Source organism: Tenericutes bacterium MZ-XQ, assembly GCA_002838205.1.
In the GTDB taxonomy this organism is placed as follows: domain Bacteria; phylum Bacillota_I; class Bacilli_A; order Acholeplasmatales; family Acholeplasmataceae; genus Mariniplasma.
The window spans coordinates 461,371-576,713 of sequence record CP017950.1 but is presented as its reverse complement, the minus strand read 5'-3'; the positions used below and the strand labels follow the sequence as shown (position 1 = coordinate 576,713).

Here is a 115,343-nt window from a genome sequence, read left to right as displayed (position 1 = left end):
CCATCATTTTAGAGTGAATAAATCCAGGTTTAAACTTATAGATATTGATACCATGGTTAGATAATTCTTTTGCATAAGATTCTGATACCATATATACTATGCGTTTATCAGGAATGTAAGGGATAATAACATTTACCTCTACTCCAGATGAAACTGCAAATTTTAATGCTGCCAAGAGCTCATAATCCAATATCAAATAAGGTGTTACGATATCAATTGAAGAAGTAGCATTATGGATCATCTGCATATAAATATTTTTAGTTGTGTATTCTTTATCGAGTGGAGCATCAAAAAATGGAATGATAACACTTTGAGACTTGAAATCCGGTTTATAAACGGGCGTATAATCAATTTGATTTTCATCTTTGGTATGAAACCTGAGTTGATCTAAAAATCCTAAAGCAAGGGCTTGAACAGCTTCGCCTTCTAATTTGATGCCTGCATCTTGCCAATGACCAAACGGATGGATGATATTGACATATTCATCACCAATGTTTATACCGCCTGTATAACCAATCTTTCCATCAATGACAATAATTTTTCTATGATTTCTATAGTTCATTTGAAAATTTAGATGTGGTTTCATCGGATTGAAATTATATGCATCAATACCGTATGATTTTAACTGTTTTTTGTAATTATATGGAAGATTAGATGATCCAAAATCATCATAGATTAAAGTGATTTTAACATTTTCTTTCGCTTTGACTTTTAATAATTCTAAAATTTCATCCCAAAGTTTTCCCTTGTTGATGATGAAAAACTCCATATAGATGTATGATTTTGCTTGCTTGATTTCACTTTTTATATCATCAAAAATAGATTCACCACTATCAAAGAAAGTTGTTTTGGTATTGATATAAGCAGGCCAACCAATTTTATGGAGATAGTTTGAAATTTTATCATGAGCAATCTCTTTATTTTTTTGGATGTATGCTATGCGATCAAGTTCTATTTTGTCGTATAAACGAATGGTCTTTTTTGAAATATTTGTATTTTTATAAAACAAATAAAATAACCCTCCGAATAACGGGAAAATCATAATCGGTATGATCCATGAAAGTTTGAAGACAGGATTTTCTTCTTTGTAAATCAGATAGGCGATAATGATGACGGTAATCATGTATAGTCCAGTGTGAACATATTGGTATTGAGCTAGAAAATTAATCGTTACAAAAAAGAACGCAATTTGCGAGAGTAGTAAAAGTAAGATAAATGTTGTTCTACTGAGTAAAAGTCTTAATAATCGCTTCATCTAGAGCTCCTTAATAAATATAAAATCCTTTTCTTTGGAATGTTCTTTACTATATTTATACCCTTCAATCTCTATATCATAAAGTTCTTCAATGGTCTTCAACTGATTTTTGAAAATATGATTGACTAAAAGACCTCGCATTTTTTTTGCTTCCATAGAATGGATACTTAGCTTATCATGTTTTTGTTGATAAAATTCGATGGTGTATGTATGTTCTAAATCTTTAATGATTTGTCCGTATTCGTTTGAAGCAAGATTAATCAGTATGTCATCTTTATGATACTTTCTTAAATAATCAATGATTTTTGGACTCCAGAAATGATATAGATTTTTAATCGTTTTATCTTGCATTTCTAATCGGTAATATGAAATTTGGTCTAAAGGACGAAGCAAGCCAAATAAACCATCCATAATATACAAACGATTGTTCATGTCTTCCATTTCTTCGTTATTTAGACTCTCTGGATTGATATGCTTATACTGATGACCAAAGTAAGTATAGATTGCAGATGACTTAGACATTCCGAAAGTTTGATAGTAATGATATGTCTGATCAGCAACTTTACTTGATATCTTCATCTTATGTTCTATTGTTTTAGGAGATAAAGATTTAAGTTTTTTGATGAGTATCTCAGTTTCATTCATAAACATGGGGTGTTGATCTTTTGTTTCAGTTGTTTTTCTAAATGTTTTTGCAGGTGAAATAAATAGTATCATATGAACATTCCTTTATGTTTATTCTTATCTATAATTATACCAAAAATTGCAAAAAAATGTTAGAATAGAAGGTGTCAATCAAAGGAGGCATCATTTATGGAAAACAGAAAACTAACCATGCTTATGGACTTTTATGAACTCACCATGGCAAATGGTTACTTTAAAGATAAAAAGCATGAGCAAATTGCTGTTTTTGATGTATTTTTTAGATCTATTCCAGATAAAGGTGGTTATGCTATTTTTGCTGGATTAGAACAAGTTGTTGAGTACATTCAAAACCTTAAGTTTGGTAAAGCTGAAATTAATTATTTAAAATCTAAAAAAATATTCGATGACGATTTTTTAACATATTTAGAAAATTTCACGTTCACTTCTGACGTTTATGCAATGAAAGAAGGGACACCCATTTTCCCACATGAGCCTATTTTAGTCGTAAAAGGTCCAATCATTGAGTGTCAGTTGATTGAAACAATGATTTTACTAACCATTAATCATCAAAGTTTGATCGCAACAAAATCTGCTAGAATTGTTTATGCAGCTAAGGGTCGTTCAGTGATTGAGTTTGGTGCAAGACGTGCACATGGTTACGATGCATCCATATATGGTGCAAGAGCTGCGTATATTTCCGGTGTTGTTGGGACATCAAACACATATGTGGACTTTAAATACAATATTCCTGCACTGGGAACGATGGCACATAGTTATATTCAAAGTTATGATAGCGAGTATGAAGCATTTAAATCGTATGCTTTAACTTATCCAGATAGTTGTGTATTACTTGTAGATACGTATAACACTTTAAAACAAGGGATACCTAATGCAATAAAAGTATTTAAAGATGTATTAGAGCCAATGGGTAAAAGATTAAAAGGTATTCGTTTAGACAGCGGAGATTTAGCTTATCTTACGATTGAAGCAAGAAGAATGCTTGATGAAGCTGGATTAGAAGATTGTAAGATTACAGTATCTAATTCACTTGATGAATATCTTATTAAAGAACTTATTCATCAAGGCGCAAGAATTGATACATTTGGTGTTGGCGAAAGATTAGTAACCGCAAGATCTGAAGCTGTTTTTGGTGGTGTATTTAAATTATCAGCAGTTGAAGTAGATGGTGTGTTAGAACCTAAAATAAAGATTAGTGAAAATGTCCAAAAAACGACAACTCCAGGGTTTAAGCAAGTTTATCGATTCTATGATAAGGATTGTATGGCTACAGCGGATGTTATGACTTTATTTGATGAAGAAATTGATGAATCTAAACCCTATCATTTGTTTGATCCAAACTTCCCATGGAAGAGCAAGGAAATCGATAATTATCATGTGAGACCTTTGCTCATACCTATATTCGAAAAAGGGAAATTGGTTTATGATTTGCCTTCATTAGATGAAATTAGAGCCTATCAACAAAAAGAGTTTAAAGCATTGTGGCCTGCAGTATTGAGACTAGAGAATCCACATGAGTATTATGTGGACTTATCGGAAAACTTATGGGCTTTAAAGCACGAACTCATTAAAAAATATAAAGTATAAGTTGAAATGGTATTGCAGAGTAATACTATTTTTATGGAAGAGGTGTATATATGTTACATATTGTGTTATTTGAACCTGAAATCCCTCAAAATACAGGTAATATCATGAGAACTTGTGTTGCGATTGGAGCGAAACTTCATTTGATTGAACCGATGGGATTTAAACTTGATGAAAAAAGGTTAAAAAGAAGTGCACTTGATTATTTTGAATATATCGATTATAAGGTGTATAAAAATTACGATGCTTTTAAAACTGAGAATAAAGGTAGATATTTCTTTTTGACGAGATATGGACAAAAAACATATTCTGAGTTTGATTATAAAGCAATCAAGGAAGATATATATTTAATTTTTGGAAAAGAATCAACGGGTGTAGATAAAAAGATTTTAGCAAGTCACTTAGAGAGTTGTTATCGTATCCCTACAACAGATAAAGTGAGAAGCTTAAATTTGAGCAATTGTGTCGCGCTTGTATCCTATGAGGTCTTAAGACAGCTAGATTATCCAGAGTTAATCAGAACAGAGCCTGAAAGTTTAAAAGGTGCTGACTTTTTAAATCAATTTATAGGAGAAAACAACCATGATGAAGACTAATCATATTCAGACTGTTGGTGAAGAAATTGCAAATGCAGTTAGCCATGGTATGATGGCAATCTTTGGGATTGTTGCGATGATCTTAATGCTTGTCAAAAGTGATACAACGATGGAAGTTATTGCAGCAGTTATTTTTGGATTCGGAATGATCAATTTATATACAATGTCAACGATTTATCATGCATTGTTTCATAAAACTGCAAAAAGTGTGTTCCAAAGATTTGATCATTTAAGTATCTATATTTTAATTGGCGCAACTTTCGCTCCAGCTTTACTGCTTTTACCAGAACTACAAAATCCAGTATTTGGTATTGATGGCTTAGGGTTGGGACCCATCTTATTTATCATCCAGTGGATATTGATTCTCATTGGGGTTGTATTTAAATCCATTTGGATCAAAAAATTCATGAAACTCCATGTATTTTTATATCTTGCGATGGGATGGAGTGCACTTATTTTTATTAGACAACTATTTGCGTATGAACAAGGTGCATTTTGGTTCTTGCTATCTGGTGGATTAGCGTATAGTATTGGTGTTATCTTTTACGCATTACCAAGGATTAAATACTTCCATTTTATATGGCATTTATTCACCGCATTAGGCACAATTTTACAGTTTTTTGCAATTTATTTATATTTATATTAAGATTTAACATGAATATTTATTCATATACTTGATTATTAAAAAAAATTAGAGTATCATTAACTTATAAGGAGAGATTAAACTATGAAAATTATTGCTGTAAACGCTGGGAGTTCATCATTAAAATTCCAGCTATTAAACATGCCAGAAGAACATGAGATTACATCAGGACTTGTCGAAAGAATCGGATACGATAACGCTGTATTTACGATTAAAATCGATGGTAAAAAAATAAAAAAAGAAACACCAGTCCCAAGCCATAAAGAGGCTGTTGAATTAGTGATTAGTGGACTTTTAGAACACAAAGTCATTGAATCACTTGATGAAATTACAGGCGTTGGACATCGTGTTGTTCAAGGTGGAGAATTATTTAAAGATTCAGTTATCATTACTGATCAAGTTGTTAAAGATATTGAAAGTTTAAATGATTTAGCACCACTACATAATCCTGCAAATATCACAGGGATTGAAGCTTTTAGAGAATTACTTCCAAATGTGATTCAAGTAGCTGTATTTGATACAACGTTCCATCAATCCATGAGAGAAGATGCATATCTATATGCTGCACCATATGAATGGTATAAGAAATATGGTGTTAGAAAATATGGATTCCATGGAACATCACACCAATATGTGAGTGAAAGAGCTGCTGAGTTATTAGGAAAAAAAGATGCGAAGATTATTGTTGCACATTTAGGTAATGGTGCATCACTATGTGCTGTTGATGCTGGTAAGAGTGTAGATACATCAATGGGTCTAACACCACTTGAAGGTATTCCAATGGGAACGCGTTCAGGAAACATCGATCCAGCTGTGTTAATGTTAGTTTCTGAAAAAGAAAATAAATCATATGAAGAAGTCTTAAATGATTTAAATAAAGCAAGTGGTTATCTGGGTGTATCGGGCATATCGAATGACAGTAGAGATATTGTTGAAAATATGCTTTCAGGTCATTATAGAGCAACCCTAGCACACCGTATTCAAATTAAGAGAATTGCAGATTATATAGGATCATACTATGTATATATGGGTGGTTTAGATGCGATTTGCTTTACTGCAGGTATCGGTGAAAATGCTCCAGAGGTAAGAAAAGATGTGATTGATGCTATTAAAGTATTAGGTATCACTCTAGATGAAGAAGAAAATCAAAAACGTGGAGAACGCATGATTTCAACCAAAGATTCAAAAGTTAAAGCATTTATCATTCCAACCAATGAAGAAGTGATGATTGCTAGAGAAGTATTGAGATTAAACAAGTAATTGATATCAAGAGCACGAGTGAAAGCTTGTGCTTTTTTTGTGTTAGTTTTTTGATTTATGAGATTTTAGATCAGCTTAATGTGTTAAAATGATAAGTAGAGGTAGATAACTATGAACGATTTTATTCATTTAAACGATGTCATTAATATTGATATCAAAAAAATAGGGATTAATGGTGAAGGTATTGGGTATTATCAAAAACTTGCAGTTTTTGTTGATTACGCTTTACCAGGTGAAAATGTAGATGTTAGAGTAACCAAGGTTTATAATAACAGAGCTGAAGGAAAACTAGAAAAAATAAACAAAGAAAGTGTATATCGAGATACACCTTTTTGTCCTGTTTATGAAAAATGTGGTGGATGTCAACTCCAGCATCTGAGATATGAAAGAACTTTAGTTGAAAAAAGACAACTTATTATTGATAGTTTTGATCGCTATATTTCATTTAAAGTCCCAAGACACATCATTAAAGATACTATAGGTGCTGATAACCCTAAATATTACAGAAATAAAGCAAGTCTTCCTGTTGAAAATAAGAAGAGAAATGAAATCGGAATGTACCGTGCCGGGTCCAATCGTTTTGTCGCAATCGATGAGTGTCCCGTTCAAAATCCATCGATTAATCGGATTTTAAAAACAATTTTAAGACTCATGAATATTTTTAAAGTTGATGGATTTGATCCAAAATATAAAAAAGGGTATATAAAAAATGTAGTTGTTAGAGTCAGTGAAACTTTAGGTGAGGCACAAGTCACATTTATTTTAAATAAAGATAGTAAATACTTAGATACACTTGTCGAAAATTTAGTTAAAGAAGAAAGTATGATTCAATCAGTATTTAAAGTCATTAGTAAGCCTACTAAGAAAAACGAGTTCTTCACAGATGAGCCTGTTAAGCTTTTCGGAAAAGATACAATCAATGAAAAGCTAAGCACATATACATTTGATTTAAAACCAGAAGCTTTTTTCCAACTGAATAGTCCACAAGCACATAAATTTTATATGAAAATGAAAGACTTAGCAGGACTTAAGAAAAATGAAGTTGCAATCGATGCATATGCTGGGGTTGCACCTGTAAGTCATTATATAGCAAAAGATTGCAAGAAAGTCTATGCGATTGAGCTTAATGAGAGTTCTTGTGAGAGTGCTAGAAAGTCATTAGAGACAAATGGTATAGATAATGTAGTTATCTTACAAAGCGACTTTAAACGTGCATTAAGTGGGTTAAAAGAGACACAAATCGATGTGATGCTATTTGATCCACCAAGAATAGGTTTAGGAGAAGAAACCATTGATTTGATTTTAAAATTCAAGCCAAAACGTTTGGTATATGGATCTTGTAATCCTTCCACACTTGGTAAGGATTTAAATATATTATTAAAAGATTATGTTTTAATAGAAACAACCCCACTTGATATGTTTCCATATACATCTTTAGTTGAAAGTGTAAGTTTACTTATTTTAAAAGATAGATAATGGAGCAAATCAATGAAGCATAAGATCTTTTTTGGAGTTAAGTTTAATTATAAAATTATTTTATTATCTCTAATCTTAGTTTTAAGTTTGATACTTGTAACAATCATTAGAGATATAGATGCGAATAATCTAGTCATCAATATTGCATTTTATGGGCTTATTGTTCTTAATGTTTTATGGGCAGTAGCGCTTTATGGTCTTTATAAGACTAGAATTGAGATTGATGAAACTGAAATACATGCACCATTTTATATGTGGTATCCTAATTTTAAACTTGAAGAAGATAATATATTTTTTATTAAAACTATATATTTTAAAGATATAGCTAGTGTTGAAAAACAGGAAATCTATGATGATAAGCATCATAAAAGTGTATCTCTATTAAAGATAACAATTGTAGATAAATATGCATTATGTATGCTTTTAGATGGATATAACCAAGAAGAAATTAGGGATATAGAAAAAATGATTGCCGAAAGAATATCAAAATAAGTCATAATATCGAGGAGAAGTTATGGAGTCATTATTCGCTGATATATATAAGTATTTACTCGATCATAAAAAGATACCAAAATGGGTTGCTTGGCTCTATATATCCATCTTTTTTGTTTTTATCATTTTAATTGGTTTTTTGCAGGCTTTAGTGCTCTTGATGCAACCGGTATAGGTGGTGCTCTTTTTTCATGGTCATTATCATTTACATTTTTTATGCTTTGGATATATCTAACAGTCAAAATAATTAGACATAAAAAGCAATTTAAAAGAGATTTATAATAATAAAAGGAGTTTCACAATGAAAGTTATATCTATAAAAACACATCCTGAATATGAGAAAACGATTGTAGATTATTTTAAAAGAGTTTGGGGATCAGAAAGTACATATAAAGTTTATGAAGACGCTATTAAACATGCGAAACAAAGAGGTCTTCCCAATTGGTATTTATTGATTCATGAAGAAGAGATTGTTGGATGTGCTGGACTGATTACGAATGATTTCATCAGTCGTATGGATCTTTATCCTTGGTTAGCAGCACTGTTTATAGAAGAAGAGCATAGAGGTCATGGTTATGGAAAAATTCTGATTGATCAAATCAAAACTGATGCAAAATCATATGGATTTAAGAACTTATATTTATGTACAGATCATGTTGGTTATTATGAAAGATACGGATTTAGTTACATAGCAGACGGATTTCATCCTTGGGGTGAAACATCAAGTATATTTGAGTGCAAATTGTAGCAATATTATTGGGAATGATGAGTTTTTTACTCATCTTTTAAAATGATGTTGAGTCATTTATAATCGATTTAGAAAAAATATTTTTAGAAAAAGAATAAAGAGGTCAATGATGAAGGAAGTTGAAAAAATGCTATCAGGTCTTTTATATCAAGCAAGTGATGAAACATTAAGTATCATGCGTGATCGAGCGAAAAACTTGATGTATGATTATAATCAATTAAGACCAAATGCATATCAAAAAAAAGATTTACTTTTAAGGGATTTGTTGGGTAAAGCAGGAGAAAATGTATACATTAATCAACCTTTATATGTTGATTATGGAAAACATATATCCATTGGAAATGATTTTTTTGCAAACTATGATTGTACGTTTTTGGATGTTGCACATATCACTATTGGAAATAATGTGATGTTTGGCCCCAAGGTTTCATTATTAACCGCAACCCATCCGCTTGATAAAGATATTAGAAACGAGCAATATGAATATGGGCTTCCTATCACGATTAAAAATGATGTCTGGATTGGAGGCAATGTTGTCGTAAATCCAGGTGTAACTATAGGTTGTGGTGTCGTTGTAGGTTCTGGTAGTGTTGTAACTAAAGATTTACCTGATGATACATTATGTTATGGTAATCCATGTAGAGTGATCAGAAAACTAACAGAAGAAGATAAAATCTACTGGGAGAAACAAAAAGCTATTTCATTATCTAATAAATAAAAGGATGTGTAAATCATGATTTATGTTTTAATTGGTTTATTTTTGTTGATGTGGAGTCTTTTTATCTATCATGTAATCAAAGGAAAAAGACTTAGAGGCTTTTATTTTAAAGGATTTACAAGTTTTATGTTTATTACTGTTTTTATATATGGTATTTTCTATGCAGAAACATCAGTGTTCCCAGAACCAATCATTTTGGTTTTAAATGTTACTGAACTAAGATTAATTTTGTTTATGGGTTTAGGACTTGTTTTAGGGTTAATTGGTGATTTAATCTTAGAAGTACAGTATTTTCATGAGGATCATAAAAATGAGCAAATCTCTTTTGGCATGATTGCGTTTGGATTGGGACATATTTTTTATATCTTAGCATTAACAAATTATTATATGTTTAATCCTTGGGCATTACTCATTGGTGGACTTATGGTTGGAGTCGTTTACTTTGGAAGTAAATTGATGAAGATAGACTTTAAATCGCTTGCGATCATGAGTTATATGTATACATTCGTGATATTTACGATGGTAGGTTTATCTGTGCTTGTTTATTTCAGTCATTATACACAAGGTGCTTTGGTCTTTATGATTGGGGCGATATTATTTGGTGTTTCTGATTTACTTTTAGCGCCCATTTATTTTAAAGCAGAAAAAAGCAAATTATTTGTCGTTGGAAATCTTTCTACTTACTATTTAGGTCAACTTTTTATTGCATTAAGCATTATGTTTGTATTAAACATCCGTTAAGGATAGACTAAGTATAATCATTAATTAGTATGGAGTTGATCCGATATGGAAGTAACCGCAAAAGATATTAAAGCATATTTAGAGAGTGTTGAAGAAAAACGTAAAGATGATGTTTTAAAGCTTATTGAACTTGGTAAAAAAATCACAAATAAAGAACCAGTCATGTGGGGAAGCATGATTGGTTTTGGAAAAGTTCATTACCGATATAAAACAGGGCATGAAGGTCATATGTTTTTATTTGGATTTGCTAATAGAAAACAAGCATTAACACTTTATATGTCATATGATATTAACCAATTTGAAGAACTCAATGTTTTAGGGAAACATAAAACTGGTCAAGGGTGTTTGTACATAAAAAAATTAAGTGACGTTGATTTAGAAGTTTTAGAAAAATTAATAATAAAGGCTACAAACCAATTATTAAATAGTGATATTATTACACTGATAGATTAAAAAAAGAGGAGATTTCAATCGAAATTTCCTCTTTTACATATATGAGCGAATTACCGTTTTCCTTTATCATAAATTTCACCAAGTGCTTTTGGTGCTTTAGAGTTTTTAGAAAAGAATGCAAGAATAATAATTGTTGTAATGTATGGAATCATATTGTAGAATTGTACAAATTCACCATGATCTTTAATAATTGGAACTAACGAGTATTTTGCAGCTAATGTTCTCATAAATCCGAAGAAGAGTGCCGCAAGTAAGATTCTAGTTGGTTTCCAATTACCAAATATTAATACTGCAATTGCTAAGAACCCAAAACCATCAACAGTTGCACTAAACTCAGCAGAAGTTGTTGCAACAAATATGACACCACCCATACCTGCAAATACACCTGATAAGACAACCGCAATAAATCTAGTCTTATAGATGTCAATACCTAATGAGTCTGCTGCATGAGGGTTTTCGCCACATGCTTTTAGTCTTAGACCAAACTTTGTTTTGTTAATGATTAATAAAATAATTAATAAGAGCCCTATTGCAAAATAGAAACTTAAATAAGTTCTTTTAAATAGTAAATCACCTAATACAGGAATGTCACTTAATATAGGAAATTCTCTAATCATAAATTGTGAATTAAAGATAATTTGCTGACCGCCTTGAATAAATCTAGCGGTAAAGATTGCAAATGCTGGAGCAAATAAGTTAAGTGCAGTCGCACTAATGATTTGATTTGCTTTAAGATAGACTGCAGCATATGCGTGAATCATAGAATATAAACCACCAATAAGTCCACCGATAATCATGCCATATAAAAGTGTAAATTGTGGACCAACTTTAAGTGATATACCTAAATAAGATACTAAAGCTGTTAATAAAAGAATCACAGCTAAAGATATGTATTTACCTTGTTTTGATGTGACAAGGTTTTTTATGTATTCTGGAGATTTAATCTCATAATGAATCAATATAAAGTAAGTTAAAGCTCCAATTAATAAAACCAATGATAACGAAGCTAATATAATAACAACATAAGTTAAGAATGAATAAGGTTGCGTTTGAAGGCCTTTAATCGCCCAAATGCCTAAGAATGCACCCATAATCATAATACCTTCTAGTGCAATATTTGTTACACCGCTACGTTCAGAAAGTAAGCCTCCAAGTGCTACAACGAGTAATACCGCTGTATAGACATAAGTACCTTGAAATAATTCATAAATTATACTCATGATTGGGCTTCTCCTTTCTGTTCATTTTTGGATTTTCTCCAAGCTTTAAACCGTTCTCCATATTTCTTTATTAACAATTGAATTGCAACTGAAATAGCTGTTGCATATATAATCACGGATATAACCATATCGATGATTTCAGGAACAAATGGATAAAGTTGCATGTAGAAGCCACCTTCTCTTAAATTACTTAAGAAAAGACCAGCAAATAATGCACCAATAGGTTCACCGAGTCCTAATAAAGCAACTGAAATCCCATCAAAACCTTCAGTGAATATATTAAATCTTGCAGGAATTTGTTTACCAGCAACTAAAAATGCTGTAGCACCAGCAATCCCTGCTAATAAACCAGATATTGTCATTGCAATCACGATATTAGTTTTTGTATTCATACCTGCATATTTACTGCCATCAAAACTAAAACCAGATGCTCTAAGTTGGAAACCTAGAATCGTTTTGTGTAAAATCATATGGATTAAAATAACAAAACCAAATGCAATGATGATACCAATATTTGCAGATGAACCTGGGAAAATTGAACTTAATTGAGGTATTCTTGCTGCATTTTTAATGACTCTTGATGCTGAATCACCTAATGATAATATGTATGTATTAATTAAATAAATAACTAAATATCCAGCGATGTAGTTCATCATAATAGATGTAACGACTTCGTTAACATTAGCAACAGCTTTTAAGAGTCCAGGTATTAACCCCCAAATCGCTCCAGCAAGTGCACCAGCAAGTAATGCGAGTATCCATAAAGGAAAAGCACCAGGAGACGCAAGAACACCAATATGAACTGCAACATAAGCGCCAACCATCATTTGTCCAGGAGCTCCAATGTTAAATAAACCTGTTTTAAATGCAAAAGCAACAGATAAACCTGTAAAAATAATAGGTGCAGCTGAATAAAGCATATCACCTATACCGCTGATTCCACCATTAAAACCACCAAGTATGAGTGTGAACAATGCAGGAAAAGCATCAATAGGACTAAATATAAACATGATAACCAATCCTGATAGAAGACCTATAGCAACTGCAATCAAACTCGGTTTAGCTAATTGATAGAAATTGTTTAATGACTTTTTGATTTTATGCATAAGCTTCACCTCTCTTGGCTCCAGACATGTAAAGTCCCATTTCATTAAATGAAGTTTTTTTAGGGTCAATCTCTGCTACTATTTCACCTTCATACATAACATAAATACGGTCGGATAAATTCATAATTTCATCAAGTTCATATGATACTAAAAGAACTGCTTTTCCATTTTGTCTTTCTTCTAATAATTGTTTATGAATATACTCAATCGCACCTACATCTAAACCACGGGTTGGTTGTACAGCAATCAAAATGCTATGAGTTTTAGACATTTCTCGACTCAGGATGGCTTTTTGTTGATTACCACCACTCATGGAGCGTACGCTAGTTTTAGCACCTTTTTCACTTCTAATATCAAACTCATTGATCAACTGATTTGCGTGGTTTAAAATATTGTTTTTATTTTGGATTCCATATTTTTGAAAATCTTTAAGATAATAATTTTGTAAGATTAAGTTACTTTGTAAATCAAAATCTAGTATTAAACCATATTTTTGTCTATCTTCTGGGATGTGTGAAAGACCTAGTTCATAACGTTTTCTTATTGATGCTTTGGCTTGGTTTGTACCTTCGATCATTATTTCCCCACTTGTATTTGGGGTTAATCCAGTGATGGTTTTAATAAGTTCTGTTTGTCCATTTCCATCAATTCCAGCGATACCAACAATCTCTCCGCTTTTCACATGAAAAGAAACATTTTTAATCTTTTTTTGATTATTTTCAATTAGCTCAAGATTTTTGATTTCTAATTTTATTTCACCAGATTTAACAGGCTTTTTATCTATAGTAAATGATACTTCACGTCCAACCATCATTTCAGCCATCTGGTGTGTAGTTACATCTTTTACTGGTTCGGTTCCAATATACTTGCCACGTCTCAGTACTGTAACACTATCAGCGACTTCCTTAATTTCATTGAGTTTATGAGTAATAAGAAGAATCGTTTTACCTTCTTTTGCAAAATTTTTCATAATTGACATTAACTCTTTGATTTCTTGAGGAGTTAAGACAGCTGTAGGTTCATCAAATATAAGAATATCACTATCTCTATATAGCATTTTTAATATTTCTACTTTTTGTTGCTGTCCAACATGGATGTCTTTTATGAGAGCATCAAGATTAACTTTAAGATTGTATTTTTCGATGAGATCTTCTAATTTTTTTCTAGAATTCTCATAAAATAAGAACCCTTTTTTGGTTTCTTCAACACCTAAAATAATATTCTCTAAAACAGTAAATGTTTCAACAAGTTTAAAATGTTGATGGACCATACCAATGCCCAGCTGAGTTGCATCATTAGGATTACTAATGATTACAGGTTCACCATTAATTTTAATCTCACCCTTTTCTGCTTGATATAAACCAAAAAGAATTGACATTAAAGTAGATTTCCCAGCTCCATTTTCTCCTAAAAGTGCATGGATTTCTCCAGGTTTAACCTTTAGAGTTACTTGATCATTAGCTAAGAGCGTTCCAAAAGATTTTGTGATATTGTTCATTTCAATTTTATATTGCAATGTCGCCACTCCTTTTTATTTAGAAAATGGGGAAAAATTAATTTCCCCATTTGTCGTAATGAAATGTTTAATCGTTAAATATTAATAATCAGTAGCTTTTGTAGCTAATGCTTCATTAGCAGTGAAACCTAAATCAGTAATGAAAGTTCCAAGTTCGCTACCCATAGTTGGAATGTCAATGTCTCCATCAGCAACCATAGCAAAGATAGTATTGTATTGTGCAATTGTAAATGTTTCAAATCTCCAAGAAGAATCACTAGTTGGTAGACCAACAGCATCATCAGCAGCACCTAAAGTGATTGATCTTTCACCTTCGAATGTACCACCATAATAATCTTCTAATGCTTCAGTAACGGCAACAGCTAAACCTTTTGTAGCTGATGTTAATACATAGTCATTTATGCTAGATTGGTCAACGTCTACACCAATCATCCATTTTTCAGCATTTTGTGCTGAAGTCATAACTGAACTTCCAGCGCCACCTGCTGCAGCATGAATCACATCAATACCACCACTATACCAAGCATCAGCTTTAGAAACGATATCAGCTCCACCTTGGAAAGTGTTTAAATATTCATAAAAATTCGCATCAAACTCATAATCCATATCATTAGCTTCTTTAGCTGCATAATATGCGCCAGCAGCGAAACCTACACCGAATCTAACAACAGCAGGAACAGCTTGTCCACCCATGAATCCCATATTAGTTAAGCCTTCTTGATAAGCGGCATAACCAGCTAAGAATCCAGATTGCTCTTCTTGGAAGAAGATTGATAATGTGTTGTCTGCAATTGTGAAGTCTGGTGTGTCACCTTCATAAAGTGTCCATGGATCAGTACCCCAGTCAGAAACGTTATTAGGCGCTCCATCAATAATGATGAATGTAACTTCAGGATATAAAGTTTGTGCTTTGTGTACACTATTTTCAAATAAGAAACCAGGAGTAACAATAACTTTTGCTCCACCAGATACTGCTAAATCAATAGCAGCTACATATGCATCAAAACTTACTTCAGTTGGTTTATAATATTTGTATGAAATATCATTTTCTTCTGCGTATGCTTCGATACCTTCCCAAGTTCCTTGGTTGAATGAGCGGTCATCGATATCACCTGAGTCAGTGATCATAGCGATTTCAAACTCTCTCTTACATGCAGCTAATCCGAAGACACCTGCAATCACTAAAAATAACAATAATAATTTCTTCATTTTTCTCCTCCTATTATTTATTGTTAATGCTATTTAGATTATACACTTAAATGAACTTTTTTTCAATAAAAAAATGAAGTATAAAAGTACAATTTTACAAATAAAAGCACTTAAAATAAAAACGCTATCATTATATTTGTTTATTTTAAGCCATTATTCTGATAAGTCAATGATTATTTTTGTTATAAAATTGTTGAAGTTTACATCATTCTAAAGTAAAATGTTTTTATATATTAAATAAATAGGAGACTATAGTTTTGAATATATTGATTGCGATGAACGCTTTTAAGGGCACTTTAACTTCTTTAGAAGTGAATCAAATTATTGAATCTTACCTAAAAAGCTTAAATCATAAAGTCACAAGCATGCCAATGAGTGATGGTGGTGATGGCTTTTTAGATTCTATTTCAAGTGTAGTTGATGGGGATTTTATTGAAGTCGATGCCTTAAACCCAATGGGCGAATCTATAAAGTCTTCTTATTACTTGTATAAAAATACTGCGTATATTGAACTTGCCAAAGTATCTGGACTAAATCTAATCAAAGAACAAGATCGAAATCCTTTAAAAACGAGCACTTATGGATTGGGTTTGGTCATCAAGCAAGCGATAGATCAAGGTGCAAAACACGTATATATAGGTATTGGAGGTAGTGCAACAAATGATGGTGGTGCAGGTATGCTTCAAGCCTTAGGTGTAAAATTTTATAACGAAGGTAATATTATCAATGAAAAAATCAATGGAGAAATGATAGGCCATATTACTTCATTTGATCTAAGAGATCTTAATCATCTTATTAAAGAGATAGATATTCAAGTCGTTAGTGATGTTGAAAATCCATTATTAGGAAAACATGGTGCGGCACAGGTTTATGCCTCCCAAAAAGGTGCATCAGATGAAGCAGTTCGAATTTTAGAAAAAAATATGATGCATTTTGCAGATGTTGTTGAGACATATTTCAAAAAGAACTACAGGAACACGAGTGGATCAGGTGCAGCAGGTGGTATAGGTTTTGGATTGTTGTCATTTATGCAAGCACATTTAAATTCAGGTATCAATTATATGATAAAATTATCAAATTTAGAGGATAAGTTGAGGTTTTATGATATCATTGTTGTCGGTGAAGGTAAATTGGATCAACAAACATTATTTGGTAAAGCCCCTTATGGGATTGCGAAGATTGCTAAAAAGTATAATAAAAAGGTCATCGGTATATTTGCTAAAATAGATGAGAGTATAAAAACAGATGTTTTTGATGAAATCTATGCGATAGTTCCTTATTATGAAAGTCTAGAATATTCCATGATAAATCCTCATCTAAGTCTGAAAAAAATGTTGCGAAACATTTGCTTTAAATAGACATAATCACTTCGTTACTTAACCATTTCTTATGAAATCAACTTCAAGCATAAGAAATTTGTCTCTAAATAACATCATATATATGTGTAAAAATAGAATGAAAAATAAATTATGTCGCATAACAAGTTCAAAAATAGTGCAAAATAGAGATATGAAACCGGTACCACATATAAAGTTAAGAAAAAAGTAAGAAATATACGTTTCTTTCAAAAAAATGAAATGAACATGAAACGAATTATATTTTATAATATGAATAAATGAAAATACTAGGGGAGGTATTACATTGTATAAAATAGCATTTGTCACCACCATTAAGGACCCATTCTTAAATTTAGCCGAGATTTTTTCAAAAAACAATGTTCAAGTCAGATTCATTAATGTTGATGAGGTTGGACAACATCGATCCAAATTAATGGATTGTGATTTCGTATGTTTACATTTGGAGTATAATGATTTAATTAATCAGCATATTATTTCAAATATCAAAAAAACGACGAGAGTCCCACTCTATATTTTTGGTCGAAACCACTCTGATGAGGAAAGAGTAAAACTTTTAAATGCTGGATCAGAAGGATATATTCAATTTCCATTTTCTGACATAGAGCTTTATGCACGCATGATGTCTGTTTTAAAATTTTTGAATCAACTAACAAATAAAAACATCAATAGATTCCATTTTGGTCCGTTTGAGATTGATATGGCTAATCATCAAATCAAAAAAGGTGATGAATCTTATCATCTAACAAATGTAGAGTACAAGATTTTATCAATACTTTTAGAGAGTAAGGATGAGACAGTAACTAAAGATCGTATCATTAACTATGTTTGGGATAATGACAAATCAGCTACAGATAACGCATTGGGAATTCATATTACAAGACTTAGGAAAAAACTAACATATGATCCAAGGATGCAACTTATTGAAACCATTTGGGGTGTTGGATATAGACTAAATTATAAGTTATGTGAACAAAACAGCGAATAGCTGTTTTTCTTATAACGAAAATCGAGGAAAGAAGATTGCGAATTCTTTCAATATTGTTAAGAATGTGATAAAATAACTTTGTTATTAAATTGCATAAAAGAACTGAAACATATTAAAGGGGATATTATGGACGTATCAAAAATGAAACGCATCAAGCAAATACTAATATTTATAGCTTTTGATATCATTGCAATTTTAATTACATATCTCATTGCCATACTCATGTTTATGGTATTGGAAATTCCAGTGGACACTGATCAAATGCTTTATGTCTTACCAGGCATCATTGTGTTTAAGATTAGCGTGTTTGCTTTATTTGGCATGTACAATATGCTTGTCAATCACATCGGTTTTGAAGATGTGATAAAAATCTCAGTAGCAACTGCATTTACCAATGTTTCAATTGTTGTTTTTATTTGGTTATCTGATATGGCATTTATGTATAAATCAACATATTTCTTTATTACTATTGCTGAAATATTCTTATTCACATTGCCAAGAGTTGCAAACCGTATCATTTTATACTTTAAGATTAACTGGGATTGGAAAAAAGCTTTAGGTAGAAGAACACTTATTATTGGTGCGGGCTCTGCCGGAGAAGCCGTTTTAAAAGAGATATATAGAAATAAAGATTTAAATAATATGCCTATGGGATTTATAGATGACGACCACACCAAAATTGGTTCAAGGTTATCAGGTGTTAAGATATTAGGACCCATAGAATCCATTAATCAATATATCGATGAATATAAAATAGAAGAGATTATCATTGCAATCAATGATTTTCCAAATAGAAAAATTAGAGAAATCAATCAACTGATTGAAAAGAAAAATATAAGAATTAAAAAAATGTTATCCGTTTCAGAATTCAATGAAGACTCAAGACCTAAAATTATTGATGTTAAAATTGAAGATTTACTGAATAGAGAAGAAATATCACTTGATGATAACGAAATATCTTCATTCATTAAAGGTGAAGTTGTTTTAGTTACTGGTGGTGGGGGTTCTATTGGAAGTGAGCTTTGTAGACAAATTGTAAAATATGAACCAAAACAACTGATTATCTTTGATATTTATGAAAATAATGCTTATGATATTCAACAAGAAATTTTAAGAAACTTTAAAAAAGAAGATAAAGAAATCGATCTTAAAGTTTGGATCGGTAGTGTCTATAATCATAAACGTTTAGAAGATTTATTTAAAACATTTAAACCAACCCTAGTTTTCCATGCAGCAGCTTATAAACATGTCCCATTAATGGAAGAAAGTGCTGTAGAAGCAGTAAGAACTAATGTGATTGGAACATTCAACTGTTCAATTTTGTCTAAGAAGTACGGTGTAAAGAAATTCGTACTTGTAAGTAGTGATAAAGCAGTTCGTTCAACGAACGTCATGGGTGCGACTAAGCGTTATGCTGAACTCATCATCCAAGACCAACAAAATGGACAAACGCAAACGAAGTTTAGTGCTGTTAGATTTGGAAATGTATTAGGAAGCAATGGCAGCGTGATTCCACTTTTCAAAAAACAAATCGAAGATGGTGGTCCAGTTTCTGTTACTCATCCTGAGATTACAAGATATTTTATGACAATCCCAGAAGCAGTAGGTTTAATCCTTCAATGTGGGGTATTTGCACAAGGTAGAGAAGTCTTTATTCTTGATATGGGTGAACCGGTAAGAATTGTGGATCTAGCTGAAAAAATGATTAGTCTCAATGGATTAAAACCTTACGAAGATATCAAAATTGAATTTACTGGACTTAGACCAGGTGAAAAACTTTTTGAGGAGTTACTGGTTGATCATAATCACAAAGATCAATGTAAAACAGGTAATGATAAGATATTTATTGAAAAACAAAGAAATGTTGAAGCTGATGAGCTCGCAATAGATAAGATCACTAGGGAGTTAGAATCTTTAACAAACGAAGAGGTAAAATCATTTGTTGCTAGCATTGTAACGACATATAATCGAAATGGAAATCAAGATAAATAGGTATTTAGCCAAGCTAAGTACTTTTTTTTCGCTTTTTTTCCAAAAACTATTGACATTAAATTAAATATGTAATATATTACTTATTGTAAAGGTAACATGTTACATATTAGGAGGTTTTTATGGAACGACAAGGATATGAACGAGAAATCGTTGTTAGGCTATTCCAATTATCAAATGTATTACAAAGTTATATAGACTTATTACTTAAAGATGAAAATTTAACTGCGAAACAGTTTTTTATGATGATCGTGATTGGGTCACATCAAAACGAGTTAAACTTAGGTCAAATCAGTGAACTCATTGGAACAAGTCATCAGAATGTCAAACAAATTTGTTTGAAATTAGAAAAAAGTGGCTATGCTGAACTTTATAAAGATCAACATGATCAAAGAATTTTAAGAGTAAGATTAACTGAGAAAGCAGCACAGTTTTGGAAAAATAGAAGTGAAAATGATGATCAAACAATGAGAAAAATGTTTAGTACTCTAGAAACTGATCAACTTAAAGCTTTGATGCAGTCACTTATATCTATACTTGATGAAACAAAGCAATTAAAAGAAGATTTTATGAAAGGAAATTAATAAAAATGAAATTAGTATTTAAAGTGTTGTTAGGGTTTTTTGCGGTTTTAGTTATTCTTGGTGCCGTTATGTGGATATCCTTAACAAGCAAAATGAAAGAAATCCAAGAAGAATCGTTAGGTCAAATCGATTTTTCTATGTATGAAGATGGAACTTATGAAGGGTTATATTATTTTGAGAATCAAATCGGTGCAAAAGTAGAAGTGCTTATCGAAGATGGTAGATTAGAAGACATCATTTTACTAGAACATGTTTATGGTTTAGGTGGTAAAGCAGAAAGTATCATTGACAGCGTTATTGCTGAACAAAGCTTAAATGTCGATTATGTTTCAGGTGCAACGACATCTTCAAAAGTTATATTATTAGTAATAGAAAATGCTATGGAGGGTAATTAAAACATGAAAACAATTATATTATATGAATCAAAACACGGATGTACAAAAAAATGTGCAACCTATATTAAAGAAAAAAACCATTTTGAAAATATGGTTAAGATTTCAGAGTTTAAAGATGATTTATCAATGTATGATAAAATAGTGATTGGAACTCCTGTTTACGTTGGACAAATCAATAAAGTGGTTAAATCTTTTATCGAAACAAACAAAGAAGTACTACTTACGAAAGAAGTTCATGTTTTCATTTGTGCGATGAATCTAGATAATTATGAACAAATGCTTTCAATGAATTTTGATGAAAGTATTAGAAAACATGCAAAGATCACGCATGTAGGTGGTGCATATGACTTTAAAAAACTTGGTTGGTTTAGCAAATTGATCGTAAAAAAAATTGCGAAAATTGATCATTCAGTTGAAGACATTAAATATGATCAGCTTGATCTAATTTTTTAAAATAATGATGATGGTTTTAAATGAAAAGAGGTTTGATGATGGAAAAATATAAAAATAGAATACTTATATTTATTGGACTTAGTTATTTTTTAAGCTGGATGATATGGTTACCTTTGTTCATCAATAATACGATTAAACCGAGTTATCTGATCACAATAGGTACATTTATACCATCTATTGTAGGTATATTTCTATATTTTAAGACTCACAACACGAATATAAAAACATTTTTAAAAGAGCATTTTAAATTTAGAATGAAGTTAAAACATTATCTGTCAATATTTTTGCTTCCACTTGCTATCGTTTTATCAGCATATGTTTTGATGCGTTTACTTAATCTTGCTGTACCAGATATATCATATCTTTGGTATGAAATACCCATTGTCTTTATTACAATCATATTTTTAATGGGACCTTTAGGAGAAGAATTTGGATGGAGAGGTTATCTTTTTCCAGTTTTAAAAGAAAAATACAGTGTATTTCAAACGAGCATAATGATAGGCTTTATATGGACATTATGGCACTTACCTAAGTTTTTTATAGAAGATGTTTTGCAAAATGAGTTTACAAAACTCTATGGCATCGGTTTAAGTTTGATCGGGTATTTGTTTTATACGATATGTTTAAGTTTTTTAATTAGTGTTTATTTTGAAAAGACAAAAAGAAGTATCGTTACTCCCCTTGTAATGCATACGATGGCAAATTTAAGTATTGGTTTAATACCGCTAGTTTTTAATCAAACTGGAGCACTTATTCAATTAAGCCTAATGTTTCTTTTCGTAGTTGTTATATATATTAAAAATCGATCATGGATAAACAAAAAGCCTTTGTAAAGGCTTTTTATTTAGATAAATAAGGATTTACTTTTTTAATCCAAGAGTCTGGAATTTGATAAACATCATTTAGGATTGCTCCAATGAGAAGTCCTCGATCAGATGAAGCTCCACCGATTTTAGCATTCAATTCTAATGCGTCTGTAAAGTTTTCAGTATGGTATAAAATATGCATAATGACTGGAATTGCTTGATCGATAGAACATGCTCTTCCTGCATATGCTTCAATAAATGTATTAGTGTCTTTGATTGACATTGCTTTTTCAAGTTTTTCTTTATAAGTTTCTGGTGCAAAAGGTAATGCAAGTTTGATTGCATCTTTTAATGCATGTTCTCTAATCAGTTCAAAAAGCACATCAAAATAGAGATAATAAGTTAAATAGTATTGATTGTCTGTAAATAATTGTGCGAGTTCCCAAGCTTTTTCAATAGGTAATTCTAGAGCTTTTGTCGCTAGGTAAGGCATGAATCCGACTAGATGTGTGTCTTGTCTTAAATATGCATCAGTTTTAATATCAAGTTCTTTAGACATAGTCTTTAGGACCATTTTTTTTGCATAGGTTTCAACGTAACCATGATATGAACCACCTGGTTTAAATTTTTCATAAAGTAATGCTTCATAATCAGATTGAGATAATTTGGGATTTTGCTTTAATGCTTCATACAACCATCTTAAGATTTCACCTTGAACTGTTACTTCTCCGACTTCATGATCGGGATATATATAAAACGAAGGTTTTGCGTTATCATAAAACAATTTGTCTTGTTTCATAAATAACAAAGATTTACTTTTAGATGTCTCTTCTAAATAGGTATGATTGTATATCCAGTGAACACCTAAAGATGCTGCATTAGACATTAAAGATGCAAAAATAAGTTCTTTCATTTGATTAACACCTCTCTTATATATTTAGCATATCATATTTAGTTGATTTAAGCATTTTAAATGGCTTAATAAGTATTACTAATGCAGTATTTTGCAATACAAGAAAATATATAGAAATATTATAAAAAGAAAGAGAAATGAAAGAAATAATCCATATAATAGACACTATATGCTTAAGAAATGGGGGTTTTTCCATTGGTTGATTTACACACACACATTTTGTTTGATGTAGATGATGGTGCGCACAGTATTGAAGACTCAATTACAATGTTAAAAACTGCGCATTCAATTGGTATAAAGCAAATCGTATTAACGCCTCACGTTTCTAAATATCGACCCTATGCTTGCACAAATGCAATCGTAACAAGAAGATTTAATCAGTTAAAAACAGAAGCCCAAAATATGGGGATTGATATTGAGCTTTTTTTAGGTGCAGAAATTGATGAGCACGATGATTTAATTGAGACTGTAAGAAGTGGCTGTAATATTCATCAGTCAAAATACATTCTTGTCGATTTCACCATGAGGACTACTGATATATCTGAAGTCATCTATGAAATGGGGCTTTATGGCTATAAAGTCATTATTGCACATCCTGAACGTCTAGATTATCTAGATTATGAAACATTGATTCATTAAAAAAAGAAGGTGCTTTATTTCAAGTCTCATCTAAGCACTTAATATCTAAAAAGCATAAAAGAGCTCATAAGATTGCCTTAAAATTACTTAAAGACGATCAGATTGATGTCGTATCATCAGACGCACATGACATTCATACAATTCTATCAATGAAAGAAGCTTATGATTTCGTTTTAAAGAAAAAAGGGAAAGATTATACAGATCAAATCTTTGTTAATTTTCCTGGATATATTATAAAGCACGAACATAAATTAAAGGAGATTTGACATGGAACAAGATGTGATGACAAATGAAATTGATTTAATGTCATTAATTGGCATGCTATTTAGGAAATGGTATATAATTATTGGGTTCACTTTGTTATTTTTTACAGGTGCGTTTGTTTATGCTTATTTAGCATTAGATAACGAGTATACTGCCAATGCTTCAATGATGGTTTTAGTATCCAATGAAGAACAATCAAATGAACAAAACTTTAACTTCTCATCAAAGTTAGTGAAAACTTATACAGAACTAGCGAAAAGCAATATCGTCATTGATCAAGTGATAGACGAACTAAGTTTAACTTATAGTCAGGAAAGTTTACGAAACAAAGTATCAATAAGTGGTGTTCAAGATACAATTATTATTAAATTATCTATAGTAACAAATGATCCTAAGCTATCGATGGATATTGCCAATCAAATGGTTAAAGTTATGCAAGAGGTATCGAGCACCTATGAAGGTTTTGATAATATTGAAATATTGGATGAAGCACAACTACCACTTCAACCATCAGGACCTAACAGGATACTTTATGTCGTGATTGGTGTCATTTTAGGTGGAATTACGGGTGTAGGGATCATTTTTATTGCTGAAATGATGGACAAAACGATCAAGACAAGTAAAGATATTGAGCAAAAACTGAATTTAAGAGTTTTAGCGACCATTCCAGAGTATGTGATGCCGGAGGATCAAAAAGATGATGAATAAAAAACAAAAACATGATCAAAGAGGTTCTTATATTCCTATTACTAGACTTGAACCACAATCAATCATTTCTGAGCAATATCGAAAACTAAGAACAAATATAGAATTATCTGAGTTTAATAAAAAGATTCAAATTGTCGGAATCACTTCAACCAATGCAATGGAAGGTAAAACGTTAACCGCAATCAATTTAGCAGAAGTTTATGCACAAAGTGGTAAAAAAACTTTGCTGATCGACATGGATTTAAGAAAACCAAAGATTCATAGAGGATTTAAACTTATTAATAAAAAAGGGTTATCAGATATTTTCACCAAAAAGTATGATATTACTGAAGTTGTTGAACATATTGATGCCAATCTTGATGTTTTACCATCAGGTTCAAAACTACCTTATCCAGCAGAGTTTTTATCAAGTGAACAATTAAAGTTATTTATTGATAATTTAAAGGGGATATATGAGAGAATTATCATTGATACACCACCAATGACAGCTGTTGCAGATGCATCTATTATTAGTTCGTTTTGTGATGGTATACTGCTGGTTATTGCATCTAGAGATACAGAGGTTCACATCACAAAAGATATCATAAAATCTTTAGAAAACAATGGAGCAAACATTATTGGTTCGGTTTTAACTCGTGTATCTAAAAAAGATAGCCGTTATATGAATTACTATTATTATCAATATCGCTAAAACATAACTGATGACACATCAATGTGTTATCAGTTTCAGTCTGTAGACAAAGTACAGTATCTTCGGATATTGTACTTTTTTATTTTTTGTTATAAAATGAAGGTGTGAGAGTACCAGTTTAAAAAGTGCGGCTTAGACTGCTTAAAAACACTTAAACCTAGAGTTTGATTAGTGTTCTGAGTACTCTCTTTTTATTTTTTAATCAAAAATGAACTTTTACCTATATATAAATATATAGGTAACATGGTAAAATAACAATAAAGGTTGGTGATTTCATGTTAACAAAACATCAAATAAACAATCGCGAAAACATCTTCATCATGGAAATGGATAAACTCGTTCCAAACAATCATCTAGTTAGAAAAATAGATAAAGCGATTGACTTCAGTTTTATTTATGATATTGTAGAAAATTTATATGCGGATGATATGGGAAGACCTTCTATAGACCCAGTCATTTTATTTAAGATTGTCTTTATTCAATATTTATTCAACATTAGATCCATGAGAAGAACAATTGAAGAAATCGAAGTTAATGCAGCATATCGGTGGTTTTTAGGATATGATTTTAATGATTTCGTCCCACATTTTTCAACCTTTGGAAAAAACTATGTACGTCGATTTGAAGGCACTTCTGTTTTTGAGGAGATATTTAATACGATTTTATATCAAGCTATGAAATTAAAGCTTGTCAAAATGGATAATATATTTGTCGATGCAACACATATTAAGGCATATGCAAATAAAAGACAAGTCAATGATATCTTAATCAATGATTCAACGAACAGGTATGTAGAAGCTCTACAAAAAGAAATCAATGAAGTTAGAAGTGAAGAAGGCAAAGAAGAAATAGACTTTAATGAAGCTAAAAAAGTAACAAAGAGTCTAACGGATCCGGACTGCGGTATGTTTCATAAAGGTGAGAAAGAAAGACAGTTAGCCTATAGTAACCAAGTGATCAGTGATGAAAACGGATGGGTATTAGCATCTCAAGTATTTCCGGGTAACTTACACGATAGTCAAACTGGACTTGAAACAGTCATTAATTATATAGATGCCCATGAAGAAGTTGACATGGCAGTCATGGATTCGGGGTATGATCATCCAGTATTACTTCATGAATTATTTAAACGAGGTGTTAAGCCTGTAATTCCTTATAAAAGACCTAAAGGAAGAAAAGGTGCAGGTGGATCATCCAATGCATTATATTTTACAAAACATAGATTCAAGTATATTGAACTTCATGATTATTATATTTGTCCAAATGAAAAAGTATTAACTTATAGAGGTACTAATAAACAAGGCTATAAAGCATATAAAACAAAAACGAAAGATTGTCTAAATTGTCCTTTTAAGACTCAGTGTACAAATCAAAAAACAAAAGTGATATTAAGGCATTTTTATGAAGCAGATAGTGAAGAAGCTAAACGGATTCGACTATCTGAGATTGGAAAAGAGGTATATCCGAAAAGAAAAACGTCAGTTGAAAGGGTTTTTGGAATTTCAAAAATGAATCATTGCCTGGGATTTACGTTTCTTAGAGGACTTAGGAAAAATGAGGATCGAAGCTTCATGATTTTAAGTATGTACAATTTGAAAAAATTAGCCACAATCATATGGTAATATCTTTACCATTCAACTGAAATTGAGTGAAAAACTCTTTTTTTATACTTCAAACGAAAAAAGAACATCTCTAAATGAGATATTCTTCATTGAAAACTGTTTTTGTCTACAGTCTGTAACTGATGACACATCAATGTGTTATCAGTTTTTTATATATAACTTTAAATATCAAAATTTTAACATGTTCTATGTAGACTTTTTAGTCTATGTTTAGTAGAATAAAAGAAACGGACACGTATAGGCGGGGGTGTGTTTATGAAACATGCTGTAAAATGGATAAAAAAACATGCAAGACCTTTAGAGTTATCATTATATAGATTTTATTTTGAGCAGGGATCAGAAAATGAAGTCGTAGAAGCATTGAAATCATATCAAAATGAGGGTGGTGGATTTGGACATGGACTGGAGCCTGATTTTTTAAATCCAAACAGTAATCCGATTGATTGTTGGGCAGCTTCAAAGATTATTGATGAGATTGGGCTTTCTATTGATCATCCGATGGTCATAAAACTTGTTAAATATTTAAAAACAACACCACATAAAGATGACTGGATGTTTCATTATAACATACCATCTAACAATCTCTATCCTCATGCGCCGTGGTGGCATTATGAAGATCAAAAAGCCATAAGTGGATATAATCCAACAGCGTCTTTATTAGGGTTTTTGTTTAACTACATGGATTTAAAAGATAAAGAGTATCCAATCATAATAAGAATGATTGAACAAGCGATGACTTATTTTATTGAGCAAGAAGATGTAGAAATGCATGAACTCAAATGTTTTAATGAACTTTATGATTATATATATTTAGATATGAATGTGAAAAAGTTTGAATCAGCATTAGCAAAAATGAATCTAAAGACAATTGAAAAAGAGCATGATAAATGGTTTAGTACTTATTGTGCAAAACCATTACAAGTGATTACTTCAGAACAGAGTCCAGGGTTTGCTGAAATTAAGGATTTAATTAAAGTTGAACTTACATTTTCAGCTAAAAACATGCATCAAGACGGTTATATAGAAGTGCTTTGGTCTTGGTCAAATGATTTAGAGGTATTTGAAGTTTCAAAGAAAGCTTGGCAAGGTATTCTAACAGTTGAGTTGTTAAAAAACTTGAAATCTTTTGATGTAACCATATAGTTTGATACGTATTTAACAAATGGAAGATCAAGTAGAGTTGCTTTAAACAATTAGGAACAAGAAAATCTAAAAGAGATAAAAAATTCCAGATCCTTTTTTAGATTTATCTTTTCTAAGTCTTAGATTGAAACTTTAAGAAAAAACACTTTAGAACTATGCACTTAAAACGATAGATATCTCATATTCAATCGCTATAATTTTAGAAAATTAATATGTGACATAAAAGCGGGGCACTTATTTTGGTGCCCCCTATTTATTAGCAGAATAAATTAAAATTTTTATAACCATTATATGATATAATGACACATAGAGGATATATATATGATCTATTTTAGTTTGGATAAAACCTTAAAAAAACCGCTTTATAAACAAATCATTGAACAAGTTGAGATGAAGATAAGATCTCAAGAAGTCAATCATTTTGATATGCTTCCTTCTGAAGTTCAAATGAATCAAGTTTATCATGTAAGTAGTTTTGTTGTAAAAAAAGCGTATAAGATTTTAGAAGATCAAGGCCTGATTCAAAGAATAAAAGGAAAAGGTACATTTATTTACACGAGAAAAACACATATGGTTGATAGTGCTAATATCGATCAAATGTCTATACCTTTAAGGCAGGAATATACTTATAAAGTTATATCTACAGAGTATGCTGATGGGTTTATTGAGTTTGATAAGCAGCATAAACATGAAAAACAAGATCGAGTCAAATTAAGTAAAGTTCTTGTGAGTTATCAAGGTTTGCCAGTTTGTTATTTTGATATTTGTCTCAGTCCAAATCAAATGTTTGAAGCTAATGCTTGGCTAAATTCTAAATCCTTGCTAAGGGATATTTTAAAAGATATATATCAGTCAGATATAAAAAATGTGACTAGCATAAATGCAGCAAGCGCAGATAAAATGATTTCTGATGTTTTAAACATTGCAATTTATGATCCTCTTGTGGTTGCAAGAACAACATATTTTAAAGAGGATCAACCTGTTTGTTGTATCATAACTTATTATCCGGGGGAATACACAGTATTTTTTAGGAGTAATCATGAAAAAGAAAGCAAACATCAATATTCAAATTGATCATAGATCTACAGAACCTGAACATGAACAAATCGTAAGACAAATCAAATCCCAAATATTAACACATCAGTTTACCAATGATTTATTAGATGTTGAGTTGCTATCAAAAAGTCTTGATATGAGTAAGGATCAGGTGATTAAGGCATTTAACATGCTTGTTAAACAGCAAATGGTTTCTGTATTTGGCGATAAATATGAACTAACATATAGAGAAGTAGTAGATATTAATGATGAAGTTGTTCACTCAGTTTCTGATATGATTAAAGCTACTCATCAAAAGTTTTTTGTGAAAGTGTTTGATGAGCGATATCTGCATGCAGATCAAAAATTATGTAAAGAAGCTCCTTTTGTTTTAGGTGAAGAAATCTATCATCATAAGCGTATCTTCTTTGGTGATGATTATCCAAAAGCATATATGGAAATCTATTTTTCGAAACAACTTATGCCTAATGTGGATCAAGATCCGTTTATTTCTATGCCTGTATATGAGATTTTATCTTTTAATCAAGATTATGTTTTGCCGTTTAGACAAGAACTAATCGCCATTAAGTTTGATGATAGGATTAACGAAATGTTATCTCAAAGTAAAGGCACCTCAGGGTTTTTATCTAAAGAGTATTACTATGATGAGTATCATCAATTGATGATATACTTCCAAGTTTATTTTAATATGAATTTTTTTGTAAGATTTAAAGATTAAGAGGTGATATGATGGAGATTAGACCTTTAGAAAAGACTTCCTTAAAGGAAGCACTTAAATTTAAAGTTCATTATTGGAATGTAGAATTAGATGGTGTTGTTGAATCTAAGATAACTCTAGATGAAACTTATGATTTCTGGTCAAAATGGATGGATGAAGCACATCTTCATGACGATAAAAGAACTTTATTAGGTGCATTTGATCAAGATAAAGTCGTTGGGTGTATTTTTCTTAGTTATGCAGAAATATCTGATCATGAGCGTGCTGTAGAGATTAACGGATTATGGATTGATCAAGCTAATCGAAAAAAGCGTATATCATTAGAGTTGCTAAAAAAGGGATTATCCTATTATATCGATAAAGAAAAAGTGATTGCCTATAATCATCGTTTCTCAGAATCCAATACTTATTATAGATATTTAGGCGCAGAGTTGCTTAGAGAGAACATTCAAGACGAACATACAAAAGTAGATGTTTTTATATATGACTTAAAAGCTTTAATGCGTCGATTGGAGGTAAAATGATGATACGTCTATTAACAAAAAATGATGAGAAACAGTTATTAGAGTATTTATATCAAGAACCATCATATAATATTTTTCCTATTGGAGATGTTGAACATTTTGGGTTTGATCAAGATTTTCAAAGAATTTATGGGGAGTTTGATGATGAACATCAGCTAAAAAGTATTTTATTAAGATATCGAGAAAGTGCAATCTATTACGCACATGAACATCGTTTTAATGATGCTTACTTAGAAGTTTTTAATAAAGATCCATTTGAGATTTTCTCTGGTAAATATGAACTTTTAGAGATGATTGAGCCTTATTTAACTTTTTCAAAAAAACAAGTAACTTTCTTTTGTAAAGCTAACACTTTAAATACTTATAATGAAGAAGTTACAGATATTAAAGTAGCTACAGAAGAAGAAGACTATAAGAAACTTTATGATTTGTTACTTCGAATTGAGGAGTTTCAGTTTATTAAAAGAGAAAAAGATCAGTTTATTAAAGATAAAATGGTATCTAAACAGATGGGTATCACTTTAGTTGTTGAAGATCATGAAAAGGTCATTTCTACGGTTGCGACAACAGCTGAGACGACTAAAAGTGCGATGGTTGTTGCAGTAGCAACCCATCCAAAATATAGAGGTCAAGGATATGCTACAAGATTAATGAAGACCTTGATGAAAATATATATAGAAGAAAAAAATAAAGAACTTTGTTTGTTTTATGATAATCCTGAAGCAGGTAAGATTTATTTGAGTTTGGGATTTAAACCAATGGGCAAATGGACAATGTTCAGAAAGTAGATGAATTTATGATATTTGATGCGCATGGAGATATATTAACAGATATATATGAAGAAGAAATAAAAGGGCATAAGGACTCCTTTAGAACAAAACACTATCCTTTATACCAAAAAGCCAAGATAACCAGTTCGATTTTCGTAAACTGGACAGATCCACAAAAAGATAGTCAAGTGTTTAACAGGATTTTTGATGTTGGTATAAAATCATTACATGAGATGGATGACATCATTAAAGTTTGTTATACACATGATGATTTGTTACAAGCAAAAAAAGAAGATAAATTAGGTATCATTATTGGCGTTGAAGGTTTAAAATATTTAAAAGAAGTAGAAGATATTAAGCGTTTGTATCAAAGAGGATTAAGACATGCAATCATCACTTGGAATGAGCAAAATGATTATGCCAGTGGTGCTCTGATTGAAGATGGTGGACTCACTGAAAAAGGTAAGTTATTGATCAAATCGATGGAATCATTAGGTATGATCATCGATTTATCACATGCAAATCCAAAGACATTCAATGATATCATGGAAGTGACACATCATCCAGTGATCTTATCCCATGGGAATGCAAAAACACTTTGTGATCATAAAAGGAATTATACAGATGAACAGTTGATGATGATCAAAGAAAAAAATGGTGTCATTGGCGTTTGTGGTATTGCTAATTTTATTTCCAATGAAGTGGAAAATCATACTGTAGAATTTATGGCAAAACATATCGACTATATTGTAAAATTAATCGGTATTGATTATGTTGGTTTAGGTTTAGATGTTTGTTACTACTTATATGAAGGTAGAACATCTACAAATGTCAAAGGCTTTGAGACTATTGGAGAATTATCAAATCTTTTTGATGAACTCAAAAAATTAGGATATCAAGAAGAAGATATTGATAAAATAAAATATAAAAATTTCTTTAGAGTAATCAAAGAAATTTTAGGTTAAGAAAAAAAACAACTTCAGACGAAGTTGTTTTTGCTTATTAAAACGTTTGATTAGATAAAGGTTTAATACCAATAGCTTCAATGTATCCACGTTCGCCTTGTGGCTCAAGTTGATATCTAGGATATTCATCAGTAAACTTATATCCGTATGTTTCAGGTTTAAATTTTTTGATTGCTGCTTTAACGTCTCTAATTGCATGTGCATAATTCAGTTCTTCATCTTGATAGGGTTCACCTTGGAAAATAAGATAATATGCTTCATCCAATATGATTGAATCATAGCCTTCTGGAATTTCAGTTGTATCATCAAGTGCAACCTCTACACCTTGAACATATGTGCTTTTGTTATCTCTTAGATGCTTAGGTAACCAGTATCCTGCAGGTTCAGACACAGCATTTTTAATACTTAGTAACTCACCCCAGACATCACAAGATACTTCTTCGCAATAAGCAAAATAATCTTCAGCTTTGATACCTCTTTTTAAAATAAGTTTTCTTTTTGGTCTTTTGACCACTTGGGTAAAAATAAATGATTGTTCCATGTTATACTCCTTTGGTTTTTGATTTAAAAAGAGGTAATAGTCTTTAACCTGTGCTGGCATGAAAAGCCTAATCATGGGCTTTTTTTCTCTATAAGTGCTTGGGTTTAATCCGAACTCTTTTGTAAAAGCTTTGGTGAAACCTTCATGAGAGTCAAATAAGTAATCAAATGCGACGTCAATCACTTGATGCTCATGATCTCTAAGATTTATTGCGGCTTGAGATAATCTCATGGATCTGATGTAGTCAAAAGGTGTTTTGCCTGTGAGTTCTTTAAATAGTCTAGATGCATGCCACATTGAGTAACCAGACACTGATGCGATGTTGTAAAGTGTAATCGGTTCGTGAAGATGTTGTTTTATGTATGTTTGCATCTTTGAGACAGCTTCATACGTGTTTAGGTCTTTCAAGTTATCCCTCTTTTCACAAGTATTTTATGACAAAAACCAAATTTGACTTGAACTGGATTGCTAAATGTCATAATGGAAGATGAGTTGATCCTCTTCTGGTGTATCTTCATAATAGTTTTTATTGACTTGATGCAAGTACGCACCCATTTTCTCGTAAAATAAAATCGCATTCACGTTGTTGTTTTGTGTTTCTATAATCATTTTTGTACAACCTTTATCTTTAGAAAAATCAATAGCTTTTTTAAACAGTCTTGTCCCTATGTGCATATGCTTAAAATTATCTTTGACTCTGATATCCCATAATACTGAATGATCCATGCGTTGATTAAACATATGGACTTTTGGTGAGTTTGTGATAATCACACAACCCCCAACCCACGTGTTATTGTATGTAGCGACATATATTTTAGATTGATCAAAATCAATGATGTTTTTCCAATCATCAATATCTTCTTCACTAGCTAGATCAATGATATGAGGGTCTACTGAAAGAACTTTATAATCACTTAGTGAATCATAATATCTGATTTCAGTTACATGTTTAAGCATATCAATCTTTTGATATTCACTTAATTGACTAGGATTAACTTCTATAATAGTAATTTCATTTGTGTGCATGATATCACATCCTTTACTTTTTATGGGTTTATGTTGATTTATTTTCTTATTTGTATTAAAATGATAAAAAATAGTGGGGGGGAAACACTTATGAAAAAAAACAGTATTATTTTGTTTATTATATTATTAATCTTAGTCGGATGTCAAAAAGATGAGGCAAATGATGAACATCTATTATTTCCATCTGATCTGCTTGCTGTTGAAAAAGATGATCAATGGGGATATATGAATCAAGAAGCAGAAGTTGTCATTGATTTTCAATATGATCGTGCAAGCGCATTTTTTTATGATACAGCCATTGTAAAGCTTGGAGATCAATATCAATTAATTGATTCTAAGGGCAATGAACTCCTTGATGAAGCACAGACTTGGTTATACAAGGATCCATACAGTGGTATGATTTTCTATAAGAAAGAACATAAACTCGGTCTATATGATTTAGATGGCAAAAAGCTAACAGAATCGATTTATGATTCGATTAGATTTTTTAGCGAAGGTCTCTCTTGGTATGAAATTAATGACTTATTTGGACTTATCGACGATCAAGGTCAAATCATTATCGAAGCAACTTATGAAGATGCTAAAGATTTTAAAAATGGATATGCACCTGTTAAAAAAGATGGATACTGGGGTGCTGTTGATACCAAAGGCAATGTTGTTTTAGATTTTAAATATGAAAATCTTCATAACATAAATGAAAAAGGTCAAATGATTGCCACTAAAACGATAGAAAATAGTTCATATGTATATGACTTAATTGATATAAAGAATCAAGAGGTGCTCATCGATGATGCACATACATTATATGCAGTAAGCCAACAATATATCGTTAAAGATGAAATAGATACTGATTATTATTATTATAATCCTAAAAACAAAGAAACAAAAACAATCTCATATGATATTGTAGACATCCTAAGCTCATATGCCTTGATAATCAATATTGACGATGTAGCATATCATGTATTGCTTGATGAAAATTTTGAAATTGTCCATCAGGTCAAGAGTCAATATGCACGCTTCATTTTATATGGCGATGATTATGATTTTGCGATTCAGGATAGAAGAGATAATACGATCAACATTTATACTTTGGATCAAACTGAAAGCATTAGCATAGAAGCTTCTGTTGTTGTTGATTTTGTCGATCATGTAATTATCGCAATCAAAGATGGCACTTATGGTGTTTATGATGATCAAGGTGAGTTGAAAATTAATTTTGACTATATGTTCATTGACTATTTCGATGATGGATATTTTGCATGTTATCAACTTGGTAGCACAACGATATATACCTCTGATTATCAAATATTAAAACTTGATGGCGTTGAGGACATCAACACATGGGTCAATATAACTTCGTGGAAATAACCACCTCATAAATCTATACATTCAAAATCAATTTTTAAAAAAGCTTATTTAATTCTAAGTGACTGATAGTCTTGATCTTCTAAAATTTCATTAATATGGGCGACTGTTATCCAGTCATCCATATTTTTTTGTCTATAATAAGGGATTGGTTGATCTAACATTTCAAACCCTTTAATTTCAACAATACATAATCTTTTTTTTCCTGACCATCTTTTAAGCTGTGCATCTGTTAAGTTCAAATCAGGTTGTTCACTTAAGATGAGGTTTGTTGATGCTTCAGGAGTTAGTGGCTCAGAATTAAAAACTGACTTCACATATGCTTTTGCTTTAATGAGTTGAGATCCATCGTTTTCTACAAAATACAATATTTCATCTTCAAAGACCCTACCATATGGTAGCTTTCTTCCTGTCGCTCCTCTAATGATTTTAGTTTTAGTTTTTTCTATAATTTTTTCAAGCTCTTTTGCTTTATGGTCTAAATAGACTAAGTGTTCCATATATATACCTTCCTCGTTTAATTTGATTTTATTATAACATATGCATTTTGGATTTTAGATACTTGTCTTGTAATCTTAAGCCAATCTTAAGGTTACTCATCGTAAAGATAAAGGTTGATGATTTATACTATGGATGAACTCAAAGAAAAGAGGTTTAAAATATGATAAAATGCATCAATTTAGAAAAAACTTATGAAAATAAGAGCGTACTTAATCGATTAAGTTTTGAAGTAAGACAAGGTGAGATTTTTGGTTTGTTAGGACCAAATGGTGCGGGTAAGACAACAACAATTAAAATGATCTTAGGTTTAGCAACACTAGATGATGGACAAATAATTAAAGATGATCATCTAAAAATAGGTTATCAACCAGAGACACCATATTTTCATGGGTATCTTACAGCTTATGAAGTATTAGCTTTTTATGCGAAAATTCAAAAACTACCAAAAAATGGATTTGAAGAACATATCAAGTTATGTTTAAAAAAAGTTGGATTAGAAAATGACATGCATCGAAAGGTACAAAAATTTTCTAAAGGTATGCTGCAAAGGCTTGCTGTTGCACAAGCACTTTTAGGAGATCCAGATGTGTTAATATTTGATGAACCTAGTGCTGGATTAGATGTTCTAGGTAGAATTGAGATGAAGAAACTCATTTTAAAGTTAAAGCGTGAAGGTAAAACGATATTGCTAAATTCACACATATTAAATGATGTTGAAACTGTGGCAGACAGAGTGTGTATGATTAAGGATGGACATGTAGTAAAAGAAGTAGATTTAAGATGTGATGAACAAGCAATGAGTCTAGAATCTATCTTCATCAAAGCAATGGGAGGTAAAAATAATGTTAACGATAGCATTTAATGTGATTAAAGAGAAATTTAGAAGTAAAGCAATTTCAATCGTTTTAATCATTGGTATGTTGCTTATGTTACTGATTAGTATGGGGAATGGATTATCCATTAATGGTGTGAAAATTACTAGCTTTGAGCAGAGAATACCTGTAGCGATAGCAATCAATACTTTTTTAGGATCGATACTTGCAATGATGACTAGTATACAAACCATTCCGCTAGAATTTGAGAGAAAAACACCTCATTTGATTTTATCTAGAGGTATTAAAAAAGGCAATTATACATTTGCATTAGCATTAGGAAACATATTTACATCTCTTATATTTATGGCCGCAATCAATTTAACTTTAGTCGTGATGATTGTTGGATTTGGTAGATTTGATTTATTATTATATGTATGTTTGAGTATGCTTATTTTATCAATCAATATATCAGCATTAGCAGCAATCATGAGTTTGCTAAGCATGTACATACCTAGTTTTATCAACGCAATCATTGGCTTAGTTATTTATAGTGTTGGTGTAGCTTATGGATCAATTAAAACTGCAGTATCTGCTGTTGAAGGGTCACTTTCAGTTGTTTTAAAGACTGTTTTATATATTGTGCCAGATTTAGGTAGTGTCCAAGAACAGGCTTCATCTGCTCTCTTAGGAGCTAGTATAGAATTATTGCCACTCATTACAGTTAGCATTTTCTTATATGTAGCACTTTCACTTACCATGGTGAGTCTAAGAAAGGATGTTTAAGTATGAAGAGATTTAAAGCAGGTTTTATCATGTTTGGTATTATTTTAATCTCAAGTTTTATTTTGTTACAAAAAGACGATTTTCCAGATTTAGAAGAATCGTTAATAGAAGAGGCTTTTCAAGTCAATGAAGAAGATATTTGGCCTAATTTTGATATGGGAGTTTTTCCTATTGAAATTAGAGAAGATGATAACGCATATCTTTTTTATAAGGGTGAAAAAACAAAAAGAGAACCATTACTTCCTGTTCTAGCAGCAACCGTCTATAAGGTTGATGATGAGATTCAAGTATTTATGCCGTCAAAAGATGCAATGGAGAAGTTAGGAAGATTGATGAACGATGGTTATGAAGGTGGACCTTTGTTATCAAGTGCTTTTAGCTTAAGTGGTATGAAGCTTACAAACAATCATTATATTGCGCTTTTATATCATGAAATCTTTCATGGATATCAAATGAAATATTATGAAGATGACATTTTTAGAACCATGCCAAATGATTTTGATGAAAGAGAAACATATCAGTATATCGAGTCAATTAAAGATGACAAAGATCTTTATGAATTACAGCTGAAACAAAATCGTGTTTTATATGATATTATAAAAGGAGAAAAAACGATTAATGACTACAAGCATGCAAGACAGATGTATATCAATGCACTCAATCAAACATATGATCAAGAAATTGTTGATGACATCCTATATCTTGAAAACTACTATGAGAAGATTGAAGGTACTGCAAGATATGTACAATTAAAAACACTATTTGCTTTAGATGAAAAGCAATTGTATAATCAATATATAGAAGATATCAATGAAGATATTGGTGGTAAAGAAAAATATTTAAGAAGCGGTATGGCCATATCTTTGCTTTTAGATACATATGATCCGGATTGGAAGACTCAAGTATTTAACTCGAGTTCTAGCTTGTTTGAGCTTTTGATTGCAAATATCGATGATGAAATGGAGTCTATATGAAACAACTGAAAATCACTGAAACACAACAAAAGGATATCACAAACATACAAACATTATGGGCGGACGGAGAAGTTATGACATATGTTGGATTTCCTGACGGTCTCAAGCAAACCAAAGATCAAATGCTGAATTGGTATGAGTGGATTGATAAGCATAGACCATTAGTTAATCACTATTCAATTTATAAGGATAACGTTTTTTGTGGTGAAACATTTTACCACATCAATCCAAATGATCATAAAGCAAGTTTAGATATCAAACTTCACAAGCATGCTAGAGGTAAGGGTATCGCATTTATAGCTTTGTCTTATGCAATTGATAAAGCTTTTATGCAAGGAGCAGATATTGTTTGGGTGGATCCGCACAAAGATAATCATAAAGCATTACTATTATATGAAAAACTTGGATTTAAAGTGAAAGAGCACATAACATCAAAAGAGCATCAAGATGCTTTGTATATGGAAAAAACAAAGGAAGATGAATGATGAAAGAAAAGATATTAATCGTTGATGATGAGAAAGAAATCATTGAGCTATTATCACTTTATTTAGAACAAAAAGGATATGAAATCATAGAAGCATACGACGGCCTTGATGCATGGCAAAAAATCCAAAATAAAAAAGTTGATTTAGCCATCATCGATGTGATGATGCCAAAAATGGATGGGTTTAATTTGGTTAAAAAAATCAGATCAATCTATCCTTTTCCTGTCATTATGCTATCTGCTAAGCATGAAGATGTCGACAAAATCTTAGGTTTAGGCTTAGGTGCAGAGATTATATGGCGAAGCCATTTAATCCTTTAGAAGTTGTTGCAAGAGTTGATGCTCAACTAAGAAGGAAAAATATGTATCATATAGATGATGAACCTAAGTACATAAAGATTGATCCTTATGTATTAGATATAGAAGGTTGCATGTTAAAAAAAGAGGGAAAAGAGATTTCTTTAACCTCTACAGAATATAAAATTTTAGAGCTATTGATGAGTCATCCAGGTAAAGTTTTTACACGTTCACAAATATTTGAACATGTATGGAGTGAGTTTAGTGATGGAGATGATTTAACGATTATGGTTCATATTAGGAAAATTAGAGAGAAGATTGAAGATCATCCAAGTGAGCCAAAGTATTTAAAAACGATACGCGGATTAGGGTATCGTTTTGAAAAGCAGGGATAACATGAAGAAAAGAAGTGTTTTTCAAACGTTAATCAAAAACTATGTATTATTTACAGCTGTATTAGTTTTTATCGTTTTCTTAACGATTATGCTATCTGCAGTTTTTTTAACGTCTTCCATGCAAGATGAAGTCATGCCTAAAATCACTGCAGAAAGTCTTGTTAAAGAAAATTATGAAACCATCGATATGACAGATTTAGAAATTGCAGGTGGATGGATTGAAATTATAGACAGTCAGGGCGATGTCATTTTTGTCAAAGGAGATAAGAAAACAGCTTTTATGAATTATACATTAGCTGACTTAGCTGATCTTATCGGATATCAAGAACATCAAGCATATTTCTATCAGTCTGAAGCTTTTCTATCTACAGAAGATGAAACCCTTATTTTATTAGTTGTGCTTCCTGAAGATGCAGTTGAGCTTAACATCAACATCACATTTGGTTTATTTGATACAAGTAATCAAATTGTCATAACGCTTATATTAAGCGTGATTGTATTTATTTTATTATTTATAGGCAATGTATGGGTTTATACCAAATGGACAGCAAAGAAGATTAAAATGCCGCTTGAAAAAATCTCTTTAGGATTAAAAGAAGTGACAGAAAAACAACTTGAAACGCCAATGGATTTTAAAGCTGAGTATGAATTTTTGGAAATTAGAGATGCATTTAATATGATGATTGAAAAACTGCATCAACAAGCATTAGAAAAACAGGAAATCGAACATTTGAAAAATGAAATGTTTGTCCATATCTCACATGATTTAAAAACACCAATCACTACCATTTCAGGTTTTTCCAAGGCTTTATCTGAAGGAATGATTAATGATCCTGTCAAAGTCAAAAACGTTTTAAACACGATTTATAAAAAATCACAGAAACTCGCACAACTTGTTGATGATTTGTTTGAATTATCAAAATTAGAAAACGCTGGATATCAACTAGAGATGAAGGATGAAAATATCGTTGAGGTCGTACGTTTGGTTGTTGCGGAGTTCTATGAACAAGCAGAAGAGAAGGATATTGAGTTAGCGTTTAATTGCGATTTGGAACGTTTCATGTTGAAGATAGATAAAAAAGCAATCCATCGTGCAATATCTAACTTATTAAGTAATGCGATTCATTATAATCCTAAACATACAAAAGTTAGTGTTGAACTCAAAGCGATTAAAGCATGTGTCATCATCGATGTTAAAGATAATGGTGTTGGTATTGATGAACATATAAGAAAGCATATTTTTATGCCTTTTTATAGAGGAGATACATCTAGAACATCCAAAGAAGGCTCTGGCTTAGGACTTGCGATTACAAAAAAATTAGTAGAAAAACATGGTGGAGATATAGTTTTAACTGCTGATGAGCATGATAAGACGATATTTAGAATCACTATTAGATGATGAGGTATTTATGCGTATCATTAAAAATATTATAATTCATTTAGGAATCATCATTTCAATGAGCTTATTGCTGATATTGTTTTTGTATCATCCCATTCCAACTGTGGATCATATCGATCTATATGAAGATCAAATAGATGCTCAAATAGTGGAAATGATGGAAAGATATGACATTCCTGGTGTACAACTTACCCTTTTTGATCATGAAGAACAAGTGCATAAAACTTTTGGATATAAAGACTTTAATAACATGGATTTGATAGATGATCAAACTGTTTTTAGAGCACAATCATTGTCAAAAACAGTGACTGCGGTCTTGATCTTAAAAATGGTAGAAAATAATCAGATAGACTTAGATGCTCAATTAAAAGATCTTGTAAGTGAATCATTTATTTCAAAAATCCCAGACATATTTCATGATGTAACGATCCATCAAATTTTAAAGCATGAAGCATATATGCCTTTAGGTGATTTTAATCGTATGTTTGCTATAAATGATCAGAGCATGATGTCTTTAGAAGAAGCGCTCATTTATGACTTGAATCAAAAAAGACCAAATGGAGGATATTTTTACTCCAATGTTGGGTATAATCTTTTAGAGTATATCATTAATCAAGTTGACGAAGATGGATATGAGCATCTTGCGAAAACTTATGTGTTTGAACCACTTGAAATGATGCATACTTCTTTTTCTTATGATGATATTGATTTGGATGATCTTGCTTTTGGATATGACCAGTATAAAAATAGAATCGATCATTATCGCTATCCGGAATTAGGATCTGGTGGTTTATTATCGACATCAAGTGATTATTATAAATTTTTATATGGACTGATTCACGGTGAAATCATTGATAATGAGCATATAGATCTACTTTTAACATTCGACCCTGATATTTCTTTAGGAGGTTACGGCTTAGCCTTTGATGGATATGGTTATGGCGTTTTTGTTGAAAGTATGGGTGAATCTGTGACATTTGCACACGGAGGACAAGGTTTGGGATTTATGGCTTTTTATCATATTGATTTAAAAAATCAAAGTGGTTATGTTGTTATGTCAAACAGTCAAAGGACATATCCATTAATCTCAATGTTATCGACAATGTTAAATGATGCCTATGATTTAGATGCTCCTGGCATCAAAAACATTCATACATTAATGATTATATTTGAAGTATTGATTGCTATGACATTATATTGTGCAGGGCTCTTGATCTTTAAAATGATTAAGAAAAAACAGATTAACAAACTCTTGTATTACATATTATTTTTGGCATTTTGGGTATTAACAGCATACTTTATTATTTATTTCTTAACAGGAAATTACATGTTTATTCATGTCTTAATCCCTATCCATTTTGAATATTTGGTTTATGCATTGCTGATTCTAAATTTAAGTATTGGTAGTTTCGTGAGTTTATCATTATTAAAAAAATTAAGAAAATAAGCTATAAAGAAATCGTTTGAATCAAAAAAGCGATTTCTTTTATTTTTAGTATTGACAGATATATTTTTGTGTGTATAATTAAAGTGTATTAAATATACTAACGGTATACTTAAATTGAAGAAGGTATAGAAATGATAGAAACAAAGCGATTAATATTAAGAAGATTTGAAAAAGAAGATGCAAACGATTTATATGAATATTTGAAAGAAAAAAGTGTCTGTACATATGAACCTTATGATCCATTTACATATGAAGAAGCAGTAGCAAGTGCAGTGAGTAGAAGAGATAATCCAGCTTTCATTGCTGTTGTCTTAAAAGATGAGCAAAAAGTCATTGGCAATTTATATGTAGGTAATGAAGGTCCTGATGATGTTCGCACAAAAAACATAGGCTATGTTTTTAATCCAGTATATCAACATTTTGGATATGCAACTGAAGCTACTCAAGCGATATTGTTTGATCTATTTATGAATCAACACATTCACAGAATAGTCGCATACTGTAATCAAGAAAACAGCGCATCTTACAAACTTTTAGAACGATTAGGTTTTAGAAGAGAAGCAAGCTATATGAAAAACATGTATTTTAAAGTTGATGAACATCAAGAACCCATATGGTTTAATACATATCAATATGCAATGCTTGCTGAAGAGTTTAAAACAAGTATTGCAAAGGATGGTATATGAAATGATATGGTTAATAACAAGTATTATCATTATTTTCAGTTATGGACTGATAAGATATTTATTCTTTAAAAACCATAGAAATTATTTGGATTCATGGCGTAAAGATTTTCATAAAACATATAACGATCCTAGAAAGCAAATCATAGCCCATGGTCTACTTGCAAGTTCAGGGCATAATACACAACCATGGAAATTTGTACTCGGTCTAGATCAAGATAGCTTTGATATGTATATTGATTGATGTCATTTAACAGAATATGTTGATCCAGATCACAGACAACTATTCATCTCGCAAGGCACATGTTTAAAAAATATGGAAATTGCAGCACATGTTTTAGGTTATGATTTGGATATTCAGTTCAATTTTTCTGATGATTGGCATATATATCAAAGACTTGCAATAATCACCATAAAAAAAACAATTGCGAAAAAGCATATGTTTTATGAGCATATGTTTAAGCCAGACACCAATAGAGGCGTCTATAAAGAAAATAAGCTCACAGAGCATATGAAAAAAACAATAGAAGCATTAAATACTTATGAAGGTGTTACGTTAAGTTTGTTGGATGACAAAGAGCAAGTCACTCATATTGGTCATTTAGCACTTGAAGCGGCTTTTATTGAAGCTAGAAATCAAGATGTCATGAATGAGACATGTAGATTGTTTAAAAACAATGAGTCTTCCAAGAACACACATCCATATGGGTTTTCTCTTGAAGGACAAGGATTACCTGCTTTTATGATTTGGTTTATTCAAATTTTAATGAAGTTCTTTCCAAGTTTTAATCACCCAGATCAAACAAAGAAAGCTTTTCTAAATGGTACAAAAACAGCAATTGATCATACATACGCTTTTATTATGATTCACTGTGAAGATTTAAGTAAAGAACAGTTAATTTCTGTAGGTATGTTATATCAAGAACTCATCCTTCAATTGCATGAGCTAGCATTAGTCATTCAACCATTAAGTCAAGCCATTGAAGTCTATGATGAGATGAAGCAAGTCTATGATAAAATCCATAAAGCTTATGGTAATGGAATGCATATCGCGATGCTTGCAAGACTTGGATATCCTTCAAAAGCATCTAAACATACCATGAGGTTTAAACCGGAAAAAGTGATTAAAGAGGTGAACTCATGACTAAAGATGAAAGAAAAGAAAAAATTGTAGAAATGAATAAAAAAGCAATCATTGATGCTTGTGAAAAACTCATCATTGAAAAGAATTATGATTATCAAAAAGTGACCATGAATGAAATTGCTGAGAAAGCTGACTTTACAAAACGTACTGTTTATCAGTATATAAAGTCTAAAGAGCAATTACAGTTTGAGATTATGATTAGAGGACATGAGATTATGATCAAAAGGCTTAATCAAGTCATCAAAAATGAACATACAGGTATGGAAAGATTAAAAAGAATTGCTAAGGCTCTCTATCATTACAGTCATGAAGATCCACTTCATTTTTGGATGGTCATGAGTTATGAGAACAAGCATACTGATTTTGAAGTATCTGAAGCATTGATTCAAAAAACTTATGAACTCGGCGAAATCTCTATGGGTATATTAATGGAAGCCATAAGACTAGGTGTTCATGATGGCAGCTTATCAAGTGATTTAGACATTAAAAAAACTGCTTTTACAGTATGGTCTTATTTGCTTGGTGTTTTAGAAACAGAAAGGCTTAAAAAGAATTATATGAAGCATATGCATCACATCGATGTTGATATGTGGGTTGAGGATGCACTAAATTTAATATATAAGACATTGTCGAGGTAAGAAATATGCATAATTTGATAAAAAAAATAAGTGTTGTATTCATAGTTACATTACTCCTTTTGGGTTTGCCACTCATCTCTGGTTATATTGCTGATGCTTTGTTTGTAGAAGCTATCGATCCAGATGGAGCATTTTTATGGATAAGTATTCATCATATTGCACAGATGTTGATGTTTATTATTTTGATTTTATTAATAAAAAAAGTTAAACCAGAAATAAATTTTGGATTTAACTTTAATGAAAAGAAAAAAGGGTTTAAATATGTTGGATTCTTTACCATTGGATTTTTAATCTATACAGCTGTAGGATTTGGAATGACACTAATCAGTGATTCATTTGTGCCATATGCAAATGATTTAAACGCAAGAAATATTTTTGGCTATTTAGGGTTTCAGTTATTACTATCTGGACCTTCAGAAGAAATTCTATTTAGAGCATTTGGGATCACCATTTTGGGACTTGTTTTTAAGAAAAGAATATTCAAAGACAAGCTTAGTGTTAGTAATTTAATTGCTGCAGTAATTTTTGGGCTCGCACATGTTGGTATTTATTTTGCACCATTTGAACTTAGATATAATCTGTTTCAATTAATTTATGCATTTGCTTTAGGACTCATATATGGGGATTGTTATGAGAAAACTGGCAGTGTTATTTATCCGATGGTTATTCATAGCATCAGCAATGTTATTGCGGTTGGTGTCACCATGTTACTTTCTTAAATGACATGATGGTTTTCATGTTATACTATTTATAAATTATTCAAGGAGTATAACATGAACTTTGATGACATTAAAAAAATAAAAGAAGAACATATAAGAGTCAATAAAACTTATGAAATCTTTGATGAAGCAATGAGATTAAAACTTTCTAAAGCGAGTCAAGTAGAATTTATCACCGGTATTACTTATATGGATCAATATCTTAAACAAGATGCTAAGATACTAGATATTGGTGCTGGTGCTGGTATTACAGTTTGCATTATGCTAAAAAGGGATATCAGGTAGATGCTATTGAGCTTTCAAAAGTCAATATAAAGGCATTTGAGAAAGAGATTACAAAAGATATGCGGATCACCTTAAAAGAGGGTAATGCACTCGATTTAAAGGCTTATCCGAGTGATTATTATGATTTAGTGCTTTTGATGGGGCCTTTGTATCATCTTGCAAGCAAAGAAGATCAGGTAAAAGCAATACTAGAAGCGAAAAGAGTATTAAAAAATGATGGTGTTCTTTTTGCAGCATTTATATCAAATGATATGGTGTTTTTAACAGAACTTGATTATAATCAAACATTTTTTGAGTCTGATCAATATGACCATGAAACGTTTGATATCGTAGATTTTCCTTTTGTTTTTCATACAGTAGATGAAGCGATCAAACTTTTTGATCAAACGGATATTATGATTGATAAGATGGTTGCACAAGATGGTGTATCAGAACTCTTAGCTAAAAAGATTAATCAAATGTCTGATGTGAGTTATCAACAATACCCTAGATGTCATCTTTATTGTGCAGAAAAACCTGAGATGTTAGGTAGATCAAATCACATGTTGTTTATTGGAAGAAAGAAGATGTAAAGATGGATGTAAAGCTTAGTTTTGTCTCTATAGATTGGCATAACCTTGATCAAGTCATTGATCTTAAAGTTAAAGAAGAACAAACTGTTTTTTTGCCAGATATAAAAACCTTTTTATCACAAGCCTATGTCAACTTAAAACTTAGATATCAAGAACTTGTTTATGGGATAAAAAACCATGATCAGATGATTGGATTTACAAAAGTTATTTATGTAGGCAAAGGTGTTCAACCTTATCAGTTTGATGAAGATGGTTACTTGATTGATGCATTTATGATTGATAGGCATTATCAAGACCAGCATTTAGGTAGACATGCTTTTTCTAAGTTGTTATCGATTTTACAAAAATATCCTATGGGGATAGTTCATTGTTTTTATTTAATCTGTCATGAAGATAATTTGGTTGCTCACCGTTTTTTTGAAGCATTTGATTTTGTGCACACAAAGATGTACCAAAGAAATGGCAAATCATATAGGATTTATAAATATGTAGTCAAATAAAAAAGCACATTTGTGCTTTTTTTATGACCTACATAAATAATTTAATTGATTTTTATTTTTGTAAAGCTTAAGCCATCAACTGTGGTTTCAAAAACTAAACCTGATGCATCGAAAAACTCAATGCTTTCACTTTGGTCTGAAGCATTCCAAACCATAGCATATATATCACCAGTATGATTCTCGTAAAGTGAAGCACTCACTTGATCTTGGACATTCATCCAAGTTTCACTATGTCTTTGTCCAAGCATATGCATCGCATGAATCATATAATAGGAAAGACTTAGCTCATTTGGATAATCATCGTTTAATATTTTTGAGGCATCAAAGTTAGATATCACAGTATGACTATCAGTAATCGATTGGATAAACCACATATGTGAGAACCATGTATCGATTGTTTGGTTTTTTGCAGCTAAGTATGTGTCGAAAATTGAGGACAACTTTTGATGCTCCTCATCATTAAGCGCATAACTTGTCAAATACTCACCTGTTGGTAACCACTGAATACCATATATAAATGTTGGGTTTGCGCCAAACCAAGTGGCATAATCATGTTTACCACCCCAAACCATACCAGCAACATCTACATAATCACCATAAGCAGGATCCCAGTTTGTATCATCATAATCAAACCAGTATTCTTTGATTGCTGAAAGTTCAGTGACAAATCCATAGATTGCAGCATCTCTTCGATCTGTATCATTGGTCGCAAGCGCCCAGTGATAACCAGCATTCCATGAGTTTAAAGCTTCGGAAGTTGATTCTAAGTTATTGCCTTCTGCAAATGTACCATAGCCATGTGCCCATGTATGTCCAGCCCATGGGTCAAAGTTTCTTAAGTACTCAAATTGGTCATGATCTTTATATGGATACATATAATCATCAAGAAGTAGATTAACGATATCTTGATAGTTATCTAAAAATGATGGATCATACATTGCTAAAATACTGGATGCATAGATGATATAGCCATGTGTAAAGCTATGATCAGATAATTCAGAGGCAGTTCCAAAATCATTATTTGAATAGTAAGTGGTTCCCCATTGATAGTTATAAAATAAGAACTTATCATCTGATTGACCACTATAAGTATACCAATCTTCAATCACATATTTCAGTTTAGCGATGAACTCTGATTTTAAAGCATTTTGTCCAAGTTGATCAGAAATGATGATGGCTTGAGATAAAGGATAAATAGCTTTAGAATTCCAATAAGGCCCTTCAGCATTGATGAAACCTTCATCATCTGTGATATCAATGTCTTGATTTAAACCTTCTAGATAAGAAACTAAAGTTGTATCTGAAAATGCATCATTTTCAGGTAATGTAAATCCTGGAAGTACGCCTTGAAAAGAAAGGGTTGTTTGAAATTGATTGTTATCAAGTAGTTTCAATGTGCCTCTAACAGTACGATAAGTATAAGTGGTTACATTCACATCAGCATATTTATAATGGTGTGGCATTAATGCTAGTAATAAAGCATTTGAGTTGTTTTCGTTAAAGTTTGTTTGTTGATAATGATACGTTGTGATCACATCACTGTTTTGATGATCAATTTCATAGGATACATCTGTATCATGAGTCATCGTATATCCATGCTCATGATAAAATGATGCTTCAGTCAGATGATTGATTGCAGCGATGGATACAATATTTGAGTCACCTAAAGACATGTTTAAACGATTTTTCAATCCAAAAGGATGGTTATTTGACGTGATTGTAAACGTTGTGTTTTCAGGTGCATTGATTAAATAATATTTATCAGAATATGTTGGATTACCTATAATTTCAGGTGGACTTGTATCATAACCAGAATGTCTTTTTACAAGTTTAACGATGATGGCTTCTCCAGTGTAAGCAGATGAAGTAATGAGGTTGCCATCAATATCATAGTATTCATAATTATCTAATCCAATGGTATCAAATGTGTAAGTTATAGACGATTGATTAGCGACTTCAACAAATACATAAGGTGATCCTTGTGTGAGCGTTGTGACCATATGATCTGTTGAATCATTGACGTTTCGCATCGCAACTTTCACAGATGCATCACTATATCCAATCACTTTTGTCATATAGCCTAAGTCAAGATCAGATGATTTTAAGAAAGAATCCTTTAATGCGAGTGGAAACTGTGCCATAGTGGGTGTTTGGTTAACATTCCAGTATTGTACAAATCCATCTTCTGGATTGGTAATTTCCATGCCATCATTGGTGTAAGACAGTCTTAAAGGGTTAGTATATATGCCATTACTACCACCATAGTTTGTGACTAGCAAGCTTGTCCACCATCCGCTTGATGGTATTGCAGTATCTAATAAATCAGCTTCAATAAAGGCGGGGTTAACCGGATGATCAAACGCTGATAAAGCACCTTCGTAATAAGAACCAAATCCTAAAGATTGTTGTCCAGGCGATGTTGTTGATCTTTGTCCAGTAGGTGCTTCATAAGTGCCTTCAACAACATCGATTGTTCTTGTTTGATTGATGTTTTCATCTGCTAAGGACAAGGTGTAGGTTAATGTGTATGACCCGATAACACCATAATTAACATGTCCAGATATGTGAAATAAGTGTGCGACATTTCTGTTTTTATTCGTTATAATCTCTACATCTTCTAAAGGGTCAAAATAATGACCGACAATGATCTCCTTGTTTTCTAATCCAGAAATCGATTCAATGGTCTCAGGGACATCAGATTTAGGATCATCTGGGTCGTTATCATCTTTTTTACAAGCACTAGGCAAGATGATCAGGGATATCAGTAAAACTATATATAGAAATTTCTTCATAAAGCACATCCTTTTTGGTTTATAGAAGTAGCATACCACATAAAAAGCTTAAATGTTATAAAATCACATATATAAATATATGTAAATTTTTTTACAAAATAAAGTAAAATAAACTTGACATGATGACAAATAAAGTGTACAATAAAATCAGAATAAAAAAAGAGGTGTTTAATATGGGTTATCAGTTAAAAAAAAGTTATGTGACGATGGTCACAACCATCATAGGATTTGTTATATTCTTACTATACATATTAAGAGAAACAGATGTTGAGACATTCACTAAAGAAGATTTAGGTAAATATTTATTGTTAGTTGTACCAGTACTTATTGTCATTGATATGATTGGGAAGTTCATCTTTAACTTACTCGATGTGAATAAAGATAAAGATAAAAAAAGAGATCAAATGGATGAGTTTGATACGATTATAGAATATAAAAGTGTAAGAAACTTTGGAATTGCATTTATGTTAGGTTTCTTCATCAGTTGTTTATTGTTCTTAGTGTCTACATATATCTTTTATCCATTTCTAGCATTGTTTATCACACTTCATGTATCTGGTCTAGTTTTACAAGTTTCATATATCAAGTATTATGAGTATGGTGTATAACCATGAGTAAAAAAGAAAGTTATATTAAAAACAGGATCAGAGAACTAAGGTTTATGCATGATGAGATGTCGCAAGCACAACTCAGTGATCTTGTAGGTGTTTCAAGGCAAACAATTGTCGCAGTTGAAAAAGGCAATTATACACCATCGCTTGATTTAGCGTTTAAGATTGCAGAAGTCTTCGATTTAACCATTGAAGAAATATTTTTTAAAGATGAGGAGACTTACTATAATAAGTCAAGCAATAAATGATAAAAAATAGTAAAAGACCTCACATGGAAGCCTATATAAGTTTTATGAACAAATAAGAGGTAGCTACACCCTCATTTGATTATTTGAAATGTGAATGATCAAATGTCAGTTGGTTGACACCTAAATAGTATATCGTGCGTATTAGTTTTCTAACAGAGTGAACCATGGCGACTTTATGATGTTTACCTTCAGCACGTTTCTTAAGGTAATAATCATAGAGTTTAGGATTCAATCTTAAGCCCGCAAAAGTGATTTGCCAAAAAGTCATTCTAAGTAATCCGGATCCACGTTTGACGATATGTCCTCTGGTTTCTATTGTTCCTGATTGATTGACAGATGTATCCAGTCCAGCAAATGAAACAATTTGAGCTGGATTTGTAAAGTTTTTAAAATCACCAAGTTCGGCGATGATAATTGCTGCAGAGATGATGTTGAGACCTGGAATGGTTGTCAGTGTTTGATTGATATTTTCCATGAGATGGATGATTTCATGTTCAACAGATTCAATGATTTCAGTTAACGTCTCATAGTGTTTTATGGAGTGTTTAAGAAGTAACAGATCAGACTGAGTTTCATATCCAACTGATGATTTAGCTAAAGATTTAAGTTTTTGAACTCTAACATAAGATAATCTGCCTTTAGAGTGACTTCTAATGGATTCATAGTCATTGTTAGAAAGTTTCGAAATTCTTGCTCTGGATTTGAACTTTTTAAGGATGAACATCGCACTACTAGAGAGTCTTTCGTTAAAAAAAGGTTTAAACTCAGGAAAGATACGATCAAGGATGTTTGTCAGTTCAATGAGTGTTTTAGAACGATTGACCATTTGAACATGACGATACCTTACCAGTTGTTTTAATTCGTTGATGTGGTAAAATTTAGTATGTAAGGTCTTGTAGTCAACAGAACCTAGCATACTTGAAATCGTTTTGGCGTCAACTTTATCTGTCTTTGTCTTACGTAACGATAATGCCTTGGAAAACATGTGCGTTAAGTAAGGGTTAAATTCCAGATAAGTATAACCAGATGCCGTGATAAACTGTTTAAGGTTTGATCCATAGTGTCCTGTTGACTCAAGACCTATTCTTATTTCTTTTGACTGATCTAAAGATTTTAAGACCTCAAGAAATAAATCGAAACCTAAACGATTGTTATCAAAGCTGAATGCTTTGATTTGAATACCTGCTTCAGTAGCTATGAAGCAGTCGTGTTTGTACTTAGAGATATCAATTCCGATTAAGTACATAAAAACACCTCCAATATAAGTTTTAGCACTGGGTAAGTCACAGATTTCTTATTTATGTAGTCTTGTGATGAAGCGTCAAGCGCTAACTTACTGATTGACATTAAAAATAAGAACTGTGGTAAGAGTCTCCTCCAATAGTCAAAGCTATATATAAATGACACAAATCCACAGTGCTTAATTTAATTATAACAATAGAAAGAAAGGAAGTTATACTCTAACTATTATTACAGTTTTGAGTATACAAGAAGTAAAATGACACAAAGGAAAAGAAGTTTGATTGCAGGCATTTTATATCTATCATTGATTATTCCTGGACCTTTCGCATTTTTACTTATACCTGATATGATTTATAATGCGGTAGATCCTAATCAATATATTTTAAATAACATGTATTTAATTTATATTTGGCTGTTTTTAGATGTTTTAATTATTGGAATCGAAATTGCTTTAGCATTTCTATTACTGAAATTGTTTCTTCCAGTCGATCGGTTCTTATCGCAGGTTGCTTATGTTTTAAGAATGATTGTAGTTGGTGTGATGATCATCAATGTGGTTTATTTAATGTTGATTCTCATTGGTAGTGGTACAAATCCTATTGGTTTCGTCGATTTACATGTTGATTTTACCTTTGTATGGCAGTTTGTCTTTAGTTTCCATGTGCTTGTTTTAGGTATCATAATGATCAAGTATGTAAAAACGTTATGGAAATATTTAGGGTACATCTTAATCTTGGGTAGTGTTGGATACTTAATTGATGTGTTTAATCACTTTATACTTGATAGTCTATTTTTTACAAGTGTTGGAAATCTATTATTGATCTTTGTTACACTTGCAGAAATAGGTATGGGGATTGCGTTGTTACTTAATAAAGCAACTCCTAAAACAATCAACACTTCAATTTAGAAATACTTTTATAATTAAGAATACTCTAGTTGCAATAATAAACAAAAGAAGATGAGAGTCTTCTTTTTTGTATGATATTTGAATTGGTTTATGTCATCAACATGAAATATACATCATATTAGATCTTCATGCGGTTCCAGGTGGTCAAACAGATACTAATATCGATAACTCAAATGACCATACTATATTATTTATAAATGAGTTATATCAAAGACAAACGTTACATATTTTGAAAAAGATTGCTACTAGATATAAAGATGCATTAATAAATACTCTTAATAATTGCTACTAATCCAATACACAGATGTTTTAAATGATCAACAAGTCACACTTATACATGATTGCATTAGTGTCAAAAAGATCCAACCTGGGACACATCAATTAAAGATCTTAGCGAAAGACTTGGTGGAACTTGAAACCATCATCTTTAAGTGCAATAAACTTCAATGAGATGAATGAGATATGTAAAATATCTAAAACATCTCATTTTTTCTTTATATGCTACATACAAATTGATATACTATAGATAATAGAGTTTAGATTGGGGTGTTATGATTGGGTGTTAGAAAAAATCAGTTGCTTGAAGCATTAGAGACTTTAAGAGACGATATCAAAGAAAAATTAAAGACTGAAGGCATGATAAAAAATATATGCACAGATCAAGCACTCGATGAAATGGCAAAGAAGAAGCCAGAAAGACTCAGTGACTTTCTTGCGATTCCAGGATTAGATCGTGATTTTTTAGAGATGTATGCACATCTATTTTTAGATGTGATTTTAAACTTTACAAAAAAAGAAGTTAAAAAAGTAAAGGTTTCAAAGTCAGCATCATTTGTTTTAGATCGTTATAAAGATCGTCTATCTAATATTTCTAAAACCAATCCAAACTTATATATGGGAAGTATTGTTAAACTTAGAAATTTTGATCTATATGATGAAACGTATAGAGAAGATATTGAAAAATTCTTATCAAGAAAAAAAGATACCTATAAGTTAAATACAGATCAAGTAGATGTCTTTGAACGTTTAACAACGCTATATAGACATATGAACAAAGATTATAAAGATTTGGGGACTTATCATTTATATCTTGCATATCCATATGTAGAAGGCATTTTTAAACAAGATCATTTTCCAATTAAAGCACCGCTAGCATATATGCCTGTAAAACTAGAAAGACATAAAAAAACATATACGCTAAGCTTTGATACACATAAAGATATTATGATCAATAGAGATTTATTGCTTGCGATTTCAAAGATTGAAAAAGCCAATATTGATCAGGAAATGCCAGATTTAAATGATTTATCGCATCAAACCATTGAACGCGTGATCCTGCCTTTTTATGAAAAACATGGTTTAGAGTTTAAAAAGGGAAAGACACTTGCTTTCATCCCATTTAAAAATGAGCTCAAAGAAGATTTTTTAAAAACACATCAATATAAATTTGAACTTAAACCATATATTACATTTGGTAGATATCAACTCTACTCATCTATGCTTCAAAAGGATATGGCTGATATCATAGAAAGTGAGACTTACAATGAGTTATTAGAAGGTTTAATTGATGAACAAGATTTATATGCAGACGAAAAACCTCTAAAGATAACACTTTCAAGAGAAAAAATCGATGAGTCAAAGCTAACTTACATTAATGATTTAAACTTCTCCCAAGAAAAAGTTATAGAGATGATTGACAAGCACAAGAAGATGGTGATTTGGGGCCCTCCAGGCACAGGGAAAAGTCAAACAATTACATCACTCATTGCAAATCAAGTCTTAAGAGGACAAAATGTATGCGTGATCAGTGAGAAGAAAGTTGCACTTGATGTGATCTATCATCGTTTAGGTGGCGCAGCAACTTATACGATGTTTATTGATGATGCATCAGATAAACATAAGTTTTATGACCAGTTAAAAAACCTGATGGCACAACATGTACCACAAAGAAGACATAACAATGATGTATATCAAATTGAAGAGCAGATTAAAGATCTTGACCATCATTTTAATGAAGCAATTAAACTGCTTTATCATAAACAGTTTCAATATAAACCACTTGCTTATTTTTATGAGAGATATTTAAAAGATAGAGAAATCAAAGATGATCTCATCCCTAAAAAAGTTTATCATCTATTTAATCAATATCTTGGTGATATCGATTTTGATGTTGTTGAAGATATTGAAAAGACATTTGATAAAGATAAAAAACTAAAAGCCTTTATGTTTTATCATAAATATTTAAAGACGTATCGCTTTTTCTCTAAACTCGATACCAAAGTTTCAAGAAGTAGTATACTAGAGTATCAAAAGTTTATTAAAGCGTTAGAGTATATGCAAGTCATCTATCAAAAGTCATGGTTTTTTAAAAAAAGAAGACGATTAAGTAAGTTTTTAAATGATCATCAGATGACTTTAAGTTTTTTAACGCAAAAAAAATCTGTTGATCACCAATTCTTAAAAACAATGGTTAAAGACCCGGTTTTTTCATCTGAGTTTACATCCTACATCAAAGAGTTAAATAAGATCAAAACCAACTATGATAAACTATCTGAAAAAGAGATCAAGTTCTTAGATATGATGACTTTTAATGAAACATTAAGTAAACATGATCAACCTGAACTGTTTAGATCGTATATGTTTGATGCTTATTTCACAGGATTTTTAGAAGATTTTAAAGCTAAACATCAAAAATATTTATTTATCATCGATGCTTATGAAAAGAAAATAGATGAACTTAAAACACTTATTGATGAGAAGAAGCATATCACTCAAGATTCCTTTGAGATGGCTTTATTTTCACATGCGCTAGATTTTTCAAATACAAAACGGATTATGGATATTAAACGTATCTTAGAAAGTGATCAAAAGCCTTCAGTCAAAGCTTTTTTCGATCTTTATCAACTAGAACTATTATCCCATGTGAAAGTATGGTTGTTAACACCTGAAGCATTATCGACCATCATTCCTTTAAAACTCAATCTATTTGATTTAGTCATCTTTGATGAAGCATCACAAATGTATGTTGAAAAAGGTATACCTGCGATATATCGCGCAAAAAAAGTTGTGATTGCAGGTGATCCAAAGCAGCTTAGACCTTCATCCTTAGGCTTTGGACGAATAGATGAAGAAGATCCATATGAAGAAGATGAAGTTTTAAAACATGTAACATATGATGCAAAAAGTTTATTAGACCTTGCCAGATATAAATATCAAGAAGCATTACTAAACTATCATTATCGAAGTAAGTATCAAGAACTGATAGAGTTTTCAAATCATGCTTTTTATGATGGGAACTTGATGATTTCACCCAATGTTGATGAACCAGAAGAACCACCAATCTCCTATATATATGTTAAAGATGGTATGTTTATAAAGAGAAGCAATGAAAAAGAAGCAGATGCTGTTATTACTTTACTCAAAAAAGTACTTAAAGATAAAACTGATGATGAGTCTATAGGGATTATCACATTTAATAGCAATCAAAGAGATTTGATTATGAATAAAATTGATGAAGAACTCTTTAAAAAGAGTGTACATCAAAAGCGTTTTGAAAAAGAACTGTTTAGAACAAATGATCAAGAAGATAAAAGTTTATTTGTAAAAAACATTGAAAATGTTCAAGGTGATGAAAGAGACATCATCATATTTTCCATGGGATATGCAAAAGATGAAACTGGTGTTGTTAAGCGTCGTTTTGGTTGGCTAAACCATGAAGGCGGTCAAAATAGACTCAATGTCGCAATCACACGAGCGAAAAAGAAAATATATTTTGTCTCAAGTTTATACCCTGAAAATTTAAAAGTCGATGATTTAAGTGGTAAGGGACCAAAACTATTAAAAGATTTCATGAGATATTGTTACTACATATCACATCAAAAAAGAGACTTAGCCCAAGATGTGTTGAAGAGTCTTTATCAAAAAGAATCGATGACACAAACAATCATTTTATCTGGTATAGCTAGTGAAATTAAACAAAGACTTGAACGTCTAGGCTATCATGTTGATCAACACATTGGGATTGGTCAGTTTAAAATGGATCTAGCGATTTATGATGAAAAAACGCATCAATACTTATTAGGCATTATATGCAGTTTAGATAGTCACTATGATATCAATGCTAGACAATCCTTATATCATCAAGAAAGATTCTTAAATGCTAGAGGATGGGATGTCTTGAGAGTTTTTCATATGCATTGGTATGAAAACCCAAATCAAGTACTCAAGATGATAAAAGATAAACTGAAACATAAATGAGGAGGTGATGGAGATGCAAGATCTAATAGCGGCATTTTGGCATAGGTTTTTAATTAAAACAAACCTACCAAAAGATACAACTTATCTAGAAAGCTTTTATTTTGATACTTCTAAAGAAAGTGCTGATCATTTATGTAATCTGGTACTCAAGGGGATCAAGAAAGCAACCGCATCTAGTTTATATCATTATGAAGCTACAGATGAAAAGATGCCTAAAGTTGGTGATTATTCGGTTGTAACTAATTTTCGTGGTGAACCATTTGCAGTCATCATGACGACAAAGATTTCAATTATACCCTATAAAGATTTAACCTTTGATGTTGTCAAAAGAGAAGGTGAAGATGAAACCTTAGAAAGTTGGCAAGAAAAACATCAAAGATTTTATGAAATCGATGGAAAAGAGTCAGGATATTCATTTGATCAAGATATGCCAGTAGTTTTTGAAGATTTTGAAGTTGTTTATAAAGAAAAAGAAACTTGTAAGTAGAGAACAAAGTTTTCTTTTTCATTATTTTTTGTGTCATAGACTATGATATAATGGATTTATAAAGCCGTTTAATAGCAAAGAGGAAAGTATATGAAACTTATAAAAAAAGCATATCAAGAAAATGATTTCTTAAGAATCAGAGATTTTTTAAAAAGGACTTATCATGAAGAGGATAGACATCATAACTGGTTAATAGACCGCTGGAATTTTACAAGATATGTTGGACAAGTCATGCATAATACTGTTGAGGTTTGGCCAGCAACCGTAGGTATTTTTGAAAATGCTGAAGGCAGTATTTTAGCAGTTGTTAATTCTGAAGGTGAAGTTGTAAATCGAGATGCTGGTCATGCATTTTTTCAATTTGAGAATATAGATTTTTCAGATGAAAATCTATTGAGCATGATCAAGCATGCTGAAACGCATTTTCCAATTGTAAAAGATGGGATTTCAAAACTATATATGCATATAGGTCCTGATCAACTCAGATTTAAAGCCTTAATCACTGAGTTAGGATATAAACAAACTGGATATAAAGAGTTTCTTTCAATGATTGAAATTGACGATAGACATGAAGTTGAATTACCTGAAGTATATAAAATTGTAGATTCGACCATATTTACAGATGGAATGAAAGGTTTTGCTCACGGTAAGGCTTTTGGGTATTATAAGGGAGATACACCGGATGATGATGATTCTATGCTTGCGTTTAGATCTTTAAGAAATGCACCTGACTATGATGAGACGCTGGATCTTGCAGTACTTGATCCAAATGGTGAGATTGCTGCATTTGCTGGTTTTTGGTATGATGATCAAAATCAAATTGGTATACTTGAACCACTAGGCACTGTTCCAAAACATCGAAAACTTGGACTTGCTAAAGCATTGATCTATGAGGGCATGAATCGCTTGTTAAAAAAAGGTGCGCATAAACTATATGTTGGTTCTAATCAAGAAGCGTATAAAAAGATAGGATTTAAAGAATTATATTATCAAGAGATTTGGCTAAAAGAAGAAGTTATTCAATCAAAATAATTTTTAGGAGTTTATATGGATATTAAAGAAAAATCGTTAAGTTTACATAAAAAACTTAGAGGTAAACTTTCAATCGAATCAAAAATGATAATAAAAAATAAAGAAGATTTATCTTTAATATATACACCAGGCGTAGCAGCAAGCTCAGTAGCGATTAAAGATAATCAAGAGATGTCATATGAACTTACTGGTAAAGGCAATACGGTTGCGGTTATTTCTGATGGGACTGCTGTTTTAGGTTTAGGTGATCTTGGTCCTTTAGCTGCCATGCCAGTGATGGAAGGCAAATGTGCACTTTTTAAACAATTTGCAGGGATTAATGCTGTACCGATTGTATTGGATACAAAAGATACTGAGGAGATTATTCAAACTATTAAAATTTTAGCACCATCTTTTGGGGGTATTAATTTAGAAGATATTAGTGCACCTAGATGTTTTGAAATTGAAAAAAGATTAAAAGAGATGCTGGATATTCCAGTTTTTCACGACGATCAAAATGGAACAGCAATTGTTGTTGGTGCAGCACTATTAAATGCACTTAGACTCGTAAAAAAAGAGATTGATCACATCAGAGTTGTGATCAATGGTTCTGGTTCAGCTGGTATTGCGATTTCTAGATTCTTAATTGAGTTAGGCGTTAAAGATATCGTGATGTGTGATAAAGATGGTATTTTAGATCCTGAAAATGATAAACTTAATTCAGTACAAGTTGAAATTGCAAAGATAACTAATCCTAAACACACTGAGGGTGTTTTAAAGGATGCTTTAAAGTATTCTGATGTCTTTATCGGTGTTAGTGCTGGAAATGTCTTAAAAAAGGAATGGATAAGTTTGATGAGCAAAGATAGTGTAGTCTTTGCACTAGCAAATCCAACGCCTGAAATTGATAGAGAAGAAGCACTTGCTGGAGGAGTTAGAGTTTATGGTGCAGGCATTTCTAATACACCGAATCAAATCAATAATGCTTTAGTTTTTCCTGGTATTTTTAAAGGTGCTTTGGAAGCTAGGGTTAAAAATATTGATATGGATATGATGAAGACTGCTTGTTATGCATTATCTAAACTTATCAGTGATGAAGAATTAAACGAAGATTATATTGTTCCTAATGTTTTTCATGAAGGTGTTGCTAAAGCAATTAGTTCAGCAATTGTAAAAGAAAAAAAATAGGTTTTTATTGATATTTATAAAAGATAAAGAAGAAAGGACTTATTCATGCATAAAACCATACATAACATAAAATCTTATCTAGACATACACGCAGATGAGGTAATCAAACATCTTGTTTTTGATTTATTACACGATAAACAAAAATTAGAACAACATCCGTATGTATCAAACATCATGAACATAGACCGTTTGACGGGGATTCATGGGAGAAAAGATACAGATTTTGAAAATATTATGTCGAGGCTATTAGATTTAGGATACGATAAAAATCATTTATTAGTCGATCAATTATCCAAACAAGTACTAAATCTTGATATTTGGTGCAATCATGAAGATTTTGACCAAGAAATTAGGGCTGTTGTTGCATATCCATTCTTAATAAGAGCTGGTTATATGAACGAAAAAGTAGTGCATAATTATTTTTATAAGCGATTAAAAAAAATTGAAGATACAATTAAGTATAGAGGATATAATTTTTTTGAATCAATTGATCGCAAGGATGAAAATCAAAGTTTGATCTTTAATATCAATCCAAAAGAAGAGGCTTTGCCTACCATTTATGACCTATATGCATGGGCATATGTTGATATCAATGATCAAGATTTAAGTCACAGAATCAATGAGATTGTGCTATATATCGTTGATCAAAGGTTTCAGTTGATTCCAGAAAAAGCTTATATCAAAAGTTCAAAGAGATCTTATAAGTTTGCTGCAGGTAGTGTGTATCATGCAGTGAACATTAAACAGAGGAAAGTTTTATTTGCTAGTTTGCTGTCAAGATTTTCTTGCATGAAATCACATACGTATATGCAAAATATACTGAATGAATTTGATGGTTATCGTGATGTTGATGGATTATATGCATTTCCTAAAAGTTATTTAAAAGAAAAGAAAGATCAATATCATCTCTATTCTGGTGCACATATGAGCTTTGGTGAATCAAAAAACGCAAGACATGGGTAAAAATAGAATCAAACTATTGGATGTTGAAAATTCTAGAAAATCTCAACCACTAACATAAGGAGACATTACAACACATCAATAATGAAGATGTTGTTATGTCTATTTTTGATGTATTTCACAGAATTGCACGGTGTTCGTTGATAAAATGATCAAATCAAATGCAATCGAAAACTAAAATCAGTTTTTAAGTGCAAATATAATAGCGAAAACCAACATAAGAGATTAAAAGTACTGAAATATAAGCACTATGAAAAAAATTTTGTTATTAGTGATTTCGTACGTATATTTACAAAGCAAAAAGTAAAAAGTGAACTTTCTAATCGATTTTAGTCACTATATAAAAAGAGTTAATTCACACAATCTAACATAGTGTAAAAAAATTACGGGTTTATTGACAAAAAATTACACCCGTGATAATATTATTTTGAGGTGGTAATATGTTGCGAGAATTTAAGGTGAAAAATTATAAGAGTTTTAAGGATGAAATATTAATTGATTTTACTAAGTTCAAAGATTACAAGTATAATAGTTACGTTATACAAAATGACTTAATTAATACTGCAATTATTTATGGTAAAAATTCTTCTGGCAAAACCAATCTTGGATTAGCCTTATTTGATATAACCACTCATTTAATTGATAGAGAAACAATACCGTTGCAATTATCTTATTACTTAAATGCAGATAGTGATGAATCTCATTCTACCTTCAATTATAAGATAGCTATTGATAATAATCTAATCCAATACTCGTATAGGAAAGCACAAGCAAATAAACTATTATACGAAGAGTTCTATATGAATAATGAAAAAGTATTTAGTTATAATTTTGAAACTCATAAAGGTGATTTCCATAATTTGAAGGCAATTGATGCTCAATTGCTTAATTTTGAGTTCACAGATGAAAAGTTAAATATTTCTATGGTTAGATATATAGCAAATAATGCTAATTTATCTAGATCATCAATTATTAAAAAATTCATGGATTTTGTCAGTCATATGCTGTGGTTTAGATCAGTTGAAAGCAACTCCTATATTGGTTATTTGAAAGGTGGCGAAGCCATAACGACCAACATAATTAAAAACGGAATGGTTAGTTCTTTTAATAAGTTTTTAAATGAAGTTGGTATAAAAAGTGATTTACAAGTTGTAAAAGATGCTTTAGGGAATGAAATAATCGCAAATAAATTCACTAATAAATTATTGCCATTCTGGGAAACTGCATCAAGTGGTACACACGCTCTTACACTTTTTTTCTATTGGAGCCAAAAATTCATGGATGTTTCATTTTTGTTTATTGATGAGTTTGATGCATTTTATCATACAGAATTATCCGAATATATTTTAAAATTAATTAGCCATAGAAAAGGATTTCAAACAGTTTTTACTACACATAATACTGCTTTAATGACGAACTCTATCTTAAGACCAGATTGCTACTTTATATTATCCAATAATAGTTTAAAACCTCTAACTGATTGTACTGAGAGAGAACTTAGAGAAGGTCACAATCTTGAAAAAATGTATAGAAATGGTGAGTTTATTGATACATAAAAATATACTTTTTATAGTTGAAGGTGAAGATACAGAACCCAAACTTTTGAAAAAAATATACAAATACATGCTTGTAGATGAATATGAAGTTTATTCCTATAAAACATGTATATATGAGTTGTATGAAGAACTAGATAGAGATGAGTACTTAGATATACTTCAATTGCTTAAAGAAAAAACGACTTCTGATCACGATAGAAGAATCTTAAGCCGTAAATACGCTGCAATTTATTTAATTTTTGATTTTGAACCTTTATATCACAGATATGATTTTGAAAAAATTAAAAATATGATTAAGTTTTTCAATGAATCCTCGGAAAATGGTAGGTTATATATTAATTATCCTGCTGTAGAGTCACATAGACATTTAAGGATGATGCCTGATAATTCATTTTTAGAACTGAAAGTTAATGAAACTCAAATAAGAAGATATAAACATTTTGTATCATTGAATAGTGATTATACTGACCTAAATTCTTATACATACGATATAGTATTGGAAATGATAGCACATCATTTTATTAAGTATAACTACATACTTTATGGGGATAATAGAATGTCGACTATAGATCAATTTCGGATGCTGAGTTACAAAGAAGACATAAAGATAGCTGAAATTCAAGATGCTTTATTTAAAAGTGAGGATAATTCTGTACTAGTTTTAAATACATCGCTATTTTATATTATCGATTTAAAACCAGAATCGTTTTTTAAATCAAGAGTTAAAAGCCTTAGACTGTAATATGATTTTATCAACAATTTTACTTATCAAATGATTTTTTTCTCCATATTTACCTAACGCTAAGAATAATGAAATGGCATTCCCTTCCAATTCAGGAGGGAATTTTTTTTGATTCACATTAATCCCAAATCCTATAATAACAGCTAACACTTCATTACCCATAATAATAGATTCAGCTAATATCCCAGCAACTTTTTTACCGTGGATCATGAGATCATTTGGATTTTTAATAGTTATATCCTCACAATACTCAGATAAAGCATCTTTAAGCCACCCAGCAGCTAAAAAAGGCATCTCTTTGATATCAATATCATTGATGCCTTCTTTGAGTAATATGGAAAACATAAGTGAATCTTTATCTCCATACCATACATGATTCCCTTGTCCTCTACCTTTTGTTTGATAATCAGCAGAGACAACAGTCATATGATCAAGTTCTTGGTAATGTTTTTTTAAATAACTATTTGTTGAATCTATTTCTTTAAAATGTATATGTTTCATATTAGAAGAACATTAAGAATAATCCTGCAGCAATCGCAGATCCAATCACACCAGCAACATTAGGTCCCATCGCATGCATTAAGAGATAATTATTTTGATCAACAAGCTGTCCTTCCTTGTGGACAACTCTTGCTGCCATAGGGACTGCAGAAACACCAGCAGCACCAATCATTGGATTAACTTTACCTTTAGTAAGTTTACACATCACCTTACCACCTAAGACACCTGATGCAGTTGCTATTGCAAATGCAAATAATCCAAGGCCGATAATCATTAAAGTTTCAAGTCTTAAAAAACTTGTACCTGCCGTAGTTGCACCAATCGATAAACCTAGTAGTATCGTAATGATATATAATAATGATTCTCCAGCTGTTTTAGTTAAATTAGGAACAACTTTAGATTCCTTAATTAAATTACCTAACATAAGCATACCAATAATTGGTGCAGAAGAAGGAATGAGTGTCATACAGATCACACTTACAATGACAGAAAAAGAAATCTTTTCGATTTGTTTAACTTCTCTTAATTGCTCCATTTTAATGGCACGTTCTTTTTTAGTTGTTAACATTCTTATAATTGGTGGCTGAATCATTGGAACTAGTGCCATATAAGAATATGCAGCAAGTGATATTGCACCAATTAAATGGGGTGCAAGCTCACTGGATAGTAGAATAGATGTTGGTCCATCTGCACCACCAATAATACCGATAGAAGCCGATTCTGCACCACTAAAGCCTAATAGGATAGCACCTAAAAATGTGATAAAAATCCCGATTTGTGCAGCAGCTCCTAAAAGCATCGATTTTGGATTTGCAATTAAAGGTCCAAAATCAGTGGTTGCTCCTATGCCTAGGAAAATTAAAGGTGGATAGATCCCAAGTTTTACACCATAATATAAAAATCCTAATAAGCCCTCATAGGTTGTTTTTTCGATACCATCGACGATGGTCTTCGTTTCTACAAACATATGGGTGTTTGGGATGTTTACAAGTAACATCGCAAATCCAATAGGGATTAATAGATAAGGTTCAAATTTTTTAAATATTGCTAAGTATAATAACGTCAGTGAAATGATAATCATCACAAAGTATTTCCAACCATCGGGTTGGAAAAAGAAGTAGAGTCCTGTACTCTTAAAAAAATCTATGATAGCATCAAACATGATTTATCCGATAACTAACATCAGTTGATTGATTTCAACTTGATCGTTTTCTTTGATTAAAAGTTGTCTGACATATCCATCAACTGGACATAAGATATCATTTTCTAGTTTCATCGCTTCTAAAACCATTAAGACATCACCTTTTTTAACAGTCGTGCCTACTTTGACATTAAGTGTAGTAATCTTGCCTTGCATAGGGGCTAAGACATTGGTTTTAGATTCTTCTTTGGGTTCTTGTTTTTTTAAGACAGGTTTTGATTCTATTTCTTCAATACTTTCAACTTCAACTTCGTAAGATTTACCATTGACATTTATTTTATAGAGTTTCATGATGGATCCTTTCATTAACCTTTAATTTCTTTGATTGAGATGATTCGAACATCTTTATTGATTTCGTTGTAATAATCGATGGATGCGATTAATGCCGCTACCATCATATCTTCATCTTTAATATCGGATAAAGATATAGATTTTTTAATCGTTTTGATTTCTGGAGCTTCTATAGCTTTTTTCTCAATAACGATATATTTTAGTAAACTAATCGATAATGCAACAAACCCTAGGATTAAAAAGACTGTAATAATGCTAAATAGTGAGATGAGTAGTCCATCTGACAATGTATTATAAATCATATCAATCACCATCCCCTACCGTTACGCTAAAGGCATAAATTTCTTGTTTAGGTTTCGGTTTTTCTTGATATTTCTTTTCTAAAAATGAAATCGCAACTTTACCAAATAAAGCTATTGATAAAATATCTTCATCAGATTTAGCAAACCCTTCATATTTTTTCTTTAAGTCTTCAAATTCAGGTTTTAGATTATCTGCTGGTCTATGGGTAATGATTTCATCATCACCAATGATCTTAGCTAAAACCAATGCATTGACTTTTGCTGGAGCTTTCCCATATAAACCATGAAGATATTCTCTAACTTCCTTAGAAACGATTTTATAAGGGTCTCTAGTCATAACATTCATGACTGCTTGTGTACCTACCATTTGAGAGATAGGTGTTACAAGTGGCGGATATCCTAAGTCTTTTCTAACAATAGGGACTTCTTTTAAGACTTTTTCATAATCGTCCATTTGATTTTGTTCTTTAAGTTGACTCATTAAGTTTGATAACATGCCCCCAGGCACTTGGTATTCTAAGATATTCGGATTAGAAGTGAGTGCTTTAGGATTTAAGATACCTTTACTTAAATACGCATCTTTAATCACTGTGAGTTTTTCAGAAGCTTTCTTTAATAGATTGATATCAAGATGAGTGTCATAAGGTGTACCCTTTAAAATATGATAAAAAGATTCTGTAGCCACTTGAGAAGTACCACCTGATAAAGGTGATAGTGCAGTGTCGATGATATCGACACCTGCTTCAATGGCTTTCATATAGGTTGCTTCCATGATCCCTGCAGTCGCGTGACCATGAAGATTGATTGGTAGTTTCGTATTTTGTTTTAAAGCTCTAATAAGGTTATACGCATCAGTGGGTAGAAGTATACCCGCCATATCTTTAATACATAATGAGTCAGCGCCCATCGCTTCAACTTCTTGAGCTAATTTTACATAATAATCAATGGTGTGTACAGGAGAAGTCGTATAAGATAGAGCGATTTGACAATGACCGCCATATTTTTTTGTCGCATCTACAGCTGACTTTAAGTTTCTTACATCATTTAAAGCATCAAAGATTCTAATGATATCAATCCCGTTTTCAATGGATTTTTGCACAAATTTATCAACGATATCATCTGGATAATGACGATAACCTAAGATGTTTTGTCCTCTAAATAGCATTTGTAGTTTTGTATTAGGTGCAAGTTTCTTTATCTCTCTTAAACGCTCCCATGGATCTTCATCTAAGAAGCGTAAACACGCATCAAAGGTTGCGCCTCCCCAAACCTCTAAAGCATGAAATCCTGCTTGATCTAGCTCTGGTATGATGGATAATATATCTTTGGTTGTCATTCGTGTGGCCATTAAGGATTGATGGCCATCACGCATGGATGTTTCAACAATTTTTACTGACATGAATAAAACTCCTCGTCTAATTTGCATAAAAAAGTTATGAAAGTGCTTCCATAACAATTTTAACATAGGATAGGTATAATTTCGAGTAGAAAATTATGATTTATGAACTTTGTTACATATATTTAAAAATATATTGACATTTATTAATAACCCTTCATTAAAACAAGTATTTTCCATTCAAATTTAACATATGAATGGATGTTTAAAATCTTTATTTCAAAAGTTTTTTAGCCATCATAGCTGCAGCATCAGCTGGATCTATGATTGGCTTAATAATATTGATATGAGGATCGATAAGTTTCACTTTTCTATGCAACTCATCTCTATAATATCCTGAAGCGTTTCCCAATGAACCGATAACGACTAAAGTCTTGTTTTTTAAGTTGATATTGTTATATACTCCTCTAACTGCAAGTGCACATTCATCTGTTGCGAGATCAACAATTCTTTTTGCATGAGGATTGTTTTTGTTTGCATACATCGTAACAATTGGAGCAAGACTTGCAGTCTTTGTTCTATTTCCATAATAGCTTTCCATAATTGGAATGATATCCGTAGCTTTAGTCAGTCCAATTGAGTCAGCAATATCTACCGCAAAATCGTCTTTTTCATATCTGCCATCAAAAGCTCTAATCACATATCTGATAGCTTCTCGACCTAAATGGAAACCACTACCAAGTTCGCCTTCTTTATAACCCCATCCGGCTGATTTATGTGATTTATGTATATCTTTTCCAAAAGCGACCATACCTGTTCCACAAATCAAAGAAATACCTTCTTCAAAGCATCCACCTGAATATAATGCATTTTCCATATCGTTTCTTGCTTGAACAATCGCATGTTCAGTTAAATATGGAAGATCTTTTACGATACGCTCAACTTTATTGCAATCTTCATCAAAAACAATACCACCTAACCCAATAAAAGCAGCATCTATCTTATCATGTGGATGTGCGTCGAAATATGGTTTTAAAGCATCAGAAAATGCTTGTTTAGTGGTTTTAAGATCAACGGTATCAATCGATGATGGTCCACTTGTATGTTGATAAATGACTTTCTCTTTTTCATTCATTAAAGTTACTTTCGTTTTCGTACCGCCACCATCAATACCTAAATATATTGCCAAAGTAATCATCCCTTCAAGATTAATCTAGTTTAAAGATATCTTAATTTATAAAATTTGTCAAACATTCTCAAATATAAAGATATACAAAGTGAGGATATCTATTAAATGTATTATTAATGTATTGTAAATGTATCAATATCATGATACAATTAAAGAAAAATACGAAGGTGAGATAATGAAAATTAGTATGATAGACAAACAGCCTTTATACGTTCAAGTAAGAAATGATATGCGCTATAAAATTGAAAGTGGCGAATGGAAAGAAGGAGAAATCATTCCCTCTGAAAAAGAGCTAACTGAACAATATGGTGTCAGTAGAGTAACTATACGTACAGCCATCAAAGCTTTAGTGCAAGAACAATACTTGATCAGGCGTGCTGGCTATGGTACAACCGTATATAAGAACAAATCAAGCCTTTCGAATTTTACAATGATTAGAAGTTTCACCAATGAAATGAATGAAATGGGTCTGCCAAGTAAAACAATGGAAGCTGAGCTAAAACTCATTGAGGCTGATGTTACTTTAGCATCTATATTCAACATCAATGAGGGAGATAAGTTATATAATTTAAAACGCGTTAGAGGAACTGTTATTCCAATATTGTTTTCTGATTCTTATCTGCTCCCCGTTGTTAAAATCCCAAATGATCAAGCAGTTTTAAAAGGCTCGCTTTATGAGTATTTGGCTTCTCAAAACGTATATTTCAATGTCTTTGAAGAATACATTAGTGCAGTAGAAGCACCGAAACAAATTAAAAACTTATTACAAATTTATGACGATACACCTCAGCTCAAAAGAAAAAGATTCAGTTATAATGAATCAAATCGCTTAATTGAATATACAGAGACTTATTATAATTCAAAACATTATGAATATAGAACTAGATTATATTACCGCAAGAAATAATTCTTGTGGTTTTTTTATCTAATTGTATTATAAAAGTTATAAATGTATTATAAATGTATTGAAATATGGTTTAGCTTATGATATATTAAAAATAGAAAACGCTTGCAAGGTGATGCCATGAAAAAGATTATACTAAGTTTATTTGTTATTATCCTTCTACTACTAAGTGCTTGTCAAAAACAACTAGAACCCATTGTTATTGAAGAAACTGATTATGTTTTTACTGAAACTGTTGGAGATAAAATTGAAGTGATTGACATAGATATTCCATATAGTACAACTGAAGGTCAAATAGATAATTTCATTAATATCCATAAACCTAAGGAAATTAACCCGTTATATTTTATAAGTTCAGATATCAAAACACATCAAATTATTTTTGTATTTGAACATATCTATCCAATTGATTATATAGCGATATATAATCCGGATAGCAAAGATGCTCTAGCTGTTGAGGATGTCGATATTGATGTATCTTTAAATTTATTATCATATGATCGGTTATTTCAAGATTACGTATTGGAAAAAAGCGATAATCAGATAGAGTTAGGTGGAACTATGGCAAAATCAGTAAAAATCACATTTAACCAAAAAGATGAAAAACAAAAACTAACAGACGTATCTTTTTATTTAAATGATGGCATGATCGTTAAAGAAGACTTAGAAATGTCTGATGCGTTTTTAAGATATCAAGGATGGACAGGCGCAGACGGTATTTTCACATTTGATATGAACAATGGTGGTGATCGGATTGGTGTCGATCATGAAACGACAGGTTTTATTTTCTCTGACACTTTTGTTGGTGAAGTTTATGAAAACAACAAACTTAGAAAATCATCTTTGATCATCAATAATTCATTTGGCTATTTATCACATAATGATCCATTTGATCGTGATCAATTGTCATTCGACTATGATATAAAAGATGGTGTTGCTAAATCAGTGATAGAACCAAATGAAATGATTGGATCAAGAGCTAGAAATTTACTTGATAATGATGGTATCATGCCGAGTTATGACCAAAATGGTTTACTTACTAATGTTAATGAAGGTACGATGTGGTTATCCGATCAGATAGACAATGAACTGATTATTGATTTAAAAAAAGAAGTAGACGTATCATCGATTTATCTATGGAACTTCAATGAAACGATAACCTTTGGCGTCCAGTCATTTAATTTATATGTAGCAAAAGACCAAACATCTTTTACACTGATAGATACTTATGAGATAGAACAAGCAAGTGGTCTTGATCAATCAGCTTATCAATTAAGAATTGATTTAGATCAAGAAGATATAAGATACATAAAAATTGAGATTTTATCCTCTTATGATCAAACATACGTTGGACTTGGTAAATTATTAATACAAGATGAAAATCAGAATCCATTGTTTGGCAACATTACTGCAGCACATGAAATTACAGAGTTAACAGATAATGAAAAAACATCAAGATATTGGCTACAAGATGGTGTAATGATAGATCATCAATTATATGTATTTCCTATCCTAGTTAAAGATGATGCAGATATTTTTAAAGTACATCATGTATCCATGGTGGAAGTCCCAATTGTTGATCAAAGATTTGATTATAAAAATCAAAACTATTATTCAACACCACTGATGACACATACACCAGATGGTGGTGTGATCTATTATGGTGCAGGACTCATGGATCATAGAGATAAAGATGGATATATATACATATATGGTTATAAAGATTTAGATGGTAGACGTTTAACAGTGGGTAGATTTTTGCCTGAAGATATCAAGGATTTTAATAATTGGATGTATTTTGATGGGCAAGATTGGTCAAAAAACATCAACGAAAGTGTTGCACTGATCGATAAAGTATCTGCTGAACTTTCTGTTACATACATGACTGAAGGCTTATTTAAGGATAAATACATGCTTACAGTAATGGAAGATACAACAAGTGGAAAAATAAGTTATAGTTTGGCAGATTCACCTGTTGGACCATTTAGTGATTATACACTAATTTATCAAACCACTGAGGGATCGTACTTAAGAGATGCATTTAGTTATAATGCTAAATTGCATCCAAATTTGAGTGAACCAGGTAACTTTGTCATTAGCTATAATGTGAACACGAGAAGTGCTGGAGCGTTATCAGATGCAAGAATTTATTATCCTAGGTTTATACGTATGGTAGAAGTGAAAAAAAGATAAAACATAAGATAAGGGAGAACATATGAAATATCAAGATATTATTAAAAGTGTCAATTTAAAACAAGGCATCAATCAAATAGATTTAGGTTATATATATCCGATATCACCCATAAAAGATTCAAATCTTGAAATCAGTTATTTGATAGATGATGAAAAACAATCCATGATGTTTGATTGTATCTACGCAAATCATTTGGTTGTTGTAGCTCATAAAGAGACATCACTAGATATTCAATTAGGAAAAGGATATTATGTAGAGAAAAATGATACATTCACACAAAAATTTGTATCACACAACAAATGGTCAGGTGGAGATGGGATCTACTCGTTTAATTTGACCAATGGTAATGATCAATTTGATCAGAAAGATGATATCCATACATTATTTGTTTTTGGAGATACGTTTGTTGGTAGATCAGATGAGAAAACACATCAAAGATTTCAACCACATCTTATGCCAAACAATTCAATTGCTTATAAGATAAAAGATGACATAGAATTTAAATTGAACTGGCAAGAAAATGGAGAGATTCAAGCGTTTTATCAAATGGATGAAGTGTTTGATGAAAATGGTTCGATTGCTCAAAATTTAGTGACTTATGATCAAAAAACAAATGTAGATTCATTTGTAAGTGGATATCACCCAAATCAATTAGAACTGATATTTGATTTACATAAGCCTCAATGCATCACTCACATGCATATATTCAATTATTTTTCAAAAGAGTCAAATGAGTTAGCAAAAAGAGGTTTAAAAAATATAGTGATTTCAGGCTCTCTTAATCAAATAGAGTATCAAGAGATTAAAAAACACACATTAAAAATGAGTTATTCTTTTGATGATTTTAATCACATTGATATCAATCAAACCTATAGATATATCAAGATAAGTGTTCAACCCAAAGATAAAGATGCAAATTATAATGACAAGACGTTTGAAGAAGGATTATTTGGTTTAAACAAAGTGAAATTCTTTAATGAAGATAGACAATATCGAGATATTAAAGTCACTTCAAATCATGTATTACTTAGAGATCATGATCATTCATGGATATGGCTACAAGATGGTGTAGTCATCAATGATTCACTTTATTTTATTCCAATGGTGGTTAATAGTGATTTAACACAACCAGAAGGATTACAATTTAAAATCAAAGGTGTTTCCATGTTTAAAACACCGATTGAAAACAATCAAATTGTTCCTGAAAAACGTATACAAAAAATGGCTCCGATCTTAGTTTATGATAAAGATAGTGAATATTTGTATGGTGGTGCCATCATGCCAAATTCACTTCAAGCAAATCCTAAATCTGGAAATGGTTACATTTATATTTATGGATATAAAACAACCATGGGCTTAAGAGAAATGATTGTAGCAAGAGTAAAAGAAGCGGATTTTGAATTTGTTGATGAATGGACCTATTTCGATGGCGAAAAATTCCAGTATGATATCTTAAAATCAGCTCCACTACTTAAGCACATTTCATGCGAGTTTTCAGTATCATTAGTTAACGAAGGGTTATATCAAGGAAAATACTTGGCAGTATTTACATATGATGTTAATACACCATATGTCTCATATGCTATTGGTGATACTCCTTATAGCCCATTTAGTAAACCACAAAAGGTTTATAAAACACCAGAACAAGAAATCTTTAAATCAACGACTTACACATATAATGCAAAAGCACATCCACACTTATCATCTTCTAAAAAAGTATTAGTATCTTATAATACCAATACATATAATTTTGATCATAATATGTCTAACTCAAACATTTATAGACCCAGATTCATTTTCTTAAACGACACTACAAAGTAAGAAGGTAATGATATGATTGATGAATATAAAAGACCGCTTTTAACAAAGAAACAACGGATTTTAATCAAGACGATACTTTTAAATATACTCTTAACGATTTTAAGTTTCGCGTTTGTATTTCCATTTTTATGGATGTTATTTACAGCATTAAAGACGCCACAAGAGTTATTACAAGGTACAGAAGTCTTTTTTCCAACAAAACCACAATGGGAAAACTTTAAAACCGCTGTTACAGCAATTCCGTTTTTTATGTATTTGAAAAACAGCTTGTTAATTGTGGTATTGGTAATGATTGGAACACTTTTTTCAGCAACAACTGCAGCTTATGCATTTGCTAAACTAAGTTGGAAAGGTAGAGACAAATGGTTTTTGGTTATGCTAGCAACGATGATGATTCCGATTCAAGTTATTTTGATTCCAACTTATATCATGTATGCTCAAATTGGATGGTTAGGCACAAGATTACCGTTAATTGTTCCAGCGTTCTTTGGTGGTGGTGCAGCATTTTATATCTTTTTACTCAGACAGTTTTATAAAGGAATTCCTAAAGAATTATCTGAAAGTGCAATCATAGATGGTGCAAATCACATTCAAATCTTTCTTAAAATCATGTTGCCTCTGACAAAACCAGCGATTATCACTGTTGCGTTATTCACATTTATGGCAACATGGAATGATTATTTTGGACCACTGATTTTCTTGAGTAATCCAGATCACTGGACGCTCGCGATAGGTCTGAGAGCATTTCAAACACAGTTTGGTGGTCGTTTTGATTTGATGATGGCCGCAGCATTATTAATTATGTTACCAACGCTTATTATATTCTTCTTTGCTCAAAAGAGTTTTATTGAAGGTATTACATTTACAGGAATAAAAGGATAGGAGAAAAAATATGAAAAAAATAGTTGTTTTAATGTTTACACTGTTATTAAGTTTCACATTAATTGCGTGTAATGGTGATGATTCAGGAGATAAAATCACAATTGATTTTTGGCATATGTCTCCAGTAGGTAGTGAATCATATTCAGGAATGAGATCGATTATTACTGAATTTAATGAATCACAAGATACATATTTTGTTAAAGGTACTGGTTTCTCGTTTTGGGATTACTGGGATAAAATCAATGTCGCAGTAAGTTCAAGAACTGCACCAGATGTAGGATTATCAACCATTGATGATGTTGAAGCAAGAGCATCAAAAGGCGTTTTGTATAACATCACAGATTTAATGGCAAATGATAATTCTGATACGAACTTGATTGATCTTAATGAGTTTAGACAATCACAATTAGATTTTGCTACTTATGATGGTGACATATATGCAATGCCATTTTCTGCAACAACAAGAGCATTATTCTATAACATTGACATGTTTGAAGAAGAAGGCCTAACTGAAGCAGACGTACCAACAACATGGAGTGAACTAGAAGAAATCGCTAAAAAATTTGATGTTGTTGAAGGTGGAGCAATTCAAAGATTAGGATTTGATCCAACGTATGGAAATGCGACATACCATGGATGGTTATGGCAAAAAGGTTTAGATTTCTTTGATGAAGATCAAAACCCAACATTAAACACTCAAGGTCATCGTGATGTCTTACAATGGATCATTGATTTTAATGGTAGTGATTATACAAGAAGTCAACTTACTGCCTTTGGTGAAGGAAATCAAATGCTAGGGATAAACCCTTTTGCAGCAGAAAGAGTCGCAATGATCGTAGAAGTTGATGGTTTATATCAAATCATTAAAAATAGTGGTGCAGATTTTGAATATGGTGTCGCACCTATTCCAATTCCAGATGAAGATGGCATTCATGTGAATTGGGGTAGTGGTTTCTCATTAGAACTTTATGATAATGGTAAAGATGAAAATGATCAAAAAGAAGGCGCATACGCTTTTGTTAAATACTTAATGAGTAAAGACACACAAATAGAATTAGCAGAAGTTAATGGGTGGATAATGAGCCACATTTCAGCGATGGAAGAATATGTTTCTGATAAACCAATCATGCAAAAATTGTTAGTAGAAGTTGATGATGCAATGGATAAAGTATATATTCCATATGCACCAGGTTGGCATGGCAATGATTGGCAACCGTTTTATAATCAAGCTTTAGAAGGAACATTGACTGTAAGTGAAGCATTAGAACAAGCAAGACTTAATTATTTACAAAAGAAGGAAAACTACGAAGCTACAAATTAACATAAAGGAGAAATGATTATGGCTAGTTCGATTACAAAGTTAAAAAAACAAGAAAATATAATCGGATACTTATTTGCGTCTCCTTGGTTATTTGGACTGATTGTACTTGGTGCATTTCCAATCTTGGCATCGCTTTATATTAGTTTCACGTCTTATGATATGATAGGTGTCCCAAAATTTATTGGGTTTGAAAACTATCGAATCTTGTTTACAAACGATAATATCTTTTGGCAAAGTTTAGGAAATACGATATATCATGTTGTAATCGCAATACCGTTAGGACTTTTGGTAGGTATATCTTTAGCATTATTGTTAAACAATAAAATTAAAGGTATGAGTATATATCGAACACTCTTTTATCTACCTAACGTTGTTAGTATTGTTGCGATGAGTTTATTATGGTTATGGTTGTTTCAACCAAGCTTTGGACTTATTAATGAAGTTTTATCCCCAGTCTATGAACTGTTTAAAATGGAGCCACTGCGTTGGCATCAAGATCCATCCACATCTAAGTTTACACTAATCTTGATGGGTTTATGGACTGCTGGAGGATCGATGGTAATCTATTTAGCGCAGATGCAAGATATACCAACGAGTTTATATGAATCAGCTGAAGTTGATGGTGCAAATTGGATTAAAAAAACCTTTTATATTACATTACCACTCATGACACCATCTATTTTCTTTAATCTGATTATGGGGCTTATCGGTGGATTTCAAGTCTTTACGATTGCCTATATTATGACAGCTGGGGGACCATCAAGATCAACATATTATTATGCTTACTATTTATTTGATAAGATGATGGTCGATCGAGCAATGGGTATGGCAAGTGCCATGGCTTGGATTTTATTAGTGATTGTTTTAATAATTACGGTTATTGCTTTACGCTTAAATAAATATGTTGTTTATTTAGGCGAAGAAAGTTAAATAATAAAAAAAATAAAAAAAGGGAGAAATAAAATGAAGAAATTACTTGTTTTAGTAGTTATGGCTGTATTTGCATTAACACTTACAGCATGTTGGCCAGGTGAAATCGGTGTTGTTACAGAATTCAATGCTGATGGATCAGGAACTCGTACCATCATGATAGAAGTTATGGATGATACTTTATCAGATACTGCAATTATCAATCCAGATGATCCAGATCAAGATGAAGGTAAAGGTGCTGTATTAAATGACAAGCATATTGATGGTGGTGTCATTGCTATTCAAACATGGTTAGAAGATAATGCACCAGATTTCATCACTGTTGAAGATGCAACTGTTGATGGATATGTACGTACATTTACAATGAGTTACTCATTTGATGATTTTGATGACTTCTTAGATAAATATGAACAACTTGTTAACTTATCACCAAACATGAGTTGGGATGACTTTGATGATTCAGAAAAACCAAGTTTAGATATGACAGGTGGTTTTACTAAGACATTAACATTCTATGAATCAAAAACTATTCTTGAAGCATCATTAGACTGGGCAATTGATGGCATTTATAATGATATTTACAATGAAGCTGATTTGGCTGGATTTGTGACTAAAGCAGATATCTCAGTATTAGCTGGTTACACAGTAAGAATTGGTGATGAAGAATTATCAGAAATCAGATATTATGATCCAAATGTATCAGAAAACAATGATGCTGGAGATACTGGTAAAGTGATTTTTGTTGAAAGTGATGATTTTGAACTTACAGGATCATTTACAAATACAGGTTTAATCGTTGGTTTAGTGATTGGTGCAGTTGCATTAATCGGTGGCGGTGTTTTCTTAGTATTAAAATTTAAAAAATAAGTAAAGGGAACTGATACATATGCTTAAAGAACTATATAAAAAAGCAACAGACATCGTTTATGCAAACTTCTTATGGATACTTTTTAGTTTTTTAGGCATATTATTAACTCTTGGTGCAGCTACAACTGCACTATTTAGAGTGATATTTCAAGTATTTAAAACAAAAGAGCCAACCAATGTGTTTCCTTTGTTCATTAAAAGTTTTAAAGAAAACTTTCTTCTAAGCACATTGGTTTACTTTTGTTTATTAATATTGGGTGTATCTACTTATATCATGCTTACATATGCGTTATATCATGATTTAGTTTTTCTCTTAGTGATTGCAATTTTTGTTAGTTATCAACTTATCATGTTTACAGTGTATTTTTTTCCAACTGTAGCACTTTTTGAAACTGCTTCACTTAAAGAACTGATCAAAAACGTATTATTATTAGCAAATTATCACTTATGGACAAATATAAAAATATTAGGTAGCTTTGTGTTTGTTGTCTTTTTAGTATTTTATGTACATGAAGCATTTTTACTGATAGGTGTAGCGATCTACGGATTTCTAGTAGCGTTTCATTTACAAAAAGTATATAAACCTTATATTGAACAATTAGACGAGGAAGGAACTGAGTAACATGGGATATTTGAATTTTAAAAGTGAATATAATAGAAATCCTGTGATCAAACTTACTGATCATGATGATCATGTTTATGAGGGCTTTACCAATATACATGAGCAATTAAAAAACATAAAAAAAGGTGTTGTTGTTTTTGAAACATATCCAGGTACTGACTTATCTGTTTTAAGAACACGCATAATCGATGGGTTGAACCCTGATCAATTGATCTTTATCGAACAGTATGCAAAACCTGAAGAAACCATTAATCAAATGCTCGCATATAACTTAACTGATGATCGAGTATTTGGTAAATATAGTTATCATAAGATAGAAGATTTTTATGATATAGATTCGATTAAAACAATCAATGAAAACATTGATAAAGATAAATTAACCATTGTTTATGGTTTTGGTGCTTCTTTAATTGATTTTGATACATTGATTATGGTTTCACTTACAAGATGGGAAATACAGTTAAGATATCGACAAGGAGCAACGAATTTTAGAATAGAAAATCAAGATGAAGATATTTTAAGAAAATATAAAAGAGGTTATTTTGTTGAATGGAGAGTTGCAGATCGAATCAAAGACCAATATATCAACGAGCTTGATTATGTCATTGATTTTAATGAGCTTGATCAACCAAAAATGATATCGAAAGCAGGTTATCATCTCATATTAGATGAAATGGTGAAAAGACCATTTAGAATGGTGCCTTATTTTGATCCAGGCGTTTGGGGTGGACAATGGATGAAAGAAGTTTGCCATTTAGATCCTAATAAACAAAATTTCGCTTGGAGTTTTGATGGTGTTCCAGAGGAAAACTCAATTAAGATTCAACTTGGAAAAACGATTGTTGAACTACCTGCTCAGGATCTAGTCCAATTTAGATCTATCGATCTTATGGGCAATAGAGTGCATGCGAGGTTTGGAAAACATTTTCCTATTAGATTTGACTTACTTGATACTTTTGAAGGGGGTAATTTATCTCTTCAAGTGCATCCATTAACCGAATATATACAAGAAACTTTTGGGATGACTTATACACAAGACGAAAGCTATTATATCTTAGATACAAAAGATGATGGTGTTGTTTATTTAGGATTTAAAGAAAACATAGATCAAGATGCCTTTAAAAATGATTTAAGAAAAGCAGAAAAAGGTGAAATTGTTTTTGATGCTGACAAGTATATCAATAAATTTCCAGCAAAAAAACATGATCACTTCTTAATTCCAGCAGGAACAATCCATTGTAGTGGAAAAAATACAATGGTTCTAGAAATCAGTGCATGTGTATATATATTTACATTTAAACTTTGGGATTGGGGAAGACTTGGACTTGACCAGAAACCTAGACCTGTTCATTTAGATCATGGCTTTAAGAACTTGCAATTTGACAGAGATACAACATATGTTAAAAATGAGTTGATTAATCAAATTGAACCAATTGATAAGTATAGTGAAATCACTGGATTACATGAAAGAGAGTTTTTAGAAACCATTAGATATACTTTTGATGATGAAGTTATTATAGATCTAAAAGGTAGTGTTAATGTGGGTAACTTAGTTGAAGGCACACATGCTAAAATCATGAGTTTAGATCATAGTTTTGACGATTATGAAGTTCATTATGCCGAAACATTTATTATGCCTGCTAAGATACAAAAAGTAAAGATGAAATGCTTAGATCCAAAGGGTTGTAAAGTGATCAAAGCACATGTGAGATGATAGTATGATATATGCGATTATAGGGCTTATTTGTTTGATGCCAGTTATATTTTACATCGGATATAGATATGGTTTTAAAAAAGCAAGTCAAGCTTTTTTTGAGATGCTGTTTAAGTTTGGTTTTGATTCAAAAGTTAAAGCTTTTAAGTCTTTGAATAAACATGCAAAACCAGATGGTATTGTTTTTGTTGGGGATTCAATTACTCAAGATTTCAATGTTCATGAATATTTTAAAGGATATCATGTCTATAATAGAGGTATTGGTGGAGATACAACTGAAGGTTTATTAAAAAGGTTAGATGTTTCAATTGATGAGTTAAAACCATCTCAAGTATTTATTCAGATGGGGACTAATGATTTAGAACTATTAGAAGCTACACCTGATGAGATTTATAAGCGTATCAGTGAAGTTGTTACACATATCAGAACACATTTTAAAAAGACTGAAATCTATTTGATTTCTCTTTATCCAGTCAATCCGCTTATGGATAAGACCACTGTAGGCAGAAGAACTAATGAAAACATTCAAAAAACAAACAGCTTAATAAAAACAATTCAAGGGATTACATTCATTAATATTTATGATAAACTGATTAATGAAGATGTTTTAAATCCGGATTATTCATTAGAAGGGCTTCATTTGAATCAAGAAGGATATGAAGTGGTTTCAAAAGTTATTCAACCATATTTAAAAAAATAACGGATCAATTTGATCCGTTTTGTAAGAAAAGGAGTAAAGATGGAAATATTATTCTTAGAACCTATATTTAAAGAACGTATATGGGGTGGGCAAAAATTAAAAAAAGTGTTTAATTATCCAATAAAAGATAAACCTATTGGTGAGTGCTGGGCTATATCTGGACATCAACATGGATCATCTAAAGTCTTAAATGGTCCTTATGAGGGTATGAAGTTAGATGATTTATTTAGTAACTTTAAAACTCAATTATTTAACAATGATCCAAGTGATAGATTTCCACTTCTCGTCAAGATTTTAGATGCGAATGATGATTTATCAATTCAAGTACATCCAGATGATCAGTATGCCATGACACATGAAAATGATTATGGAAAAACTGAGTGCTGGTATGTGATAGATGCCGATGAAGATGCAATCATCATTGATGGTCATTATGCACTTACAAAACAGGAGTTTATTGAAAAGATTAAACAAAATGATTTGTCTTTATGGAAAACAAGACAAATCAAAAAAGATGATTTTATCTATATTCCAGCTAAAAAAGTACATGCGATTGGTAAAGGTTCTTTGATATATGAAGTACAACAATCATCAGATACAACCTATAGAATATACGATTATGATAGAAAAGATGATCATGGTAAGAAAAGAGACTTGCATTTAGATAAAGCTTTAGATGTGATTGATTTGCCTTCTAAAGACATTGATGTTGATGTAAAGTTCATAAATCATGAATCATATGATTTATATCACTATATTAAAAATGAATATTTTGAATTAACTCGTGTAGATGTTAAACAATCATTTGTATTAAAAACGCATAAATATCAGTTATGCAGTGTATTAGAAGGTCATGGTTATGTCAATAATCATGAAATCAAAAAAGGAGACCATTTTATCCTTACTGGACAAGAGAGGGTAGAAGAAATTGTATTTAAAGGCAATATGCGCATCATGATGACACAAAGACCCTATGAATCTTATGTTTAGACACATTATCATTATTATAATTATTTATTCTCTTAACTATGGGTCTACGTTATTATAGCTTATCCATTAATATTTAATTAAATGAATTAAAGGTGGTTGTTCTAATTTTGAGCGATCATCTTTTTATTTTTATTTCTTAATATATCACCATATTGTTTTGGTATCATTCTGTTTTCAAAAGAAGCACGAATAAAAAATGTTACATGTAACAATAATATTCGATTATAGTGGTAAAATATATGTTGTGTAATATATGAAAACGTTTCAAAAAAATATAAAATATAGGTAAACAAGTTAAGGAGTGGCGTTTATGAATATTATCGTAGCGGTTGACTCATTTAAAGGAACACTATCTTCTTTAGAAATATCGCATTTATTAAAACTGCATTTTGAAAAGCAAGGCCATCATGTATTACCGATACCGATAAGTGATGGTGGAGAAGGTTTTGTCGATGCTATAGATTATCTTTTTAATAATGGACTGATTACTGTAGACACATATGGCCCATTACAAGATGCTATTCAAGCAAACTATATAAAATATCAAGATATTGCCTTTATTGAACTCAGTAGCGTATCGGGATTAAATAAAATTGATAAGTCAAGATTAAATCCATTAGAAACATCAACTTATGGACTTGGTCTTTTAGTTTTAGATGCCATTGATCAAGGTGCGAAAAAAATAGTTCTTGGCCTTGGGGGAAGTGCTACTAATGACGGTGGGGCAGGTATGCTTCAAGCATTAGGGGTAAAATTTTATCATAACGAAGAACTGATATTAGAACCCATGAGTGGGAAGTTGCTATCAAAAATCACTTCATTTGATACAGCTGCACTTGATCAAAAAATTAAGGGTATTTCTTTTGAACTAGCGAGTGATGTAAAAAATCTCTTATTAGGTAGTGATGGTTGTGCGCACATTTATGCAAAACAAAAAGGTGCAAATCAAAAGATGAGATCTAAGTTAGAAACCAATATGACCCATTTTGCAGATGTTGTTGAAAATCATTATAATCAGACATATCGATTCTTTGAAGGTGCTGGTGCTGCAGGTGGATTTGGATTTGGAGCAATGGCATTTTTGAATGCTAAAATTCATAGTGGTATTGATTACATGATTGATTTATTAAATTTGGATTCATATATTAAAACCTCAGACATCGTAATTGTAGGTGAAGGTAAATTAGATAAGCAAACTTCATTTGGTAAAGCACCTTATGGTATAGCTAAAATAGCTAAAAAATATAACAAGAAAGTGATTGGTATATTTGCTGTCAGTGAAGGGATTAGAGAAGCAAATTATCTTGATGAAGTTCATGTGATTGTTCCAAAATATGCAAGTGCTGATTTCTCAATGAATGAACCCAAAAAAGCATTAATAAAGATGTTAAACGATGTAGAGGTAACCATATGAAAGTGATTGAAATATTAAAAACAATCTATCCAGAACAATTTGAAGATGTTCATGTGAAGATTGAAAAGCTTATAGATAAACACAAAATAGAAAAACAAATCAATTGGGTATCAGAAGAAGATATCATGTTAATAACATATGGAGACTCAATCATAAAAGAAGGAGAAAAACCTTTAAAAACATTGAATCATTTTTTAAATACATTCACAAAAGATCAATTGACTAATGTACATCTTTTACCGATGTTTCCATTTTCATCAGATGATGGATTTTCAGTTATTGATTATGAAAAAATAAATCCAGATTTAGGTGATTGGGATGATATCAACGCGTTAGCAAAACACCGTGGTCTTATGTTTGATGCTGTGATCAATCATATTTCAAAATCAAGTGACTGGTTTCAAGGATATCTCAATGGTGATGAAACTTATAAAAACTATTTTGTGGAATGTGATCCTAAAAAAGATTATAGTGATGTGGTTAGACCAAGAGCACTACCTCTTTATTATCCATATCAGACAAGTGAAGGTATTAAATATGTTTGGGCAACATTTTCTGATGATCAAATCGATTTAAATTATGGGCATCCAGATGTGTTAATCCATATCTTAGAAATACTGATTAAATATGCAAAAAATGGTGCACGATTCATTAGATTTGATGCAGTAGGTTTCTTATGGAAAAAAATAGGGACATCGTCTATACATCTACATGAGACGCATTTACTTGTTCAACTGATGAGATATGTATTGGATCAAACAGTACCTGGTACAATCATTGTCTCAGAAACTAATGTACCACATAAAGAAAATATTACTTATTTTGGTGATGGAACGAATGAAGCACATATGGTTTATCAATTTCCACTACCACCACTTACCTTATTTTCATTTGTAAGTGGTGATGCAACCAAACTAACGGATTGGGCAAAAAGTCTAGATGATACTAAATTAACCAATCAAACGACTTATTTTAACTTTCTTGCGAGTCATGATGGTATAGGTATGAGACCTGTTGAAGATATATTAAATCATGAAGAAAAACAAATGCTGGTTAATCATGTAACAGTTAATGGTGGTAAAATCAGTTATAAAAATAACAAAGATGGTTCTACCACACCTTATGAACTCAATATTAGTTATCAAGATGCTGTTTCCAAATTAGGAGATACACAGAAGGTCAGAATATCTAAGTTTTTAGGAGCTCAAGTGATTTTGTTATCTATGATTGGTATACCAGGTATATACATTCATAGTTTATTAGGGTCTAGAAATGATTATGAAGGTTTAGAATCATCAAAGATTAACCGAAGAATAAACCGTGAGAAATTAAATTATGATTTGTTAGCCAAAGAAATCAAAGATTCAAATTCTACGAGATACCAAGTTTTTAATCAATATTTAGATTTGATTGATATTAGGAAACAACACAAAGCATTTTCACCTTTTGCGATTCAAGAGGTTTTGATGTTGGATCATCGCGTTTTTTCTTTAATTAGAGCCGATGAGAAAACTTCTGAACGCATACTTGTTTTAGTTAATGTATCTGATCAAGAAATCAAACTGGATACGCTTTATCAAGGAGAAGATTTGATTCATCAAGAACATATAAAAGACACAATCATATTGAAACCTTATCAGTATCGCTGGATACTCTTAAGTTAAAAAGAGGTATAAATCATGAATATTGCAATGATTCACTTTCGAGTAGGTGCAACTGACGGGGTTTCACTTGAAATGGATAAATGGAAAGAGAGTTTAGGAAAATTAGGACATCATGTGATCTATATAGCAGCAGAAGAAAATAATGCTAAAGCACATTTAATCAAAGAAATGAGTATTTATGGAGAAAAACATAAAACTTTTTTCCACAATTGTTATGAAAGTCTTGATGATTATGAGAGTGATATAGATTTAATGCATGATATTGATCATCAGGCAGATATGATTAAAACTAAACTCATTCAAATCATTAAAAATGAGCGAATTGATTTAATTATACCAAATAACGTCTCATCATTAGGATTAAACTTAGCAGTTTGTAAAGCCATCTCTGATGTGATCGATGAAACAAAAGTTAAAGTGATTTACCATCATCATGATTTTTATTGGGAAAGAGAACGATATGGACATCCAACTACACCAAAAGTCAATGAGATGTTAGAACGATATTTTCCAAATACAAAACATGAAGCAACGCACTGCGTGATCAATCAAATCGCAAAAAGAGAAATCAAAGATCGAAAAAATATTGATGCCATCGTCATCCCTAATGTCTTTGATTTTTCACAGGATTTATGGAAATTAGATGCATATAATAAAGATTTAAGAGAACGATTCAATATAAAAGATAATGATATTGTTTTTCTTCAAGCGACTCGTATTGAAGATAGAAAAGCGATTGAACTAGCCATTGATACGATAGAAATCTTTAACCAAAAATTAGCATCTTATGTTGGCATGACTCTATATAATGGAAAAGTTATTACCAATGCGTCTAAAGTATATCTGATATTATCGGGCTTAAATGAGCTTAAGGCTGATAAGTTTAAGAAACTAGAAGAAAAAATAAATAAAGCTAGTTATGACGTTAAACTGATCAATGATATCGTTGAATCAAAAAGAAATGAGGATAGCACACAAAAAAAATATGCTTTATGGGATATTTATACCATGTGTGATTTTGTAACCTATCCATCTATCTTAGAAGGATGGGGTAATCAATTTATTGAAGCGGTTTTTGCTAAAAAACCATTACTGATTTATGAGTATCCAGTTTATCTCACGGATATAAAAGCTTTAGGATTTGATGTCGTATCTTTAGGAGATACACATAAGGTTAATGATGATCAGATGGTTTATGTCGATCATGAGATTATTGAACAAGCTGAAATCCAAATATCAGAAATCTTATTTGACAGCACTAGGTATAAAGATTTAACAGAAAAAAATTTTGAAATTGCAAAAGATAAATTATCTTTTAAAGAATTAAGAAATATTCTGAAAAATATTATAAGTAACAAACAAATAAGTTAATAAATCCTATAAATTGTTTTTAATAACATATAAAAAACGCTTTCACAATGATATAATGTGAACATAAATAAAAAGAGGAGTGAAGAAAGATGAAAAAAATATTAGCTTTTTTAATGATTATTACAGCATCAATAGTATTAATTGGTTGTAATAACGAAGAAGTAGAATTAGTGATTTTAAGTGATTTTGGTCGTGAGGTAATTGAGAAAGAAACTTACAGAACTGAAATATTTGATGCGTTCGAAGAAGAACATAATGTTAAGATCAGCTTTGAAACACTTGCACAAGCTGAAGATACTTTCAACAAGATAGATACAGAACAAAAAGCAGAAAATTATACAGTAGATCTTTTGATTTCTCACTACGGTACAATGTCTGACTATATCTCAGAAGGATATATGCAAGAAGTTGACGATCTAGAAGATGAAATGGATGATAGAACATTCCTACAAACATTTAATGGATCAACAAATAGTGATGGCAATCGTTATTTCTTCCCTATTAATTCAGATGTATATTTATCATATGCTAGAAAAGAAGCATTTGATACACTACCTACTGGATTAACTAAAGATGAAATATTAGCTGGTGATTATACATGGGCAGACTTTATTGCTTGGGCAGATGAAATTGGTGACCATAGTGTTCATATTAAAGGTCAAGCAACTTCAATGTTATTATATGAAGTTGGCGGTATGGCATTATCAAATGGTGGTGCATTCCCAGTTTTAAACGATACTGGTAACTTAAAAGCATGGCAAGATATTATTGCTTTATATGAAGATGGTAGTATTGCTCCAGAAAGCTTAACAAGCAATGTTTCTAATGAACATATGGTTAATGCGGAAAGTGGTGTTAAACTAGCGTTTGAATTAATGGCTCCACTTGCAACAGCAGTAAGTCAATCTCCTGCAGCATTTGAAATTTTCCCAGGGCCACAAGGTACATCAGGTAAAGCTGGTTCAATTATTGGTGGACACGGTATTGGTATCGTTAATAATGCACCAAACCAAGAATTAGCTGAAGAATTTATCAAATGGTTTACAGCTCCTGAACAAATCGTACATGCAGCTTTAGGTACAATTCCAACAATTGAAGAAGCATCAGAAGCATTAGGAAATGATCCTGAAGACGAAGTGATTAGACAAGGTTTACAAACAGTTGCTAATGCAAATGTTGAAGGACTACAAATGATTTCATCATATACTTCATGGTCAGAAGTTAAAGGCGTTTATGATACAGTATTTACTGGCATTATGAATGGTACAATAACTAATGCAAATATTGAAGCTACTTTAGATGATCAACAAGATGAATTGGAAGACTTATTAGCTTAATTATAGCCTTCTCCATAAAAGTACAAGAAGGATATTCCTTCTTGTATTTTTTTTAAAAAAAATGTAAGATGAAAGAAAAAGAGGTGAGAAAATGGTAGAACAGATGGATTTAAAGCCGAAAAAGAATATTTTTAAATCTCCATATATGCTTTTATTACCGGCTTTATTGTTTTATTTAATGTTTTGGTTTTTCCCTGTCATGCTATCGTTAATCCAAAGTTTTACTGCTAAATATGGCGGTTTCTCATTAGATAACTATAGAATGATGTTTGATGATCCGCTCTTTTTGGAAGCCTTAACGAATACATTAGTATTTGCAGTGATATCACTGATTTTGCAATTTTTTATTGCACTTGGTGTTGCACTATTAGTTAATAGGAATTTCAAGGGTTCTAAACTATTTTTATTTGTGATGTTAATTCCTATGGCACTACCTCAATCAGCTGTTGGTATTTTATGGAATACTGGACTGATTCAAGTAGGATGGATTAACTCATTATTTGAAGTTTTTGGACTTCAATCATTACTTGAAGGATTAAGTGTTATTGACGGTAGAATCATCTGGAAAGATGTTTCTGGGATGCAAGCAGTATTTCTAATCATATTGATTGATACATGGACAGTTATGCCTTCTGTGATGATTATCATATTAGCGGGTCTTCAAAACTTTAATAAAGAATTTAAGGAAGCTGCACAAGTCTTTGGTGCAACTAAATTTCAGGCTTTAAAAGATATCGTTATTCCAATTATTAAGCCATCTTTAATTACAGCACTTTTACTAAGATTAATTGCTGGTGTTCAAGTATGGCTCATTAGTGTTATGATCTTTGGATTTGAACGCATACCTTTCTTGCTAGAAAGAATCGTCTTTTATTCAGACAAAGTAAGAACAGGTGAATTTAGCTATCAATTAGCTGTTGCTTATAGTGTGTTTACATTAGCACTTGTGTTTATCGTTGCATTTGGTTTTATCAAACTTACTAAAGGTAAAGATTGGAGGAATCAAACATGAACACGAGCATTGTTAAATCGACGTTATTTTATATGTTTATTGTAGGTATTATGTTAGTTGTTTTAATTCCTCTTAGCTATTTAGTGACCATTTCTTTTAGTAATTCTGTTGAACTAAGTGAGTTTCCAAAAAGTATGCTTCCTTCATTTAGAGAAGAACTTATTGTAGATTGGGATGAGGAAGAAGAGTATTACTTAGTCAGTAGAGAAAATGCAAGTGGGACTATCGTAGATTTGTATGCATCAAGTAATTTTGAACGTATCAGCGATTATTTTAGAGATTATTTAAATTTAAGAGTCGATCCAGAAGAGTTAGAAGCTGATTTTATTGAAACCAGAAATGATGGTACAGTGATAGAAGTTGTTTATCGGAAATCAATTTTTAATAATTTTCAAAAGTTCTTCAGTGTTTTTCCAGGTGCAGATAGTGCACTTATCAATAGTATTAAAGCTGCACTTTATACCATCATCATTTCAATGAGTTTTGGTGGGGCCATCGGTTATGCACTTGCTAGAACTCCAATTAAAGGTAAAGATGCAATTTCATTAGGCTCTCTCATTGTTAGAATGTTTCCTGTAGTTTCTATTAGTGTTCCAATGGCTGTATTACTTATTCGTTATGGTATGTTTGATACGATGTTAGGTTTGGCTATTATTTATGCCATTCCAAATATTGGTCTTACAGCATGGATTACCAGATCAATTTTTATGAGTGTTAATAAAGAGCTAGAAGAAGCAAGTTTGGTTTTTGGAGCAACTAAGAATCAAACATTTAGAAAGATTACATTGCCTTTAGTTTTACCAGCGTTCGCTGCATCTTCGATGTATGCATTTATTACAGCATGGAATGATACTGCGGTATCGTTATTATTGACTGATGAAAATGAAACGCTTGCCCTTTTAATTTATAAATCTATCGGTGGATCATCATCGATTCACTATGCGGCTAGTGGGGCAATTATATTAATTTTACCTGCATTAGCATTTACGTTTTTACTTAAAAATTATATTAATAAGATTTGGGGCTAGAAAGGAAGGTATATATGTCATATTTAAAATTTGATAAAGTTAAAAAAGTGTATAATAAGAAAGTTGTTGCTGTAAAGGAATTTAACTTAGATATAGAACAAGGTGAATTCATCGCTTTCTTAGGCCCATCGGGTTGTGGTAAAACAACAACCTTGAGAATGATTGCCGGCTTAGAATCTGTTACCGAAGGGGATATCGTTTTAGAAGGTAAATCAATCATTCAACTTGAACCTAAAGATAGAAATATTTCTATGATTTTTCAAAGCTATGCAGTATGGCCACACATGAGTGTTTACGATAATGTTGCATATGCTTTAAAATTAAAGAAGAAATCTAAAGAAGAAATCGATGAAATCGTTCAAGAAGTTGCAAAAATAGCTGATATTTCTCAATATTTGGATCGTTATCCTTCACAACTTTCAGGGGGGCAAAGACAAAGGGTTGCAGTTGCTAGAGCTATTGCAGTTAAACCTAAATTGTTCTTAATGGATGAACCACTATCTAATTTAGATGCTAAATTAAGAGTTGCGATGAGAACAGATTTAAAACGTATCCATCAAGAATTAAAATCTACATCCATATTTGTTACACATGATCAATCAGAGGCACTTAGCTTAGCTGATCGTATTGTTGTCATGAATCATGGTGTGATTGAACAAATTGGTACACCGAATGAGATTTATCATGAAAGTGCAACGATGTTTATTGCGAAGTTTATTGGATCACCTCCAGCGAACTTCTTTGAAGTTGTTGTTAAAAAAGACGATAAAGGGCTGTATTTAGAGCATCCATCATTTAAGTACTATTTAGATCGTAAAGTAACAAAGACACTTGAAAAAGAGTACTTGGATCAAAGCATCATCTTAAGTGTTAGACCAGAGAAAATCACAATTAATAAAAAAGATGCTTTATTTGAAACAAAAGCAGCAATAATTGAACCACAAGGTTCACATATTATTATTTCAGCTGATGTAAATGGTGAAGATATTAAGATTCAATCTGAAATCCTTGATATGAAAGTTGGGGAAAAGATCAACATCGGATTTGGAGATATTGTTCAGTTTTTTGATAAGAAAACCGAACGAAGAATCATTTGATAAAGATATTAAAAGACCTCTGGGTCTTTTTTTATGATACAATAATGATGAGGTGTATCGATTATGGAAATAAGTAAACGTCAAGCAGATGAAATCATAAAAAACTTAAAAAGTGTTATTAATGAAGATATCAATTTTATAAGTCCAAGTGGAACAATTATTTCTAGCTCTGATGAATCTAGAGTTGGAGATTTTCACGAAGGTGCAGTTAAAGTGGCACAAACTAAACAACCCTTGATTATCAGTAGTGATTATGATTATTTAGGTGCAAAAAAAGGCATTAATCTTCCGGTTTTTTATGATCAAAACTTGATTGCAATCGTTGGGATTACTGGAGAAGCAGGAGCGATTATTCAGTTTTCTAATGTTATTGTGAAAATGAGTGAGATTTTAATAAAAGAAAATTTTTTAAATGTGCAAAAACAATTTAAAAGAGAAAATAATAGAGTCATTATGGAATTAGTGACAAAAGGTAAATTTAATCCAGAAATATTTAAGATCAAAATGGACGAATTAGGACTTGATGCCAGCAAATATGCATATTTTTTAATTGCTGAGCTTAGCAACTTCGATATGCAAAATATTGAATTAAGTAATATGATTTATAATTCAATTGAAAAAAGAATTCATATTGATGCAATCTTAGGCAGAAGTGAATCTAAATTTATGTTGCTTTCTGAAATTCAAGATTACGAATCATTAAAAAATAAGTTCTTGGAGATTAAGAACTATGTTGAGCAAAAATACAGAGTGAAAATGACGGTTGGGATTTCAGAAAAAATAAATGGACTTAATGGTTTTTATCAAGCTTACAAACAAGCAGATATGGTTGTTGAGATTGATTCACATAAAGATAGTGGACTGATCAAACAATTTGATGGATCAAGCTTAGAATTCTTGTTTCAATCACTTGCATCACAATCAAATAAAGAATTTTCAAAGAGAGTGCTCGAACATCTAAGTGAAGAAGAAATATCAGAAATTAGTGAAATTATTCAAAACTATATTGCTCATAACGGATCAATTAATGCAGTCAGTGAAGCTTTATATATTCATAAAAATACTGTCCAGTATCGATTAAATAAAATTTTCACGATGACTGGATATAATCCAAGACAATTAAAAGATTTGATTAGCTTATATATTGCATTGGAACTACAAAAAAATTAGAAATGTACTACAAAATTAAATATAATTAGATAAAACGAATTTTATAAAAATTTGTTTTTTTAATAAGGATAAAAAAATATATCCGTAATCAACTTAAGTTTTTTATGTATTAGATATAATGAGCTTAAAGTATAAGGGTATAGGCATTAGTATAATACTCACACTACCCCATCTTTTACAACTGTCTATCCTGATGAAAGGCATGTATGTGGCTATGAAATGGCTTTGTTAAGATGTCAAAGATTCACTCTATTTCTTAATGGTTTACAATGATTTATAATGGTTTTTTCAAGAATTTTTACTAAGTTTTTAAAATTAATGATTAGGGCCTTTGACCCTTTAGTAAGGACTGTCATTGTGAGAACTGTATGTTATATACCCTTTCTATATACATTATTATGAAAACGACTAATTATGCCTAAATTATTTTTTTTCAGGTGTTGGGTCTATAATTTGATGACATTTTAAATTAATAGGAACCTACACATTTGTGACAAATATTCTCATCACAATAGAAAAAATAACAACAAGAGTATACATATGTAATTAAAATAGGTATGTTAGTTTTTAATCTATATACACATTTGTGATAAATATTATCATCACATTAGGAAAAGCATCTCAAAAAGTACACGGTTGTAATTGAACTGGTCTTATATAAATTAACTCATATGTAACGAAAACTAATATAAAAAAATATAAGAAGAATCAAAATATATACAAGCGTAATAAAAATCGGTCACTTTTTAAGTTTCCGATTTTTTTAGTGTAATGATGATAGTAATTATATGGACTCAATTTTTTAAAATCGCTTATTTCCAATCAGGAATCTTATAGATACTTCTTGTAGATAAATACCTCTCAAGAACATTATCAATACCAAAATGATCGAGTACGGTTTTTAAGAATGCAATTACATGTTTTGGATACTTCATAATTTTATGGATCTCATAAAATGCTATGTCTTCATAAAGTTTAACAGATGAATCTAAAAATTGATGAAACTGGTCTAGATCAATGTTTGCTATTTTATGAAATCCACATAGAACATCCATGAGCTGAATAATAGAAGTTGTAGTAGGATCAAAATCAAAAGGCAAGAATAAGAATCTTGCGTTACCGATTTTCTTTGATAGCTCGTCTATTCGATTTGTATAATATAGATACTCTTTAGCAATAACCTTAGATAACTTTAACCGATAATATAATCCATCACCTACTAGAGTGCCATCGTTATTGTTAGAGAAGATAAATGATTTGATTTGATATTGTCTAATATTAACGCGTTTTCCATTTCGATATCTAGGGAGATAAAAGATACCTTTTTGAAACATAATAATTAGTTCATCTTTCTGCATGCGGTTTATAATTTTAGAATAAGTCGATTCCATACAAAAATCTATAAAATATCTTTCGTAAATTTCTCTTGAATTGAATAGCTGATTCTTTGGCAGCTGCAGGATTATTTCTTTCACTTCACTTGTTATATTCACGTTGATCACGTCCTTGTCATAATATGATACCAAAATAATAGATTTTATAAAATACCCTTTATACTGAAAACGTAAAATGATATATCGTCTTGACACGTTGAAAACCAGTGATTTACAAAAACATGCATGAACAATGTGATTTAGAGAACTGTGCTTTGTTATGTTGTTGTTATGAAACCAATGTATTTTGTTATGAAAATCGTAGTGACTAAACGTCTTAATAAAGAGAAAAAAAGTCATTATTTACTTGACTTTTGCGGTGAATTATGCGTCGGCACCTTGACCTTGGACAGTGAACTGTCGATTACTATGTCATCCTTATGCAGCGCTTGACATCTATTACATCAATATTTGTAAAAACTATTAAGATGAGTGAAAAACTTGTCTTTTTTAATGTTTTTAATCCATAGGTTTCAATTCCATGCATATTTTTAAACATGATATATACTTATGAGCTAAATAGAGCCATAGTTGAAAAAATTAAAGTGAAAAATTTACTTATATATCATATACTCATTCAAGATTTTGAGTCTTATGTGGTTTGAAAGGAATGAGTGAGAACTTGTGTATATAAAAACGGTTATAATCTCTTAATTACGGTTAGCTGTCATTATTTGTTGGAATATACGATAAATGATAATGAATACGATGTTTTGACCTTGTCCCATTGCTTAGAGCAGTCTTTTCTTTACTTTTTGTAATTAATCATATGAATAGTACACTTTAGTGAGTTTCTTGGGTTGCTATTATTATCCTTTAGAGTGATATATATAGTAACCAAAAAATTATAAGGAGATTATAGACTTATGAGTAAAGAACAAAGTTTAAGAACATGGATCGAATCATTTAACAAAGGTGAATTCGACTCAAAAGATTTACAAACACAAATTAAAGCTGGTTGGTATGATTGGTTTTGTAAAGATGAAAGTCTTGTAAACAAAACAAAGCGCATGGGCAACATTGTTAAACAATTTAAAGACGGTGGAAAAGTTAATCTTGAAACAATGTATGTATGGTTCAAAAATAACTGTCCACTTGCCGGATCTTTATATGATGACTTTAGAATTGCTGATATAGAATCTGGTGATACACTATTTACCATTCAAATCAACTGTTTTAGAGAAGAAAAGCGATATACAATTTATGGTAAGAAAAACAATTTTGATACACCACTTTACAATACGGATTCAATCAAGGAGTTAGTTAATTGGTTTAATGAAGGGTGGCAGGACAATGTTTAAAGAATTTAATGCACATCCTAAAGGTATCAAGACAACTGATTGTGTGGTAAGAGCAATTACAACAGCAACTAACTCTGATTACCTAGAAGTTAAAAGAGAACTTAACCGAATGAAAAAAGAACTAGGCTTCTCAAGTTATAAAGATACACAATTCTTATATGAATACTTAAAAGGTTATCCTAGACTGATATTTAAACCAGTTAAAGGTGAACCAAGAATTAAAGGTAGTAATTTTACAAAACTACATCCTAAAGGAACATATATTCTTAAAATGGCTGGGCATATAGCAGCGTGTATTGATGGAGTCATATTTGACACATGGGATTGTAGTTATCGTTCGGTTTATACAGCATGGGTGATAAAAAAAGGATAGCCAAATTTTTAAACTATCCTATATTCTTAAAATGTTGTTAGACCTCTATAAGTCAAAATTTGATTCAAATAATCCGGATCATAATCCCAAATTTTTTTATATGTGTTTTCATTTGTTTGAATGCTAAGTAAAATGAAAATAATAATGGGTTGGTTCAAGAAATAGTTGTCTTTGTTCTTACTGTAAAAAGAGCTAATCATTTTTTTTAATGTACTATCAGATTCATACATTTTAAAATAGGTTTCATACTTATTCATTGCTATTGTTTTAATTGTTGAAAGAATTGAGATATTAAGTTTATCATTTTCAACGTAGTTTAAATTTAACTCATTTGCTATATTGCGTGTTTTTTCTAGTATGTTTTTGAACATTTTATTATTTTCTTGAATCTTGTTGTTTGTGTCTAAAAAGGTTCTATCAGTAGCTTCTAATAAAGCCATACATCGGTTAACATCTCTATAAAGATTACTTTCAGGTCTACAATATCTTGGTTTATAAAGTAAGTCGTGGGTTAGTTCAGCATAAGCATGTTGTAATAGCGTTCGAATTTGGACTTCGCATGTAATATCTGGTGTAATTGTAAAAGAATCTATTTTATAGGCTGTCAAAGGTCTAATTAGTACATGTTTAGAAGCATAATCAAATAATGAGGGATAATTTATTTGATCCATTACATAATCTCTATCGACTTCAACCCTAAAATGATCTGACTTATCTAGAATATTAAAAACTATATCTATGTCACTTTCGAGTAAAACCACAAATCTAGTTCCAACTTGATCAGTTATATCATCTAAAGGTTTTTTGTAATTTTTTCCTGGTCTATATAATGCTTTATCTATAAAACTTTCAATACTTTTAACTCTTACAATTGGAGTAACCTTTAAAAAAGTATCAGTTCCTAAACCAAAATCTTTTAGTTTTCTAATAACGTAATCTTTAATATGGTTGCCCCATAGTTCAAGTAATTTTTGACGGGAATTATATTTTTCTCTCAGTTCTAATTCTATCATTTCAATACCTCGATATCTCCTCTTATTTTAAGAGTAGTAATACAATCGTCTTTGCTAATGCTAATTAAATTACTACTAATGTCATTTATGTTTCCTGAAATTGAAATACCACTATTAAATTTAAGTTTTGGTTTAATTTGTATTTTAGATGCTATCTCAGAGTCTTTTGGGACAGATTCCTCGAAAAAGTCATTTTCTAGCATGAAGTTGATATATTCTTGGCTAGTCTCTGGATTGTCAAATGCTTGAATAGAAAAATCATGTATGCTTAAAGTATTATTAGTCCCTCTTATATATCCTAACAATATACTTAAATACCTAATTTTATCGATATAGTCGTCAAACATACTATCAATGAATATTTGTGTTAGGTTATTGAAATTTTGAATTGCGACTCCACCTTGATTTGAAAACTCGCTTCCTAAAAAGTCTTTATAGAAATACTTGGCAGCACTTGCAGTGTTTCTGAATGATAAATTTGAATCAAAGAGATAAGATTTATATGCATTATTTGAAGGGGTGAAAACTACAAGTTTGTATAATTTTTGCTCCTTCCCCAAGAAAGAAACCACAGCTTCTAAACCAATGATCTCATTCGAATCATTTTCTGTAACTGGTTGAAAACTATTGTCAAACTCAGCTTTGATTAGACAAGAAAATTTTTGATTTTCGAAACCAACTTCACCAGACATTACAAATATAGCACTGTCCTTAATTATTCTTGTATTTTGAGCATCAGCTAATAATGACACGATGATTTTAGATTTTTCTATAAATTGATTATCATCTAAATCTTTTATTTCCAATATATGGTTATAAGAACCTTCAATTTCATCATCTTTTTTAATCTCTATAGCTTTTCTTATAACATCGACAATTCTTGTAGATAGTTCTTTTTGAATTTTTTCGTTTAAAGGTACAAGTTGATTAGAAAGTACAGGAGACTTTTTCACTCCATTGTCAGGTATCTGGAAAACTTCATGAATAATCATTCTAGTTATTACTAGATTATCTAAAATCATATTACCCTCCCAAAATGGTTAATTTATAAATAATTATAATACTAAATGACTCAAAAAACAAATTATCAAAGAAATATAGTGAAAACTTAGGAATATTTTCATCAATAAAAGTAATTCCATTCTTGGCAATTTGACAAATTATAAAAATCATGATCTAATTAAACTAAAGAAATTCGGGGTGATCATGTGAAAGATTTTTGGGAGCAAACAGAGATCGATGCTGTTGATTTGATTAATGACGTAAAACAAGGTAAAGTTACAATACCTTCTTTTCAAAGAGGAGTTGTCTGGAAACCAGAACAAAGTAGACTACTTATTGATTCTATTAAAAAGGGATTTCCTTTCGGAAGTATATTAATTTATGAGGATGAAAAGAACCACACTCAGTTAATTGATGGTCTTCAACGTAGTATAACAGTTTACGATTTTATTACTAAACCTGCAGATTACTTTAATAATGATGACATAGACGAATCAGCTGTAAAAGAAATAATAAAAATTGGTGGTATAAATAATTCTATCGAAATAATTAAATCAAAGATGTATGATGAGATTACAAAATGGATTAAAAAGAACCACGAAAATATGGAATCAATGCAAGGTATGCAGTTTAGAGATTTAGCTGATGAACTCGCTAAGAATTTTGGATTTCTCATTGGAAAAGAAAAAAAAGTTGCTGAATTACTGCAACCTATGATGAAGAAATTTCAAAAATTATGTAAATCATTATCAGATACAAAAATTCCAGCATTAGTTTATAAAGGTGATTCATCAAATCTCCCTACTATATTTGAACGTATTAATAGAGAAGGCACTAAACTTAATAGATATCAGATTTATGCAGCTTCTTGGACAAACTATAAAATTAAAATTTCTGATACTAGATTGCAAGAGTTGGTATCAATTGTTGCAGATAGATATGACAAATTAGGTGGCAAGGGTAAACTGAAAGTAGATAATTATGATTCAACAGTATTTAAACGGGATGCAAAACTTAATGTTTTTGAACTGGGATATGCTTTTGGTAAATATTTATATATCAGATACTCAGACATTTTTGGAAATGATACTAAACCTAACGATATTAGCAGTTTAGGATTTAATCTGATAAATGCTTGCTTGATGAGAAAAGCTAGTGAAATGCCATACTTGAATGAGAATATTAAAAAAGTTGGTTTAGATAATGATATCAATCAGTTTTTAAATCAAATTCTTAATTCAATTGAGTTCATACAGCCTATTTTAAATCCGCTTTACGCTTTTAAAGGAAACAAAAGAACGAAAAATTTTTCACCTCCTCACGCTGAGTTACAAATAGTTTCAATTATTGCTCAAGCATATAAGATAAGATATGTTGAATACGAATTAGACGATAACAACATATTGATAAATCCGACTTATTTGATAAATCATAAAAAAATATCTTGGAAAGAAGATAGAAAATTAATAAAATCTAATCTAATAGCTTATTATGTTAGCGATATACTTAATGAGGTTTGGAAAGGTACTGGAGATAAACGATTAAATGATATATTGCTATCTCAACACGACCACTATATAAAAAATTACAATATAGCTTCATTTACAAAAGAGTTTGAGTTATGGTATGAAAAAACAAAAGACAACAGAAATGAAAGAGATAAAGTTGCTGCGCCATCTGATGCTGATAAAGTGATATTAAATATCATTTATGCCCAAGAGTTTACTGCTCAACAACATCTTGATAGTTCGAAATATGATATCGAGCATCTTTGTACTAAGAAGCTTATGAAGACACTATTAAAAGACAGACCTGGTTTAGGTCTGCCAATAAGTTCTATAGGAAATCTTTGTCTTTTGCCAGAATACAATAATCGCGCTAAACAAGACAAACTGATTTATGATGACATTAATTACTTAGGAAAATTAAATATAACTGAAATTGAAAATAAATACACATTTACAACTAAAAGTGATTTTGATTGGATTGAACATCAGTCATCTAATGATGTTTTTAAGATTTCATACATAGAATTCTTAGATAGAAGATTTGAAAAGATAAAAGAAAAAGTAATTAAGAGTTTATTTGACCATGTGGAAGATCTAGATTAGTATTATCTTCCAATTAAACAATTTAGAACGATGCATTTTACAATCACCTTCAAGCAATGGCTTTTCTGTCATTGCTTTTTTAATTTTATAAGGTGATACGATATCACCAGTTGCATTAATCACCAACACATAATTTTGCTCATCAACCTTAACAAGCTGGTTAACGAAACTTAGAAGCATATTAGGGGTTAATGACTCTAAAGGATATTCAAATGACTGAATCCTTTGTTTAAGATTTTTTGCATGTTTTAATGCATGATCATGTTTAATCTTTTCATCTTCAATATTAATGTAATCAATACTGAACTTGATAATCTCATCTTCTAGATCTTTAAGCATCGAAAGTTCAGCCGCATCTCTATGATCTTTTCTTTTTAATGTATAATATTTATCTTTATACGTTTTAATGATATAACCTAAGTCATTTAATTGTTCATCTATTTTATCAATAGATAATAATTGCTGAACACGTTTGTCAAACTTTGGCTCTAAGTCGCTAAATTTGCGTCCTAAGGCGTTTAAACTTCGTTTGAGGATATGGATAAGTGTTTTGCTCATACCTTTGGGAAAATGGGGGTTATTTAAGTAATTAGGATCAAACATATTATCGATTATATCTATATCCTTATCAAGTGGTCTATCATATGTTTTATAGCTATCTAAGTCAAAGACAAAATCACTTAATACATTTGGTATATTTGTGTTTTTGTCATAAGTTCTTTTTTCACTAATCATTAATGACTGTACTTTTTGGAAAGTGTCCTGATCAATGATAGCTTCATGATGATTTCTTATCACATATTTTGGTTTATCACCATCATTAACAATCGTTCTTTTTCCTTTTCCATCATGTTTCATATACGTTTTACCATATTCAATGGTACCAGTATATCTAATATCTCTTAAGATACTATTAATCTGTTGATAATTAGCAACTGGATGTCCTTTAGTTGATTTTAAGTCTTGTGACTGTGCGTAAGCTATAAGTTCTGACATTTCCGATCCATCAAGTTTCATTTTATATATCGTTTGAATAATAGGCACAATTTTGGGAATTGGCTTATATTGTTTGTCTTCAGTGATTTCATAGCCAAGAAGCTTATGAAGTACAACCTGTCCTTTTTGTGCACGTTTTTGAAATCCCCAACTGATATTTTGTCCCATGGATTGTGATTCTTGTTCAGCCATACCAGACATCATGGATAAAATCATATCAACGGTTGTATCTGAACTATAGATACCTTCCTTTTCAAAGTAGAACTCGACACCTAATCTTCTAGTTTCTTGGATGATTTTAAGCGAATCAACCGTATTTCTAGCAAACCTAGACAAAGATTTAACTAATACTAGATCAATATGTCCAGCTCTAATTTTTTTCAGTAACTTTTGCAAGCCATCTCTTTTCTCCATCGATCTTCCTGATTTGCCATGATCTGCATAAATACCTGCAAAGACATAATCAGGATTAAAAATAATTTCTTTGGCATAATGTTTAATTTGTAAATCAATGGATGATTGTTGCATTTCTAGTTTGGTTGAAACGCGTGCATAAGCTGCAACGCGTTTCAATCTTGTTTGTGCATATTTAACACTGTTTTTTTCTATAACTTTAATTTCCTTCATGAATGGTTACCTCGTAGTATATATTTTCTTTTGTTATGTAATCAAAATATGTGCCTTCTAAAACAGAAGGTGTTTTCTTTATAGTATCAATTTGTAAATGCAGATCATCTATGGTTGAGAATGTATCATCAATGACGTATCTTACATGATGTTTACCCATCATAAGCACTAAACCAAAGAAGCTTTTAATGATGCTTAAATCTTGAAAATTCGTTTGTATAAATGATTCTAATGCATAATAGCGTCTACGCATGAGATGCTCTTTCTTGATTTGATTGGTTAGGTTCTCTATGTTAAGCTCTGTGTCTTTTAGATTCTGCTCTAATCGCTTAAATTCTTTTTTATATTCTAAATCTGTCATATTACTGTGAAGTTGATTTTTAGAAAGTGCTTTGATTTGATTACCAATTTCAACATATTCGTGTTTGAGTGCTTTTAATGGTTCGTGTGAATTGGTTTGTTCTAATGTTTCTTTCATATAATCCATTATTGATTTTTGCATATCTTTGGTTTGTGTGAGTCTTTCAATGACATGAAGTGTTGCACGTTCTATCAATGGTTCATGTATGGATGGATTATCAAAGTTATGAGGATTATTTCTAGAGGTATGACATTTAAGCATACTCTTTTTAAATGTTGTGCCTGAGTTATGCATCTTTGAATTATAGATACGATGGCATCTAGAACAGTAAACCAATCCTTTCATGGGTTTATGTGCAAGATGCTTAAATCTTTCTTTTGAATCTTCAGATAGAATCACATCTCTTGCATGTATCATGGTTTGAACGATATCAAAGGTTTCACGGTCAATGATGGGTTCATGTGCATTTTTAATATAATATTTTGTCGCATGACCATCATTGATGACTGCTTGATGCGTTAGATAATCAATAGTTACAGTTTTTTGAAGCATTAAATCGCCTGCATATTTTTCATTCATTAAGATTTCTTTAACGGTATCTGAATACCAGTTCACACGACCGAGTCCATTTTTAATTTTTTCATCCGTTAAATGTCTAGCAAGACTTGTAATACTCATCCCATTTAAATATTTATGAAAGATGTATTTAACGGTTTTAGCTTGTTCCTCGTTAATGATCAAGGTGCCTTCTCTATCTTTGTCATAGCCCAAGAAACGATTGGTATTCATGATGAGCTTACCTTGCTCAAATCGTTTTTGAATACCCCACTTGGTGTTTTCACTAATCGATCTTGATTCTTCTTGAGCCATGGATGACATGACTGTTAGAATAAAGTCTATCTTTGGATCAAGAGAAGATAAATTTTCTTTCTCAAAAAAAATTTCAACATTGATATTTCTTAGGGTTTGTATGACTGTAAGAATATCAATGGTATTTCTTGAAAATCTTGAAATGGACTTTGTTAAGATTAAATCAATATGTCCATCTTCAGCTGCTTGAATCATACTTAAGAATCCTGGGCGTTTGCTCATCATCGTTCCTGTGATGCCTTCATCACAGTACATCCCTGCAAACTCCCATTCATCATTTTTATTAATTCTTTGTGTAAACTCTTCAATTTGTGCTTGATAACTGTGAAGCTGATCTGTTTCATCAGTAGATACTCTAGCGTAAGCAGCTACTTTTTTCTTTCTAATCACTTGATTCGTGATAAAGTCTTTAAACTTAGGTTTTGGTTCAATAATTTCTACAATTTGTCTCATGGTGAAGACCTCCTATTTCTTTTTATTAGTGAGCATATTACCTAGTTACTTTCTTTATAGCAAGTCTTTTTGGCTATACTAATGGGTCAAAAGCAGTATAAAAAAAGAAAGTGAACAATATCCATCCACTAGGGATAGGTCTTGTCCACTTTCTTTGTCTTCACCGCTATCAGTATATAACGGTTATTTGGTTATCACAACCAACAGTTGTTGGTATTTTAATAAAAAAATGCACCTTCTGTTTTTTTCATCTGACGATCATAGATCACTTTAACAACAATGCCTTCAACCATCTCTTTAAAGTATTTTTCAGCTATGTGAGCAACTTGTCCCTTATAGAAGTATTGAACAATTCTTGGCGTAACACTGTTTTCTATAACTTTAGCTTTTGTGAAATGTTTTCTTGTCGTAACTATGCCATCAACAATATCGGGTATAGAAATGAAATAATAATTATATTCAGTGGTTAAATTAAATTTAAAGCCGCCTGTTTTCCTGTAGATGATTCTTGTAAACTTAGGAAGTCCTGTATCAACATCATCTACATATAGAATCACATGAGTCATAATATATTTAGAATGAAAGATATTCTTTTTAAGATCAAATGTATCTTCTAAACGATCTATAGGGTATACATTGAGTAGTTCATTATAGCCATTTAACTCATAATATTCACTTTTTTCTTTTTTACTTGTTGGAATATATACTTGTAACAATTCAGCAAGCGTGCAATGATATATCTCAGCTAAAGCAATCAGTACAGACATAGGCATGTCACTGGTTCCGTTTTCGTAATTATAAAGTGTTTGTTTGTTAATATAGATTTTATGAAACTTAAGTTCTTCAATGACTTGAGGTACAGTTAATCTATTTAATTCTCTTTCGTATTTTCCAATCGCATAATACTTTTTTTCTTTGTAGGGCATGGTGAAGTTCCTCTTATTTTCTTAAATTATCAAAACATATTGTATCATAAGCAATCGATTTTACTTAGAAAATATTTTATGTTTTTGATCAAGGGGTTTACAGTTTCTAAAAATAGCTAGAAATTATCTATAAAATTGAATAAATTGGAAAAAGCGGTTAAACCAATAGGCATCCTTAGTCATATCATGTCCTCAGTAGGAAAATTGATACCACATTTTTGATGTTTTTAACATATGTTTACAAAAATAATGCTATTAGTTCATAAACAAATCTAGGATCATTTATGAAATTTCTTTATTATTAAGTAATTATCTTAAATGATTTTTTGCTTGTTAGAATAGTAGTAGGCCAAACGTTTATGGCTAGTTAGTAAAGCAGAAGTTTTCACCCTTTACTTATCCGTTTAACAAACATACTATATGATGTCTTCTACCGTCCTTGTTCTTCACCAAAAGCTATAAGGTCTTGTCTATGAAGTACATCTTACATACCGTGTTCAATAAATGTGTTTGCTTATGTCTTTATATAAGTGACGATAGGTTTGAGATGGCGTAAACATTCTAATCTTTAATTAACTAGTTGATGAACAATCGACTTTTTTGCATTTCATGAAATCAAGAATTTAGCAGTATGAGTAGGTCTTTAACTATTAAAGACAAAGAAAAAGAAAAAGGAGAAAGAAAAAAAGATAAATTGATAAATTTAGATAAAAGCGCGTGCGCGCCAGCTTTATAAAACTATGAAAAGATCTTATTTAAAAATGCGTAGAAAAGCATTACATAAAACATTAGAAGATATCGCTTATGATATTGGGGTTAGTTATAACTATTTATTAAATATTGAAAATGGACATCAAGGCGATAAAGCATCATTTATCTTAATGGTTAAGATTGCTAAAGCATATCAAATGGATATTGGTGAGTTTTATCATCAAGAATGTTTATATCAAAAAGAAAAGGGCGTGTTAAAAGATTATGATTAAATATCATCCATTAGAAGAAGCAAAAGATGCTTATTTAGAAGACCTAGATTTAAAAAGAAAAAGTGTTAAAGATTATGAATTACTCATTAATCGATATATTGATTATCTTAAAAGACATAACATCAAATATGCTAAAAGATCTGATGTGATCAAATATCGAGATTCAATGAGAGATGAAGGCTTAAAAGCAACCACCATTCAAAAACAAATGGTGGTGATCAAAAGTTGCACTGCCACGAAAAAGTGGGACACATTCCCCCTCCCTTTCTAAGAATAATGTAGTATAATAACACGAAGGAGTTGATAATGTGGTAAATCAGTACAGTTTAGACTTTAAACTTAAAATAGTAAAGATGATATTGAATGAAAATATATCGAAACATCAAATAGAACGAACATATAGTGTAGCTAGGAAAACACAAAGAGAGTGGGTACGTAAGTATCAAGCAGAAGGTATTAGTGGACTAGTAAGTAAACGTAAAATAAAAGATCAAATACCATCCAATCAAGAACCCGAATCAGTAGAATCACTAAAGCATGAAATCTTAATGCTTAAAGTTGAAATTGAAAGACTAAAAAGAGGGTATTCAAGTGAAGAAGCAAAATATGTAAAAAAAAACAGATCTTGAATTATGAGTATACTTTAGTTCATAAATTTAGAATCAAGTATTACATAAAAGATCTATGTGAATACATGGGAATCACAAGAAGCGGATATTATAGATGGCTAAGAAGAAAAGAGAATAAAACAGAGCGACAAGAAACAAAGGAAACACTAAAAATGTTAGTTAAGAATTATCATTCAATCCATCCAGAATGCGGATATAGAGCAATTAGGAAAATGATACTTAATGAAACTGGATGGATTGTATCATTCTATTCAGCATATCAAGCATTTAGAGAAATGGGAATTTACTCTAGAGCGCGTAGAAAAGCATTTAGAAGACCAAAAGGAGTATCGGATAAGTTTCCTAATATAATCAATGGTGATTGGAGTACTACAAGACCATTTGAGAAAGTGTGTAGTGACACAACAATGCTTAAACATGATGGAAAGAAATACGATTTAAACTTGCATATTGATGTATTCAACAATGAGATAGTTGGATATGATTTAGCAAACTATCATCACGGAAATGGCGTGATGAATCACTTAAGAAGTTTGTATAAATTCTTGCGTATCAAAGAGGAACGAGGATACGGTGAAGAACATACTATCTTACATAGTGATCAAGGAAGAGTTTATTCTTCAGTTAAGTTCGAAAAAGCACATAAAGACTATCCGATTACTCGTTCTATGTCACGTGCAGGAACACCTACAGATAATCCAGTAATTGAATCACTAATAGGTTGGATTAAAGGGGACTTAAAACAATACATGAAACTTCATGATTTCTCAGATATACATACAGCTATAGAATTATATGTTCATTACTTTAATAATCATCGATTAGCATATCGTCTTGATTACATAACACCAGTTGAATATAGAATGATTAATGGATTTACTTAAACACTAAATAATGATAAAATAATAGCAACAAAGGAAAGTTGCATGTCGCTATTTTTATATCTAGGTAGGTACCTATGTGTCCTAGAAAATCATAGCAGTGCAGTCTTCTAGGGTACCGTGTAGCGGGACGGACAATTTACTCGGAACCACTTTTTTGAAAATCTAAGAAAGTGATTTGAAATAAATGTTCGTTTTTATAACAAAAAATGTTATTTGCCCTTGTAATTTATAATGCAATCATATAAAATGGAATTATTCAATTATCGAACAAAGGATGGTGTTAATCTTGAATGATAACAATTTCTTTAAACCGACAGTTTTGTACAAAGAGTATATGATATTAGATATGATTGAAAAAAATTCTAATATCACTCAAAGAGAAATGAGTAAAAGTATTGGTATCTCTGTTTCTATGACAAATGATTACATCAATGAATTTGAAAAAAGAGGGTTAGTCAAAAGAAAAAAACACTCTACAAAGAATGTAGAGTATTTTGTCACTAAAAAGGGTTCTGAAAGAAGAAAAGTGTTAAATATTTCCTACTTAAGCAATTCGTTAAAAATATATAAATCAGCGAAAGAAAATATTGAAATATTTATCAATCATATTAGCGGCAAAGGATTTAAAAAAATATTACTTTATGGTGCTGGAGAAGTTTCAGAAATACTACTACAGTCTATATTAACTGATAAAGATATACTAATAGAAGTAGTTGGTGTTATAGATGATGATTACAACAAACAGGGACAAACACTGTTAACTACTCCAATAGTATCACTAGATTCAATTGGTAATATCAAACACGATGGTGTATTAATAGCAAGTTACACAAATAAAAATCAAATTATGACTAACTTGCTTAATCAGAATTACGATATAAATAAAGTGCTAAATTTTTTTCAATTATAAAATGAGAGGTCACTTAAATATGAATGAACTAAGAAATATACCTTTTTCTCCTCCTGATATAACAGAAGAAGAAATTAATGAAGTTGTTGATGCATTACGTTCAGGTTGGATAACTACTGGACCAAAAACTAAAGAGTTTGAAAAAAAAATTGCTGAATATATTGGTGTTAATAAAGCAGTTTGTTTAAACTCGGCAACTGCAGCAATGGAATTATCTCTTCATATTTTAGGGATTGGACCTGGTGATGAAGTCATTACATCTGCTTATACCTATACTGCTTCAGCCTCAGTCATACATCATGTTGGAGCAAAAATAGTATTAGTAGACACTGCAGCTGACTCCTTTGAAATGGATTATGATCAATTAGAAAAAGCAATTACAAAAAAAACTAAAGCGATAATACCGGTAGATATTGCAGGTGTTATTTGTGATTATGATAGAATTTATAAAGCTATTGAAAATAAAAAGCATCTTTTCAAACCTAGCAATAAAAGACAAGAAGTTGTTGGGAGAGTCATTGTTCTTTCAGATGCTGCTCATTCATTTGGTGCAACAAAAAATGGTAAGAAATCAGGGTTATTTGCGGATATAACATGCTTTTCTTTTCATGCAGTCAAAAACCTTACTACAGCTGAAGGTGGTGCTGTTGTTTGGCAACATTTATTTGGTATGACTGATGATGAACTCTACAAAGAATTTATGCTTTATAGTTTACATGGACAATCTAAAGACGCATTTTCTAAAATGCAAAAAGGGGCATGGGAGTATGATATTCTTTACCCAGCTTTTAAAAATAACATGACTGACATTTTAGCTGGTGTTGGTCTGGTCCAACTAAAGCGATATGATGGATTATTGGAACGTAGATTTGAACTCATAAAGTTATATGAGAAAGTTTTGGATCGTAATAAAATTCAAGTCATCAAACATTATGACAGCAATTTTAGAAGTTCTGGACACTTACTACTGTGTAATTTAATTGGACTATCGGTAGAACAAAGAAATAAGGTCATTATAGAATTGGCAGAAAAAGGTATATCTACAAACGTTCACTATAAACCATTACCTATGTTCACAGCTTATAAAAATTTGGGTTTTCACATTGAAGATTATCCGAATGCCTATAATAAATATTCGAATGAAATAACTCTACCCTTATATACATTATTATCTAATGAGGACGTTGTGTACGTTTCACAATGTGTTAATCAAATTCTTGATCGGGAGGTAGAATAACTTGTATAAAAAATTCTTTAAAAGGTTTTTTGACATTTTAATTTCTCTATTAGTTATACCTTTCTTTTTGATTTTGCTGCTTATAATTGCCCCTTTAGTATACTTAAGTGATAAAGGCTCTATATTTTATAATGCACCGCGTTTAGGAAAGAATGGTAAGATATTTAAAATGTATAAATTTCGCAGTATGAGAATGAATGCTCCTGATATTAGAAACGAAGATGGTTCCACATTTAATTCAGAAAGCGATTTAAGATTAACAAAAATCGGTAAATTTATAAGGAAAACAAGTATTGATGAGATTCCACAAATTCTAAATGTTTTGAAGGGTAATATGAGTTTTGTTGGACCAAGACCTGATTTACCTGAACACTTACGACTATATGAAGGCAATGAAATAAGAAAACTTGAAGTAAGACCAGGAATTACTGGATTAAATCAAGCATATTATAGAAATGCGATTCCTTGGAAGAAAAGAATTGTACATGACATATATTATGTGGATCAACTTAGTTTACTGTTAGATTTAAAAATTATTTTTAAAACTATTTTGGTTATTATAAAAAGGAACAATGTATATGTTGAAAATGGTGACTCAGATGATAATTGATAATGAGTATTTCACATATAAAAGATTAGATTGGGACAGTCGTAATTTAGGACTAGAAACATATGAACTTCAACTAAAGCAAGATTTGAATGCTGTAAGTATAAATGAGATAAAATCGATTTGGAATAGTGCTGATTTATTATATATAAAAAACAACACTAAAAATAGATTAAATTCAAGGTTTATTGGTGAAGAAACCTCAGCAATTATGTATGATACTAACATTTCATTTGTTTTAAATCTTAAAAATTCTGTGCAATTTCGAGTCGACGACTATTCTGATTTCACTTATGCAATAGAATCAGAGCTGAATATTGAATTGAATGACTTTATTAATTTTAGTGATTCAAGATTCATAATGGATATTAGATTGAAAAACAGAATGAAATCTAATATTTACATAGATTGGATAAAAAATTCATTTAATATTGAAAATAAAAAATTCTTAATTATTAGAAAAAAGAATGAAGTGCTTGGTTTTATTCTTTATCATGTTATTGATGATTCTATAACGATTGAATTGATTTCTGTAAAATCTGGATATCATAATCAAAAAATAGGGAGTAATCTAATAGACTATTTAAAAAGATTTGCCATTGATAGTAATATAGCATTTATACATGTTGGAACTCAAATATCTAATATTTTTGCTATTAATTTCTATATGAAAAATGGATTTTTTGTAAAATCCACTACTGATGTTTATCACTGGTGGAAATAAATATCAGCTTATTTCGGATCAAGTTAGCATTAATGTAAGTAATCGACATATATGGATAGTTAGAATTTTACAACAATTAAATTATTATAGTAGAGTATATCTAGCTCATAAGTTCTATATGTTATTTAATATTAGAAAGGAGAATATTAACTCTGAAAATAATCAGATTTGATGGTGGTTCGTATGAAAGGTAATAATATATTGTTCTTTTCTGTAAAGTTTTTTTCGTATGATGTGAAGATGAAAATGAAAATGGAGGAACTAGGTGCAAAAGTAGATATGTTTGATGAAAGACCTATAAAATCAGCTTTTAATAGAGCATTATTAAAAGTCGTTCCAATTTTGTATACTCCTATTACAAAAAGATATTACACGCGATTAATAAAAAAACTTAAATTTAATATTTATAACTACGTATTCATATATGGCCCTGATATGATCACACCTTCAATAATGAAAAAGTTAAGAGCGCATTTCCCTAACGCAGTGCTTATTGCTTATTGTGCTGATTCAATTTATAAGAAACGCCGTTATGAAAGAATAATTCCCTATTTTGATAAGTTTTTTACATATGACCGGAAAGATTACGATTTTTACTCAATCAAATACGATAATCTATATTTTAGACCGTTATTTTATTTGGACAAATACATATTAGACATAAACGGTATTGAAACACAAACTCACACTTATGATTGGTCTTTTATAGGTACTATTCATTCAGATAGACAAAAAATAATAAATTATTTTATTGACTACTCAAAAATTTACAATCTAAAATATTTTAATTACCCATATTTACAAAGTAAGTTTATATTTTGGTTTTATAAGTTTACAAAATCTAGTTTCAGAAATAAGAAAATTACTGATTTCAAATATAAAAAAATTGATTCAGAAGAAATATTCACCATTCTAAAAAATTCGAAATTTATTTTAGACATGCAACATCCAAAGAATACTGGTCTTACTATGAGGACAATTGAAAGTATAGCTATGCAATGCAAAATAATTACCACCAATGAAGATATTATAAACTACGATTTTTATAATGGTGATAATATCGAAATTATCCCAAGAGAAAATATAATAATTCAGAATAATTTTTTCGATAAACCACTTTCAATTATTTCAAAAAAAATACTGGCAAGATATTCTTTAGATTGTTGGATAAAAGATATATTTCTAGAAAAGGAGGAGTAAAATGAATAGATATTCCTTATATGAAATAATCAAAAATTTGATAGCTTTGTTACATACGAAATTATTCTTCAAAGACATAAAACTAGTAAGATTACCCGTCTATATAAGAGGAAAAAAAAGTATTTATGGAGGGAAAAGGCTTACAATCGGTTACAATTGTAGATTTGACTTAGATGGGACAAAGAAAACATTATTTATTGGTTCTGATTGTCAGTTTGGTGATAATACTCATATTGTTGCGTTGAATCATGTGGAAATTGGAAATAATGTTTTAATCGCTTCCAAAGTATTTATTAGTGATACGAATCACGGTTTATACAATGGTATTCAACAATCATCGCCCTATGAAGCTCCTTCAAAGAGAATATTAGAAAAAAAAGATGTCTTTATTGGCAACAATGTGTGGATTGGAGAGAATTCTGTGATTCTTGCCGGATCTATAGTCAATTCTGGGGCAATAATTGGAGCAAATTCAGTAGTAAAGGGTATTGTAGAAGAAAATACTATTGTTGTAGGCTCACCAGCAACAGTAGTGAAGAGATTTAATATTTTTACAAAAAAATGGGAAAGGAATAAGTGAAAATGAAAGGAATTATACTTGCAGGAGGTAGCGGTAGCAGGCTTTACCCAATAACTAAAGTAACATCAAAGCAATTACTACCTGTCTATGATAAACCAATGATCTATTACCCGCTTTCTACATTGATGCTAGCTGGAATAAAAGAAATTTTGATTATTACAACAAAAGAAGACAAGACCTCATTTCAAAAGCTGCTGGGAGATGGAAGTCAACTCGGAATACAGATATTATATGAAGTTCAACCCTCACCAGACGGACTTGCACAAGCATTTTTAATTGGAGAAGAATTTATTGGTAAAGAGTCATGTGCTCTTATTCTTGGTGATAACATATTTTATGGCAGTGGATTTATAAAAAGGTTAGAAAAAGCAAGAAAAAACCTTGAAGAGGGTTTTTCAACCATTTTCGGATATTATGTAAGTGATCCTGAAAGGTTTGGAATAATGGAATTTGATTCAGATTTTAATGTTCTTTCTGTCGAGGAAAAACCAAAAAATCCCAAATCAAATTACTGTATTACAGGATTATACTTTTATGATAATTCAGTAATAGAAATTGCAAGATCTATAAAACCTTCTAATCGAGGAGAATTAGAAATAACAAGTGTGAATGAAGTATATTTACAAAATAACATGCTTCGAGCAGAAGTACTAGGGAGAGGATATGCATGGTTAGACACAGGGACAATGGACAGTCTTATGGAGGCATCATTGTTTGTCCAGATGCTTGAAAAAAGACAGGGAGTTAAGATTTCTGCTCCTGAGGAGATTGCATATCGCAATGGGTGGATTTCTAAAGATAAACTTTTAGAAATTTCAAAAACTTATGGGAAATCTCCTTATGGAGAACATTTGAGTAATGTTGCAAAAGGCAATTTAAAATATTAAAAAAGGAGATACGAATATGAAATACGAAAAAATATGCATCACTGGAGGAGCTGGTTTCATTGGTGCGAATTTTATATATTACATGCTAGAAAAGTATCCGAAGAAAAAAATCATTTGTTTGGATGATTTAACCTATGCAGGAAATATAAAAACATTGGATAATGCTATGAAGAATGAAAATTTCCGTTTTTATAAAGTTAATATTTGTAATAGAGCTATGGTGATTGATATTTTCAATTATGAAAAACCTGATATTGTGATAAATTTTGCTGCAGAAAGCCATGTGGATAGATCAATTGATAATCCATCACTATTTTTGGAAACAAATATTTTAGGAACTGAAGTATTATTAGATGCTAGCATAAAGGTTGGAGTGAAGAGATTCCATCAGGTAAGTACAGATGAAGTGTACGGCGATTTGCCTTTAGATAAACCAAATATGTTATTCACGGAAAAATCTAAAATAAAACCATCTTCACCATATTCAGTTTCAAAAGCTTCTGCGGATTTTTTAGTATATTCTTATCATCGTACATTTGGTTTACCAATTACGATATCAAGATGTTCAAATAATTATGGTCCATTTCAATTTCCTGAAAAGTTAATTCCATTAATGATTTTGAAAGCATTAAATGATGAAAAATTACCAGTATATGGAGATGGATTAAATATTAGAGATTGGTTACATGTTGATGATCATTGCAAGGCTCTTGATAATATTATTGTTAGTGGAAAAATAGGGGAAATATATAATATTGGAGGAAATAATGAAAAGAAAAATATTGAAATAGTAAATATTATTCTTGAAAAATTAGGTAAACCTATTAGTTTAATAAAGTATGTAGAAGATAGAAAAGGCCACGATAAAAGATACGCTGTTAATCCTAAAAAAGTAAAAATAGATACCGGATGGGAACCTAGTATAAGATTTGAAGATGGTATAATTGACACCATTTCATGGTATGTTAACAATTCCCATTGGTGGAAACCAATTTTAAATGGTGATTATCGCGATATTAATATTACCGAAGTTAGTCAAAGTGAGATGATTGTATGAAAGTTTTAATAACAGGAGCAAATGGATTTTTAGGTAGAGGAATTGTAAAAAAAGCTATAGATGAAGGCAATGAAGTAATTGCTACTGATTTTGTATTAGATGGTATTGATTGTAGAGCACACAAGATTTCATCAAATATATTTGAAATTGATGATCCATATATTACTTTTAATAAGCCTGATGTTTTGATTCATCTTGCATGGCAAAATGGTTTTGTTCATAACTCGATTAATCATATTGATGATATATCAAAACATTTCCGTTTTATAGAAAAATTAATGTCCAGTGGTATTAAAAACATAAATATTTTGGGTACCATGCATGAAATAGGTTTTCATGAAGGTGAAATAAATGAATTTACTTGCTGTAATCCCTCGAATCTCTATGGTATTTCAAAAAATGCACTTAGGCAAGCGGTGTTTATAAAATCAAAAGAACACGATGTAAAGATTAAGTGGCTAAGAGGCTTTTATATCATTGGAAATTCTCCTGTAGGTGAATCCATATTTTCAAAGATTATAAGAGCTAATTTAGAAGGTAAAAAGACTTTCCCTTTTACTGACGGTTCAAAAAAATATGATTTTCTTGAATATGATAAGTTTTGTTATGCAGTAGTAGCATGCTCAATTCAGAACAATATTAGCGAAATAATAAACATTTCTTCTGGAAAACCAACGAAAATTGGAACCGTAATTGAAGAATTCATAAGAAAAAATGGTCTAGATATATCTCTACAATACGGAGCATACCCAGATCGCAATTATGATTCAAGCACAATTTGGGGAAACAATTCGAGGTTAGAAGAAATCTTAATGAAATATGAGGTTTGGAAAAATGAAAATATTACAAATTAACATTAAATATAAGATTGGTGGAGCTGGAAAAATTGTTTATAATCTGCATAACGAGTTAAAACAACAAAGTATTGAGTCATTCGTTATGTATGGAAGAGACTATGTTTCAAATGATAATTATGTAATAAAAATTGCAAGTGAGATTGAAGTAAAATTAGATGCTTTTATATCAAGAATCTTTGGTCTTAATGGCTATACAAATTTTTTTTCAACAAATAAAGCAAAAAAAATGATAAATAAAATTAATCCTGATATTATTCATTTGCATGGTGTTCATGGATACTATCTTAATTATATTAAGCTATTTAAATTTTTATCTAAAAAAGATATTCCGATTGTGTGGACATTTCATGACACATTTGCATTTACAGGGAAATGTGCTTACCCATATACATGCGAAAAATGGAAAACTCAATGTGAGAAGTGCCCGCTAATAAAAGAATACCCCAAATCATTAGGTGTAGATTTTACTAGAAAAATGTATATAGATAAGAAGAAAGCTTTCACTAAAATTAACAAAATGACTATTGTTTCCCCTTCAGAATGGATGACCAGTTTAGCAGAAAAATCTTTTTTAGGTAAATATAAATGCATCACTATTCATAATGGTATTGATACTGAAGGAGTTTTTTACAAAAGAGAAAACTCTATTACTAGAGAAAAATATGGATACACGTTTAAAGATAAGATTATCTTAGGAATTGCTGATGGTATAACTGAGTATAGAAAAGGAGTTAGCTATCTTATACAATTAGCTAAAGATTTGTCAGAATTTTCTAATATTAAAATTATACTGATTGGATGGAAAGATAAGGTGGATCCTTTAATTAAGCAAAGAGAAAATATAAGAATTGTACCTTTCACAAAAAATCAGGATGAGTTAGCAGATTATTATTCAATATCGGATGTTTTTGTAATTCCATCTTTAGCAGAAAACTATGCAACAGTAGTGCTAGAATCTTTTGCATGTGGCACGCCAGTTGTAGGTTTCGATGTGGGAGGAATACCTAAGCAAGTAGAAAATGGATTAGGACTAGTAGTTCCTGCAGGAGATCAGTCAGCTTTAAATGATGCAGTATTAGAAGTATTAAACAAAAAAAGTTCTTTACTAGATTCTGATCAAATCATTGAAATTACAAAGTCAAAAAATTCTTTGAAAACAATGACAGAAGCTTATATAGATTTGTATAAATCATTGATTTTAAAATGATATGCTTTTATTAGGAGTTAATATGAGATACTTATATGGTGTAATTCTTGGAATTATTTTAATGCTAATATTTATAGTAAACTATAAAAAGAACAAGGATGTATTTTCTCCTTTAAGCGTATTCGCATTCTATCAATTTATATTTTATGTGCCAGGTATATTTTTCTCTAGTCTTGAATATGGCCAAGAAATTAACAATGAGACATTATTATTATTGATAATTTTTCAACTTGTATTCGTTATTTTTGTTTTTCTAGGATACACAAGCTTTCCTTCAAATAAAAAATCATCAAAAAAACCAATTTATGTTGCGAGAGAGAAAAACATCAATATTAGTTTAGGCTATATACTACTCCTATATTTTATTGGATTAAGCGGGAAAATTTATACAATCGTTAAAAGTGGTGGAATTAGTTATGTTATTAATAATCCAGCGTTAGCATATGTAAATCTTTCTTCAGGATCAGGTTATTTAGAAATGTTGAAATATTTCGTATACATATCAATTATATTCATCATATATAAAGTTTCAAAGACTGGTTCAAAACTAAATATCTTCATAGCTATAAATATGATTTCGATATATTTGTTTTTGGATTTAATATATTCTAGAAGAAGCACAACAATAACAATAGCTATTTTAATACTTTTTTCAATTAATTATTTCAATAAAAAAATTAAGGTTAAGAACTTATTTAAATTCAAATATATTTCATTGTTTTTCCTCGTCTTCACCACTATTGTTGTTTTACCTTATGTAAGATTAAGTAATTTTAGTAATTTTAGTTTTGTTAATTCAAATATTAATATCACTCAAAGTATTACCGACATCATTGCAAGACTATCCATGGTAGGGAGAGACATTTTCACATATAATTATTTTACAGATAATGGTTTATGGCTAGGTAAGAGTTATATTAATTTCCCATATTCATTTGTACCATCTAGCATCTGGACTGCTAAACCCCCGATTGATGAAGGTGTATATTTAACCAACTTGATGAATGGAATATTTGTGACACCAAATCAAAGCTTTCAAAGTTTAGTTATTAAGATTTCAACTCCATTCACAACACAGGGGATACTATTTGCAAATTTTGGAGTATTGGGTATTATATTTGGTGGTTTCATGATAGGACTCGTATACAAAATAGCATATGTTCATATAACTAGAAAAGAAACTACTATTTTTGATTTTGTATTATATAGGATTTTGATTTTTGATTTTGGTTTATCTGTTTTATATTTGTTTTCAATAACAATTCAATTCATAGTTTTGGGGATTTCTAAAATATTTTACAGGTTTAGATTTCGATTAAAATAATCTTGGGTACTCAAAAAAACACTATAAGATTAATTGAAAAGTATAATTGAGGTTCGGATACTTATAAACATAAAATAATAAGGCGTTAATTAATGATA

The 115,343-nt window shown here is 30.9% G+C and carries 111 protein-coding genes and 2 pseudogenes (1 of these 113 running past the window's edge); 89 read left to right on the top strand and 24 right to left on the bottom strand.

All coding sequences use genetic code 11. The annotated features are described in order from the left end of the window. Both BK011_02930 and BK011_02925 read right to left on the bottom strand, forming a co-directional pair. A protein-coding gene (locus BK011_02930; GenBank protein AUD64679.1) for a cardiolipin synthase crosses the window boundary here: on the bottom strand, positions 1 to 1,255 show its 5' portion. The gene continues 230 nt to the left of window position 1, outside the view; 1,255 of the gene's 1,485 nt are visible here — the first part of the coding sequence; the start codon lies at positions 1,253 to 1,255; its stop codon lies off the left edge, out of view. After that, positions 1,256 to 1,972 carry a hypothetical protein gene (locus tag BK011_02925; protein ID AUD64678.1) on the bottom strand — a complete coding sequence of 239 codons (717 nt, stop codon included), beginning with the start codon at positions 1,970 to 1,972 and terminating at the stop codon, positions 1,256 to 1,258. A gap of 96 nt (positions 1,973 to 2,068) precedes the next feature. On the opposite strand from BK011_02925, the gene BK011_02920 reads away from it, so the two are divergent. From BK011_02920 to BK011_02875, 10 genes are all read left to right on the top strand, one after another. Beyond that, positions 2,069 to 3,505 (top strand): nicotinate phosphoribosyltransferase, encoded by a 1,437-nt coding sequence (locus BK011_02920; GenBank protein ID AUD64677.1) that lies wholly within the window; start codon positions 2,069 to 2,071, stop codon positions 3,503 to 3,505. Positions 3,506 to 3,555: 50 nt separating this feature from the next. After that, positions 3,556 to 4,098 carry an RNA methyltransferase gene (locus BK011_02915; protein AUD64676.1) on the top strand — a complete coding sequence of 181 codons (543 nt, stop codon included), beginning with the start codon at positions 3,556 to 3,558 and terminating at the stop codon, positions 4,096 to 4,098. After that, positions 4,085 to 4,744: a hypothetical protein gene (locus BK011_02910; protein AUD64675.1), complete on the top strand. Its 660-nt coding sequence runs from the start codon at positions 4,085 to 4,087 to the stop codon at positions 4,742 to 4,744. The genes BK011_02915 and BK011_02910 overlap by 14 nt, the downstream gene beginning before the upstream one ends. 81 nt (positions 4,745 to 4,825) lie before the next feature. Continuing rightward, complete coding sequence (locus BK011_02905; GenBank protein AUD64674.1) at positions 4,826 to 6,001, top strand: acetate kinase; 1,176 nt, start codon at positions 4,826 to 4,828, stop codon at positions 5,999 to 6,001. 111 nt (positions 6,002 to 6,112) lie between these two features. After that, on the top strand, positions 6,113 to 7,477 hold the full coding sequence (locus BK011_02900) for a 23S rRNA (uracil-5-)-methyltransferase RumA (protein AUD64673.1): 1,365 nt from the start codon (positions 6,113 to 6,115) through the stop codon (positions 7,475 to 7,477). A 12-nt stretch (positions 7,478 to 7,489) separates the two neighbouring features. After that, positions 7,490 to 7,969, top strand: a complete 480-nt coding sequence (locus tag BK011_02895; GenBank protein ID AUD64672.1) for a hypothetical protein — start codon at positions 7,490 to 7,492, stop codon at positions 7,967 to 7,969. 301 nt (positions 7,970 to 8,270) lie between these two features. Next, positions 8,271 to 8,717, top strand: coding sequence for a GNAT family N-acetyltransferase (locus tag BK011_02890; protein AUD64671.1), 447 nt, complete (start codon positions 8,271 to 8,273; stop codon positions 8,715 to 8,717). Positions 8,718 to 8,826: 109 nt separating this feature from the next. Then, positions 8,827 to 9,435 (top strand): maltose O-acetyltransferase, encoded by a 609-nt coding sequence (locus BK011_02885; protein AUD64670.1) that lies wholly within the window; start codon positions 8,827 to 8,829, stop codon positions 9,433 to 9,435. 15 nt (positions 9,436 to 9,450) lie between these two features. Next, positions 9,451 to 10,176: a hypothetical protein gene (locus BK011_02880; GenBank protein ID AUD64669.1), complete on the top strand. Its 726-nt coding sequence runs from the start codon at positions 9,451 to 9,453 to the stop codon at positions 10,174 to 10,176. A 45-nt stretch (positions 10,177 to 10,221) separates the two neighbouring features. Further along, positions 10,222 to 10,629 (top strand): hypothetical protein, encoded by a 408-nt coding sequence (locus tag BK011_02875; protein ID AUD64668.1) that lies wholly within the window; start codon positions 10,222 to 10,224, stop codon positions 10,627 to 10,629. A 50-nt stretch (positions 10,630 to 10,679) separates the two neighbouring features. Here the strand turns inward: BK011_02875 and BK011_02870 are convergent, their stop codons facing one another. From BK011_02870 to BK011_02855, 4 genes are all read right to left on the bottom strand, one after another. Continuing rightward, positions 10,680 to 11,612 carry a hypothetical protein gene (locus tag BK011_02870; protein AUD66130.1) on the bottom strand — a complete coding sequence of 311 codons (933 nt, stop codon included), beginning with the start codon at positions 11,610 to 11,612 and terminating at the stop codon, positions 10,680 to 10,682. A 233-nt stretch (positions 11,613 to 11,845) separates the two neighbouring features. Beyond that, the gene (locus tag BK011_02865; GenBank protein ID AUD64667.1) at positions 11,846 to 12,955 is read right to left on the bottom strand and encodes a hypothetical protein; all 1,110 of its coding nucleotides are present in this window, start codon (positions 12,953 to 12,955) and stop codon (positions 11,846 to 11,848) included. Further along, positions 12,948 to 14,471 carry a heme ABC transporter ATP-binding protein gene (locus BK011_02860; protein AUD64666.1) on the bottom strand — a complete coding sequence of 508 codons (1,524 nt, stop codon included), beginning with the start codon at positions 14,469 to 14,471 and terminating at the stop codon, positions 12,948 to 12,950. Before BK011_02860 ends, BK011_02865 begins: the two co-directional genes overlap by 8 nt. Before the next feature lie 81 nt (positions 14,472 to 14,552). Further along, positions 14,553 to 15,680, bottom strand: a complete 1,128-nt coding sequence (locus BK011_02855; GenBank protein AUD64665.1) for a hypothetical protein — start codon at positions 15,678 to 15,680, stop codon at positions 14,553 to 14,555. A gap of 257 nt (positions 15,681 to 15,937) precedes the next feature. Between BK011_02855 and BK011_02850 the strand changes: the two genes are divergently transcribed. The 7 genes from BK011_02850 (at position 15,938) to BK011_02820 (ending at position 22,277) form a co-directional block, all read left to right on the top strand. Further along, entirely contained in the window at positions 15,938 to 17,038 is a 1,101-nt protein-coding gene (locus BK011_02850) for a hypothetical protein (protein ID AUD64664.1), read from the top strand. Between the two features lie 283 nt (positions 17,039 to 17,321). Further along, positions 17,322 to 18,023, top strand: coding sequence for a hypothetical protein (locus tag BK011_02845; GenBank protein AUD64663.1), 702 nt, complete (start codon positions 17,322 to 17,324; stop codon positions 18,021 to 18,023). Positions 18,024 to 18,164: 141 nt separating this feature from the next. After that, complete coding sequence (locus tag BK011_02840) at positions 18,165 to 20,015, top strand: hypothetical protein (protein AUD66129.1); 1,851 nt, start codon at positions 18,165 to 18,167, stop codon at positions 20,013 to 20,015. 119 nt (positions 20,016 to 20,134) lie between these two features. Beyond that, positions 20,135 to 20,596, top strand: a complete 462-nt coding sequence (locus BK011_02835; GenBank protein ID AUD64662.1) for a hypothetical protein — start codon at positions 20,135 to 20,137, stop codon at positions 20,594 to 20,596. 5 nt (positions 20,597 to 20,601) lie between these two features. Then, positions 20,602 to 20,991 (top strand): hypothetical protein, encoded by a 390-nt coding sequence (locus BK011_02830; protein AUD64661.1) that lies wholly within the window; start codon positions 20,602 to 20,604, stop codon positions 20,989 to 20,991. Positions 20,992 to 20,994: 3 nt separating this feature from the next. Beyond that, positions 20,995 to 21,444: a hypothetical protein gene (locus BK011_02825; protein AUD64660.1), complete on the top strand. Its 450-nt coding sequence runs from the start codon at positions 20,995 to 20,997 to the stop codon at positions 21,442 to 21,444. Positions 21,445 to 21,482: 38 nt separating this feature from the next. Continuing rightward, entirely contained in the window at positions 21,483 to 22,277 is a 795-nt protein-coding gene (locus tag BK011_02820) for a hypothetical protein (GenBank protein AUD64659.1), read from the top strand. A 7-nt stretch (positions 22,278 to 22,284) separates the two neighbouring features. Here the strand turns inward: BK011_02820 and BK011_02815 are convergent, their stop codons facing one another. Continuing rightward, positions 22,285 to 23,163, bottom strand: a complete 879-nt coding sequence (locus BK011_02815; GenBank protein AUD64658.1) for a hypothetical protein — start codon at positions 23,161 to 23,163, stop codon at positions 22,285 to 22,287. Between the two features lie 195 nt (positions 23,164 to 23,358). On the opposite strand from BK011_02815, the gene BK011_02810 reads away from it, so the two are divergent. The 10 genes from BK011_02810 (at position 23,359) to BK011_02765 (ending at position 32,263) form a co-directional block, all read left to right on the top strand. Then, entirely contained in the window at positions 23,359 to 23,802 is a 444-nt protein-coding gene (locus tag BK011_02810; GenBank protein ID AUD64657.1) for a hypothetical protein, read from the top strand. Between the two features lie 267 nt (positions 23,803 to 24,069). Then, a complete protein-coding gene (locus tag BK011_02805) occupies positions 24,070 to 24,774 on the top strand; it encodes a hypothetical protein (protein AUD64656.1) in 705 nt (234 codons plus the stop codon). Further along, complete coding sequence (locus tag BK011_02800; GenBank protein AUD64655.1) at positions 24,764 to 25,465, top strand: hypothetical protein; 702 nt, start codon at positions 24,764 to 24,766, stop codon at positions 25,463 to 25,465. The genes BK011_02805 and BK011_02800 overlap by 11 nt, the downstream gene beginning before the upstream one ends. 275 nt (positions 25,466 to 25,740) lie before the next feature. Further along, on the top strand, positions 25,741 to 27,087 hold the full coding sequence (locus tag BK011_02795; GenBank protein AUD64654.1) for a hypothetical protein: 1,347 nt from the start codon (positions 25,741 to 25,743) through the stop codon (positions 27,085 to 27,087). A 255-nt stretch (positions 27,088 to 27,342) separates the two neighbouring features. Then, positions 27,343 to 28,230, top strand: coding sequence for a hypothetical protein (locus tag BK011_02790; GenBank protein AUD64653.1), 888 nt, complete (start codon positions 27,343 to 27,345; stop codon positions 28,228 to 28,230). A 321-nt stretch (positions 28,231 to 28,551) separates the two neighbouring features. Beyond that, the gene (locus BK011_02785) at positions 28,552 to 29,304 is read left to right on the top strand and encodes a hypothetical protein (protein ID AUD64652.1); all 753 of its coding nucleotides are present in this window, start codon (positions 28,552 to 28,554) and stop codon (positions 29,302 to 29,304) included. Further along, entirely contained in the window at positions 29,270 to 30,004 is a 735-nt protein-coding gene (locus tag BK011_02780; GenBank protein AUD64651.1) for a hypothetical protein, read from the top strand. The genes BK011_02785 and BK011_02780 overlap by 35 nt, the downstream gene beginning before the upstream one ends. Positions 30,005 to 30,015: 11 nt before the next feature. Then, a complete protein-coding gene (locus tag BK011_02775) occupies positions 30,016 to 30,528 on the top strand; it encodes a hypothetical protein (GenBank protein AUD64650.1) in 513 nt (170 codons plus the stop codon). Beyond that, positions 30,528 to 31,316, top strand: coding sequence for a hypothetical protein (locus BK011_02770; GenBank protein ID AUD66128.1), 789 nt, complete (start codon positions 30,528 to 30,530; stop codon positions 31,314 to 31,316). The genes BK011_02775 and BK011_02770 overlap by 1 nt, the downstream gene beginning before the upstream one ends. An 8-nt stretch (positions 31,317 to 31,324) precedes the next feature. After that, on the top strand, positions 31,325 to 32,263 hold the full coding sequence (locus BK011_02765; protein AUD66127.1) for a hypothetical protein: 939 nt from the start codon (positions 31,325 to 31,327) through the stop codon (positions 32,261 to 32,263). A gap of 37 nt (positions 32,264 to 32,300) precedes the next feature. On the opposite strand, the gene BK011_02760 is transcribed toward BK011_02765, so the two are convergent. Then, positions 32,301 to 33,176: an AraC family transcriptional regulator gene (locus BK011_02760; protein AUD66126.1), complete on the bottom strand. Its 876-nt coding sequence runs from the start codon at positions 33,174 to 33,176 to the stop codon at positions 32,301 to 32,303. A 96-nt stretch (positions 33,177 to 33,272) separates the two neighbouring features. After that, positions 33,273 to 33,830: a hypothetical protein gene (locus BK011_02755; GenBank protein ID AUD64649.1), complete on the bottom strand. Its 558-nt coding sequence runs from the start codon at positions 33,828 to 33,830 to the stop codon at positions 33,273 to 33,275. A gap of 90 nt (positions 33,831 to 33,920) precedes the next feature. Between BK011_02755 and BK011_02750 the strand changes: the two genes are divergently transcribed. Next, positions 33,921 to 35,201 carry a hypothetical protein gene (locus BK011_02750; GenBank protein ID AUD64648.1) on the top strand — a complete coding sequence of 427 codons (1,281 nt, stop codon included), beginning with the start codon at positions 33,921 to 33,923 and terminating at the stop codon, positions 35,199 to 35,201. Between the two features lie 44 nt (positions 35,202 to 35,245). On the opposite strand, the gene BK011_02745 is transcribed toward BK011_02750, so the two are convergent. Then, positions 35,246 to 35,698: a hypothetical protein gene (locus BK011_02745; GenBank protein ID AUD64647.1), complete on the bottom strand. Its 453-nt coding sequence runs from the start codon at positions 35,696 to 35,698 to the stop codon at positions 35,246 to 35,248. Positions 35,699 to 35,859: 161 nt separating this feature from the next. Between BK011_02745 and BK011_02740 the strand changes: the two genes are divergently transcribed. The 14 genes and pseudogenes from BK011_02740 (at position 35,860) to BK011_02675 (ending at position 46,834) form a co-directional block, all read left to right on the top strand. Continuing rightward, positions 35,860 to 36,561: a hypothetical protein gene (locus BK011_02740; GenBank protein AUD64646.1), complete on the top strand. Its 702-nt coding sequence runs from the start codon at positions 35,860 to 35,862 to the stop codon at positions 36,559 to 36,561. After that, complete coding sequence (locus BK011_02735; protein AUD64645.1) at positions 36,542 to 37,297, top strand: hypothetical protein; 756 nt, start codon at positions 36,542 to 36,544, stop codon at positions 37,295 to 37,297. The genes BK011_02740 and BK011_02735 overlap by 20 nt, the downstream gene beginning before the upstream one ends. Before the next feature lie 2 nt (positions 37,298 to 37,299). Further along, positions 37,300 to 38,271 carry a hypothetical protein gene (locus BK011_02730; GenBank protein ID AUD64644.1) on the top strand — a complete coding sequence of 324 codons (972 nt, stop codon included), beginning with the start codon at positions 37,300 to 37,302 and terminating at the stop codon, positions 38,269 to 38,271. Beyond that, positions 38,268 to 38,756 carry a hypothetical protein gene (locus tag BK011_02725; GenBank protein ID AUD64643.1) on the top strand — a complete coding sequence of 163 codons (489 nt, stop codon included), beginning with the start codon at positions 38,268 to 38,270 and terminating at the stop codon, positions 38,754 to 38,756. The genes BK011_02730 and BK011_02725 overlap by 4 nt, the downstream gene beginning before the upstream one ends. After that, positions 38,756 to 39,447 (top strand): annotated as a pseudogene (locus BK011_02720) (DNA-binding response regulator). The gene BK011_02725 and the pseudogene BK011_02720 overlap by 1 nt, the downstream one beginning before the upstream one ends. A gap of 1 nt (position 39,448) precedes the next feature. Further along, positions 39,449 to 40,846 carry a hypothetical protein gene (locus BK011_02715; protein AUD64642.1) on the top strand — a complete coding sequence of 466 codons (1,398 nt, stop codon included), beginning with the start codon at positions 39,449 to 39,451 and terminating at the stop codon, positions 40,844 to 40,846. After that, a complete protein-coding gene (locus BK011_02710) occupies positions 40,806 to 42,293 on the top strand; it encodes a hypothetical protein (GenBank protein AUD64641.1) in 1,488 nt (495 codons plus the stop codon). Before BK011_02715 ends, BK011_02710 begins: the two co-directional genes overlap by 41 nt. A gap of 131 nt (positions 42,294 to 42,424) precedes the next feature. Then, positions 42,425 to 42,979, top strand: a complete 555-nt coding sequence (locus BK011_02705) for a hypothetical protein (protein AUD64640.1) — start codon at positions 42,425 to 42,427, stop codon at positions 42,977 to 42,979. 1 nt (position 42,980) lies between these two features. Continuing rightward, on the top strand, positions 42,981 to 43,220 hold the full coding sequence (locus BK011_02700; protein ID AUD64639.1) for a hypothetical protein: 240 nt from the start codon (positions 42,981 to 42,983) through the stop codon (positions 43,218 to 43,220). Positions 43,221 to 43,292: 72 nt separating this feature from the next. Continuing rightward, on the top strand, positions 43,293 to 44,120 hold the full coding sequence (locus BK011_02695) for a hypothetical protein (protein AUD64638.1): 828 nt from the start codon (positions 43,293 to 43,295) through the stop codon (positions 44,118 to 44,120). After that, entirely contained in the window at positions 44,117 to 44,758 is a 642-nt protein-coding gene (locus BK011_02690) for a hypothetical protein (GenBank protein AUD64637.1), read from the top strand. Before BK011_02695 ends, BK011_02690 begins: the two co-directional genes overlap by 4 nt. A gap of 5 nt (positions 44,759 to 44,763) precedes the next feature. Next, positions 44,764 to 45,477 carry a hypothetical protein gene (locus BK011_02685; GenBank protein AUD64636.1) on the top strand — a complete coding sequence of 238 codons (714 nt, stop codon included), beginning with the start codon at positions 44,764 to 44,766 and terminating at the stop codon, positions 45,475 to 45,477. 54 nt (positions 45,478 to 45,531) lie between these two features. Continuing rightward, positions 45,532 to 46,334: pseudogene (locus BK011_02680) on the top strand (SAM-dependent methyltransferase). A 2-nt stretch (positions 46,335 to 46,336) separates the two neighbouring features. Further along, positions 46,337 to 46,834, top strand: a complete 498-nt coding sequence (locus tag BK011_02675) for a hypothetical protein (protein ID AUD64635.1) — start codon at positions 46,337 to 46,339, stop codon at positions 46,832 to 46,834. Positions 46,835 to 46,875: 41 nt separating this feature from the next. Here BK011_02675 and BK011_02670 read toward each other — a convergent pair whose 3' ends face one another. Continuing rightward, a complete protein-coding gene (locus tag BK011_02670) occupies positions 46,876 to 49,626 on the bottom strand; it encodes a hypothetical protein (protein ID AUD64634.1) in 2,751 nt (916 codons plus the stop codon). A gap of 173 nt (positions 49,627 to 49,799) precedes the next feature. Here BK011_02670 and BK011_02665 point away from each other — a divergent pair, with 173 nt between their 5' ends. After that, the gene (locus BK011_02665) at positions 49,800 to 50,234 is read left to right on the top strand and encodes a hypothetical protein (protein AUD64633.1); all 435 of its coding nucleotides are present in this window, start codon (positions 49,800 to 49,802) and stop codon (positions 50,232 to 50,234) included. A gap of 2 nt (positions 50,235 to 50,236) precedes the next feature. After that, positions 50,237 to 50,485, top strand: a complete 249-nt coding sequence (locus BK011_02660; GenBank protein AUD64632.1) for a transcriptional regulator — start codon at positions 50,237 to 50,239, stop codon at positions 50,483 to 50,485. A 79-nt stretch (positions 50,486 to 50,564) separates the two neighbouring features. On the opposite strand, the gene BK011_02655 is transcribed toward BK011_02660, so the two are convergent. Further along, entirely contained in the window at positions 50,565 to 51,731 is a 1,167-nt protein-coding gene (locus tag BK011_02655) for a hypothetical protein (protein ID AUD64631.1), read from the bottom strand. A gap of 252 nt (positions 51,732 to 51,983) precedes the next feature. Between BK011_02655 and BK011_02650 the strand changes: the two genes are divergently transcribed. The 8 genes from BK011_02650 to BK011_02615 all read left to right on the top strand — a co-directional run bounded on the left by BK011_02650 (position 51,984) and on the right by BK011_02615 (position 62,835). After that, the gene (locus BK011_02650; GenBank protein ID AUD64630.1) at positions 51,984 to 52,634 is read left to right on the top strand and encodes a hypothetical protein; all 651 of its coding nucleotides are present in this window, start codon (positions 51,984 to 51,986) and stop codon (positions 52,632 to 52,634) included. Between the two features lie 555 nt (positions 52,635 to 53,189). Continuing rightward, positions 53,190 to 56,891, top strand: coding sequence for a hypothetical protein (locus tag BK011_02645; GenBank protein ID AUD64629.1), 3,702 nt, complete (start codon positions 53,190 to 53,192; stop codon positions 56,889 to 56,891). Between the two features lie 52 nt (positions 56,892 to 56,943). Next, positions 56,944 to 57,378, top strand: a complete 435-nt coding sequence (locus BK011_02640; GenBank protein ID AUD66125.1) for a hypothetical protein — start codon at positions 56,944 to 56,946, stop codon at positions 57,376 to 57,378. 90 nt (positions 57,379 to 57,468) lie between these two features. Continuing rightward, positions 57,469 to 58,410: a hypothetical protein gene (locus BK011_02635; GenBank protein AUD64628.1), complete on the top strand. Its 942-nt coding sequence runs from the start codon at positions 57,469 to 57,471 to the stop codon at positions 58,408 to 58,410. A 15-nt stretch (positions 58,411 to 58,425) separates the two neighbouring features. Then, positions 58,426 to 59,577, top strand: a complete 1,152-nt coding sequence (locus tag BK011_02630; GenBank protein AUD64627.1) for a hypothetical protein — start codon at positions 58,426 to 58,428, stop codon at positions 59,575 to 59,577. A 45-nt stretch (positions 59,578 to 59,622) separates the two neighbouring features. Beyond that, a complete protein-coding gene (locus tag BK011_02625; protein ID AUD64626.1) occupies positions 59,623 to 60,540 on the top strand; it encodes a hypothetical protein in 918 nt (305 codons plus the stop codon). A 437-nt stretch (positions 60,541 to 60,977) separates the two neighbouring features. After that, on the top strand, positions 60,978 to 62,093 hold the full coding sequence (locus BK011_02620) for a hypothetical protein (GenBank protein AUD64625.1): 1,116 nt from the start codon (positions 60,978 to 60,980) through the stop codon (positions 62,091 to 62,093). After that, complete coding sequence (locus BK011_02615) at positions 62,053 to 62,835, top strand: hypothetical protein (protein ID AUD64624.1); 783 nt, start codon at positions 62,053 to 62,055, stop codon at positions 62,833 to 62,835. Before BK011_02620 ends, BK011_02615 begins: the two co-directional genes overlap by 41 nt. Here BK011_02615 and BK011_02610 read toward each other — a convergent pair. The 6 genes from BK011_02610 to BK011_02585 all read right to left on the bottom strand — a co-directional run bounded on the left by BK011_02610 (position 62,809) and on the right by BK011_02585 (position 67,655). Continuing rightward, the gene (locus BK011_02610) at positions 62,809 to 63,336 is read right to left on the bottom strand and encodes a biotin--[acetyl-CoA-carboxylase] ligase (GenBank protein ID AUD64623.1); all 528 of its coding nucleotides are present in this window, start codon (positions 63,334 to 63,336) and stop codon (positions 62,809 to 62,811) included. The genes BK011_02615 and BK011_02610 overlap by 27 nt on opposite strands. Before the next feature lies 1 nt (position 63,337). Next, positions 63,338 to 64,498, bottom strand: a complete 1,161-nt coding sequence (locus tag BK011_02605; GenBank protein AUD64622.1) for a glutaconyl-CoA decarboxylase subunit beta — start codon at positions 64,496 to 64,498, stop codon at positions 63,338 to 63,340. Between the two features lie 3 nt (positions 64,499 to 64,501). Beyond that, a complete protein-coding gene (locus tag BK011_02600; protein AUD66124.1) occupies positions 64,502 to 64,828 on the bottom strand; it encodes a hypothetical protein in 327 nt (108 codons plus the stop codon). A gap of 14 nt (positions 64,829 to 64,842) precedes the next feature. Further along, positions 64,843 to 65,130: a hypothetical protein gene (locus BK011_02595; GenBank protein AUD64621.1), complete on the bottom strand. Its 288-nt coding sequence runs from the start codon at positions 65,128 to 65,130 to the stop codon at positions 64,843 to 64,845. Position 65,131: 1 nt separating this feature from the next. Beyond that, positions 65,132 to 66,529 (bottom strand): oxaloacetate decarboxylase, encoded by a 1,398-nt coding sequence (locus BK011_02590; GenBank protein ID AUD64620.1) that lies wholly within the window; start codon positions 66,527 to 66,529, stop codon positions 65,132 to 65,134. A gap of 211 nt (positions 66,530 to 66,740) precedes the next feature. Then, complete coding sequence (locus BK011_02585) at positions 66,741 to 67,655, bottom strand: hypothetical protein (protein AUD64619.1); 915 nt, start codon at positions 67,653 to 67,655, stop codon at positions 66,741 to 66,743. A 127-nt stretch (positions 67,656 to 67,782) separates the two neighbouring features. Between BK011_02585 and BK011_02580 the strand changes: the two genes are divergently transcribed. From BK011_02580 to BK011_02490, 19 genes are all read left to right on the top strand, one after another. Beyond that, complete coding sequence (locus BK011_02580) at positions 67,783 to 68,562, top strand: hypothetical protein (protein AUD64618.1); 780 nt, start codon at positions 67,783 to 67,785, stop codon at positions 68,560 to 68,562. 117 nt (positions 68,563 to 68,679) lie between these two features. Continuing rightward, entirely contained in the window at positions 68,680 to 70,752 is a 2,073-nt protein-coding gene (locus BK011_02575; protein ID AUD64617.1) for a hypothetical protein, read from the top strand. A 22-nt stretch (positions 70,753 to 70,774) separates the two neighbouring features. After that, positions 70,775 to 72,574 (top strand): hypothetical protein, encoded by a 1,800-nt coding sequence (locus BK011_02570; GenBank protein ID AUD64616.1) that lies wholly within the window; start codon positions 70,775 to 70,777, stop codon positions 72,572 to 72,574. A 12-nt stretch (positions 72,575 to 72,586) separates the two neighbouring features. Continuing rightward, a complete protein-coding gene (locus tag BK011_02565) occupies positions 72,587 to 73,456 on the top strand; it encodes a sugar ABC transporter ATP-binding protein (GenBank protein ID AUD64615.1) in 870 nt (289 codons plus the stop codon). Between the two features lie 10 nt (positions 73,457 to 73,466). Continuing rightward, positions 73,467 to 74,777: a hypothetical protein gene (locus BK011_02560; protein AUD64614.1), complete on the top strand. Its 1,311-nt coding sequence runs from the start codon at positions 73,467 to 73,469 to the stop codon at positions 74,775 to 74,777. A 12-nt stretch (positions 74,778 to 74,789) separates the two neighbouring features. Beyond that, positions 74,790 to 75,707: an ABC transporter permease gene (locus BK011_02555; GenBank protein AUD64613.1), complete on the top strand. Its 918-nt coding sequence runs from the start codon at positions 74,790 to 74,792 to the stop codon at positions 75,705 to 75,707. Positions 75,708 to 75,740: 33 nt separating this feature from the next. Then, on the top strand, positions 75,741 to 76,574 hold the full coding sequence (locus tag BK011_02550) for a hypothetical protein (GenBank protein ID AUD64612.1): 834 nt from the start codon (positions 75,741 to 75,743) through the stop codon (positions 76,572 to 76,574). Positions 76,575 to 76,593: 19 nt separating this feature from the next. Continuing rightward, positions 76,594 to 77,196: a hypothetical protein gene (locus tag BK011_02545; protein ID AUD64611.1), complete on the top strand. Its 603-nt coding sequence runs from the start codon at positions 76,594 to 76,596 to the stop codon at positions 77,194 to 77,196. Between the two features lies 1 nt (position 77,197). Next, positions 77,198 to 78,910, top strand: a complete 1,713-nt coding sequence (locus BK011_02540; protein AUD64610.1) for a mannose-6-phosphate isomerase — start codon at positions 77,198 to 77,200, stop codon at positions 78,908 to 78,910. 103 nt (positions 78,911 to 79,013) lie between these two features. Then, positions 79,014 to 79,610, top strand: a complete 597-nt coding sequence (locus tag BK011_02535) for a hypothetical protein (protein AUD66123.1) — start codon at positions 79,014 to 79,016, stop codon at positions 79,608 to 79,610. Positions 79,611 to 79,649: 39 nt separating this feature from the next. Continuing rightward, a complete protein-coding gene (locus BK011_02530) occupies positions 79,650 to 80,600 on the top strand; it encodes a hypothetical protein (GenBank protein AUD64609.1) in 951 nt (316 codons plus the stop codon). 310 nt (positions 80,601 to 80,910) lie between these two features. Next, a complete protein-coding gene (locus tag BK011_02525) occupies positions 80,911 to 82,014 on the top strand; it encodes a hypothetical protein (protein AUD64608.1) in 1,104 nt (367 codons plus the stop codon). Beyond that, positions 82,011 to 83,678 (top strand): hypothetical protein, encoded by a 1,668-nt coding sequence (locus tag BK011_02520; protein AUD64607.1) that lies wholly within the window; start codon positions 82,011 to 82,013, stop codon positions 83,676 to 83,678. The genes BK011_02525 and BK011_02520 overlap by 4 nt, the downstream gene beginning before the upstream one ends. 15 nt (positions 83,679 to 83,693) lie before the next feature. Further along, positions 83,694 to 85,049: a hypothetical protein gene (locus tag BK011_02515; protein ID AUD64606.1), complete on the top strand. Its 1,356-nt coding sequence runs from the start codon at positions 83,694 to 83,696 to the stop codon at positions 85,047 to 85,049. 89 nt (positions 85,050 to 85,138) lie between these two features. After that, positions 85,139 to 86,386 carry a hypothetical protein gene (locus tag BK011_02510; protein AUD64605.1) on the top strand — a complete coding sequence of 416 codons (1,248 nt, stop codon included), beginning with the start codon at positions 85,139 to 85,141 and terminating at the stop codon, positions 86,384 to 86,386. 103 nt (positions 86,387 to 86,489) lie between these two features. Further along, positions 86,490 to 87,398, top strand: a complete 909-nt coding sequence (locus tag BK011_02505; protein AUD66122.1) for a hypothetical protein — start codon at positions 86,490 to 86,492, stop codon at positions 87,396 to 87,398. Then, a complete protein-coding gene (locus tag BK011_02500) occupies positions 87,395 to 88,426 on the top strand; it encodes a hypothetical protein (protein ID AUD64604.1) in 1,032 nt (343 codons plus the stop codon). The genes BK011_02505 and BK011_02500 overlap by 4 nt, the downstream gene beginning before the upstream one ends. A gap of 14 nt (positions 88,427 to 88,440) precedes the next feature. Beyond that, entirely contained in the window at positions 88,441 to 89,523 is a 1,083-nt protein-coding gene (locus tag BK011_02495; GenBank protein AUD64603.1) for a sugar ABC transporter ATP-binding protein, read from the top strand. 63 nt (positions 89,524 to 89,586) lie between these two features. Beyond that, positions 89,587 to 90,693, top strand: a complete 1,107-nt coding sequence (locus BK011_02490) for a hypothetical protein (protein ID AUD64602.1) — start codon at positions 89,587 to 89,589, stop codon at positions 90,691 to 90,693. Positions 90,694 to 91,505: 812 nt separating this feature from the next. On the opposite strand, the gene BK011_02485 is transcribed toward BK011_02490, so the two are convergent. Continuing rightward, positions 91,506 to 92,084 (bottom strand): hypothetical protein, encoded by a 579-nt coding sequence (locus tag BK011_02485; protein ID AUD64601.1) that lies wholly within the window; start codon positions 92,082 to 92,084, stop codon positions 91,506 to 91,508. A gap of 908 nt (positions 92,085 to 92,992) precedes the next feature. Between BK011_02485 and BK011_02480 the strand changes: the two genes are divergently transcribed. Together BK011_02480 and BK011_02475 are read left to right on the top strand one after the other, a co-directional pair. Then, positions 92,993 to 93,427 (top strand): hypothetical protein, encoded by a 435-nt coding sequence (locus BK011_02480; GenBank protein AUD64600.1) that lies wholly within the window; start codon positions 92,993 to 92,995, stop codon positions 93,425 to 93,427. Next, complete coding sequence (locus BK011_02475) at positions 93,420 to 93,800, top strand: hypothetical protein (GenBank protein AUD64599.1); 381 nt, start codon at positions 93,420 to 93,422, stop codon at positions 93,798 to 93,800. Before BK011_02480 ends, BK011_02475 begins: the two co-directional genes overlap by 8 nt. 26 nt (positions 93,801 to 93,826) lie before the next feature. Here the strand turns inward: BK011_02475 and BK011_02470 are convergent, their stop codons facing one another. Beyond that, positions 93,827 to 94,813 (bottom strand): hypothetical protein, encoded by a 987-nt coding sequence (locus tag BK011_02470; protein ID AUD64598.1) that lies wholly within the window; start codon positions 94,811 to 94,813, stop codon positions 93,827 to 93,829. Further along, positions 94,810 to 95,835 (bottom strand): hypothetical protein, encoded by a 1,026-nt coding sequence (locus tag BK011_02465; protein AUD64597.1) that lies wholly within the window; start codon positions 95,833 to 95,835, stop codon positions 94,810 to 94,812. The genes BK011_02470 and BK011_02465 overlap by 4 nt, the downstream gene beginning before the upstream one ends. Before the next feature lie 186 nt (positions 95,836 to 96,021). Between BK011_02465 and BK011_02460 the strand changes: the two genes are divergently transcribed. Further along, positions 96,022 to 97,926 carry a hypothetical protein gene (locus tag BK011_02460; GenBank protein AUD64596.1) on the top strand — a complete coding sequence of 635 codons (1,905 nt, stop codon included), beginning with the start codon at positions 96,022 to 96,024 and terminating at the stop codon, positions 97,924 to 97,926. On the opposite strand, the gene BK011_02455 is transcribed toward BK011_02460, so the two are convergent. From BK011_02455 to BK011_02445, 3 genes are all read right to left on the bottom strand, one after another. Further along, the gene (locus BK011_02455; protein ID AUD64595.1) at positions 97,918 to 99,549 is read right to left on the bottom strand and encodes a hypothetical protein; all 1,632 of its coding nucleotides are present in this window, start codon (positions 99,547 to 99,549) and stop codon (positions 97,918 to 97,920) included. The two genes, BK011_02460 and BK011_02455, sit on opposite strands and share 9 nt — an antisense overlap. Further along, the gene (locus BK011_02450; GenBank protein ID AUD64594.1) at positions 99,536 to 101,233 is read right to left on the bottom strand and encodes a hypothetical protein; all 1,698 of its coding nucleotides are present in this window, start codon (positions 101,231 to 101,233) and stop codon (positions 99,536 to 99,538) included. Before BK011_02450 ends, BK011_02455 begins: the two co-directional genes overlap by 14 nt. Before the next feature lie 218 nt (positions 101,234 to 101,451). Continuing rightward, complete coding sequence (locus BK011_02445; protein AUD64593.1) at positions 101,452 to 102,159, bottom strand: hypothetical protein; 708 nt, start codon at positions 102,157 to 102,159, stop codon at positions 101,452 to 101,454. A 740-nt stretch (positions 102,160 to 102,899) separates the two neighbouring features. On the opposite strand from BK011_02445, the gene BK011_02440 reads away from it, so the two are divergent. The 15 genes from BK011_02440 to BK011_02370 all read left to right on the top strand — a co-directional run bounded on the left by BK011_02440 (position 102,900) and on the right by BK011_02370 (position 115,245). Next, positions 102,900 to 103,142, top strand: coding sequence for a hypothetical protein (locus tag BK011_02440; GenBank protein AUD64592.1), 243 nt, complete (start codon positions 102,900 to 102,902; stop codon positions 103,140 to 103,142). Then, positions 103,135 to 103,413 carry a hypothetical protein gene (locus BK011_02435; GenBank protein AUD64591.1) on the top strand — a complete coding sequence of 93 codons (279 nt, stop codon included), beginning with the start codon at positions 103,135 to 103,137 and terminating at the stop codon, positions 103,411 to 103,413. Before BK011_02440 ends, BK011_02435 begins: the two co-directional genes overlap by 8 nt. Positions 103,414 to 103,450: 37 nt before the next feature. Then, complete coding sequence (locus tag BK011_02430; GenBank protein AUD64590.1) at positions 103,451 to 103,771, top strand: hypothetical protein; 321 nt, start codon at positions 103,451 to 103,453, stop codon at positions 103,769 to 103,771. A 65-nt stretch (positions 103,772 to 103,836) separates the two neighbouring features. After that, the gene (locus BK011_02425; GenBank protein ID AUD64589.1) at positions 103,837 to 104,655 is read left to right on the top strand and encodes a hypothetical protein; all 819 of its coding nucleotides are present in this window, start codon (positions 103,837 to 103,839) and stop codon (positions 104,653 to 104,655) included. 286 nt (positions 104,656 to 104,941) lie between these two features. After that, positions 104,942 to 105,565 carry a hypothetical protein gene (locus BK011_02420; GenBank protein ID AUD64588.1) on the top strand — a complete coding sequence of 208 codons (624 nt, stop codon included), beginning with the start codon at positions 104,942 to 104,944 and terminating at the stop codon, positions 105,563 to 105,565. Between the two features lie 19 nt (positions 105,566 to 105,584). After that, complete coding sequence (locus BK011_02415) at positions 105,585 to 106,802, top strand: capsular biosynthesis protein (GenBank protein AUD64587.1); 1,218 nt, start codon at positions 105,585 to 105,587, stop codon at positions 106,800 to 106,802. Position 106,803: 1 nt separating this feature from the next. Continuing rightward, positions 106,804 to 107,412 carry a UDP-phosphate galactose phosphotransferase gene (locus BK011_02410; protein ID AUD64586.1) on the top strand — a complete coding sequence of 203 codons (609 nt, stop codon included), beginning with the start codon at positions 106,804 to 106,806 and terminating at the stop codon, positions 107,410 to 107,412. Next, positions 107,402 to 108,133, top strand: coding sequence for a hypothetical protein (locus tag BK011_02405; protein ID AUD64585.1), 732 nt, complete (start codon positions 107,402 to 107,404; stop codon positions 108,131 to 108,133). The genes BK011_02410 and BK011_02405 overlap by 11 nt, the downstream gene beginning before the upstream one ends. Before the next feature lie 171 nt (positions 108,134 to 108,304). Next, a complete protein-coding gene (locus tag BK011_02400; protein AUD64584.1) occupies positions 108,305 to 109,333 on the top strand; it encodes a hypothetical protein in 1,029 nt (342 codons plus the stop codon). A 1-nt stretch (position 109,334) separates the two neighbouring features. Beyond that, positions 109,335 to 109,913: an acetyltransferase gene (locus BK011_02395; protein ID AUD64583.1), complete on the top strand. Its 579-nt coding sequence runs from the start codon at positions 109,335 to 109,337 to the stop codon at positions 109,911 to 109,913. 2 nt (positions 109,914 to 109,915) lie between these two features. Further along, positions 109,916 to 110,800: a glucose-1-phosphate thymidylyltransferase gene (locus BK011_02390; protein AUD64582.1), complete on the top strand. Its 885-nt coding sequence runs from the start codon at positions 109,916 to 109,918 to the stop codon at positions 110,798 to 110,800. Positions 110,801 to 110,816: 16 nt separating this feature from the next. After that, the gene (locus BK011_02385; GenBank protein ID AUD64581.1) at positions 110,817 to 111,857 is read left to right on the top strand and encodes a dTDP-glucose 4,6-dehydratase; all 1,041 of its coding nucleotides are present in this window, start codon (positions 110,817 to 110,819) and stop codon (positions 111,855 to 111,857) included. After that, positions 111,854 to 112,711, top strand: coding sequence for a nucleoside-diphosphate sugar epimerase (locus BK011_02380; protein AUD64580.1), 858 nt, complete (start codon positions 111,854 to 111,856; stop codon positions 112,709 to 112,711). The genes BK011_02385 and BK011_02380 overlap by 4 nt, the downstream gene beginning before the upstream one ends. Further along, entirely contained in the window at positions 112,692 to 113,921 is a 1,230-nt protein-coding gene (locus BK011_02375; protein AUD64579.1) for a hypothetical protein, read from the top strand. Before BK011_02380 ends, BK011_02375 begins: the two co-directional genes overlap by 20 nt. Before the next feature lie 22 nt (positions 113,922 to 113,943). Continuing rightward, a complete protein-coding gene (locus BK011_02370) occupies positions 113,944 to 115,245 on the top strand; it encodes a hypothetical protein (GenBank protein ID AUD64578.1) in 1,302 nt (433 codons plus the stop codon). Positions 115,246 to 115,343: the final 98 nt, after the last annotated feature.

Bases quoted from the DNA above. Each gene is read 5' to 3' on its own strand.
- BK011_02925 (AUD64678.1), bottom strand. From the start codon at position 1,972: ATGATACTATTTATTTCACCTGCAAAAACATTTAGAAAAACAACTGAA.
- BK011_02920 (AUD64677.1), top strand. From the start codon at position 2,069: ATGGAAAACAGAAAACTAACCATGCTTATGGACTTTTATGAACTCACC.
- BK011_02915 (AUD64676.1), top strand. From the start codon at position 3,556: ATGTTACATATTGTGTTATTTGAACCTGAAATCCCTCAAAATACAGGT.
- BK011_02910 (AUD64675.1), top strand. From the start codon at position 4,085: ATGATGAAGACTAATCATATTCAGACTGTTGGTGAAGAAATTGCAAAT.
- BK011_02905 (AUD64674.1), top strand. From the start codon at position 4,826: ATGAAAATTATTGCTGTAAACGCTGGGAGTTCATCATTAAAATTCCAG.
- BK011_02900 (AUD64673.1), top strand. From the start codon at position 6,113: ATGAACGATTTTATTCATTTAAACGATGTCATTAATATTGATATCAAA.
- BK011_02895 (AUD64672.1), top strand. From the start codon at position 7,490: ATGAAGCATAAGATCTTTTTTGGAGTTAAGTTTAATTATAAAATTATT.
- BK011_02890 (AUD64671.1), top strand. From the start codon at position 8,271: ATGAAAGTTATATCTATAAAAACACATCCTGAATATGAGAAAACGATT.
- BK011_02885 (AUD64670.1), top strand. From the start codon at position 8,827: ATGAAGGAAGTTGAAAAAATGCTATCAGGTCTTTTATATCAAGCAAGT.
- BK011_02880 (AUD64669.1), top strand. From the start codon at position 9,451: ATGATTTATGTTTTAATTGGTTTATTTTTGTTGATGTGGAGTCTTTTT.
- BK011_02875 (AUD64668.1), top strand. From the start codon at position 10,222: ATGGAAGTAACCGCAAAAGATATTAAAGCATATTTAGAGAGTGTTGAA.
- BK011_02865 (AUD64667.1), bottom strand. From the start codon at position 12,955: ATGCATAAAATCAAAAAGTCATTAAACAATTTCTATCAATTAGCTAAA.
- BK011_02855 (AUD64665.1), bottom strand. From the start codon at position 15,680: ATGAAGAAATTATTATTGTTATTTTTAGTGATTGCAGGTGTCTTCGGA.
- BK011_02840 (AUD66129.1), top strand. From the start codon at position 18,165: ATGAAACGCATCAAGCAAATACTAATATTTATAGCTTTTGATATCATT.
- BK011_02835 (AUD64662.1), top strand. From the start codon at position 20,135: ATGGAACGACAAGGATATGAACGAGAAATCGTTGTTAGGCTATTCCAA.
- BK011_02830 (AUD64661.1), top strand. From the start codon at position 20,602: ATGAAATTAGTATTTAAAGTGTTGTTAGGGTTTTTTGCGGTTTTAGTT.
- BK011_02825 (AUD64660.1), top strand. From the start codon at position 20,995: ATGAAAACAATTATATTATATGAATCAAAACACGGATGTACAAAAAAA.
- BK011_02820 (AUD64659.1), top strand. From the start codon at position 21,483: ATGGAAAAATATAAAAATAGAATACTTATATTTATTGGACTTAGTTAT.
- BK011_02815 (AUD64658.1), bottom strand. From the start codon at position 23,163: ATGAAAGAACTTATTTTTGCATCTTTAATGTCTAATGCAGCATCTTTA.
- BK011_02805 (AUD64656.1), top strand. From the start codon at position 24,070: ATGGAACAAGATGTGATGACAAATGAAATTGATTTAATGTCATTAATT.
- BK011_02800 (AUD64655.1), top strand. From the start codon at position 24,764: ATGATGAATAAAAAACAAAAACATGATCAAAGAGGTTCTTATATTCCT.
- BK011_02795 (AUD64654.1), top strand. From the start codon at position 25,741: ATGTTAACAAAACATCAAATAAACAATCGCGAAAACATCTTCATCATG.
- BK011_02790 (AUD64653.1), top strand. From the start codon at position 27,343: ATGAAACATGCTGTAAAATGGATAAAAAAACATGCAAGACCTTTAGAG.
- BK011_02785 (AUD64652.1), top strand. From the start codon at position 28,552: ATGATCTATTTTAGTTTGGATAAAACCTTAAAAAAACCGCTTTATAAA.
- BK011_02780 (AUD64651.1), top strand. From the start codon at position 29,270: ATGAAAAAGAAAGCAAACATCAATATTCAAATTGATCATAGATCTACA.
- BK011_02775 (AUD64650.1), top strand. From the start codon at position 30,016: ATGGAGATTAGACCTTTAGAAAAGACTTCCTTAAAGGAAGCACTTAAA.
- BK011_02770 (AUD66128.1), top strand. From the start codon at position 30,528: ATGATACGTCTATTAACAAAAAATGATGAGAAACAGTTATTAGAGTAT.
- BK011_02765 (AUD66127.1), top strand. From the start codon at position 31,325: ATGATATTTGATGCGCATGGAGATATATTAACAGATATATATGAAGAA.
- BK011_02760 (AUD66126.1), bottom strand. From the start codon at position 33,176: ATGCAAACATACATAAAACAACATCTTCACGAACCGATTACACTTTAC.
- BK011_02755 (AUD64649.1), bottom strand. From the start codon at position 33,830: ATGCACACAAATGAAATTACTATTATAGAAGTTAATCCTAGTCAATTA.
- BK011_02750 (AUD64648.1), top strand. From the start codon at position 33,921: ATGAAAAAAAACAGTATTATTTTGTTTATTATATTATTAATCTTAGTC.
- BK011_02745 (AUD64647.1), bottom strand. From the start codon at position 35,698: ATGGAACACTTAGTCTATTTAGACCATAAAGCAAAAGAGCTTGAAAAA.
- BK011_02740 (AUD64646.1), top strand. From the start codon at position 35,860: ATGATAAAATGCATCAATTTAGAAAAAACTTATGAAAATAAGAGCGTA.
- BK011_02735 (AUD64645.1), top strand. From the start codon at position 36,542: ATGTTAACGATAGCATTTAATGTGATTAAAGAGAAATTTAGAAGTAAA.
- BK011_02730 (AUD64644.1), top strand. From the start codon at position 37,300: ATGAAGAGATTTAAAGCAGGTTTTATCATGTTTGGTATTATTTTAATC.
- BK011_02725 (AUD64643.1), top strand. From the start codon at position 38,268: ATGAAACAACTGAAAATCACTGAAACACAACAAAAGGATATCACAAAC.
- BK011_02715 (AUD64642.1), top strand. From the start codon at position 39,449: ATGAAGAAAAGAAGTGTTTTTCAAACGTTAATCAAAAACTATGTATTA.
- BK011_02710 (AUD64641.1), top strand. From the start codon at position 40,806: ATGAGCATGATAAGACGATATTTAGAATCACTATTAGATGATGAGGTA.
- BK011_02705 (AUD64640.1), top strand. From the start codon at position 42,425: ATGATAGAAACAAAGCGATTAATATTAAGAAGATTTGAAAAAGAAGAT.
- BK011_02700 (AUD64639.1), top strand. From the start codon at position 42,981: ATGATATGGTTAATAACAAGTATTATCATTATTTTCAGTTATGGACTG.
- BK011_02695 (AUD64638.1), top strand. From the start codon at position 43,293: ATGGAAATTGCAGCACATGTTTTAGGTTATGATTTGGATATTCAGTTC.
- BK011_02690 (AUD64637.1), top strand. From the start codon at position 44,117: ATGACTAAAGATGAAAGAAAAGAAAAAATTGTAGAAATGAATAAAAAA.
- BK011_02685 (AUD64636.1), top strand. From the start codon at position 44,764: ATGCATAATTTGATAAAAAAAATAAGTGTTGTATTCATAGTTACATTA.
- BK011_02675 (AUD64635.1), top strand. From the start codon at position 46,337: ATGGATGTAAAGCTTAGTTTTGTCTCTATAGATTGGCATAACCTTGAT.
- BK011_02670 (AUD64634.1), bottom strand. From the start codon at position 49,626: ATGAAGAAATTTCTATATATAGTTTTACTGATATCCCTGATCATCTTG.
- BK011_02665 (AUD64633.1), top strand. From the start codon at position 49,800: ATGGGTTATCAGTTAAAAAAAAGTTATGTGACGATGGTCACAACCATC.
- BK011_02660 (AUD64632.1), top strand. From the start codon at position 50,237: ATGAGTAAAAAAGAAAGTTATATTAAAAACAGGATCAGAGAACTAAGG.
- BK011_02655 (AUD64631.1), bottom strand. From the start codon at position 51,731: ATGTACTTAATCGGAATTGATATCTCTAAGTACAAACACGACTGCTTC.
- BK011_02650 (AUD64630.1), top strand. From the start codon at position 51,984: ATGACACAAAGGAAAAGAAGTTTGATTGCAGGCATTTTATATCTATCA.
- BK011_02635 (AUD64628.1), top strand. From the start codon at position 57,469: ATGAAACTTATAAAAAAAGCATATCAAGAAAATGATTTCTTAAGAATC.
- BK011_02630 (AUD64627.1), top strand. From the start codon at position 58,426: ATGGATATTAAAGAAAAATCGTTAAGTTTACATAAAAAACTTAGAGGT.
- BK011_02625 (AUD64626.1), top strand. From the start codon at position 59,623: ATGCATAAAACCATACATAACATAAAATCTTATCTAGACATACACGCA.
- BK011_02620 (AUD64625.1), top strand. From the start codon at position 60,978: ATGTTGCGAGAATTTAAGGTGAAAAATTATAAGAGTTTTAAGGATGAA.
- BK011_02610 (AUD64623.1), bottom strand. From the start codon at position 63,336: ATGAAACATATACATTTTAAAGAAATAGATTCAACAAATAGTTATTTA.
- BK011_02605 (AUD64622.1), bottom strand. From the start codon at position 64,498: ATGTTTGATGCTATCATAGATTTTTTTAAGAGTACAGGACTCTACTTC.
- BK011_02600 (AUD66124.1), bottom strand. From the start codon at position 64,828: ATGAAACTCTATAAAATAAATGTCAATGGTAAATCTTACGAAGTTGAA.
- BK011_02595 (AUD64621.1), bottom strand. From the start codon at position 65,130: ATGATTTATAATACATTGTCAGATGGACTACTCATCTCACTATTTAGC.
- BK011_02590 (AUD64620.1), bottom strand. From the start codon at position 66,529: ATGTCAGTAAAAATTGTTGAAACATCCATGCGTGATGGCCATCAATCC.
- BK011_02580 (AUD64618.1), top strand. From the start codon at position 67,783: ATGTATCAATATCATGATACAATTAAAGAAAAATACGAAGGTGAGATA.
- BK011_02575 (AUD64617.1), top strand. From the start codon at position 68,680: ATGAAAAAGATTATACTAAGTTTATTTGTTATTATCCTTCTACTACTA.
- BK011_02570 (AUD64616.1), top strand. From the start codon at position 70,775: ATGAAATATCAAGATATTATTAAAAGTGTCAATTTAAAACAAGGCATC.
- BK011_02565 (AUD64615.1), top strand. From the start codon at position 72,587: ATGATTGATGAATATAAAAGACCGCTTTTAACAAAGAAACAACGGATT.
- BK011_02560 (AUD64614.1), top strand. From the start codon at position 73,467: ATGAAAAAAATAGTTGTTTTAATGTTTACACTGTTATTAAGTTTCACA.
- BK011_02555 (AUD64613.1), top strand. From the start codon at position 74,790: ATGATTATGGCTAGTTCGATTACAAAGTTAAAAAAACAAGAAAATATA.
- BK011_02550 (AUD64612.1), top strand. From the start codon at position 75,741: ATGAAGAAATTACTTGTTTTAGTAGTTATGGCTGTATTTGCATTAACA.
- BK011_02545 (AUD64611.1), top strand. From the start codon at position 76,594: ATGCTTAAAGAACTATATAAAAAAGCAACAGACATCGTTTATGCAAAC.
- BK011_02540 (AUD64610.1), top strand. From the start codon at position 77,198: ATGGGATATTTGAATTTTAAAAGTGAATATAATAGAAATCCTGTGATC.
- BK011_02535 (AUD66123.1), top strand. From the start codon at position 79,014: ATGCTGTTTAAGTTTGGTTTTGATTCAAAAGTTAAAGCTTTTAAGTCT.
- BK011_02530 (AUD64609.1), top strand. From the start codon at position 79,650: ATGGAAATATTATTCTTAGAACCTATATTTAAAGAACGTATATGGGGT.
- BK011_02525 (AUD64608.1), top strand. From the start codon at position 80,911: ATGAATATTATCGTAGCGGTTGACTCATTTAAAGGAACACTATCTTCT.
- BK011_02520 (AUD64607.1), top strand. From the start codon at position 82,011: ATGAAAGTGATTGAAATATTAAAAACAATCTATCCAGAACAATTTGAA.
- BK011_02515 (AUD64606.1), top strand. From the start codon at position 83,694: ATGAATATTGCAATGATTCACTTTCGAGTAGGTGCAACTGACGGGGTT.
- BK011_02510 (AUD64605.1), top strand. From the start codon at position 85,139: ATGAAAAAAATATTAGCTTTTTTAATGATTATTACAGCATCAATAGTA.
- BK011_02505 (AUD66122.1), top strand. From the start codon at position 86,490: ATGGATTTAAAGCCGAAAAAGAATATTTTTAAATCTCCATATATGCTT.
- BK011_02500 (AUD64604.1), top strand. From the start codon at position 87,395: ATGAACACGAGCATTGTTAAATCGACGTTATTTTATATGTTTATTGTA.
- BK011_02495 (AUD64603.1), top strand. From the start codon at position 88,441: ATGTCATATTTAAAATTTGATAAAGTTAAAAAAGTGTATAATAAGAAA.
- BK011_02490 (AUD64602.1), top strand. From the start codon at position 89,587: ATGGAAATAAGTAAACGTCAAGCAGATGAAATCATAAAAAACTTAAAA.
- BK011_02485 (AUD64601.1), bottom strand. From the start codon at position 92,084: ATGGAATCGACTTATTCTAAAATTATAAACCGCATGCAGAAAGATGAA.
- BK011_02480 (AUD64600.1), top strand. From the start codon at position 92,993: ATGAGTAAAGAACAAAGTTTAAGAACATGGATCGAATCATTTAACAAA.
- BK011_02475 (AUD64599.1), top strand. From the start codon at position 93,420: ATGTTTAAAGAATTTAATGCACATCCTAAAGGTATCAAGACAACTGAT.
- BK011_02470 (AUD64598.1), bottom strand. From the start codon at position 94,813: ATGATAGAATTAGAACTGAGAGAAAAATATAATTCCCGTCAAAAATTA.
- BK011_02465 (AUD64597.1), bottom strand. From the start codon at position 95,835: ATGATTTTAGATAATCTAGTAATAACTAGAATGATTATTCATGAAGTT.
- BK011_02455 (AUD64595.1), bottom strand. From the start codon at position 99,549: ATGAAGGAAATTAAAGTTATAGAAAAAAACAGTGTTAAATATGCACAA.
- BK011_02450 (AUD64594.1), bottom strand. From the start codon at position 101,233: ATGAGACAAATTGTAGAAATTATTGAACCAAAACCTAAGTTTAAAGAC.
- BK011_02445 (AUD64593.1), bottom strand. From the start codon at position 102,159: ATGCCCTACAAAGAAAAAAAGTATTATGCGATTGGAAAATACGAAAGA.
- BK011_02440 (AUD64592.1), top strand. From the start codon at position 102,900: ATGAAAAGATCTTATTTAAAAATGCGTAGAAAAGCATTACATAAAACA.
- BK011_02435 (AUD64591.1), top strand. From the start codon at position 103,135: ATGATTAAATATCATCCATTAGAAGAAGCAAAAGATGCTTATTTAGAA.
- BK011_02425 (AUD64589.1), top strand. From the start codon at position 103,837: ATGGGAATCACAAGAAGCGGATATTATAGATGGCTAAGAAGAAAAGAG.
- BK011_02415 (AUD64587.1), top strand. From the start codon at position 105,585: ATGAATGAACTAAGAAATATACCTTTTTCTCCTCCTGATATAACAGAA.
- BK011_02405 (AUD64585.1), top strand. From the start codon at position 107,402: ATGATAATTGATAATGAGTATTTCACATATAAAAGATTAGATTGGGAC.
- BK011_02400 (AUD64584.1), top strand. From the start codon at position 108,305: ATGGTGGTTCGTATGAAAGGTAATAATATATTGTTCTTTTCTGTAAAG.
- BK011_02395 (AUD64583.1), top strand. From the start codon at position 109,335: ATGAATAGATATTCCTTATATGAAATAATCAAAAATTTGATAGCTTTG.
- BK011_02390 (AUD64582.1), top strand. From the start codon at position 109,916: ATGAAAGGAATTATACTTGCAGGAGGTAGCGGTAGCAGGCTTTACCCA.
- BK011_02385 (AUD64581.1), top strand. From the start codon at position 110,817: ATGAAATACGAAAAAATATGCATCACTGGAGGAGCTGGTTTCATTGGT.
- BK011_02380 (AUD64580.1), top strand. From the start codon at position 111,854: ATGAAAGTTTTAATAACAGGAGCAAATGGATTTTTAGGTAGAGGAATT.
- BK011_02375 (AUD64579.1), top strand. From the start codon at position 112,692: ATGAAAATATTACAAATTAACATTAAATATAAGATTGGTGGAGCTGGA.
- BK011_02370 (AUD64578.1), top strand. From the start codon at position 113,944: ATGAGATACTTATATGGTGTAATTCTTGGAATTATTTTAATGCTAATA.